The 115,343-nt window shown below is 56.9% G+C and carries 96 protein-coding genes (1 of these 96 cut by a window edge); 34 read left to right on the top strand and 62 right to left on the bottom strand.

Features of this window, described 5'->3' with window-relative positions; all coding sequences use genetic code 11:
• The 4 genes in view from HPC62_RS03260 to HPC62_RS24110 are tightly spaced (at most 47 nt apart) and all read left to right on the top strand, a layout consistent with a single transcriptional unit that may run on beyond the window.
• Nucleotides 1-1,940 carry the 3' portion of a response regulator gene (locus HPC62_RS03260; RefSeq protein ID WP_172353726.1) on the top strand. Its footprint begins 124 nt before the window's first position, so 1,940 of the gene's 2,064 nt are visible here — the last part of the coding sequence; its start codon lies beyond the left edge, outside the window; the stop codon is at nt 1,938-1,940.
• Nucleotides 1,937-5,035, top strand: a complete 3,099-nt coding sequence (locus HPC62_RS03255) for a response regulator (protein ID WP_172353725.1) — start codon at nt 1,937-1,939, stop codon at nt 5,033-5,035. The genes HPC62_RS03260 and HPC62_RS03255 overlap by 4 nt, the downstream gene beginning before the upstream one ends.
• A 47-nt stretch (nt 5,036-5,082) precedes the next feature.
• On the top strand, nt 5,083-5,460 hold the full coding sequence (locus HPC62_RS03250) for a response regulator (protein ID WP_172353724.1): 378 nt from the start codon (nt 5,083-5,085) through the stop codon (nt 5,458-5,460).
• Nucleotides 5,457-6,521, top strand: coding sequence for an adenylate/guanylate cyclase domain-containing protein (locus HPC62_RS24110; RefSeq protein WP_172353723.1), 1,065 nt, complete (start codon nt 5,457-5,459; stop codon nt 6,519-6,521). The genes HPC62_RS03250 and HPC62_RS24110 overlap by 4 nt, the downstream gene beginning before the upstream one ends.
• Before the next feature lie 109 nt (nt 6,522-6,630).
• On the opposite strand, the gene HPC62_RS03240 is transcribed toward HPC62_RS24110, so the two are convergent.
• Nucleotides 6,631-7,425, bottom strand: a complete 795-nt coding sequence (locus tag HPC62_RS03240; RefSeq protein ID WP_172353722.1) for a YebC/PmpR family DNA-binding transcriptional regulator — start codon at nt 7,423-7,425, stop codon at nt 6,631-6,633.
• A 242-nt stretch (nt 7,426-7,667) separates the two neighbouring features.
• Here HPC62_RS03240 and HPC62_RS03235 point away from each other — a divergent pair, with 242 nt between their 5' ends.
• Nucleotides 7,668-9,050: a class I SAM-dependent methyltransferase gene (locus HPC62_RS03235; RefSeq protein WP_172353721.1), complete on the top strand. Its 1,383-nt coding sequence runs from the start codon at nt 7,668-7,670 to the stop codon at nt 9,048-9,050.
• A 289-nt stretch (nt 9,051-9,339) separates the two neighbouring features.
• Here the strand turns inward: HPC62_RS03235 and HPC62_RS03230 are convergent, their stop codons facing one another.
• The 16 genes from HPC62_RS03230 to HPC62_RS03155 form a co-directional block, all read right to left on the bottom strand.
• Nucleotides 9,340-10,113 carry a phycobilisome rod-core linker polypeptide gene (locus HPC62_RS03230; protein WP_068510393.1) on the bottom strand — a complete coding sequence of 258 codons (774 nt, stop codon included), beginning with the start codon at nt 10,111-10,113 and terminating at the stop codon, nt 9,340-9,342.
• Between the two features lie 139 nt (nt 10,114-10,252).
• Nucleotides 10,253-10,990, bottom strand: coding sequence for a phycobilisome rod-core linker polypeptide (locus tag HPC62_RS03225; protein ID WP_172353720.1), 738 nt, complete (start codon nt 10,988-10,990; stop codon nt 10,253-10,255).
• Between the two features lie 674 nt (nt 10,991-11,664).
• The gene (locus HPC62_RS03220; protein WP_172353719.1) at nt 11,665-12,408 is read right to left on the bottom strand and encodes a phycobilisome rod-core linker polypeptide; all 744 of its coding nucleotides are present in this window, start codon (nt 12,406-12,408) and stop codon (nt 11,665-11,667) included.
• Nucleotides 12,409-12,517: 109 nt separating this feature from the next.
• Nucleotides 12,518-13,360 carry a phycobilisome rod-core linker polypeptide gene (locus HPC62_RS03215; RefSeq protein WP_172353718.1) on the bottom strand — a complete coding sequence of 281 codons (843 nt, stop codon included), beginning with the start codon at nt 13,358-13,360 and terminating at the stop codon, nt 12,518-12,520.
• Nucleotides 13,361-13,373: 13 nt separating this feature from the next.
• A complete protein-coding gene (locus HPC62_RS03210) occupies nt 13,374-14,045 on the bottom strand; it encodes a HEAT repeat domain-containing protein (RefSeq protein ID WP_172353717.1) in 672 nt (223 codons plus the stop codon).
• Nucleotides 14,046-14,217: 172 nt separating this feature from the next.
• Complete coding sequence (locus tag HPC62_RS03205) at nt 14,218-15,066, bottom strand: HEAT repeat domain-containing protein (RefSeq protein WP_172353716.1); 849 nt, start codon at nt 15,064-15,066, stop codon at nt 14,218-14,220.
• A 48-nt stretch (nt 15,067-15,114) separates the two neighbouring features.
• On the bottom strand, nt 15,115-15,354 hold the full coding sequence (locus HPC62_RS03200; RefSeq protein WP_068510401.1) for a phycobilisome linker polypeptide: 240 nt from the start codon (nt 15,352-15,354) through the stop codon (nt 15,115-15,117).
• Between the two features lie 127 nt (nt 15,355-15,481).
• Nucleotides 15,482-16,363 (bottom strand): phycobilisome linker polypeptide, encoded by an 882-nt coding sequence (locus HPC62_RS03195; RefSeq protein ID WP_172353715.1) that lies wholly within the window; start codon nt 16,361-16,363, stop codon nt 15,482-15,484.
• Nucleotides 16,364-16,491: 128 nt separating this feature from the next.
• Nucleotides 16,492-17,337 carry a phycobilisome rod-core linker polypeptide gene (locus HPC62_RS03190; protein WP_172353714.1) on the bottom strand — a complete coding sequence of 282 codons (846 nt, stop codon included), beginning with the start codon at nt 17,335-17,337 and terminating at the stop codon, nt 16,492-16,494.
• A 412-nt stretch (nt 17,338-17,749) separates the two neighbouring features.
• Nucleotides 17,750-18,238 (bottom strand): phycocyanin subunit alpha, encoded by a 489-nt coding sequence (cpcA, locus tag HPC62_RS03185; protein ID WP_068510412.1) that lies wholly within the window; start codon nt 18,236-18,238, stop codon nt 17,750-17,752.
• Between the two features lie 130 nt (nt 18,239-18,368).
• Entirely contained in the window at nt 18,369-18,887 is a 519-nt protein-coding gene (locus HPC62_RS03180; protein WP_172353713.1) for a phycocyanin subunit beta, read from the bottom strand.
• Between the two features lie 600 nt (nt 18,888-19,487).
• A complete protein-coding gene (locus tag HPC62_RS03175) occupies nt 19,488-20,414 on the bottom strand; it encodes an RluA family pseudouridine synthase (protein WP_225906904.1) in 927 nt (308 codons plus the stop codon).
• Between the two features lie 185 nt (nt 20,415-20,599).
• The gene (locus tag HPC62_RS03170; RefSeq protein WP_068510416.1) at nt 20,600-20,821 is read right to left on the bottom strand and encodes a hypothetical protein; all 222 of its coding nucleotides are present in this window, start codon (nt 20,819-20,821) and stop codon (nt 20,600-20,602) included.
• A 183-nt stretch (nt 20,822-21,004) separates the two neighbouring features.
• Nucleotides 21,005-21,493 (bottom strand): GNAT family N-acetyltransferase, encoded by a 489-nt coding sequence (locus HPC62_RS03165; protein ID WP_225910603.1) that lies wholly within the window; start codon nt 21,491-21,493, stop codon nt 21,005-21,007.
• 26 nt (nt 21,494-21,519) lie between these two features.
• Nucleotides 21,520-21,762 (bottom strand): hypothetical protein, encoded by a 243-nt coding sequence (locus tag HPC62_RS03160; protein WP_172353711.1) that lies wholly within the window; start codon nt 21,760-21,762, stop codon nt 21,520-21,522.
• A 147-nt stretch (nt 21,763-21,909) separates the two neighbouring features.
• Nucleotides 21,910-22,485, bottom strand: a complete 576-nt coding sequence (locus tag HPC62_RS03155) for a CPBP family intramembrane glutamic endopeptidase (RefSeq protein ID WP_172353710.1) — start codon at nt 22,483-22,485, stop codon at nt 21,910-21,912.
• Nucleotides 22,486-22,630: 145 nt separating this feature from the next.
• On the opposite strand from HPC62_RS03155, the gene HPC62_RS03150 reads away from it, so the two are divergent.
• Nucleotides 22,631-23,944 carry an NF041680 family putative transposase gene (locus tag HPC62_RS03150; protein WP_172353244.1) on the top strand — a complete coding sequence of 438 codons (1,314 nt, stop codon included), beginning with the start codon at nt 22,631-22,633 and terminating at the stop codon, nt 23,942-23,944.
• A gap of 419 nt (nt 23,945-24,363) precedes the next feature.
• On the opposite strand, the gene sat is transcribed toward HPC62_RS03150, so the two are convergent.
• A complete protein-coding gene (gene sat, locus HPC62_RS03145) occupies nt 24,364-25,551 on the bottom strand; it encodes a sulfate adenylyltransferase (RefSeq protein ID WP_068510418.1) in 1,188 nt (395 codons plus the stop codon).
• A 315-nt stretch (nt 25,552-25,866) separates the two neighbouring features.
• Here sat and HPC62_RS03140 point away from each other — a divergent pair, with 315 nt between their 5' ends.
• From HPC62_RS03140 to HPC62_RS03130, 3 genes are all read left to right on the top strand, one after another.
• Nucleotides 25,867-26,301 (top strand): hypothetical protein, encoded by a 435-nt coding sequence (locus HPC62_RS03140; RefSeq protein WP_172353709.1) that lies wholly within the window; start codon nt 25,867-25,869, stop codon nt 26,299-26,301.
• A gap of 223 nt (nt 26,302-26,524) precedes the next feature.
• On the top strand, nt 26,525-27,394 hold the full coding sequence (locus HPC62_RS03135; protein WP_205370378.1) for a glutamate--tRNA ligase family protein: 870 nt from the start codon (nt 26,525-26,527) through the stop codon (nt 27,392-27,394).
• Nucleotides 27,395-27,613: 219 nt separating this feature from the next.
• Entirely contained in the window at nt 27,614-28,651 is a 1,038-nt protein-coding gene (locus HPC62_RS03130) for a hypothetical protein (RefSeq protein WP_172353708.1), read from the top strand.
• A 64-nt stretch (nt 28,652-28,715) separates the two neighbouring features.
• On the opposite strand, the gene HPC62_RS03125 is transcribed toward HPC62_RS03130, so the two are convergent.
• Nucleotides 28,716-29,525: a serine/threonine protein kinase gene (locus HPC62_RS03125; RefSeq protein WP_172353707.1), complete on the bottom strand. Its 810-nt coding sequence runs from the start codon at nt 29,523-29,525 to the stop codon at nt 28,716-28,718.
• A gap of 208 nt (nt 29,526-29,733) precedes the next feature.
• On the opposite strand from HPC62_RS03125, the gene HPC62_RS03120 reads away from it, so the two are divergent.
• The gene (locus HPC62_RS03120; RefSeq protein WP_172353706.1) at nt 29,734-30,489 is read left to right on the top strand and encodes a phycocyanobilin:ferredoxin oxidoreductase; all 756 of its coding nucleotides are present in this window, start codon (nt 29,734-29,736) and stop codon (nt 30,487-30,489) included.
• A gap of 72 nt (nt 30,490-30,561) precedes the next feature.
• On the opposite strand, the gene HPC62_RS03115 is transcribed toward HPC62_RS03120, so the two are convergent.
• A complete protein-coding gene (locus HPC62_RS03115; RefSeq protein WP_172353705.1) occupies nt 30,562-30,852 on the bottom strand; it encodes a DUF3493 domain-containing protein in 291 nt (96 codons plus the stop codon).
• A gap of 63 nt (nt 30,853-30,915) precedes the next feature.
• Nucleotides 30,916-32,559, bottom strand: coding sequence for a serine/threonine-protein kinase (locus HPC62_RS03110; RefSeq protein WP_172353704.1), 1,644 nt, complete (start codon nt 32,557-32,559; stop codon nt 30,916-30,918).
• Between the two features lie 516 nt (nt 32,560-33,075).
• Here HPC62_RS03110 and pheT point away from each other — a divergent pair.
• On the top strand, nt 33,076-35,538 hold the full coding sequence (gene pheT / locus HPC62_RS03105) for a phenylalanine--tRNA ligase subunit beta (RefSeq protein WP_172353703.1): 2,463 nt from the start codon (nt 33,076-33,078) through the stop codon (nt 35,536-35,538).
• A gap of 93 nt (nt 35,539-35,631) precedes the next feature.
• On the opposite strand, the gene HPC62_RS03100 is transcribed toward pheT, so the two are convergent.
• From HPC62_RS03100 to hslO, 6 genes are all read right to left on the bottom strand, one after another.
• Nucleotides 35,632-36,303 carry a HEAT repeat domain-containing protein gene (locus HPC62_RS03100; protein ID WP_172353702.1) on the bottom strand — a complete coding sequence of 224 codons (672 nt, stop codon included), beginning with the start codon at nt 36,301-36,303 and terminating at the stop codon, nt 35,632-35,634.
• 248 nt (nt 36,304-36,551) lie between these two features.
• Entirely contained in the window at nt 36,552-37,097 is a 546-nt protein-coding gene (locus HPC62_RS03095; RefSeq protein ID WP_172353701.1) for a hypothetical protein, read from the bottom strand.
• Between the two features lie 34 nt (nt 37,098-37,131).
• Nucleotides 37,132-38,022 carry an acetylglutamate kinase gene (gene argB / locus HPC62_RS03090; RefSeq protein WP_172353700.1) on the bottom strand — a complete coding sequence of 297 codons (891 nt, stop codon included), beginning with the start codon at nt 38,020-38,022 and terminating at the stop codon, nt 37,132-37,134.
• Nucleotides 38,023-38,296: 274 nt separating this feature from the next.
• A complete protein-coding gene (locus HPC62_RS03085; RefSeq protein WP_172353699.1) occupies nt 38,297-40,441 on the bottom strand; it encodes a tetratricopeptide repeat protein in 2,145 nt (714 codons plus the stop codon).
• Nucleotides 40,442-40,669: 228 nt separating this feature from the next.
• Nucleotides 40,670-41,719 carry an acyltransferase family protein gene (locus HPC62_RS03080; RefSeq protein ID WP_172353698.1) on the bottom strand — a complete coding sequence of 350 codons (1,050 nt, stop codon included), beginning with the start codon at nt 41,717-41,719 and terminating at the stop codon, nt 40,670-40,672.
• Nucleotides 41,720-42,195: 476 nt separating this feature from the next.
• Nucleotides 42,196-43,098 (bottom strand): Hsp33 family molecular chaperone HslO, encoded by a 903-nt coding sequence (gene hslO, locus HPC62_RS03075; RefSeq protein ID WP_172353697.1) that lies wholly within the window; start codon nt 43,096-43,098, stop codon nt 42,196-42,198.
• 608 nt (nt 43,099-43,706) lie between these two features.
• On the opposite strand from hslO, the gene HPC62_RS03070 reads away from it, so the two are divergent.
• Complete coding sequence (locus HPC62_RS03070) at nt 43,707-45,377, top strand: Ppx/GppA phosphatase family protein (RefSeq protein ID WP_172353696.1); 1,671 nt, start codon at nt 43,707-43,709, stop codon at nt 45,375-45,377.
• Between the two features lie 594 nt (nt 45,378-45,971).
• Nucleotides 45,972-46,412, top strand: coding sequence for an Hsp20/alpha crystallin family protein (locus HPC62_RS03065; protein WP_172353695.1), 441 nt, complete (start codon nt 45,972-45,974; stop codon nt 46,410-46,412).
• Nucleotides 46,413-46,770: 358 nt separating this feature from the next.
• Here the strand turns inward: HPC62_RS03065 and xth are convergent, their stop codons facing one another.
• Nucleotides 46,771-47,556 carry an exodeoxyribonuclease III gene (gene xth / locus HPC62_RS03060; protein ID WP_172353694.1) on the bottom strand — a complete coding sequence of 262 codons (786 nt, stop codon included), beginning with the start codon at nt 47,554-47,556 and terminating at the stop codon, nt 46,771-46,773.
• An 88-nt stretch (nt 47,557-47,644) separates the two neighbouring features.
• Nucleotides 47,645-48,631 carry a cation diffusion facilitator family transporter gene (locus tag HPC62_RS03055; RefSeq protein ID WP_172353693.1) on the bottom strand — a complete coding sequence of 329 codons (987 nt, stop codon included), beginning with the start codon at nt 48,629-48,631 and terminating at the stop codon, nt 47,645-47,647.
• Nucleotides 48,632-48,830: 199 nt separating this feature from the next.
• Between HPC62_RS03055 and HPC62_RS03050 the strand changes: the two genes are divergently transcribed.
• The 3 genes from HPC62_RS03050 to HPC62_RS03040 all read left to right on the top strand — a co-directional run bounded on the left by HPC62_RS03050 (nt 48,831) and on the right by HPC62_RS03040 (nt 52,083).
• Nucleotides 48,831-49,583, top strand: a complete 753-nt coding sequence (locus HPC62_RS03050) for a DUF554 domain-containing protein (RefSeq protein ID WP_172353692.1) — start codon at nt 48,831-48,833, stop codon at nt 49,581-49,583.
• A gap of 248 nt (nt 49,584-49,831) precedes the next feature.
• On the top strand, nt 49,832-51,205 hold the full coding sequence (locus tag HPC62_RS03045) for an NAD(P)/FAD-dependent oxidoreductase (protein WP_172353691.1): 1,374 nt from the start codon (nt 49,832-49,834) through the stop codon (nt 51,203-51,205).
• 179 nt (nt 51,206-51,384) lie between these two features.
• A complete protein-coding gene (locus tag HPC62_RS03040; RefSeq protein WP_172353690.1) occupies nt 51,385-52,083 on the top strand; it encodes a uracil-DNA glycosylase in 699 nt (232 codons plus the stop codon).
• Nucleotides 52,084-52,128: 45 nt separating this feature from the next.
• On the opposite strand, the gene grxC is transcribed toward HPC62_RS03040, so the two are convergent.
• Nucleotides 52,129-52,440, bottom strand: a complete 312-nt coding sequence (gene grxC / locus HPC62_RS03035; protein WP_172353689.1) for a glutaredoxin 3 — start codon at nt 52,438-52,440, stop codon at nt 52,129-52,131.
• Between the two features lie 95 nt (nt 52,441-52,535).
• On the bottom strand, nt 52,536-53,447 hold the full coding sequence (locus HPC62_RS03030; protein WP_172353688.1) for a glycosyltransferase family 2 protein: 912 nt from the start codon (nt 53,445-53,447) through the stop codon (nt 52,536-52,538).
• A 159-nt stretch (nt 53,448-53,606) separates the two neighbouring features.
• Here HPC62_RS03030 and HPC62_RS03025 point away from each other — a divergent pair, with 159 nt between their 5' ends.
• The gene (locus HPC62_RS03025) at nt 53,607-53,891 is read left to right on the top strand and encodes a hypothetical protein (protein ID WP_172353187.1); all 285 of its coding nucleotides are present in this window, start codon (nt 53,607-53,609) and stop codon (nt 53,889-53,891) included.
• A gap of 10 nt (nt 53,892-53,901) precedes the next feature.
• Here HPC62_RS03025 and HPC62_RS03020 read toward each other — a convergent pair whose 3' ends face one another.
• A complete protein-coding gene (locus HPC62_RS03020; protein ID WP_172353687.1) occupies nt 53,902-54,387 on the bottom strand; it encodes a hypothetical protein in 486 nt (161 codons plus the stop codon).
• A 117-nt stretch (nt 54,388-54,504) separates the two neighbouring features.
• Here HPC62_RS03020 and HPC62_RS03015 point away from each other — a divergent pair, with 117 nt between their 5' ends.
• Nucleotides 54,505-55,155: a P1 family peptidase gene (locus HPC62_RS03015; protein ID WP_225910602.1), complete on the top strand. Its 651-nt coding sequence runs from the start codon at nt 54,505-54,507 to the stop codon at nt 55,153-55,155.
• Nucleotides 55,156-55,228: 73 nt separating this feature from the next.
• On the opposite strand, the gene HPC62_RS03010 is transcribed toward HPC62_RS03015, so the two are convergent.
• The gene (locus tag HPC62_RS03010; RefSeq protein ID WP_228721695.1) at nt 55,229-57,433 is read right to left on the bottom strand and encodes a cation:proton antiporter; all 2,205 of its coding nucleotides are present in this window, start codon (nt 57,431-57,433) and stop codon (nt 55,229-55,231) included.
• Nucleotides 57,434-57,758: 325 nt separating this feature from the next.
• Between HPC62_RS03010 and HPC62_RS03005 the strand changes: the two genes are divergently transcribed.
• Complete coding sequence (locus tag HPC62_RS03005) at nt 57,759-58,400, top strand: hypothetical protein (protein WP_172353686.1); 642 nt, start codon at nt 57,759-57,761, stop codon at nt 58,398-58,400.
• Nucleotides 58,401-58,416: 16 nt separating this feature from the next.
• Nucleotides 58,417-59,118: a pentapeptide repeat-containing protein gene (locus HPC62_RS03000; RefSeq protein WP_172353685.1), complete on the top strand. Its 702-nt coding sequence runs from the start codon at nt 58,417-58,419 to the stop codon at nt 59,116-59,118.
• 304 nt (nt 59,119-59,422) lie between these two features.
• On the opposite strand, the gene HPC62_RS02995 is transcribed toward HPC62_RS03000, so the two are convergent.
• The 4 genes from HPC62_RS02995 to HPC62_RS02980 all read right to left on the bottom strand — a co-directional run bounded on the left by HPC62_RS02995 (nt 59,423) and on the right by HPC62_RS02980 (nt 63,488).
• The gene (locus tag HPC62_RS02995; protein WP_172353684.1) at nt 59,423-59,959 is read right to left on the bottom strand and encodes a pentapeptide repeat-containing protein; all 537 of its coding nucleotides are present in this window, start codon (nt 59,957-59,959) and stop codon (nt 59,423-59,425) included.
• 879 nt (nt 59,960-60,838) lie between these two features.
• Complete coding sequence (locus HPC62_RS02990; RefSeq protein WP_216655320.1) at nt 60,839-61,075, bottom strand: hypothetical protein; 237 nt, start codon at nt 61,073-61,075, stop codon at nt 60,839-60,841.
• A gap of 62 nt (nt 61,076-61,137) precedes the next feature.
• Entirely contained in the window at nt 61,138-62,448 is a 1,311-nt protein-coding gene (gene cbiE / locus HPC62_RS02985; RefSeq protein WP_172353683.1) for a precorrin-6y C5,15-methyltransferase (decarboxylating) subunit CbiE, read from the bottom strand.
• 20 nt (nt 62,449-62,468) lie between these two features.
• Nucleotides 62,469-63,488 (bottom strand): ABC transporter ATP-binding protein, encoded by a 1,020-nt coding sequence (locus HPC62_RS02980; RefSeq protein ID WP_172353682.1) that lies wholly within the window; start codon nt 63,486-63,488, stop codon nt 62,469-62,471.
• Between the two features lie 573 nt (nt 63,489-64,061).
• Here HPC62_RS02980 and HPC62_RS02970 point away from each other — a divergent pair.
• The 3 genes from HPC62_RS02970 to thrB all read left to right on the top strand — a co-directional run bounded on the left by HPC62_RS02970 (nt 64,062) and on the right by thrB (nt 65,999).
• Nucleotides 64,062-64,367, top strand: coding sequence for a carbon dioxide-concentrating mechanism protein CcmK (locus tag HPC62_RS02970; protein ID WP_172353681.1), 306 nt, complete (start codon nt 64,062-64,064; stop codon nt 64,365-64,367).
• A 290-nt stretch (nt 64,368-64,657) separates the two neighbouring features.
• The gene (locus tag HPC62_RS02965) at nt 64,658-65,014 is read left to right on the top strand and encodes a carbon dioxide-concentrating mechanism protein CcmK (protein ID WP_225906729.1); all 357 of its coding nucleotides are present in this window, start codon (nt 64,658-64,660) and stop codon (nt 65,012-65,014) included.
• Nucleotides 65,015-65,072: 58 nt separating this feature from the next.
• Nucleotides 65,073-65,999 carry a homoserine kinase gene (gene thrB / locus HPC62_RS02960; RefSeq protein ID WP_172353680.1) on the top strand — a complete coding sequence of 309 codons (927 nt, stop codon included), beginning with the start codon at nt 65,073-65,075 and terminating at the stop codon, nt 65,997-65,999.
• Between the two features lie 50 nt (nt 66,000-66,049).
• Here thrB and HPC62_RS02955 read toward each other — a convergent pair whose 3' ends face one another.
• The 4 genes from HPC62_RS02955 to apcA form a co-directional block, all read right to left on the bottom strand.
• Complete coding sequence (locus HPC62_RS02955; RefSeq protein WP_172353679.1) at nt 66,050-66,541, bottom strand: DM13 domain-containing protein; 492 nt, start codon at nt 66,539-66,541, stop codon at nt 66,050-66,052.
• Between the two features lie 483 nt (nt 66,542-67,024).
• Entirely contained in the window at nt 67,025-67,228 is a 204-nt protein-coding gene (locus HPC62_RS02950; RefSeq protein ID WP_068510880.1) for a phycobilisome linker polypeptide, read from the bottom strand.
• 306 nt (nt 67,229-67,534) lie between these two features.
• Nucleotides 67,535-68,020: an allophycocyanin subunit beta gene (gene apcB / locus HPC62_RS02945; protein WP_172353678.1), complete on the bottom strand. Its 486-nt coding sequence runs from the start codon at nt 68,018-68,020 to the stop codon at nt 67,535-67,537.
• A gap of 60 nt (nt 68,021-68,080) precedes the next feature.
• Complete coding sequence (apcA, locus tag HPC62_RS02940) at nt 68,081-68,566, bottom strand: allophycocyanin subunit alpha (protein ID WP_068510885.1); 486 nt, start codon at nt 68,564-68,566, stop codon at nt 68,081-68,083.
• A 585-nt stretch (nt 68,567-69,151) separates the two neighbouring features.
• On the opposite strand from apcA, the gene HPC62_RS02935 reads away from it, so the two are divergent.
• A complete protein-coding gene (locus HPC62_RS02935) occupies nt 69,152-70,315 on the top strand; it encodes a GuaB3 family IMP dehydrogenase-related protein (RefSeq protein ID WP_172353677.1) in 1,164 nt (387 codons plus the stop codon).
• A gap of 447 nt (nt 70,316-70,762) precedes the next feature.
• On the opposite strand, the gene groL is transcribed toward HPC62_RS02935, so the two are convergent.
• Complete coding sequence (gene groL / locus HPC62_RS02930) at nt 70,763-72,415, bottom strand: chaperonin GroEL (protein ID WP_172353676.1); 1,653 nt, start codon at nt 72,413-72,415, stop codon at nt 70,763-70,765.
• Between the two features lie 189 nt (nt 72,416-72,604).
• Between groL and HPC62_RS02925 the strand changes: the two genes are divergently transcribed.
• Both HPC62_RS02925 and HPC62_RS02920 read left to right on the top strand, forming a co-directional pair.
• A complete protein-coding gene (locus HPC62_RS02925; protein WP_172353675.1) occupies nt 72,605-74,200 on the top strand; it encodes a glycosyltransferase family 39 protein in 1,596 nt (531 codons plus the stop codon).
• Between the two features lie 655 nt (nt 74,201-74,855).
• Nucleotides 74,856-78,833 carry a magnesium chelatase subunit H gene (locus tag HPC62_RS02920; protein ID WP_172353674.1) on the top strand — a complete coding sequence of 1,326 codons (3,978 nt, stop codon included), beginning with the start codon at nt 74,856-74,858 and terminating at the stop codon, nt 78,831-78,833.
• 227 nt (nt 78,834-79,060) lie between these two features.
• Here the strand turns inward: HPC62_RS02920 and HPC62_RS02915 are convergent, their stop codons facing one another.
• Nucleotides 79,061-80,761, bottom strand: coding sequence for a hypothetical protein (locus HPC62_RS02915; RefSeq protein WP_172353186.1), 1,701 nt, complete (start codon nt 80,759-80,761; stop codon nt 79,061-79,063).
• Nucleotides 80,762-81,288: 527 nt separating this feature from the next.
• Here HPC62_RS02915 and HPC62_RS02910 point away from each other — a divergent pair.
• Complete coding sequence (locus HPC62_RS02910; protein WP_205370370.1) at nt 81,289-81,657, top strand: hypothetical protein; 369 nt, start codon at nt 81,289-81,291, stop codon at nt 81,655-81,657.
• Between the two features lie 138 nt (nt 81,658-81,795).
• Nucleotides 81,796-82,776: a protein-methionine-sulfoxide reductase catalytic subunit MsrP gene (gene msrP / locus HPC62_RS02905; protein ID WP_172353672.1), complete on the top strand. Its 981-nt coding sequence runs from the start codon at nt 81,796-81,798 to the stop codon at nt 82,774-82,776.
• Nucleotides 82,777-82,828: 52 nt separating this feature from the next.
• On the opposite strand, the gene HPC62_RS02900 is transcribed toward msrP, so the two are convergent.
• From HPC62_RS02900 to gvpA, 4 genes are all read right to left on the bottom strand, one after another.
• A complete protein-coding gene (locus HPC62_RS02900; protein ID WP_172353671.1) occupies nt 82,829-83,164 on the bottom strand; it encodes a gas vesicle protein in 336 nt (111 codons plus the stop codon).
• 317 nt (nt 83,165-83,481) lie between these two features.
• Entirely contained in the window at nt 83,482-84,768 is a 1,287-nt protein-coding gene (gvpN, locus tag HPC62_RS02895; protein WP_172353670.1) for a gas vesicle protein GvpN, read from the bottom strand.
• A 67-nt stretch (nt 84,769-84,835) separates the two neighbouring features.
• Nucleotides 84,836-86,095 carry a coiled-coil domain-containing protein gene (locus HPC62_RS02890; RefSeq protein WP_172353669.1) on the bottom strand — a complete coding sequence of 420 codons (1,260 nt, stop codon included), beginning with the start codon at nt 86,093-86,095 and terminating at the stop codon, nt 84,836-84,838.
• Between the two features lie 147 nt (nt 86,096-86,242).
• A complete protein-coding gene (gene gvpA / locus HPC62_RS02885; RefSeq protein ID WP_068510916.1) occupies nt 86,243-86,461 on the bottom strand; it encodes a gas vesicle structural protein GvpA in 219 nt (72 codons plus the stop codon).
• Between the two features lie 1,158 nt (nt 86,462-87,619).
• Between gvpA and HPC62_RS02880 the strand changes: the two genes are divergently transcribed.
• Nucleotides 87,620-90,235 (top strand): adenylate/guanylate cyclase domain-containing protein, encoded by a 2,616-nt coding sequence (locus HPC62_RS02880; protein WP_172353668.1) that lies wholly within the window; start codon nt 87,620-87,622, stop codon nt 90,233-90,235.
• A gap of 299 nt (nt 90,236-90,534) precedes the next feature.
• Here HPC62_RS02880 and glnA read toward each other — a convergent pair whose 3' ends face one another.
• Complete coding sequence (gene glnA / locus HPC62_RS02875) at nt 90,535-91,953, bottom strand: type I glutamate--ammonia ligase (RefSeq protein ID WP_172353667.1); 1,419 nt, start codon at nt 91,951-91,953, stop codon at nt 90,535-90,537.
• A 794-nt stretch (nt 91,954-92,747) separates the two neighbouring features.
• On the opposite strand from glnA, the gene apcB (HPC62_RS02870) reads away from it, so the two are divergent.
• Nucleotides 92,748-93,257, top strand: a complete 510-nt coding sequence (gene apcB / locus HPC62_RS02870) for an allophycocyanin subunit beta (RefSeq protein ID WP_172353666.1) — start codon at nt 92,748-92,750, stop codon at nt 93,255-93,257.
• A 338-nt stretch (nt 93,258-93,595) separates the two neighbouring features.
• On the opposite strand, the gene HPC62_RS02865 is transcribed toward apcB (HPC62_RS02870), so the two are convergent.
• Entirely contained in the window at nt 93,596-94,252 is a 657-nt protein-coding gene (locus tag HPC62_RS02865; protein WP_172353665.1) for a hypothetical protein, read from the bottom strand.
• A gap of 176 nt (nt 94,253-94,428) precedes the next feature.
• A complete protein-coding gene (locus HPC62_RS02860) occupies nt 94,429-95,760 on the bottom strand; it encodes a proton extrusion protein PcxA (RefSeq protein WP_172353664.1) in 1,332 nt (443 codons plus the stop codon).
• A gap of 258 nt (nt 95,761-96,018) precedes the next feature.
• Here HPC62_RS02860 and HPC62_RS02855 point away from each other — a divergent pair, with 258 nt between their 5' ends.
• Nucleotides 96,019-98,166, top strand: coding sequence for a recombinase family protein (locus HPC62_RS02855; protein ID WP_172353663.1), 2,148 nt, complete (start codon nt 96,019-96,021; stop codon nt 98,164-98,166).
• Between the two features lie 56 nt (nt 98,167-98,222).
• On the opposite strand, the gene opcA is transcribed toward HPC62_RS02855, so the two are convergent.
• From opcA to HPC62_RS02810, 9 genes are all read right to left on the bottom strand, one after another.
• A complete protein-coding gene (gene opcA / locus HPC62_RS02850) occupies nt 98,223-99,554 on the bottom strand; it encodes a glucose-6-phosphate dehydrogenase assembly protein OpcA (protein WP_172353662.1) in 1,332 nt (443 codons plus the stop codon).
• Nucleotides 99,555-99,675: 121 nt separating this feature from the next.
• Nucleotides 99,676-101,205 (bottom strand): glucose-6-phosphate dehydrogenase, encoded by a 1,530-nt coding sequence (gene zwf / locus HPC62_RS02845; RefSeq protein ID WP_172353661.1) that lies wholly within the window; start codon nt 101,203-101,205, stop codon nt 99,676-99,678.
• 368 nt (nt 101,206-101,573) lie between these two features.
• Nucleotides 101,574-102,629, bottom strand: a complete 1,056-nt coding sequence (gene fbp / locus HPC62_RS02840) for a class 1 fructose-bisphosphatase (RefSeq protein WP_172358752.1) — start codon at nt 102,627-102,629, stop codon at nt 101,574-101,576.
• Nucleotides 102,630-102,987: 358 nt separating this feature from the next.
• Entirely contained in the window at nt 102,988-103,623 is a 636-nt protein-coding gene (locus HPC62_RS02835; protein ID WP_172353660.1) for a peroxiredoxin, read from the bottom strand.
• Nucleotides 103,624-103,859: 236 nt separating this feature from the next.
• Nucleotides 103,860-104,513, bottom strand: coding sequence for a phycobilisome degradation protein NblB (nblB, locus tag HPC62_RS02830; protein WP_172353659.1), 654 nt, complete (start codon nt 104,511-104,513; stop codon nt 103,860-103,862).
• A 49-nt stretch (nt 104,514-104,562) separates the two neighbouring features.
• Complete coding sequence (locus HPC62_RS02825; RefSeq protein ID WP_068510933.1) at nt 104,563-105,027, bottom strand: CBS domain-containing protein; 465 nt, start codon at nt 105,025-105,027, stop codon at nt 104,563-104,565.
• Between the two features lie 324 nt (nt 105,028-105,351).
• A complete protein-coding gene (gene cysE / locus HPC62_RS02820; protein ID WP_172353658.1) occupies nt 105,352-106,164 on the bottom strand; it encodes a serine O-acetyltransferase in 813 nt (270 codons plus the stop codon).
• A 144-nt stretch (nt 106,165-106,308) separates the two neighbouring features.
• The gene (rph, locus tag HPC62_RS02815) at nt 106,309-107,031 is read right to left on the bottom strand and encodes a ribonuclease PH (RefSeq protein WP_172353657.1); all 723 of its coding nucleotides are present in this window, start codon (nt 107,029-107,031) and stop codon (nt 106,309-106,311) included.
• A complete protein-coding gene (locus HPC62_RS02810) occupies nt 106,994-107,167 on the bottom strand; it encodes a hypothetical protein (RefSeq protein ID WP_172353656.1) in 174 nt (57 codons plus the stop codon). Before HPC62_RS02810 ends, rph begins: the two co-directional genes overlap by 38 nt.
• Nucleotides 107,168-107,731: 564 nt before the next feature.
• Here HPC62_RS02810 and HPC62_RS02805 point away from each other — a divergent pair.
• Together HPC62_RS02805 and HPC62_RS02800 are read left to right on the top strand one after the other, a co-directional pair.
• On the top strand, nt 107,732-109,195 hold the full coding sequence (locus HPC62_RS02805; protein ID WP_172353655.1) for a glycosyltransferase: 1,464 nt from the start codon (nt 107,732-107,734) through the stop codon (nt 109,193-109,195).
• Nucleotides 109,196-109,323: 128 nt separating this feature from the next.
• Nucleotides 109,324-110,193 (top strand): 6-pyruvoyl trahydropterin synthase family protein, encoded by an 870-nt coding sequence (locus tag HPC62_RS02800; protein ID WP_172353654.1) that lies wholly within the window; start codon nt 109,324-109,326, stop codon nt 110,191-110,193.
• Nucleotides 110,194-110,213: 20 nt separating this feature from the next.
• Here HPC62_RS02800 and HPC62_RS23640 read toward each other — a convergent pair whose 3' ends face one another.
• Nucleotides 110,214-111,203, bottom strand: coding sequence for a hypothetical protein (locus HPC62_RS23640; protein WP_205370359.1), 990 nt, complete (start codon nt 111,201-111,203; stop codon nt 110,214-110,216).
• A gap of 251 nt (nt 111,204-111,454) precedes the next feature.
• Nucleotides 111,455-112,456: a class I SAM-dependent methyltransferase gene (locus tag HPC62_RS02790; RefSeq protein ID WP_172353653.1), complete on the bottom strand. Its 1,002-nt coding sequence runs from the start codon at nt 112,454-112,456 to the stop codon at nt 111,455-111,457.
• Between the two features lie 492 nt (nt 112,457-112,948).
• Here HPC62_RS02790 and HPC62_RS02785 point away from each other — a divergent pair, with 492 nt between their 5' ends.
• Nucleotides 112,949-113,950, top strand: a complete 1,002-nt coding sequence (locus HPC62_RS02785) for a glycosyltransferase family 2 protein (protein ID WP_172353652.1) — start codon at nt 112,949-112,951, stop codon at nt 113,948-113,950.
• A gap of 135 nt (nt 113,951-114,085) precedes the next feature.
• Here the strand turns inward: HPC62_RS02785 and HPC62_RS02780 are convergent, their stop codons facing one another.
• Entirely contained in the window at nt 114,086-115,069 is a 984-nt protein-coding gene (locus HPC62_RS02780; protein ID WP_172353651.1) for a nucleoside hydrolase, read from the bottom strand.
• Nucleotides 115,070-115,343 lie beyond the last annotated feature (274 nt).

Below are 115,343 nucleotides of genomic sequence, written 5' to 3'. Positions count from 1 at the left end.
TAGAACTGCTGAAAAACCAGCCGTTTGACCTGGTGCTGCTGGATATCATCATGCCGGGCCTCAGCGGCGTGCAAACCCTGGAAAAGATGAAGGCGGACCCGGCGCTTCAGAGCATTCCGGTGATTATGATTTCTGCCGCCGATGACTTGGATAGCGTGGTGCGCTGCATCGAACTGGGAGCCGAAGATTATCTGCTCAAACCGCTGAACGCAGTGCTGCTGCAAGCGAGGACGGGAGCCTGCCTAGAGCGCAAGTGGCTCCGCGACCAAGAGCAATCTTACCTGCGGCAGCTCAAGGCAGAAAAAGAGTCGGCCGAAGCCGCCAACCGCGCCAAGAGCGTGTTTCTAGCCAACATGAGCCACGAACTGCGAACGCCGCTGAACGCCATCATCGGCTACAGCGAAATTGTGCAGGAAGATTTGCAGGCTGAAGGAATCACCCATCTGATTCCTGATTTGCGGAAAATCCGTACCTCTGGGCAACACCTGCTGAGCATCATCAACGATATCCTCGATATTTCCGCGCTGGAGGCAGGCACGGTGTCGTTGGATCTGGAGACGGTGGTGCTGAACCCACTGCTGCAAGAAGTGGTAAACACGGTGCGTCCGCTGGTTCTGGAGCATGGCAACACACTGCAAGTGCAGTGTTCCGATCATCTGGGCACAATGTACAGCGACCTGTCGAAAGTGCGGCAGATTTTGGTCAACCTGCTGAGCAATGCCGCCAAGTTCACAGAACAGGGTTCCATTACGCTGACGGTGGCGGTGAAGGGGCTGGAGGCGGCAGGCTGGGAGGACGGAGAGAAATTTGCGGCAGAGGCAGCGTTCCCTGTCCCCAGCGGAGCGTTTGTAGAGTTTCGGGTGAGCGATACGGGGATTGGGATTGCTCCATTGCAGCGCGAGAAGATTTTTCAGCCGTTTGCTCAGGGCGACGAGTCCTCTACCCGACGCTATGGCGGGACGGGGCTGGGATTGTCGATTAGCTATCGCTATTGCGAGATGCTGGGCGGCACGATCTCTGTGGAGAGTGAGCCAGAGCATGGGTCTACGTTTACGCTGCGGCTGCCTCTGGTCAGTAGCGATCGCCCCGCCCGCTTTCCCCCGGTCTATCAGCCGCAGGAACCCTCGACGCGCGATCGCCCGCTGGTGCTGATCATCGACGACGACCGGAGCATCCGCGACTGGATGGTGCAAAGCCTGAACCAAGAGGGCTATCGCGTGGTCACTGCCTGGTGTGGGCAGGAAGGGCTGCGGCTAGCGCAGGAGCTACAGCCAGATCTGATTGTGCTGGATGTGCTGATGCCCGCGCTGGATAGCTGGACCGTGCTGGCGACCCTCAAGGCCGACCCGCTGCTGGCAGGGGTTCCCGTTATGCTGACCGCCACACCCCCAGCCGAACTCCCCGCCGGACTTCATGCGCCCAACGGCCTGGTGTTGGGCATTGCCGACCAGTTCACCCGGCCCGCAGACTTTTCCCGACTGACGGCCCTGCTGCAAACCTACCAAGCGCCACAGCTTAAGGGGGGCAATCGAGCGCTGCTGGTGCATCAAGACCGGGCCACGCGCTCCATCCTGCGACAGGTGCTAGAGCGGGCGGGCTGGCGCGTGACGGAGGGCGATCGCCCCCAAGACACCCTGCCCCACCCCAGTCCAAAATCATCCTCAGCCGTGGATGCGCTGCTGCCGGATGTGCTGCTGGTGGACTTGCTGGTGCTGGCCAAAGAGGGGTTTCAGCATGTTTACCCGCTGCGAACAATGAGCGGGCGCGTTCCCCCGGTGATCAGCCTGCTCACCCGCGACCTCAGCCCGGCCGACCAATCCCGGCTGAATGATCGGCTAGAGCAGTTTCTTCAGCATGATCAGCCTGATGCGGGGTCTTTGGGCGATTTTCTCACCCAGATTCGCGACGCTGTCCTCCTTCATTTGTCGAGTGCGCTATGAAGCTCCAACTCCGCATCTTGCTAATGGTGACCTCGCTGCTGGCGGCGACGGTCGCAGTCACAACGGGCGTTTTGTCCTGGGGGACTCGCCAGTCGATCCTGGCGCAAACGGAGTCCAATGGGTTACTGATTGCGGAGTTTTTGGCGCGAATGTCGCGATTTGCCAACCAGGTTCCCGCCGATGTAGACACGATGATGGGCGACCAAATGCTGGCCCAGGCGGCCCTCACCGCACGGCTGGTGGCGATCGCCCAGCAAGCCAACCTCAGCCCCGCTGAAATCAATCAGCAGCTAGAAGACCTGGCCAAGACCACAGCAATCGACGAATTTTGGATTACCGATCGTGAGGGCAGGGTGGAATACCAAAACCAGTCTGCCCTGGGCAGCCAGCAACCCCAGGCGCTCAGCTTTCAGTCCTTGCTGATGGGGGGGGCGGCCACGGTCGATGTGGATGCGCGAGCGAGGGATACCGACGGCAAAATCTTCAAGTATGTCGCCGTGGCGGGGGTCGATCAGCCCCGTATTGTGCAAATCGGGCACGATGCCGAAATCCTTAAAACCCTGCCCCAGCAGATTGGGCTGGAGCGCCTGACCAATGAACTGGTGGATGGCGATGCGATAGTGGGTATTCGGATTGTCGATCGCCAGCTCAACAGCCTGGCCCGCAGCGTCACCTCCAGCAACGGCAATATTGTCAGTCTGTCGGCGGGCGATCGCGCCAAGCTGCTGCACGTTTTAGAGACTGGACAATCCAAAACCTACCTAGACGAAAACCTGCTCAAGGTCGCCGTGCCGATTCGGGGCAACGCCAACTGGATTCAGGGGGCAACGCTAGTCTATCTATCCACCGATTCCGTTCGCAGCGCCCTCCAGCGCGATCTGTATCATGTTGCCCTGGCCTCAACGGGCATCATGGCCGCCGGACTGTTGGGGTCGCTGCTCCTGTCGCGGCGCGTCACGCAGCCCGTCGCCCGCCTCACCGATGCTGCCAACGCGATCAAGTCCGCCATGAAAACAGAAGACTTTGACACAGAAACTCTGGCAGACGTAGCCATCCGCCAAGACGAACTGGGCACGCTGGCGCGAGTGTTTCAGCGGATGGTGGGGGAAGTGCGCGATCGCGAACAGGGGCTACACCAGGCCAAGGCTGAACTGCACCGCCGAGAAGAATATTTTCGCTCGATTATTGAAAACACGTCCGATATCGTCATGCTGCTCAGCGCCGACGGCCAGATCCGCTACAGCAGCCCCGCCCTCAAAGCCGTCTTGGGCTACGACCCGCAAAATGTATACGGCAAGACCCTGCTTGAGTTCGTCCATCCTGACGACCACACCACCGCCCGCGTCGCCCTCAGCCACGCCGTCCACCAGCCCGGAATTACATTGCCCTTTCAAATCCAACTGCGCCGGATCGATGGCTCCTGGGCCCGGCTAGAGGCCGTAGGCACGAACCTGCTGGATAATCCGGCGGTGGAGAGCATCATCCTGACCTTGCGCGACATCACCGAGCGCCAGCGGGCCGAGGAACTGCTGCGGCAAAAGGAAACAGCAGAGCAAGCAAACCGCGCCAAGAGCCAGTTTTTGGCCAACATGAGCCACGAACTCCGCACACCGCTCAACGCCATCATTGGCTACAGCGAAATGCTGCAAGAAGAGGCAGAAGACCTGGGACAGGAGGATCTGGTTCCCGATTTGCAGAAAATCCACACCGCCGGACGACACCTGCTCAACCTGATCAACGACATCCTGGATTTGTCGAAGATCGAAGCAGGCAAGATGGATTTGTATCTGGAAGAATTTTGTCTGCCCGATCTAGTCAGCGAGGTCGTCCACACGGTCAGCCCGCTGGTGAGCAAAAACAACAATACCCTGGTGGTTCACGCCGATCCCCAGCTAGAAACCATGCACGCCGACCTGACCAAGGTGCGGCAAAATCTGCTGAACCTGCTGAGTAACGCTGCCAAATTTACCGAAAACGGCACCATTACGCTCACAGTTGAAAAGCAACTGCATCCCGAAACAACTCAACCCGTAATTTGCTTCCAGGTGACGGATACGGGCATCGGCATGACCGAAGCGCAGATGGAAAAGATGTTCCAAGCCTTTACCCAAGCAGACGCTTCGACCACGCGCAAGTATGGCGGCACGGGGCTAGGGCTGGCGATCGCCCAGCGGTTTTGTCAGATGATGAAGGGCAATATCACCGTCACCAGCACCCTGGGCAAGGGCAGTACGTTTACCATGACGCTGCCCCAGGTCGTTCATCATCCTGACGCTGCGCCCGATGCGGACGCAGATCAGATGGCATCGGTTGACGAGGGCGAGGATTTTGGAGAGAGTCCGCCCCGCCCCGATCGCCCAATCCTGGTGATCGACGACGACCCGGCGATTCACGACCTGCTCCACCGCCAGCTTGCCCGCGAAGGCTACACCGTCCACAGCGCCCTCACCGCCGAAGAAGGGCTGACTCTGGCGCAAAGCATCCGCCCCATCGCCATTACGCTAGACGTGATGATGCCCAAGATGGACGGCTGGATGCTGCTGTCGGCGTTTAAGAGCAATCCAGACCTGGCCAATATTCCCGTGATTATGCTGACGATGCTGGACAACAAGAATATGGGCTATGCGCTGGGTGCGTCGGACTATTTAATCAAGCCAATTGATCGCCAGCAGTTGCTCTCGGTGCTGAAAAAGTATGAGTGCGCTCGCCCTGCCTGCCCCATTCTGGTGGTAGAAGACGACCCCACCAACCGCGACCTGCTGCGCCAGCTTTTGGAAAAAGAACACTGGCAGGTGATCGAAGCCGAAAACGGGCGTGTGGCCCTAGAAAAGCTGCAAACCGTCCAGCCAGAGCTAATCCTGCTGGATCTGATGATGCCGGAACTGGACGGTTTTGGTTTCGTCGCAGAATTACAGCGCCACGAAGCATGGCGATCGCTCCCCGTCATTATCATCACCGCCAAAGACATTACGGCCGAAGACCAGTTTCGACTGCGCGGCTACGTTGAACAAATCCTGCAAAAAGGAGCCTACAGCCAGGAAGACCTGCTGGTGAGAATTCGTCAGTTGGTGGCGGCCTGCCAGCAATCCGCATGACAGCCAGGATTGAGAGATAAAGAGATGATGGGAGGGGAATCTGAAAAATGCCTAAGATACTCTTGGTAGAAGACAACGAAATGAACCGAGATATGCTCTCGCGGCGGCTGCTGCGGCGGGGCGCAGAGGTGCTGATTGCAACAGATGGAGCGCAAGGAGTCGAAATGGCCCAGGCGGAGCGTCCGGACTTGATTCTGATGGACATGAGCCTGCCCGTGATGGACGGCTGGGAGGCAACGCGCACCCTCAAGGCGGCATCGGAAACGAAGGAAATTCCCATTATTGCCCTGACAGCCCACGCAATGGCGGGAGATCAGGAAAAGTGTCGAGAGGCGGGATGTGATGATTACGATACGAAGCCTGTAGACTTTGCGCGGCTGACAGGCAAAATTCAGGCGATTTTGGGGGAAGGCTCGCTGAAATGACTCCTGAGCAAGGCGTTCTGCTAGTTGTCGATGATAACGAGATGAACCGCGATTTGCTGTCTCGGCGGCTCCAGCGCCAGGGGCATACGATTGTGACGGCAAATAATGGGCGCGAAGCCATTGACAAGATGCGATCGCAGCCCTTTGACCTCGTGCTTTTGGACGTGATGATGCCGGAGCTAAACGGCTACGAAACGCTGGAGCAGTTGAAGCAAGACCCCGACCTGCGCCATATTCCGGTGATCATGATTTCGGCGCTGGATGACATTGAGAGCGTCGTGCGCTGCATCGAACTAGGGGCCGAAGATTACCTGTTTAAGCCGTTTAACCCGACGCTGCTAAAGGCGCGAATCGGCGCGTGTCTGGAGAAAAAGCGGCTGCGCGACCAGGAACAGTCCTACCTGAAGCTCATCCAGGCAGAGCAGGAAAAATCTGAACGGCTGCTGCTGAACGTGTTGCCCAAGGCGATCGCCGACCAGCTCAAGCAAGGCTCCCAAACCATCGCCGATAACTTCACCGAAGTCACCGTCCTGTTTGCCGATTTGGTGAACTTTACAGAACTCTCCTCCAAGCTCTCCCCCGCAGAACTGGTGGCGCTGCTGAACCAGATTTTTTCTACCTTCGACCAGCTTGCAGAACTGCACGGTCTAGAGAAAATCAAAACTATTGGCGATTCCTATATGGTCGTCGGCGGGCTACCTTTGCCCCAGGCGGGTCATGCAGAGGCGATCGCCCGGATGGCGCTGGACATGCAAAAGGCGATCGCCCAGATCAACATCAGCCACATCCACCCTAGCTTTGGCCCCCTGCAAATGCGCGTCGGCATCAACACCGGCCCCGTCGGCGCAGGGGTCATCGGCATCAAGAAATTCACCTACGACCTCTGGGGCGACACGGTAAACATCGCCAGCCGCATGGAGTCGCTCTCGTTGCCTGGCCGCATCCAGGTCAGCGCCACCACCTACGAACGCCTGCAAGACAAGTTCCAGTTCGAGAAGCGCGGCCCCATCGAGGTCAAAGGCAAAGGCGAGATGACGACGTACTTTTTACTAGGAAGCTAGGAGGAAGAGGGAAGAGAGAAGAACGAAGAGAGAAGAGGGAAAAATTTTCGTTTTTCGTTCTTCGTTTTTCATTCTTCCTTTTTCCTTCTTCCTTTTTCCTTCTTCCTTCCTACGCCATGCTGAGCGACATCAGTTCGTCCGACATTTCAAAATTAGCCGTGACGGACTGCACATCGTCCAGGTCTTCCAGCGCATCCATCAGCCGCAGCAGATCAGAGGCTTGGGCGGGGTCGCTGACTTCGACGCTGTTGTTTGGGAACCAGCGCGGCTCTGCCTGGATGACCAGATAGCCTCGGTCTTTGAGGGCTTGGGTCAGGGCTTCCAGGTTGGTCGGATCGGTGAAGACTTCCGCGCCGGGAATGTCGTCTTCTAGCGAAATTAGCTCATAGGACTCTGCGCCACCTTCCAGAGAGGCTTCCAGCAGGTCATCCTCATCGATTACAGGCAGTTCCTTTTTGCTGGCGGGCGGCGGGGCCTTCACGGTCACAACTCCCTTTTGCTCAAACATCCAGCCGACACAGCCCGTCTCGCCCAAGTTGCCGCCACGCTTGTTGAAGGCGGCCCGCAGGTCGGCGGCGGTGCGGTTGCGGTTGTCGGTCAGCGCTTCGATCAGGATGGCGATGCCGCCAGGGCCATAGCCCTCGTAGCGAATGGCTTCCAGGTTGTCGCCTGCCAGCTTGCCAGACCCTTTGGCGATCGCCCGCTCGATATTGTCATTTGGGATGCCCGCTGCCTTGGCGTTTTCAATCGCCGTGCGGAGCTGAAAATTACCCGCCGGATCGGGCACGCCGTTTCGCGCCGCAATGATAATTTGTCGAGAAATTTTTGCGAACGTCTTGCCCTTGACGGCATCCACGCGAGCCTTTTGCCGCTTAATGTTCGCCCACTTACTATGTCCTGCCATGCACTCGATCGATAAAACGCTTCTCTACTCGTTCCCGGAGTTGAGTTCCGGGAGTTGAGTTCCCGGAGTTCTCGAAGACTCCCGAAACCTGTCTCTGGAACCCGTCTCTGAAGTTGTGTTGCAGTTGTGTTGCAGTTGTGTTGCGTCCCGGAGCCTGCCAAAGCAGCCGACCCAACGCAAACACTATCCTAGAATAACTAGCCTCAGATTCAACTGGAGGACACTCCGATGGTTGTTCAGAATTGCAACGGTCTCAGGCTTCCGCAGCGCCACAGTGGGCGATCGCCCTGCCGCCCGCCCTCCGCACCTGGCTAGAAGCAGCATTCAGTCAGCTATCCGTTCCCCTTTGCCTGGATTTTTGGGGACGTGAGCAACTCTGGATTCACTGCAATGCCGACGATCCGCCGCCTGTGAGCCTCCAGATTCGGCATCCTGGCATCGTGCGATCGCTCCTGACCCGCCGCGATCCGCTCATCCTGGTAGAGGGCTATCTCAACGGCGACTGTGATTTTGTGGGCGATCTGGAAACGCTGATCGTGGCCATGCAGCAGTTGGGTCGAGTCCCGATTCCGCTCAACCTCACCACGCTGCAAGCCGCTCGCGCCGCCCTGTCGCTGCCCTCCCTCAAAACCCAGCCCAGCCTGTCTTCCGAAAAGACGCGCCACACCCCAGCACAAGACCGAGCCGCCATCCATCACCACTACGACATGGGCAACGACTTTTATCAGCTCTGGCTCGACCCGCGCATGGTCTACTCCTGCGCCCACTTTGAAACAGAACAGATGTCGCTGGCCGAGGCGCAGGCAGCCAAGCTAGACCTGATCTGTCGCAAGCTGCGCCTGTCGCCGGGGGAAACGCTGCTGGATATTGGCTGTGGCTGGGGGGCGCTGCTGCGCTGGGCGGTGGAACGATACGGCGTACACGGCGTTGGCATCACGCTCAGCCAGGCGCAATTGGACTATAACCAGGCAAAAATTGCAGAGGCGGGCCTGGGCGATCGCCTCCAGGCGCAGTTGATGGACTATCGCGACCTGCCGCAAACGCCCACATTTGACAAGATCGTGTCCGTGGGCATGGTGGAACATGTGGGTCGCAGGAACCTGCCCGTTTATTTTCAGCGAATTGGGCGATCGCTCAAACCAGGGGGGCTATTCCTCAACCACGGCATCACGGCCAGCACCGAATGGAACGGCAGCAGCCTGGGCGAACGGTTCATCAACCGCTACATCTTTCCCCACGGCGAACTGCTACAGATTTCGACACTGCTGGCGGCGGCCGAAGCAGCAGGCTGGGAAATTGTGGATGTAGATGCCTGGCGACTCCACTACGCCAAAACCCTGCGCTGCTGGGAAGCCAATCTGCGAAACGCTGCTGCTCAGGCAAAACGGCTTTTGGGCGACGCAATGCGGAACCGAATGCTAGAAAACAGTGAGCAATCGGGCCGCTTGCCCAGCACCCTGCCTGAAACGCTGCCCCATCGCTATCTGCAACTCTGGCGGGCCTATCTGCTTGGCTCTGCTCTCGGCTTTGAACAGAATCAGATGGGGCTTTATCAAACGCTGCTGCGTCCAAAGTCGGAGACACGCTGGAATTTGCCGCTGACTCGCGTAGGCTGGCTGGCTTAGCGTCATCGGCTGGCTTAGCGCCATCTGGCTGGCTCAGCGTTATGCCGTGATGGGGCCTGGAAGCAAAGGCGCAAAAACTAAATCCGGCTTTGCCAGTCCCAAAACCACTCGCTGGGCGGCGCTTTAGGCAGCGCGGTCTGTGAGCAGCTTCAAGATTTGCAAAACCGGATTCTGGAAATCGCGCTCTGGCGATGTTGGCACACTGATGAGGTTTGTTAGCGGGAAGGCGTGATGTTCAACAGGGCGATCGCCCCACTGCTCATCTTCAACCTGTGATCCCTGAACCCCACTAGCGGCGACCGCGATAGGGAACCTTGTTCAGGTAGTCGATATCGTTGGCGCGGAGGGTTTGAGCATAGTTGCCCTTGGCCCCCACAGCGGCGGCCATGTCGCGATACTTGCGGGGATCGCCCTCGGACAGCATCCGCTCCTGGAACTTGCGGCTGTAGAACTTCTCCACCACAAAGCGCCAGTCGGTCTTGGTGGTTCCCACCTTGTCGCGAAACTCTTCGCCATAGCGCGGCGTTACCAGGTTAAAAGGACGACCCTCATCGCGGTTGCCCATGCGCTTGCGCTGATAGGGCACGGTATAGTCCCCAAAGGCGTTGGTATATTCTTCGCTATCGAGCAGCGCATCCACAAAACCGTCGAAGCCCTTGGTGGCGATCACGATTGACCAGGCAATGGTTTCGTCTTGGTTATAGGCTTTGCGACCCAGCAGGCGGCGCAGCGTAATGTCCACCAAGCGATAGTTGTCGTTCACGCTCACAACCTGGCTGTAAAAGCGCTCAGACAGCGCCAGCCCCCGCACAAAGTCGCGCACGGTGATCACACGGTTTTTGAGCTGAGATTCCAGCGCGGGCTGCCGGTTGAATTTGAGGATCTGATGTTCGCTAAACACCTGACGATAGGCCGCCCAGATGACTTGCTGCATATCGGAATCGTCCGCAGCGTCTTCTAGACGATAGATGTACGGAGTGTCCTCGTTCTGGTCAGCAGCGCCAAAGCTGCGAACCCGTTGGTTCTGAGTGGTTGGTTTGTATTCAAGCAACGGCAACGCCATTCAAGTATCTCCCTTCAGTTTTATGGAACGTCTGAAATGGTTCAAGCCAGCGGTCTAACGACAGTCTTTGGCTTATTATCCCGTGGATTGAACCTCTAGACTCCATCTGCAATCGGCTTTTTTGCAAATGGAATCCAGCTTATCCGGTGGCTCCGGGCAGCGAACTCACCAGCGCCAGCACGACCAGCATCAGCACCAGCGTCAGCACAACAATCGACACGCGCCCCCAGTTGGCCGTCTTGAGGAAGGCTTGCAGGTCGAAAGGCTGGTCAAAGATCAGGGCAAATCGACCCGCAGGGACGTAGGGGCGGGGCTTCGGCAGCTTGTCGTGGTAGGCGGCTCCATAGCGCGGGGTAAAGCTGAAGGGGCGATCGCCCATCCGTTTGCGCTGATAGGGCACCACGTTGTCGCCAAAGGCCTGGGCATACTCGTCGCTGTCGATCAGCGTATCCACGAAGCCGCCCCAGCCCTTGGTGGCGATCACAATCGACCAGGCGATTTCTTCGTCTTTGCTGTAGGGCGCACGGCCAAGGAGCCGCTTCAGGCACATTTCGACCAGGCGATAGTTGTTGTTTGGCTCCACCACCAGCCGATAGAATCGCTCCGACTTGGCTAGCCCCCGAATGAAGTCCCGCACGGAAATGGAGTGGTTGCGGAGCTGGGTTTCCAGCGCAATTTGGCGATTAAACCGAAGCTGCTCTTGCTCGTTAAACACCTGGCGATAGGCAGCGTTGATCAACTCGTCCACCTCATCCGCCGCACGAGAGTCTTCGAGCCGATAGATATAGAGAATGTCGCCGTTGGTATCAACCGTGCCAAAGCTAGATACCCGCTGGTTTTGCGCGGTTGGCTTGTAGTCTAAAAGAGGCAATGTCATCTCGATTTCTCCTTCAACATCTGAAAGGTGAAGAGACTTCTTGCACAGAGTCAGGGGTCGGGGATTCTACAGGAACCCGAATGCACCAGAGCATAGCGTTGCATTCAGGCTGAGTAAGCTGGAACGATTGGGCACAGTATGCGGGCGATCGCCCCTTCATCAAACAATCAGTCAGCTAAAAAACACACCGGTTTCAATCTTTGCGAACCAATCCCTAACCCGACAGTAGAACAATCTCAAAATACGATTTAGCCAGAGTTGAGAAAATTAGCGCGAATCACTGCACGAACTATGGTTGAACGGCTAAGTTTGAACGGACAAGTTTGAGAGCTAATTTGTAAAGGAGCCTGAAAGCCTTGTTAATCAAGGATTTCCGAGAAACCGCTTTTCCTGGGCAAACATGACCTCAAAGCCACACATGCCAAGAGTTTCAGGCTTCTTAAGATTTGCTTCATAAATTAGCTCTGAACGGCTAAATCCAATCTTCTATGCAAGTCTCTTATGCAAGAGGTGGTCAATCTAGAACGGAAATCAGCGCGTATCCTAACGTGCCTTAATGCGCCTTAGGTGCCTTAGGTGTCTTAAACAGTTTCCAGCGCTTCAGGCGTTGAGGGTTGATCCGCAGTTTTCACAAACCGCCTTTCACAAACCGCCAACGCCTGAAGGCCAGACTTTTAGCGGACGGGGAAGCTGGCCGAGGGGCTGATGGACACGGGCACGCCTGCGGTGGCGCTGCTGCGGCTCATATCGGGAATTTTGATATTTGCTGTAGACACCGAGGTAAACTGCATCGGCTTTGGCTGTACGGCCTTCGCCATTTCGAGGAAGTTGCGAACGTCACCCCACTTATAGCGCTCGGCTTCTAGGCGATCGCGCCAATAGTCGCCATAGCGGGGAGTCACCAAGTTAAAGGGGCGATCGCGATAGCGCCGCCGCTGGTAGGGAACCGTGTTGTCACCAAAGTTGGTGCTATACTCGTCGCTGTCTAGCAGTTGATCGACAAAGCCCTCAAAGCCTTCGGTGGCAATCACAATCGACCAGGCGATTTGCTCATCCTGGTTGTAGGACGCACGACCCAGCAGGCGCTTCAGCGTAATGTCCACAATCCGGTAGTTAGAATTGGTTTCCACCACCAGCTTGCGGTAGGTTTCCGACTTGGCCAGCCCGCGAATAAAGTCCCGCACTGTAATCGAGCGGTTCTTCAACTGCGATTCCAGATCACCCTGACGGCTGCTTTTCAAAATGACGTGCTCGCTGAACACTTGGCGATAGGCCGCCCAAATTAGCTGCTCGATGTCGGAGTTATCGGCTGCGTCTTCCAAGCGATAGATATAGGGGGTGTCCTCGTTGCCGACTTCATAACCCGGCACGCGCTGGTTTTGAGACGCAGGTTTGTATGCAAGAAGGGGAATGCTCATGGTTTTCCAGAGGTTAGAGTTTAGGAGTTAGGGGTTTGGGAACCAGATGTAGGGGCCAGGACGTGAGTAAATTCCTGAACCCCAACCCCTGACACCGGATACCGAAACCCTAATTCTTCTTCAGCGGCGGGATATAGCTGTAGGGCAACCGAGCGGCGACAGGCTTGACGGTAGGCTTGGGGGTGCCGTTGTCGTCGCGGCTCATATCGGGCACCTTGATGGCGCTGGAGGTGGAGCGGGCCACGTCGCGCTGGGGCGTAAGCTGTGGCGTGATGATACCCTTTGCCATGATGAAGAAGGATGCCGGAATCGCTTGCCGCACCACTTTCTTGTCCAGTTCGCCCGCCTGATACTGCCGCACCTGGTAGTAAGAACGGGTCATCATTTCCCGCTCCAGCAGGCGACCGCGCCAATAGTCGTTATAGCGCGGGTTCACCAGATTAAACGGTCGTGCCTCCATGCGGCGGCGCTGATAGGGCACAATGTCGTCGCCGAAGTTGGAACGATATTCGTCGCTGTCCACCACCGCATCAATAAAGCCATGCAGCCCTTTGGTGGCAATCACAATCGACCAGGCGATTTGCTCCTGTTTGCCGTAGGACGGGCGACCCAAAAAGCGCTGCACTGTTAGCTCAACCACTCGATAGTTGGAGTTGAGTTCGGCAATCTGCTCTCGATAGACTTCCGATTTGCCCAGACCTCGGATAAACTCGCGCACGGAAATGGCGCGGTTCCGCAGTTGCGATTCCAGAAACTCCTGCCGATAGCTTTCCAAAATCAGATGCTCGCTGAAGATCTGGCGATAGCAGGCCCAGATGATGTTGTTGACATCGGTGTCGGAGGTGGCATCCGTCAGGCGATAAATCCGAGCGTCGTCCTCGTCGGGAACATCGTAGCCGGGTACGCGCTGGTTCTGGGTTTTGGGTGTGATTTCGAGCAGGGGAATTGACATGGTGGTTAGAGGTTTAGGGGTTTGGGATTGGGGTTTGGGAGCCAGGGAAGCTGTTGGGAACGGGCTGGGGAGATTGCAGCGTAGCGATCGCCCACTGAACCCGCGCCTGCACGGCAATATCCGAGTCTGCGAGAGTTCGCAGTGTTTCGAGAATCTGAGGCTGCAAGTCGGGTGTGGACTGTCCTAGGGCTTGCAGTCCGGCGATCGCCGCATAGCGGATCGACCAGTCAGCATCGTCTAGGATGCGAACGAGCGTATCGTAGGTGCGGGACTGGGCGATCGCCCGCTCGGAGTCTGCCAGCTTGAGCCAGAGCAACTGCCCTACGCCCTTGGTGGCCGCGCGGCGCACACTGGGAGCAAAGTCCGCCTCGGCCGCCGACAGCAGCACATCCAGCGCACGCGGATCGGCGATCGCCGCCAGTGCCCGAATTGCGTAGGCTCGCGCTCCGTAGTTATAGTCATCCAGCAGCGTCAACAGAGGCATCACCGCCGCTTCACCCATCTGCACCAGCCCCTTCACAGCCGTTACCGCTGCGCCAGGATTGTTGAACCCCAGCGCTCGAATCAGCGTTGGGATGCCCCCTTCCAGACGCGCTGCCGCCAAGGCCTGCACTGCCGCGATCAGCCGTTCCGGGGAATCAGCCCGGTCGATGTCGGCAATAAGGGTGGCAAGGGAGGTGGACATGAATAAAGCAGGAAAGAGGCGGGGAGCGACAGAGGATCGGCGTGAAAAGACACAGGGTTGAGAGAAAAGGGGTAGGGGCTTGCTTCCCCGCTGCCTTTTTCAACTTCGCTATTCAACTCTGCTATCTGATAACTTGGCGGACAATTTGGCGGCTGGCCAACCTGGCGGCTGCTCAGAGCATCTCGTCCATCAGCGTCATCACTTTGACCGCATCGGCGCTGAGGCTGTGGGGCGACTGGCGCATGGCGCGTTCCAGCAGCCCTTTCAGGGAAAAGAGCTTGAAGCTGTTTTCGGTGGCAGCAGTGGCAATCGCCTCGGCGGCGGGCAAATAGCCCACAGCACCCAGATCCGAAAGGGCGACGCGGCGCAGGTTGATGTCGTCGCTTTGCAGCGCGGCCACCAGGCGATCGCCGTAGGCCGCGTCTTCCGTCAACTGGTACAGCGCCCGCACCGCCGAATATTGAACCCGCTGGAGCGGATGCTCGACAAAGGGACGAATCACCTCGACGGCTTCCACAGCCCCCAATGCGCCCAGCGCCTCTAGAATGGCTTCGTAGGGCTGGGCCAGGTGAGGCCGGCCCGGAACCTTTATCGCCGCCGCTACGCCGCCCGCCAACAGGCCCAGCAGCGCGGGCACGCAGGACGCATCGCCCAGCATTCCTAACGACTGCGCCGCCGACTCGCGCACATAAAAGTCCTCACAGCCAAGACACTCCATCAGCCCCGGAACGGCACGGCAATCGCCCAGCTTCCCCAGGGCCCGGGCCGCATTCCGCCGCAGCGGGTAGCCGCCCAGTTCGGTTCGATCGGACTCGTCGCGGAGTGCTGCAATTAGCGCATCCACAGCAGCCGGATCAGACACACGAAACTTCCCCAACCACCATGCTGCGTAATAGCGCAAGCTGGTGTCGGGATGGGAAAGATTGGCGATCGCCTGCTCCACCGTCAGCGCTTCTGCGCCAGTGGCTTCCGATACAGCGGTCGATTCCTCAAACTGCGTCTCCGATGTTCCGTCAAGCATTCCTGAACCTGGGGGTGTCGCGTTCCGTCCAAAGGGGCGATCGCGTGCTTATGAATCGCTCGTCAGCGGTTCGATCTTGACAATCTTGCCGCCCATCCGCAGGATGCGCTGCATCTCTTCGTTCATGCGGTTATAAGGAACTGTGAAAAAGACGCTGCCACTGTTGCGAATCGCGTAGTTATTCTTGTCTGTCTCTTGGCTCTGACGCAGACCCACGACTTCATAGCGAAACATCCGCGCCCCAGAAGGCGAATTTGCGGCACTTCCCACAGCAGTTTGACCGTACATTGTCCTGTTCTCCATTGTCTAGAGGATAAAAGGGAGGGATCAGGGTTCAGGAGGTTCAGGTCAAGCCGCAAGCCTGGAAGCCAGTCAAAGGCTCAAGCGCCAAGTCCCAAACCCTGATTCCTGAAACCTAGCTTGCGCTGGCTAGCGACACGCTAACGATGCGACCACCCTGGCGCTGGATTTGCTGCATCCGGGCAGAGAGCTGATCGTAGGGCACCAGGTAAGCAGTGCTGCTGCGGCGCAGCTTGGGATAGCCAACGCCAGAGCCACCGTTTCGCAGGCCTGCTACTTCTACCCGATAGACGCGGGTGCTTTCGCCCACGGAGCCACCCAGGCACTTGCTGGGAGCCACATCATCTGAAGCGCGGAAGAAGGCAAAGCTGCCGCTGCCAGAGGGGCTGACAATAGAGGTCGGCTTGTTTTGAGCGAGGTCGCGGGCCAGGTGGGGCACGCGGCCCTCTGCCTGAGAGCGATCGCTGTTGGCATAGCCGCGATAGAGACGGAACATGCGGTTAAAGGCAACCGTGCGGGCCCCGGCATAGTACTCGAAGCCGCGATAGTAGGGCACGATGCTTTCGCCGAAGTTAGACTGATACTCCTCGGAGTCGATGTAAGAGTCGATATCCGCATCAAAGCCCTGGGTTTCGTACAGGTCGAGGTGGAAGATGACTTCCGACTCATCGTAGGGCGCACGACCCAGCAGGTGCTTGTAGTTCAGCTCGATCACGCGGGTCTGGAAGTTGCCGTAAAGGAACTTCTGCTTGTAAAGGTCAGACTTGGCAACGGCGCGAACAAATTCACGGACGCTGATGTTGCCGTCGCGGAGGAGCGATTCGGCGCTGGTGAGTCGTTCGGACTTCATCAGGTAGTCGTTGCCCAACACCTGCCGATAGACGGCGCGAATGACGTTTTCGACATCCTCTTTGGTGTAATTGGGGCGGAGTTCTACCCGGGGCGCTCCGTCAAACGGAGATGTTCCCAAACGGGATGCTGCTGCGGTAACTGGCACGGTCGATCTCTCCTTCGTGTTTGCGAATGGCTTGGAAGCGGTTGGCGCTTGAAGCTGACCCCAAACCCCAACCACTAGAAACCGGAACTCAAACGGGTAGCGGGCGATTCTTGAGGCTACCCTGAACCCTAGACGGCGCTGATGCTAAGCACCCGACCGCCTGCGCGATTGATCTGCTGGAGGCGCGTGGAAAGCTGATCGTAGGAAACGAGCAGGTCGCGATTGCTGAGCCGCAGAGGGGCCCGTCCGCTGGCAACGGACTGGGTATAGCGGACTCGATAGAGCTGGTCGCGATCGCCCGCTGCTGCACCCACCAACCCAGCTCCGGCTCCGACAAACTCGCTGACGCGGCCTGTGGAAGGCGGCTGGATCGGCATAGGCAGGTTGCGAGCCACTTCCTGCGTCAGCCGGGGGCGGTTCTTGCCATACTGAGCGCGATCGCTGTTGGCATAGCCCCGGTACAGCCGAAACATGCGCGTAAATCCGACGGTCTTTTGCCCCCGCTGCGAGTTGAACCCGCGATAGGACGGCACGACTGAATCGCCAAAGCTTTCCTGATATTCCGTCGAGTCGAGGTAGGAGTTAATCTCTGCCTCATAGCCCTGCTGGTCATACAGGTCAACATGGAAGGCGATCTCGGACTCATCGTAGGGTGCGCGGCCCAACAGATGCTTGTAATTCAGTTCGATGAATCGAACCTGGGGATTGGAATAGAAAAACTTCTCCTTATACAGTTCAGACTGGGCGATCGCCCGCACAAAGTCGCGGACACTGATCTGCCCCTGGCGCAAGAGCGACTCTGCGCTGGTCAGACGTTCGCTTGCCATCAGGTGATCATTTCCCAGCACTTGACGATAGGCTGCCCAAATCACAGCCTGCACGTCGTCTTCTGTCCAGTTTGGACGCAGTTCTACGCGATCGCTCGGCGAAAACGCAGTAATGCCTAATCGATCTGCCGCAACCAGACCGCTCATCTCAAATCCCTCCTCCTAAAACTGGCACTCGGTTTTGAAAAGCCCTTGTGACGAGAGGGTGCTCAAAGCTCAGCGCCCAATGCGGAAAACCAATCCATCAGGCCAGAACGAACGCCAGAACAAAAATCTCAGAAGCCTGAACCAGCAGAACTTCACCGGTTCTGATCGCCTGCGTTCCCAGACTGCTTCCGCCGTTGCCACAAGCGCGTCGAAATAAACACAGAAGCTTCAATCGCAAATTGGTGCGAACAGATCAGACTAGGTATAGCCCAGTGCAGAAGCTTCGTTCAGATCCTGCAACTTAGACATCACCCACCCAAATCTCGCGCACAGATATAACAATGCCCGGAAAGGTAAACCCCTGCCAGTCGTGAACCAGCAATTGCTTACCTTTCCGGGCAAGCACAATCAACTAGCTCAGGGCGTTGATTGCGTAGTCGATGTAGGTGTTAGCTTCGTTTGCAGCCTGACCAGACAGACCGTGGTTCGCCTTGATATACTTCAGAGCTTCCACATACCAGCTGGGAGACAGATCGAAGGTGCGGTTGATTTCATCCAGACCAGCGATCAGGTACTCATCCAGCGGGCCGGTGCCACCTGCAACCAACGAGTAGGTGATGATCCGCAGGTAGTAGCCGATGTCACGAGCGCACTTGGACTTGCCGCGAGAATCCGAGGCAAAGTTTGCGCCCTGCATCTGGGTGGTGTAGGGAAACTTCTGATACACGGCATTTGCAGCACCGTCGATCAGTTGCTGAGCATTATTGGTCAGCGCACGAGCAGCTTCCATGCTGGCAGCGGCACGCTCGAAGCGACCGTTAACAGCTTGCAGCTCGGTGTTGCTGAGGAAACGGCCTTGGGTATCTGCTGCGGCGATCGCTTCAGTAATCGGGGTCTTCATAGTCGAGATATCTCCCTAAAAAACCTAAAGTTGTCCTTGAGTATTTTGAAAACCGTCGGCACGGAGCCGAGAACTGTAGGCTAGAGCCTGAGGCTGCACAGGACAGCACCAGCCCATCACCAAAGCCAAATTACGCAACCGCAGCAGCAGCGCGATCGAAGTAGCTGGCAATTTCAGACACCAGCGCAGAGCAGTCACCCTTGGTGATGCCGTTGGGGTCGTTGACGATGGAAATTGCGGCGTCCTTCATTTTGGCAACGCCAGCAGCCACAGAACCACCGGGCACGCCCAGCGCTTGATAGGTTTCGCGCAAGCCGTTCAGGCAGCGGTCATCCAGAACGCTGGAGTCACCCGCCAGAGTTGCATAGGTCACATAGCGCAGGATGATCTCCATGTCGCGCAGGCAAGCAGCCATACGACGGTTGGTGTAAGCATTTCCACCGGGCTGGATCAGCTGGGGCTGCTCTTCAAACAGAGAGCGTGCAGCGTTTGCAACGATGGTGGAAGCGTTGCTGGTCATGCGGTTAACGGCATCCAGACGCTTGCTGCCATCCTTGACTACGTTGCTCAGAGCGTCGAGTTGGGCGCTGCTCAGAAACTCTCCCTTCGTGTCAGCCTGGGAAACGACTTTAGCGAAAGCATCTAACATGGACTCAATCTCCTAATCGTTTTGGTTGAGTTCGGTCTTAAAAACTGGATGAAAGGTAGCCCAGTCTTCACTGTTGCTGATGGATAGCAGTGCTGAGTTAACACGGCGACACATGCAGCTTGGAAAGGCTCCCACAGATGAGAGAGAACGGCTTAGCCGCTGAACTCATCTTCCCGGACGCAAGGCGCTTCTCATAAATCCGAGAAAAACTTCACAGTTAGATGAGAAGGTTTAGAACCTGGCAAACCAGCGAATTGTCGTACTCTGTCTGTGGTTTGTACCCTTCCGAATCTCTTTATACAATGCGGTTAACCCATTTACTTGTTACAAGTTATTAAATTGCATAGAACCGCTCAGATATGCCCGCAAAGGCTTGACAGGCAAAGCTTTGCGGCATATTTCTGCAAATCATTTCCGGCACATTTGTTTACATTTTCGCGCCTGCCAACTCCTCATAGAAGCAGAATTTGGCATTTTAGATTCTCTTAAGAATTCTGAAAACCGTTGCCTGGACAAAGGTATAAATACTCTCTGAGGGCGGTCTGAGTGTACTCATAATTTTAAGCAATGTAAACAAGTCCTTCGCTAATTTGAGATTTGTCACACAAAACGCTGCCGCAAAACGCGCAAAAGCGTCGCAAAAGAGTCCGGCGGAGGGGCGATCGCCTCGATCTCTTTCTCAGAAATCGGGTGATACAGCCGCAGCTTCCAGGCATGGAGCGCCTGCCCCGGTAAGTTCACGCCGACAGATTTGCCGCCGCTGTAGACCGGGTCGCCTACCACCGGATGCCCCAGGTGGGCGCTGTGGACACGGATCTGGTGCGTGCGCCCCGTTTCCAGGTCAAATTGCATCAGCGTGTAATTGCCCAGGCGTTCGACCACCTGCCAGTGGGTCACGGCGCGTCGCCCGCCGCGATCTTCCGGCACGATCGCCATTTTTTTGCGATCTACCGGATGACGACCAATGGGCGCGTCCACGGTACCCGCATCTGCCTTGGGCGCACCGTAGACTACTGCCAGATAGGTGCGTCGGGCGGTTTTGGTTTTGAACTGAGCCTGTAAACGCTGATGCGCCTGATCGGTCTTGGCGATCGCCAGCGCACCGCTGGTGTCTTTATCCAGCCGATGCACGATGCCTGGCCGCTGCACGCCGCCAATGCCCGCTAAGTCGGGACAGTGCGCTAGCAGCGCATTCACCAGCGTCCCCGTGGTGTGGCCTGGCGCAGGATGCACCACCAGACCCACGGGCTTATTCACAATAATCAGGTGTGCGTCTTCAAACAGGATATTGAGGGGAATGGCTTCGGCTTGGAGCGTCATCGGCTCAGAAGGCGGAATAGACACCGTGAGGCGATCGCCCCCCTGAACCTCCGCTTTTTTGGACGTGCAGGGAACCCCGTTGACGCGCACCTGCCCCTGCTCGATTAGCTTTTGCAGGCGGGCGCGGGACAGATCGGGCAAACGGGCTGCGAGATAGCGATCGAGGCGATCGCCCCTACCGATTCCCGCATCCACCACTAGCTCCAGATCGGCTACATCGGCGGTTACATCGACGGCTGCATCAATGCCTTGGGGCGCTAGCTCCGGGTCGTCAAACGCTTCATCGTCAAACGCTTCATCGTCAACCGCTTCATTGTCAAAATCGCCTGAATCATTGCTCGGACGGTTATCCACAGTGCCTCCGCAGGCTGTCCCCATCAATGCCAGGTATCTTACTCAACATCCGGGCCGATTCCATCTTCTGGGAAAACCCACTTGGGCGGCTCCATCGCTTTGCGGCGCAGCGCTTCCTCTGCCATTTCCAGCATCTTATCCAGCGACGTGGTTTCGATAAACTGCGACGCCTGGTTGCGATATTCCTGATTGGGACAGCGATCGCCCAGAACGCAGCCGTTTTTACACGCTTCGGCGCAGTTAATTTCGGTAGGGGTCATGGGGTGTTCTCCTGCTTGCATCAATCTGACTTAAATAATTCATTTTGGATTTTAGATTGACGATTTTGGATCGCCAATTGACCTACATCAGTCTCGCATAGCGCTCTTGATGCTTCCACCCGCAACCGAAGCCCCAAATCTAAAATCCCAAATCTGCCCCTCTACCTCAACCCTTCCCGCTGCCTAGCGGTCGAGCAGCTTGACCATCCAGATCGACTGCGGCACAAAGCCCAGCGATTCGTATAGCCGTTGGGCAGGCTGGTTTTGGCAGAACACATGCAGCCCCATCTGGCGATCGCCCCTCAGCCTGGCCCAGTCTTCAGCTTGCCGCATCAGGGCGGTGCCAATTCCCCGGCGACGATGCTCTGGCGAGACATAGAGCAAGAAAATGTGAGCGTGGCGATCGCCCCGCACCTGATCGACCGCGCTGCCCATCCACAAACAAGCCACCGGATCGGGAATTCGCAGGTTCGCATCCGCATGAGACCGCACCCACCACAGCGGCGTGTCGCCAGAGAAATATTGCTCGACGGTGTACGCGAGATGGTCAAACCCTTCGCCAGGAAACAGTTCGCAGTAGGTGCGCTGCATAAACTTAACCAGCAGCGCTCGATCAACCCCAGTGCTGCGGTAAATCAGATATCCGGGGCACAGGTCAGCAGTGTCAAGCACGGGTTATCAGAACGGGTTGCAACTGCTTAGCTTGCCGGGGCGATCGCCGCTTCATCCGGCAGCCCATGAATCAGCACATCCAGCGAGGAAGCCGTTCCCAGATCTGCCACGTCGTCGGAACCGCCCAACCCGACTTGCTCTACTGCTTCAATTGGCGCAGGCGCAGCCATATCTTCGGGCAAAAAGATGCGGACGCTCACCACCACCAGCGCCAGCACAAACATCAACACCACCAGCAGCGGCGCAATGTATTGACGAAAAACAGACATCTCTCATCTACCCCCTTATTTCTGCCTAACATCTCTAAACATCATAGTCAGCAGAGGAAGACCAAGCTTGACTGCTGCTCTGACCCAAGGTTCAGAGGACTAAGACTCTGCAACTAAAGCCTTGTGAATGGTCAGATAACGCTCAGTTCAGCGGTAAGAAGGCTCAGCCATAATACCTCGCCACCGGAACAATAACCAGTGAGCCACTACACAGCAAATCAAAAAGGACCCCAAAGCAAACCTTGCATCTAGAGTAGAGGCTTTGAAGAGGGAAAATAGCGGCAACGCAGCATTGGGATAACCCGCAACACCGAACGCAAATAGATTAAACGCTGCATGAATCCCCAGCGCCAGATTCAGGCTGCCACTCCTCAGGGTGACTAGCGTTAAAAACGCGCCAGCCGCAAACCAGTTCAACGCCGCTAGCCAAGGCTGTCCTTCAGCCTCTGGATTAGAGAGATGGGGCAGGGTAAACAGAATGCCATTCGCAACACTTAGTAGCAACCAGTTCTGCGTCAGTCGTCCCAAGCCCTGTAGGAGGTAGCCTCGAAAAAAAACTTCCTCAGCACTGGTTTGGATGGGAATCAGCACAAGGCCAACTAAAAGACTAGGCAGGGTAACCACAAAACTGGGGTTCAGACTGTAGCGTCCAGGGTGGAGCAATGCCTCGACTATCGTGGCGATCGCCGCTAGCAAGAAAAACAGAATAAACCCACGCCACACCTGCGGCCAGCTAATTCTGCCAAGCGGCCCTATAAGTGTTGCACTCGGACGCTGACTTTAGTTTGGACTAATGGTGAAGAGGAAGGCAGTCAATGAGAAGCACCGACTGCCGTAAGGTCAATGAAGTACAACCAACATTGACCCCATGATTTTCAACGAACTTCAGCAATTTCGCCAAACGTTGTATGCCAGCTTGGGAAACGCCAGAGATGCCCTGTTTGATCTGATGGATGCCGTGTTAGTGAGTGCGTGCATCGTGTCGTTTGTGAGGCTATCGCAGAGTCCTGTCTTTCGTCGCCAGTGGTCGAGCACCTATGAAGCGTTGCGCGATAGCCGCCTACCCCGATCAAAGGTGCTGAAGCTGTTGGTGCAGCAGATACCGACTCAGCAGCAACCGTTGTTGGCAGGTGATGCGAGTCGGTGGAACCGTCCTGCTGCCAGGCGTTTGAAAGACCGCACCTTATCAGGCAGAACAGGACATGCCCCGATAGCCGGACAAAACTACAGTACCTTAGCCTGGATTGCTGAAGACAGGGGCAGTTGGGCATTACCATTGCGGCATGAGCGCATCACCAGCTTTGAAACACCCGCCAGTAAAGCGGCATTCCAACTCAAACAAGTGACTCGGCAGTTAGCGGTGCGTCCGTTGGCGATCTACGACCGAGGGTACGGCAATGCCAGTTTTGTCAACCAAACGGCAGGGATTGAGGCAGACTTGCTGCTGCGGGTTACATCCAATCGATGTGTCTATGGCGCGCCCCCAGCGTATCGAGGGCGAGGCGCACCTGCCAAGCATGGACATAAGATGAAACTCAATGACCCTGACACTTGGAGTGTCCCGGTCGAAACCGTTGAAGTCGATGATCCCAACTGGGGACGAGTGCGGGTCAGTCGTTGGAGTGCATACCATTTCCGCAAATCCCCCAAACGGGCAATGGAAGTGTTGCGCGTGGAGGTGCTGGAGACACAGAGCAGCACGCGACGCTTGGCTCCTTTGTGGTTAGTTTGGCTGGGTGAGCAGATGCCTCCGTTAGAAACCCTGTGGTTGCACTACCTCCGTCGCTTTGCCATTGAACACTGGTATCGCTTTGCCAAGCAGAGGCTATATTGGACACATCCCCAGTTCAGTTCTGTATCGGCAACCGAACAGTGGAGCAGCCTGATGCCGTTGCTCAGTTGGCAGTTGTGGTTAGCGCGAAAGGACTGTACTGACCACCCCTTGCCCTGGCAGGCACCGCAAGAAACGTTGACTCCGGGTCGGGTCGCACAAGCGTTTGCAGGCATTTTGGCAGCGATTGGCACCCCTGCTCCTGCGCCTAAACCTCGTGGTAAATCGCCAGGACGAGGCAAGGGGCACAAGCCAACTCCTCGTCCCTGCTATCCGATGGTCAAAAAACGAGCCTCGAAACGCAAGACATCCGAACAATCCCTGAACAGTCCGGTTGCAACAGCAGCTTAACTGCGAGCAGGATTGTATCCAATTCCTTAAGTTCAACTGTTATGAACGGTTGAGCAGATTCTTTATGGCATCCTGTTGAGCATTATTGTGATGCCAGTTAGTCCAAACTAAAGACGCTGATGAAGTAGCCCCACAGCCATCAACGAGCTAGCAAGCAACAGGCCGAAAGGAAGCAGCATTAGCGTAAGACCGAAAGGGGACTCTGGCTGAATCAGCCCGATGAAGATCGGCAGCGCGAACAATACGCTGCCGGCTATCCAAACAAAAATCGTGATTAATATACCGACCAAATAGCGCCAGGCGGCATTCCGGCCTTGGTCAGCAAGTTGAAGATAGGAACCCCTCATCGAAAAGCCCCATCTGCCTCTTTGACAATCCAAACCACGTGCAACCTAAATTCATCCAATGCTAAGCCCCACCTAAATCTCAAACGACGGCTGCGGAATCTGCATTGCCCGCGCCAGTTCAGCCGCCACCAGCGGACGAGAAAACTCCGGCGGTGGCAGTTGTCCGTTTCGCAGCATTTCCCGCACCTTTGTTCCCGATAGGTGAATCCGCTCTTCGGGCGTGCTGGGGCTGGTTTTGGTGGTCGCCATCTGGTTGGTGCGGGTGCAGTAGAAGGCGTGTTCAAACTTCAGCGGCGTGATGCCCAGCGCCAGCGGGTCAAATTCGTCGAAAATATACTGTGCGTCGTAGGTTCCGTAATAGTCGCCCACGCCCGCATGATCGCGCCCCACGATGAAGTGCGTGCAGCCGTAGTTTTTCCGCACCAGCGCGTGGAAAATCGCCTCTCTAGGGCCGGCATAGCGCATCGCAGCCGGGTTGATCGCCAGAATCACTCGATCCTTCGGGAAGTAGTTTTCCAGCATGATCTCGTAGCAGTTCATCCGCACGTCTGCCGGAATGTCGTCCTCTTTGGTTGCGCCCACCAGCGGATGCAAAAACAGCCCGTCCACCACTTCCATCGCGCATTTGATAATGTATTCGTGGGCCCGGTGGATGGGGTTGCGGGTCTGGAAGCCGACGATCGTTTTCCAGCCCTTATCTCGAAACAGCGCCCGCGACTCAGCCGGGTCGATTTGATAGGTGGGAAACCGTGGATGGGCATCGCGCTGAAGCAGCCACACCGGGCCGGCCAAGTTCACCGGACCCTGGCGATAAACCACCTTTACACCGGGATGCTTTTCTTCATTGGTGCGATAGACATGTAGCGCCTCGTGAACCTTGTCGTAGGTGTACTTTTGCGTCAGTTGCAGCACGCCAACGAACCGCCCCAGAGAGTCATCCAGCCGCACCAACATCCCCTCTTTCAGCGGCGTGGCTTCTTCTTCCGTCACCGACAGCGTGATTGGGATCGACCACGGCAGCCCATTGGCCAGGTGCATTTCATCGACCACGCGCTGATAGTCTGCCTGCTCCATGAAGCCCGTTAGGGGGCTAAAGCCGCCGATCGCGATTAGCTCCAAATCTGACACGGCCCGCTCATCGAGCCGGAGCCGGGGCAAAAAGTCGGCTTTATCCAAAAACTCTTGCCGCTGCTCTGGAGTGCAGATTCGGTTAATCAACGTCCCGCCGTGGGCAGGGGCCGGATCGGGGAAGTGAGTCATGACTGCTTTAGGTTTTTTTTAGATTTGCTACTAGCCTTCATCCTACCAGCAGGGGCGATCGCATTTGAATTGCCCGCTGGCTCCTCCCAGTCCCCCTTAGCCCCCAGATCCTCTCCAAAGCCATGCCGCATAATCGAGTGATGGAGTGCGGCGGCTATGCTGGCAGGATTATGGAAACGGTCGCTTTTTTTGAGCAATATCCAGACATGCGAGTTTATTTAGGAAGATCGAATTAGGGCGATCGCCCATCCTATTGCTGCCATGTCTACGAAACTGTTCTAGCTATTCAGAATCCATACGTGAGGTGAAATCTGAATGAACCGCCTTCAAAAGATTGCCATTGGTTGCGGAACGCTTGCTTTGGGGACGATAGTGCTGCTGGGATGGGCCGCGGGCGCGGCTCCCTGGCGATCGCCCCGCAACCTGACGGAACGCATGATTGGGGTTCCCCTACCCTACGGCGTTACGCCAGAGGTGAACTTTAGCGGGCTGCTCGGCCCCATTCCGACAGACATTGAATATATTGCCCACGTCAATTTTGTGATGCCTGCGGACAACCTGGAAGCCTTTGTAAACACGCTGGGCTGTCCTGTTCCAAGTGCAGAGAATCAGTACGAATGCATCTTGGACGTTCCACAAGGTCTAGGCGGAACACCACCCAAGAGCGGCACAGCGGAGTCTCGGTTGTTCCAGTTCCAGTTTCAGGAGAATGGAACGGTTCGAGTGCAGATGCGCCTGCTGGCAACGTGAGGCTGAGTCTGTAGAATTCATCAGAATTCATCGCAAGAATTCATAGCGAAAATTCATCGTGAGAATTCATCATGAGAATTCACCGCGGACATTGCGCCTTCGGGTTTACCATTTTCCTTTAGGACTTACGCAGTTGGAGGATTTTTCGCGGGCTGCGCCCGCGAAAAATCCTCCAACACCTAGAAAGCTGATTGCAAGTGCATAAGTCCTGCCCTTGTTGGAAGTGGATGATTCATTTGCGGTGTTGCCATTGACCCATGCCTATCGCGGGCGACTCGCGCCGACACCCACCGGGCACCTGCACTTGGGTCATGCCAAAACGTTTTGGACGGCGCAGCAGCGGGCTGTGCAGCATGGCGGCGTGCTGGTTTTGCGAATCGAAGACCTCGACCGCAATCGCTGCAAACCCGAATATGCTGACGATTTGCTGGAAGATTTGGTCTGGTTTGGCTTTTGCTGGCAAGAAGGGCCCGACGTAGGCGGCCCATTTCAGCCCTACAGGCAGCGCGATCGCCAGTCGTTCTACCACCAAACCTGGCAGCAGTTGAACCATCTCGGCGCAATTTATCCCAGTCCCCACTCTCGTAAAGACGTGGCCAATGCGCTCCGTGCGCCCCATGAGGGCGATCGCGAAGTGATCTTTCCCGTCAAATTGCGTCCTGCAACGTGGGAAGTGGCAACGGAACCCGGCGAGGTGAACTGGCGATTTCGTGTGCCCGATGGCGAGGCGATCGCCTTTATAGACGAACATCTAGGCCCACAGCGCTTCATTGCAGGGCAGGACTTTGGTGACTTCATGGTGTGGCGGCGAGACGGGCTGCCCAGCTATGACCTGGCCGTCGTGACCGACGACCACGCAATGGCGATTTCCGAAGTGGTGCGCGGCGAAGACCTGCTGCTTTCCGCCGCCAAGCAGATTTTGCTCTATCGCACACTGGGCTGGGAAATTCCGGCATTCTATCACTGTCCCTTAGTGCGCGATGCAGCAGGCAAGCGACTGGCAAAACGCGACGGGGCCCGCAGCCTGCGATCGCTCCGGCAACAGGGCATTACCCCAGAACACATTCGAGAATCGTGGGAACTGTTCCTGTAGCTTTGAACTCAAAGCCAGGCCTCTCAGCAATGGGGAAAGTTCCGGCTCTGAGCAGCGCAACGATAATCCTTCACTGACAAGGCGTACTTCCTGTACGGTAAACATGAGAAGCGGGCTATGATCGGCGATCGAGCGGAACTCTAGCTCATCTGGGTGCATCGATAGACCTGCCCGTATTCCTTCTTGAGTCCAACCGTCTTGTTCAAGGAGCTATGCCCCATGCCCCGGTTTTCGCTGAAGCGGGCGATCGCCCTTTGGCTCGTTCTGTCGGTGGCGCTGGTGGCGCTGCTGATCCGCGAATCGCCCACGCTGGCTTACACGCCCTTTGCCAGCATCGAGATTCAGCCCCGCGCCGGCCGGCCGATCCACCTGCCCAACCGCATTTTTGACTGCACCCAGGGTGCGGCCCAGTGGCAGTGCAGCGCTGCTCTGGCCGAACAGCCGCTCGACCTGACCTGGAGCTATAGCCCAGCATTTCCTGCTGAACTGGGGGACTGTGGCGCAACCTATGCAGGTCGGACGGTTTCATGCCGCGAAGCAGGGATGGACTTTGTGCGTGGGCTGCAATACCGCTACACCTTGCAGGGCGACCTAGAGCTGAGCGCGGCACAGTTGAACGGGCTGCGGTGGCACTATTGGGGCATTAACCTGCTGATGTCTCTGCGAGACCTGGGGCTGATTGGGCTGGGGCTGGGACTGTCGCTGGCGGGCGGGGTGCTGGTGGCGCTAGGGGCGTGGCGTAGTCCGGGGCGCTGGGCCAAGGGCATTGCCAGCTTTGCCTGTGGCATGGGGATGGCAATGCTGGTGGCTAACTATTTTGGGCGAGTTTTGCTGGAAACAGTGTATGGGGTTGGCATTTCCGACGACCAGTGGCAATGGCTGACGCATGGGCTGGCGATCGCCGCTGGCATCGGCACCTGGATCAGCACAGCGGCATTGCTCTATTTCCCCTTTGGCCCGGTGATGCGTCTGATTGTGAGCCTGCTGGCGGGGGTGTCGCTGTTTAGCCTGCTGGCGCAGTCGCCGGGTGCTTACCTCCTAAGCTTTATGGGCATCCCGGTGGGCAGTGGCTCGTTTGGGAGCCATCTGCCAATTTTTCTTGCCAGCGGGGCAGCGTGGCTGGCGGCGTTCTGGCTCTATCGCAGGCGACCTATCAATACGCGCCGTTTTCTGAGCTTTGCAGGCGGCATGGGGGTCTTTGCGATTGGGTCGCTGCTGGCGCTGATGGGTCTGCTGTGGCTGGGTTACGTGGATTAAGTCCGAGTCCATCCCCAATCCAAAATCCAAAATCCCCAATCTAAAATCCAAAATCCCCTCCCCTCTACCCCGTGGGCAGAGCCGCCAGCGCCGCATCGGCCGTGCGAAATCGCTGGGTTACGTCTGACTCGGTCATTTGCTTCAGCCAAGTGGCAAAGTCGGGGCTGCACTGGAGGCACTGAGCCAGATCGATGCGAAGTCCCCGGTGGGGCAGATTCATGGGTTCGATTCCGGTCATGCCGACGACCAACGTCATGCCCAGGCTGTAGAGATCGGAGGCGGTCATGGCGCGGCGACCGATTTGCTCTGGCGCAACGTAGCCTTCAGTGCCAACGATGCTAAAGGTGGTGCCATCCGCAGAGGCAAGAGACTTGACGGAGCCAAAATCGACTAGGTTGACCTGAGTGGCGATCGCCCCTTCATCGTCCGACAGCAGCACGTTGCTGGGCTTGATGTCTCGATGCACAATGGGCGGCTGCTGCGCGTGCAGATATTGCAAAATTTCCAGTGCCTTCCGCGCAACCTGTTTGGCTTCGGCTTCGCTGAGGGTGCGCTCGGCCTTGAGGTATTTATCGAGCGAGGTTCCCGGCAAATAGCTCTGAATCAGCGCCAGGGCCTTTCCGCCGCGAGGCAGGTCGATTTCAAAATAGCCCAGGTAGCGCGGCGTAGCAGGATGGGCCAGCACTTGCAGCGCATCGGCCTCGCGGGTAAACAGCTTGAGGTCATCGGGACCAAGGTTTTCGTCAATAAACACGACCTTGAGGATGACGGGTTCATGGGTCATCAGATCGCGGGCCAGCAGCGTCCAGCGGCCAGACTTTTTGCCGAGTTGCTGTTCCACTTCGTAACGATCGCCAAGTATCTGACCTGACATAATACAAAAGTTGAGGTGATGAATGTTCGTTCGGGGCGCTGCCTATGGCTGAACCTGCCGCCCAACATACCATCCAGTATGCTGCCCGGTATGCCGCCCAATTGTAGCGCCACTGAAAAGTTTTCTCTGCAAAGCCTTAGAGCGAAACCTTAACTTCAAGCCTATCTCTAGAGCCGCCTCTCGACACCTGTCATCACGATTTACCACCATGTCTTTTTCCGTTCCATCGCCCGCTCCCCAGTCCGACTCGATCCGCCACCAACAGCATCCCCTGATTCGCGCCCTGGCAGATCGGATCGAGGCTGTATGGCAAACTCATCTGGACTTGTCGCCTTATCGCCTGCCCGAAGATCTGGGCTACGTAGAAGGACGACTAGAGGGCGAGCGTCTGGTGATCGAAAATCACTGCTACCAAACGCCGCAGTTTCGCAAGCTGCATCTAGAACTGGCGAAGCTGGGCACGGGGCTAGATATCCTACACTGTGTTATGTTTCCCCGTTCGGACTATGATCTGCCCATGTTTGGCGCAGATTTGGTAGGTGGGCGCGGCCAGGTGAGCATGGCGATCGCCGATCTGTCTCCCGTGCGGGGCGATCGCAGCCTGCCCAGCAGCTACGTGGGCGAGTTGGAATCTCTGCCGCCGCTCCAGTTTTCGCAGACGCGCAGTTTCCCCACCTGGGGCACGATTTTTTCCAGCTATTGCCTGTTTATCCGCCCAGAGTCGGAGGATGAACAGCAGCAGTTTCTCGATCGCGTCGAAGCCTACCTGAAGATTCACTGTAAACGGGCGATCGCCACTCCGGCCACCCCCGAAAAGCAGTCTGAAATCCTGGCCGGACAGCAGCACTACTGCGCCCAGCAGCAGCAAAACGACAAAACCCGCCGCGTGCTAGAAAAAGCCTTTGGCGAAGACTGGGCAGAACGCTACATGACCACGGTGCTATTCGACTTGCCCACAAGGTAGCAGCGCAGCTCAACAGCACACTATGCAAACTATGCACAAACTGCACAAACTATGCAGCGTCGTCAAAACCCGTTATCCCCGCCGACGAGCGGCAGCCTTCTGTTCCAGCCGAAAGAGCCACACCATCAGCGCCACCAGTCCCAATTGCAGCGCCAGATTAGGCAGTGTGTCGCTGTCTCCCCGCCCGGCTGCAAACTGCGTGGCAAAAATGAACGCGCCAATTAGCCCGGACGCGCCAAACGCCAGATAGACAAACTGTCGCAGCCCACGATAGGGTGCTTTTGATTCTGCTACTAGCCGAGCATAGGCTTCTGGATCACGCTCTTTCAGCTTCTCGCCCCGCTCCCGCAACCGATCTGTCATGGCTATTCACCACCCTAGCAATTGTTCAGGTAAAACTCAGCGGGCGTGATGGGCCCCGCCTATCTACCATAGCCCTCGTTTGCCGCTGGGGTGAACTGTCGCCCAGTTGGTTCGCGCCAGCGCCAGTTGTTCGTCGCTAATCTTGGCTCCGGTCAGGTCCGCGCCGCAAAGGTTCGCCCCCCGCAGGTTGGCGTTGCTCAGATAGGCATAGCTCAGGTCTGCCCCCCGCAGATCTGCTCCCTGCAAATCCGCATGGCTAAGATAGGCCCGCGCCAAGTTTGCGTTTTTCAGAATCGCCTGATTCAGACTGGCTCGACCAAAATCCGTGTTAAACAGGTTTGCGCCCTGGAGGTTCGCCTTATGCAGTTTGGACTGGTGAAAGTTTGCCCCCGTCAGCGCGACCTTAGACAGGTTCAACTGGCTCAGGTCGCGGGAGGTAAAGTCGCGCTTACCCTTGGCGTAGTCGTTCAGCAACTCATCCGCTCGCAGTTTGGGCATCAGCGCTAGATGTCCGCCAGAGCTGCCGCTGCTGCCGCCCGATGCGCCCCGACCTCGCTCGATCGTGGTGACGGAGACAGGCTTTTGGATGGCGGTGCGGCGATGACCACCCGTGTAGGGCGAACCGCCAGAATCTCCGCCGGACTTGGATTGCCGTGCGCGAATCGCGGCCGCCATACGGGCAGAAGGCGAAGAGGGGAAGAGGTCGCCGCTGAGGTCACCAGAGGGTATGTAATGATGGGGCGAAACCTCAGGCTGACGGGCAGAAGGCCGTACAGGCTTGACCATGCTCTGGGCTAGGCTGTCGAGGTATGGCTCTAGATCCAGCGCCCGCAGCACTTCTCCTGCGTTCTGATAGCGATGGCGAACGGAAACCTCCAGCATCTTTTGCAATACGCCCGCAAAGTGTTCGCTGATGTGAACCTGTTCGCGCCATAGAATTTCGCCGGTGGTCGGGTCATAGTCCATATCCTTCGGCGCTTTGCCCGTCAGCAGGTAAATGCAGGTCACGCCCAGCGCGTAGATATCGCTGGCATAGACCGGACGCATCGCCATTTGCTCTGGCGGGGCATAGCCGGGAGTGCCGATGGCGTAGGCCGTCAGGGCAGTCTGCTCCGTTGCGCCGGCCCGCACAGGGTTGACCTGATCTTTTACCGCGCCGAAGTCGATCAGCACCAGCTTTTTATCTTGAGTGCGACGAATCAGGTTGGCAGGCTTGATGTCGCGATGAATCACCTGCTGGGAATGCACGTACTGCAACATCGGCAGCACTTCGCTGAGAAACTGCTTGACCCCCGCTTCGCTGAAGGGGCCATTTTGCTTCACTTCTTGCTGGAGGGTGGAGCCGCTGATATATTCCTGGATTAGGTAAAACTCCTGGTTCGCCTCGAAATAGTCGAGCAGTCGAGGCACTTGGGGGTGGTTACCGATTTTACCTAGTGTTTTGGCTTCTCGGCGGAACAGCTCCCGTGCCATTTGTAACACATGGGGCGAGGAGGCAACAGGACGAAGCTGCTTGATCACGCAATGGGGACTACCGGGAAGTGATTCATCCTTGGCCAGAAACGTGGCTCCAAACCCGCCATGCCCCAGGGACTGCACTACCCGATAGCGATCGCGCAACAGCAGCTTGGAGCCACAGGCCTGACACAGCTCAGTATGAGTCAGATTCTCTGGTTTTGGACAGGCAGGATTTAAGCAGTAGCTCATTCGGCATCACTCGTTAGGTTGACCGCCGGGCGTATATCTCATAGTGAGAACATGCACCTCTTTTACAATTATCGGCCCAAGAGCATGAAGGTAGAGTGCAGTTCTCTCGGGGAAACCCTTGAAGACTTGCTAAAGATCACGCTGATTCGCTTGAAGCCCCAGTAAATATCCATAGATGCACGGAGTCAGCAGGTAGCAATTCGCCCAAGCGTCTAGTCTAAAGCACTGACGAAGCATCCAAGCGAGATGTTGCCAAGACTGCTAGATGGGCGAGATGCAGCGGGTAAAAGCATTTAGCTTCTATAGATTGTTTAACAGATTGTTGATGGATGTGCTAGGGGGTAGAAGCGCGTTCCGAGGCAACCGGGCGGTAGAATTGGGAGGGCCGAGGCACGAGATTTGGCGGTTTATCAGTCGCTCCACTGGGATTAATGTCTGGATGGAGCCGTGCCGGGGCTGGACTGGATTAGATTTCGATCACGTTAATCTTTGCTGGGCAAAAAGGCACGGTAGGCGATGCGAATTTCTCTGAACTGGTTGCGAGAGCTAGTCGATATCAACGTATCTCCAGAAGCGCTGGCGGATATGCTGACGATGGCGGGGTTTGAAGTCGAAGAGATTGAGGATCGCCGCACTTGGGCGGATGGCGTGGTGGTGGGTCGCGTGCTGGAGCGTCAGCCCCATCCCAATGCCGACAAGCTGAGCGTGTGTACGGTGGACATTGGAGCCGACGCACCTTCCACGATTGTCTGCGGCGCGGCCAATGTGCGGGCAGATATCTACGTGCCCGTGGCGACGCTGGGGACGCACCTGCCGATAATTGACCTGACGATTCGCCCCCGGAAGCTCCGGGATGTGCCCTCGGAAGGGATGATTTGTTCGCTGGCAGAGGTGGGGCTGGCGAAGGAGTCAGAAGGGATTCATATCTTTCCGCAGGACTCGCTTCAGGTGGGCATGGATGCCCGTCCGCTGCTGGGTTTGGACGATGTGATTTTAGACCTGACTTCTACGGCAAACCGGGCCGATGCGCTGAGCATGGTGGGCATTGCGCGGGAGGTGGCGGCGCTGACGGGTGCAACACTCAAGCTGTCGGAGGTGCCCGAATTGCCTGTAAAGTCCGGTGGAAAAGATTTGGCGCTGCGGATTTCGGAGCCGGGGGCCTGCCCGATTTACATGGGGACGGTGATCAAAGGCGTGGCGATCGCCCCTTCTCCCGAATGGCTGCAACGGCGGCTCCAGGCAGCGGGAACTCGTCCGATTAACAACGTGGTGGACGTGACCAACTACGTGCTGCTGGAGTGGGGGCAGCCGCTGCACGCCTTTGATGGCGATCGCCTGCGTGCGATTGCGGGTTCTTCGGATCTGACGCTGGGCGTGCGCTTTGCCCGCAACGGCGAAACCCTGACCACGCTGGATAGCCAGGCGCGAAAGCTGACGGATCAAACCCTGCTGATCACCGCCAACGACCAGCCCGTGGCGCTGGCAGGCGTGATGGGGGGTGAAAACAGCGAAGTTTATGCCGATACGACGAATCTGGTGCTAGAAGCGGCAGTGTTTGACTCGGTGGCGATTCGTCGATCAGCGCGATCGCAGGGACTCCGCACCGAAGCCTCGGCCCGCTACGAGCGCGGCGTAAATTCTGCGGAACTCGAACTGGCCTGTCGGCGGGCCCTGGCGCTGCTGGGGGAACTGGCGGGCGGCACGGTGGACATACAAACGGTGGCGGATGCTCGGCCGGGCGGCGCAATGGCAACGCGCACGATTGAACTGCGGCTGGAGCGGCTAAACCAAGTGCTTGGCCCCATCGAACTAGACAAAGAGGCGCGTCCGGGCGAAGGCGAAATTGGCGACTTGCCGCCCACCGAGGTAGAGCGGATTTTGACGGCGCTGGGCTGCGAACTCACCCCGATTTCGGCGGCGGGCGACGTGTGGCGAGTGAGCGTGCCGCCCTATCGTCACCGAGATCTGGAACGCGAAATCGATCTGATCGAGGAAGTGGCGCGGGTTTACGGCTACAACAACTTCTGCGATACGCTGCCTGCCAAGACCGAACTGGGCTTCCTGTCGCCCGACTACGCGCTAACGCGGCAAATTCACCATGCCTTCAAAGCGGTGGGGCTGACGGAGGTGATTCACTATTCGCTGGTGAAGCCGGACGGCGACAACCAGATTGCCCTCAGCAATCCGCTGTTTGTGGAATATTCTGCGCTGCGGACTGAAATGCTGACGGCGCTGATCGATGCCTTCCAGTACAATCTGGAGCAGGGCAACGGGGCGCTCAATGCCTACGAAATCGGGCGTGTGTTTTGGCGCGAAGAGGACGGGCTATATGAGGGCGATCGCCTCGCGGGAATCATGGGCGGTGATGCGTCGGTCGGGCGCTGGGTTCGCAGCGGCCGCGAACAGCCGATGACCTGGTTTGAGGCCAAGGGCGTGTTAGAGAGCGCGTTTCGACAGCTTGGCATAGCGGTTGAATTTCAGCCCGATCGGCGGAACCCGCTGCTGCATCCCGGACGGACGGCCTCGCTGTGGGTGCAGGGCGAGCGGCTGGGTACGTTTGGACAGATCCACCCCCAAGAACGCCAGCGCCGGGGACTGCCGGATGAGGTCTATGCCTTCGAGCTAGACCTGGACTTGCTGCTGGAAGATATGTCTGACGAAGCCAGGATTACGCCGATCTTCAAGCCCTACTCCGCCTATCCAGCCTCCGACCGAGATCTGGCGTTCTTTGCGCCCATACAGTTTTCAGTTGCGGAAATTGAGCGGGCAATTCGCAAGACGGCAGGCAAACTGCTCGACTCGGTAGAACTGTTTGATGAATATCGCGGCGAGTCAGTGCCCGAAGGCAAGCGCAGTCTGGCATTTCGACTGGTCTACCGGGCGAGCGATCGCACGCTAACGGACGAAGACATCGAGCCGGTTCATCAGAAAGTCCGCGAAGCGCTCCAAGAGAAGTTCCAGGTGAGCTTGCGGAGCTAAAGATAAAAAAAGAAGAACGAAAAAGGAAGAACGAAAACCGAAAACCCTTTCCTCTTCGTTCTTCTCTCTTCGTTCTTCGTTCTTCTCTCTTCCTCACTCCACTGCTTCCAGCTTTTGCAACGACAGCGCCGCCGCGTCCGACACATGGGGGTGGCTGTCGCGCAGCAGGTATCGCAGCGCAGCAATGCTCTTGGGGGTGGGCAGGTTGCCCAGGGCTTCGGCGAGGCGCTGACGAACCAGCCAGTCGGGCGAGTCCACAAATCGCAGGATCGCCTCGACCGCTTCTAGGTCTTGCAGTTCGCCGAGAGCGGCGATCGCCGCCTGATGCAGCACAACCTCATCGCTCTCCAGCGCTTGCAGCAAGGCATGGCGGGCACGGGGGTCTTGCAGATTGCCCAGCGATACGGCGGCGCTAAAGCGCACCAGCCAGTCGGTATCTTCGTAAAATGCCCGCAGCAATGGCTCGACGGCACGAGAGTCGCCCAAGTAGCCCAGCGCCCCAGCCGCATCGGCGCGGATGCCGTAGTCGGGGTCGTTTTCCAAAATCTGCGCCAGGATGGGGTAGCACTCGTCGGTCTGCTTGATCCCCAGGGCAAACACGGCCATTGAGCGCACTTGTAGGCTTTCGTCATCTAGCACCTTGAGAATCAGCGGCACAGCGGATTCGGGAGGCACGTCGCGCAGCATGGCCAGGGCGACCATGCGATCGCTCGACTTGGGACTGTCGAGTTGGGTCTTGATCTGCTCCAGGCTGAGTTGACTCATGGCAGTTTTGTTACGAATTATTAACTTTATGATAGCGGAGTTTTTCGGTGGCGGGGCTGCCAATCCGCTCCAGTGCGTCGTGTTGATTTTGGATTTTAGATTGGCGATTTTGGATTGACGATTTTGGATTGGCGATTTTGCGAATTGCGGGTGTGGGTTCAAGCGTCCGGTAGCTTTTCAGTAGGTTTCTGGCGATTTCTCGCTATTGCGCGATTTGCGAGACTGGGGATCGGCGTAGGGCTTCTGGCTCAGGCATAGCCGAACCGGAGGAGTCCCGCCACAATCAGGGCGATCGCCCCCAGGGACAGCCACACAAACGAGTTGTCTTTGGTGTTAACCTGGCTCAGATCAATCGGCTCTGGATCGGGCTTGGGGCGTGGCTTCGGGCGCGACGGCTTGGGGCGATTGGGCACGGCGTAGGCCTTCTGATCTTCAGCGCTGGCGGTTTCCAACCCGCCCAAGTCGGGAATCTGGGTCAGCCATTCGGGGCGAGTCCGCAGGCGCGGCGCGGTCAGGATGGCTTGCAGGCGGCGACTTTGCTTGCGGGTCTTCACATCGGGATGGCGCACCAGTTGCTCACAGAGGGCGATCGCCGCATCGGCCCGTCCTGCAGCCTCGTAGGCCGTCACCAGCCAGATCTGCACCTCGCCGCCCAGCTTGCCGCCCCGCTCCACCAGCGCCGCCGACTTCTCCAGGCATTCCACCGATTCGCGATAGCGCCCGCTTTCAAAATTTTGCTTGCCAGCCTGGAAGAGCGCCCTGGCCCGCTCCAGCGCTTCTGGATTTGCCACCATACCTGTGCTGCACCTATCCCATGCCTATTCCAACCTATCCCATAAAGTCTGAGGCAACTAGCATAGAGCCAATGCCCGCGTCAGTAAAGATCTCCAGCAGCAGGGCGTGGGGCAAGCGACCGTCGATGATGTGGGCTGCCTTGACCCCTTGGGCGAGCGATCGCACGCAGCAGTTGACCTTGGGAATCATGCCGCCGGAGACAATACCCGACTCGATGAGCCGCCGCGCTTCCTGGATATCCAGCCGGGGAATCAGCGTCGAAAGGTCGTGGTAGTTTTTCAAAATGCCCGGTGTGTCGGTCATCAGGATTAGCTTTTCGGCCCCCAGCGCAGCCGCCAGTTCCCCCGCCACTGTATCGGCGTTGATGTTGTAGGCCTGCCCTCTATCGTCTGCGGCCACGCTAGACACGATGGGGATATAGCCCTCGCGCACCAGCGCCTCGATCAGCTTGGTATCGGTGCTTTGCACTTCGCCCACAAAGCCGATGCCCTCTTCGCCCTGGGGTCGCGCTTTGATCAGGTTTGCATCTTTGCCGCACAGCCCAACCGCCGAGCCGCCCGCCTGGTTCACCAAGGCTACCAGTTCTTTGTTCACCCGGCCCACCAGCACCATCTCTACCACGTCCATCGTGGCCGCATCGGTGACGCGCAGCCCGTTTTTGAACTGCGCCTCAATGCCCAGCTTGTCCAGCCAGGTGTTGATTTCGGGGCCGCCACCATGCACCACCACGGGCCGCAACCCCACACAGGAGAGAAACACAATATCGCGGATGACGGTTTCCTTGAGGTTGCTATCTTTCATGGCTGCGCCGCCATACTTCACCACCACGACGCGCCCCGCAAACTGCTGAATGTAGGGCAGGGCCTCACTGAGGACTCGCACGCGAGTGGCTTCGGCTTTTTCAATATATTCGCTGGTCAGCATGTCTGAGGTTGAGGGTTAGGAGGTCAGGAGGCAAGAATTTAGAACTTTGGGCCAGGCTGATCAAAGAACCCAACCTGCACACCCCTCAAGTTCTGATGGGAAAATTTGATAGGGCTTACGCAGTTGGATGATTTCTCGCGGGCTGCGTCCGCGAGAAATCGTCCAAAACCCAGAAAGTTTAATCGCAAGTGTGTAAGTCCTATTTGATTTGAAAGCAGTTTATAGCAGATTGGGGCTGGGAAGTGTTGCGCCTTTTGCTGTTCGCTGCGGCGGACTACGGGTTCGGGAACTGAACCGTGTTGGCATTGAGCGATTGCTGTCGCCACTGCTCAATCCAAAGCTGGGCTGGCGCGTAGGCGGGGGTGCGGGGGGGAATGCCTTTGGCAATGGCGATCGCCCCTTCTAGGCTCTCGGCGGCGGTTTGCTGGGCAATTTGCAAGACCTGATCGCTCCATTCGGCAATCAGGCGATCGGCTTCGGGGCGCTGGGTGCTGCTGGTGGGAATTCGATCTGCGGTTTGAATCGCAGAAATCAGCATGGAGGGCGTACCGGCGCTGGCAGCGCTCTGGGCAAGCTGGAGCGTCGAGCGATCGACGGACGCGAAATCTCGCGGGTTGCCCTCATCAGGGCTGCTGGCAGGTGAGGGCGCGGGCACTGTGCGGAGGGTAGACGGCAGACCGTTGTCTAGCACGACCGGATCAGACGGGCGCGACGCAAACACAGGAACCGGTTCGACAGGGGGTGGCGCTTGCAGGGCGACGAGCTGCTGCTGCCAGGTTTGGATGCGATCGCGGGCTTCGGCAGACAGGGCGCGACCAGAACCGATTTGGCGAGCGATGCTGATGGCCGCTTGCAGCGAGTCGGCATCGCCTGCGCGGGCAATTTCCTCGGCTTGGGTCAGCGTGGGGCGGTCTTCTCGTAGCTCGATGTCGGCGGTCCAGCGGCTGGCTAGGCGGCGGGCTTCGCGGCTGCGAGGATTCCCTTGAGGAATGTTGTTGACTTCGGCGATCGCCGCCCGCAAGTCACTCACTGTGCCCAAATCCGCATATTGCTGGGCGCGGGACAGATGCACTAGATCCTGTAGCTCGACACGCCAATAGCTAATCAACTGCTGGGCTTTGCCATAGAGCGGGCGATCGCGCCGAATGCGGAGCGCCTGGGCGATCGCAGCTTCGATATCCGAGGCGCTGCCGTCCCATGCCTGGGCCCGCGCCTGGGCCAGCGCCGTGAAGTCCTGAATTTCTGCCTGCACGCGCGCCCCTTCGGGAATCTTGCGAACCAGATCCATCGCGCCGGGGAGGTCGCGCCGATTCAGGTATTCATCCGCCAGGTTCAGCACGTCTTTGCCCAGGCTGTTGAGCAACCGCTGGGCCGCGGGATAGGCAGGGCTGGTTTTCTTGATTTCCTGCACCAAGGCGATCGCCTCTAGCAGGTTACTCGCACCGCCACGCCGCGCCATACGGCGAATCTGAGCCAACTTTTTGCCGTCTTCCCGCGAGGCCGTGACCAAATCCACCATTTCCTGATATTTGGTGGTTTTCCAATATTCGTTGTCCACGTCGAGCAGCTTCACCGCCAGATCAAAGGCCTTGGTGGGGTCGTCGTCAAACAGGGCTTCTTCTGCCTGCTTGTAGAGGGCTTCGGCGGTTGCCCAAGTCTCTTTCCAAGACTGGATGCGCTGCTCGACTTGGGCAAAGGCGGGTGTGTTGTCGGGAATGCGCTCGGCGATGGCGATCGCCCCCTGAAGGTCGCCCTTGTGGAAGGCTTTCTCAGCCAGTTTCAAGATATCGTCTGACCACTGCGCGATGTGGCGATCGGCTTCGGGACGCATGGCGTGGTTGGGCGGCAGCGTGTTCACCAGGGCGATCGCCTCTAGCAGGTCGTCCACCGTTTGCTTATTAGACGCAAGCTGGGCGCAGTAAATCCGCAGGGATGCCGAAGCCGTCGGCCAGAAAATCGACGGACAGTTGGGCAAAGCAGGCAGCTTGAACAGCAGCGCCGCCGCCAGCACGCCCGCTCCAACGCAGCCCGTCGTCGCCACCAACACCCAAAGCTGCCAGCTTGTGAAAAATCGCACCAAGGGACTGCGGGGCTGCGCCGATGGTTCGTCCCTGCGGCGGTCGGCAGGCACAGCAGGGAGCGTCTGAACCTTGGGCGATCGCGGAGTCGAGGACAGAACCCGCAGCGGGGGCTGAGCAGACGACTGTATCCCTTCAACGAAGGGGCGATCGCGCCGAGCAGGCGCAGACCGACTGCGCGACTCATACCGACCTGGCTCTCGCGGCGGGGCATCTGTGGGCCGGGCGCCCCGAGCCGTGCCCCGACGAGTCCTAGCGTTTTGGGACGCAGGCGAACGGCTGGGCAGGCGACGCACCTTGTCTGCCTCCCCGTCTCCTGATGCCTGTCGGTTTCTCGTCATGCCCTACCTTCTGTCTGAACCCTGCTCTAAACCCTACGTCTCGACCTTTAGCCTACCCTTTGTCCCACGCTTTAACAGGCTGGTGCAATAGCTGGTGCAACTAAGTGCAGCGCCTTAGCAGTCGCCATTCTAGTGCATCCAGGCTAACCCGCTTTCAGAGAATAGCGAAACTCAACGGGTTTGACTGTCAGCTTGCTCACTTGGCTCCGCCCGCCCACAAAGTTAGCACTAACTGGCAGATGCGGATTGTAATCTAAATAGATATGGCAGGCGGAGTTGCATACACAGGCGATATAGCCACAGAGACGCGCCCAGCCCAACCGCTGTGCCCACAAGGATATGAATAACAGGCTGGTGAATGTGCAACCCCGTTTGCAGAACAATCCTGGCAGCAGCCGTGAAAATCGTATGAGCCACGAAAATTTCTAGGGAGCGCAGTCCCCAGGTTTGCAGCACGGAAACGCGCTGGACGGTATCTAGATAGGCAGACAGCGATAGGCTGGCAAAGATACCCAGCACCGCCAGCGGAAATAGCCACAATTCGAGACGGGTTAGATTGACGATGGCAGCCAGGGCAATGAGACTGAACCCGAAGAAGGCGCTGGGCAGCAGGATAGAATGCTGCACCCGCTGGATTTGCCCGACCCAATCGACCCTGCGGGCGATCGCCCCCAGTCCAAAGTAAACCGCGTTGAGCCGAATCATGTACAGCACTGGCCAGGGGCCAAGGCTGAGGTCGATAAACTCGGAAGCAAATAGCAGCGCAAACCCCGCGAAGCAGACTGCAACAGGAACCTTTAGCTTTCGCAGCAGCAGGTACACGAGCGAAACCGCAAACAAGACGTAGAGAAACCAGAATTGCAGAATAGGAAGATACGTGATGCGCCAGAGGCTGCTCAAGGGCTGGTCGCTGATCCCTGCGAGGTGGCGCAGCGTTTCCTGAATCACCGACCACAGGAAATAGGGATAGGCGATCGCCCGCAGCTTGCTAGAAATCGCTGTGCCGAGCGGTTTTGAGACAGAACGCTCGGCGAGGTAGCCAGACAGAAAAAAGAACAGGGGCATGTGAAAGGCATAGATCCACTGGTCGAGGGCTTGAGTCAGGGCGTTTTCCCGCAAAACAGTACCAGTTAGCCCCCGGAGGACGTGCCCTAAGACGACCAGAAAAATGCCAATGCCCTTTGCATAGTCAATCAAAGCGATACGCTGGGACTGAGCGCCGGTGCGGAATGCGTCAACCGTCGCCCGATCGAGTGCAGAAATGCCTGGCGGATTCATGATGTCGATTGGTCAAGATTGATGAACGAGAGGCCCATCAGGGCTTGGATTCAAAGACAGCACAGATCCAGCAGTGTCAGGACTTACGCACTTGCGATTCAACTTTCTGGGTTTTGGACGATTTCTCGCAGGCTGCGCCCGCGAGAAATCGTCCAACTGCGTAAGTCCTCAGTGTACAGATTTGGGGGTTTAGCAGAGTGTATGGAAAGGGCGATCGCCCTCTAGCCCTCTCAGTAGTTTTTCTAGGACTTGCCTACGTATATTTACAGTTCATCCAGATCTTAAAGGAGGATCGCAAAGTTCTGAAATAACCTGCACAACAATTTTTCAGGCAACTGATTAGCCACAGATCAGCGGCAGCCTGATGGCAACAGGGCTGTAGTGGAAAAATTAAAAGCATCAAAAAAAATAAAACCGGGCCGTCAAGATTCAACAGCCCGGTTCGAGAGGTAGGTTTCGCAGTCAGGCAGCGGCGGCTAGCCAACCGATTCGGTTTGCAACTCTTGAATCAACTGCTCTAGCTCGTTGCTGCTAGCCCGATAAACCTCATTGCAAAAATGGCAGGTGGCTTCTGCGCCGTCGTCTTTGACGATCATGTCGCGCAGTTCCTCTTCGCCCAGAAGCTTGAGTGCACCCAGCATCCGGTCAAACGTGCAGCCGCAGTGAAACCGTAGCATCTGGCTTTCGGGCAAGATTTGCAAATCCATATCGCCCATCAAGTCCGTAAAAATCTGCGGCAGGGTTTTGCCCTCATTCAGCAGTCTGGTAAAGCCAGACAGCGCCGCCAGCCGAGATTCCAGCTTTTCGACCAAGGCTTCGTCGCGGGCGGCTTTGGGCAACACCTGCACCAGCATCCCGCCTGCCGCCGTCACGCCATTGGGATCGACAAACACGCCGACCAGCAGCGCTGAGGGCGTTTGCTCTGAAGTCACCAGATAGTTGGCCACGTCTTCGCCAATCTCGCCCGACACCAGTTCCACCGTGCTGGAATAGGGATAGCCAAAGCCGATATCGCGCACCACGTAGAGAAATCCTTCGGAACCAACCGCCGCGCCTACGTCGAGCTTTCCCCGACTGTTGGTGGGAAGTTCTACATCAGGATTTTGCACATAGCCGCGCACGGTGCCGTCTAGCCCCGCATCTGCAAAGACCACCCCCAGGGGGCCGCTGCCGCGCACGCGAATATTAACCCGCGATTCGGGTCGCTTCATGCTGGAGGCCAGCAGCAGCCCGGAAACCATCGTCCGCCCCAGGGCAGCCGTGGCAACGTAGGAAAGCTTGTGGCGCTGGCGGGCTTCTTCTGTGAGGCGGGTGGTGACTGCGCCCACAACCCGAATACCGCCTCCGGCTGCGGTTGCCCGCACGAGCTGATCTGCCATGTTGAAATACTTCTTAATATGCATCTCTATTTTACCGATTTGCGGGCGGGTCGGGTTTGATGAACGCTTCGTCAGGAATTCATGATTGTGCGCGGAGTGTCGGGCTAAGATTGGGGAAACCCTGGGGAATCCATTAAGTGATTCACCGGAGTCTAAACTCTGAATAGATTTTGAATAGATTAGGGCTTACGCACTTGCGATAAATTTCCCAGGTTCTGGAGGACTTCTCGCGGGCTGCGCCCGCGAGAAGTCCTCCAACTGCATCAGTCCTATGGATTTTGAATAAACGGTATCAATGGCTTCTGGAAGGCGAGTCTCTATGAACCCCAGGGCGTTTGGGGTTTGGAGAAATGACCGGATCAGGGTTTTTAAAACTTGAATCTGTCTGTATAGCTGCGGATACAAGCGCCTTAATGTAGAAATTAGCGACTGGAAACAGCCAAAGACACCACAAGTTCGCTGGGGCACTGAACTGCGATCGCCCTAGTCTACAAACCTGTGAATCTCCAATTGTTCGTAAAACGGTGTTTGCTGCCCTGGCACTGAGCTTGCAGCGGGCTGTGGACTCTGAGCTTGCTCCTGTGCTTCTCTAAACCCTGGATCTCCGGATGATTAGTGTGTTCTCTAAGCGCAAAAGTGTGCTGCCAACCCCCATTTCCTCTGCCGTGATTCAAGATCGCATCCTGGCCGCGATTGATGTAGGGACGAACTCGATCCACATGGTGGTCGTCAAGATTGACCCCACGCTGCCTGCGTTCACCATTATTAACCGAGAAAAGACGACGGTGCGTCTGGGCGATCGCGATCGCGCTACGGGCAATCTGACTCAGGCGGCCATGGAACGGGCGATCGCCACGCTGCGCCGCTGTCAGGACATTGCCCAGATGCACCACGCCGAGGCGATCGTAGCTGTGGCCACCAGCGCCGTGCGCGAAGCCCCCAACGGACGAGACTTTTTGCAACTGGTAGAAAACGAACTGGGGCTGGAGATTGACCTGATTTCGGGGCAGGAAGAGGCCCGGCGAATCTATCTGGGCGTACTGTCGGGGGTGGCGTTTAACGAACAGCCCCACGCGATTATCGACATCGGCGGCGGCTCGACGGAGCTAATCTTGGGCGATGGCCACGAGCCGCGCTGCCTCACTAGCACCAAGGTCGGCGCAGTGCGGCTGACGACGGAGATGGTCAGCACCGACCCCATCAGCAGCAGCGAGTTTAACTACCTGCGGGCTTACGTGCGCGGGATGCTGGAGCGCTCGGTGGACGAACTGCTGAGCAAAGTTCGCGCTGGGGAAACCCCCCGTCTGGTGGGAACCTCCGGCACCATTGAGACGCTGGCCACCCTGCACGCCCGCGAACACACGGGCACCGTGCCCGATCCGCTGCATGGCTACCAGATTCCCCTAGCGGATTTGCGCGAAATGGTGAATCGGCTGCGCCGCATGACGATGGCCGAGCGAGCCGCCCTGCCAGGAATGTCGGATCGGCGAGCAGAGATTATCGTGGCGGGGGCGCTGATTTTGCAGGAGGCGATGGAGCTACTGCGGCTGGATTCGGTGACGATTTGCGAGCGATCGCTCCGAGAAGGACTCGTGGTGGACTGGATGCTGACCCACGGGCTAATCGAAGACCGTCTGCGCTTCCAAAGCTCCATCCGCCAGCGCAGCGTCCTCCGCGCCGCCCAAAAATATCAGGTGAACCTGCCCTACGCTGAACGGGTGGCAACCTTTGCACTCAGCCTGTTTGACCAGACCCAGGGCATCTTACACAACTGGGGGCACGAGGAGCGAGAACTGCTGTGGGCAGCCGCCATGTTGCACAACTGTGGACACTTTATCAGCCACTCTGCCCACCATAAACATTCCTACTACCTGATTCGCAATGGCGACCTGCTGGGCTACACGGAGATTGAAATTGAGGCGATCGCCAATTTGTCCCGCTATCACCGCAAGAGCTGTCCCAAGAAAAAGCACGACAACTACCGCAGCCTGACCACCAAGAAACACCGCAAAGTCGTCGAACAGCTCAACACGCTGCTGCGGATAGCGGTCGCCCTCGATCGTCGCCAAATCGGGGCGATCGACAGCATCACCTGCGAGGTAGTGCCTGCTCAGCAAGAGTTTCGCCTGCTGATCCATCCAACCCACCCCAACGACGATTGCGCTCTGGAACTGTGGAGCCTGGATGGCAAAAAGGGCTGTTTTGAAGAAGAGTTTGGGCTGAAAGTCGTGCCCAAGCTAGTGCCGTTGCCCCCTGACGCTGGCTCCTACTTGACCTAGAGCGTGCTTTAAAACCCTTCGATCCCCCCTAGCCCCCCTAATAAAAAGCAGGGAACCGAGCCGAACCACTCCGGAAGTCCCCCTTATTAAGAGGGACTTAAGGGGGATCGATCCAGAAGTGTTGAATCTTGATGGTAAAACTTTACAAAAAGCACTCTCAAGAGGCGGATTATTGAGAATGGAAGCAATAAGTAGGTCATTACAGGCAGAATTATAGATCTTTTGTACTGGATTCAGCTATGAACTTGCCCTGCTAACATTGCGTTCAACACTTCTGGGATCGATCAAAGCAATCAACGGCCTAGAAAGTTTTAAGACACTTCCTAGAGATGTGATGAAAGAGCGGGTTTGGTACGGGAATAAGAACCCAGCGAGTCCAAAAAACCGACCCCCACTCCTGAATCGCTTGCCGTACCATAATGATTGTCAGCCATCAATCGTCTGAGGATCAGAAACGCCCCGTCCAACCAACCAGCTAAATCAACAGAAGCTCACTCCCTTAGCGGAAGTGTTGGCGAGGCGACGACTCAGACGATAACCCTAACTAGCGTTGATTCCACATTCTCAAACTACTGTCTCTAGGAGGCGATGGATATGGCACTCGTTCGATGGGAACCATTCCGTGAGATTGAAACGCTACAACGGCAAATGAATCGGCTGTTTGATGAGTTCCTGCCAGCGACTACAGAAAACCACAAGCTGACCAGCTTCATGCCGCTGGCAGAGATGGAAGAAACCGGTGAAGCGATTCACCTGAGGCTGGAAGTCCCTGGCATGGATGCCAAAGACCTCAATGTTGAGGTTTCGGCAGACTCCGTTAGCATCAGCGGCGAACGCAAGTCGGAAAGCAAAACCGAAGAAAAAGGCATGACCCGAACGGAGTTCCGCTATGGCAAGTTCCAGCGGGTGATTCCGTTGCCGAGCCGCATCCAAAACGACAAGGTTACGGCTGAATACAAGGACGGTATCTTGAACCTGACCTTGCCGAAGGCCGAGGAAGAAAAAAATCGCGTCGTCAAGGTGAGCCTAGGCTGAGGGAGAGTTCCGCGCAGCTTCACGGCTGCTTCCCTCGCCTGGGTTGCGGCGAACCAAGATTCCGTCTAGCTGGTAAACAGCGCATACGAGAGGTCGTTTATTGAAGACCTGCTCAAGCGTGAATCGCTGCCGTGAGTCGCTGTGCTGCTATTGGCTCAGCAAACTCACGTTGAACCTAGAGAGCAACGAGCCATCTACCCTCAGGGCTGACAGGGTAATGGAGTTGCTCTCTTTTTTTTGGACTTACGCAGTCGGACAATAGTCCTGGTTTTTGTTGACGGTGTGATGTGCAGCGCAAAAAGCGGGAACCCTCACTAGCGATTTAGGCGATTTAGGCAATTTACGCAATTTACGCAATTTACAACTCCACGATTACTGGCGTGTGGTCGCTGGGCTTTTCCAGCTTGCGGGGCGCTTTGTCAATGATGCAGCTTTTAGCCTCGGCATAGAGCGGCGGGCTGAGGTAGTGATGGTCGATGCGCCAGCCCAGGTTGCGGCGAAAGGCGGCAGCGCGGTAGTCCCACCAGCTAAACTGTCCATCTTCCTGGTTAAACTTGCGAAACGCATCCGCCAGCCCCAAGTCGAGAATGGCCCGCAGCGCCTGCCGTTCGGCATCGGTGGCCATGACTTCTTTTTCGCGCCCGGTGGGATCGTGGATATCTCGATCTTCCAGCGCCACGTTGAAATCGCCGCAGACTAAGAGTTTGGGATTTTCCTCCAGCAACTTTGCCAAATACTCGCGCAGCACCGCCAGCCAATTGAGCTTGTAGGTGTATTTGTCGCTGCCGACGCTGGAGCCGTTGGGCACGTAGAGGTTGACGATGCGAATGCCGTCGAGCACGCCCGTAATGACTCGCTTTTGGTCGTCAAACGGTGTGGCGATCGCCCCTCCTAGCACAGGCTCGAACCCACAACTGACCGACTCCAGCGGCGTTTTGCTGATCAGCGCCACACCGTTGTAGGACTTTTGCCCAGAGACGTAGCAGGTATACCCCAGATCGGTAAACGCAGCCATCGGAAAGTCAGCATCCACCACCTTCGTTTCCTGAGCGCACAGCACATCCACCGGATTCTCCGTCAGCCAGTTGGCGACCTGTTCTAGACGGGTGCGGATGGAGTTGACATTCCAGGTGGCGATCTTCATGCAGGACTACGGGAGCGCGGGAGAGGACGTGATGAGTAGTTTACTGCATCCCTCCGTCACTCTATGATTCCATCACTCCATTACGCCATCACTCCTTGACCACCAGTTCCAGGCTAGGCGGCATCGACAGATTCACTAGGGGTGTTGCAGGCGGGGCAGCAAGCTGGAGCGTGGTGTCGGTGAGTCCGAAAGTGGCTTGCAGGGAGGCTTGCAGGGTTTGCAGGAGGCGATCGCGCTCTGGGCCATCCTGCGGGTTCACCGTCAGATGAGCAGTGAGGGCGACTTGGCCTGGGGCGATCGCCCACAGGCGCAGCGTTTCCACCGCCTGCACGCCTTCGGTTTGCAGCAGATGCGCTTGGACAGCGGCAGGGTCAAGGTAGGCGGGCGCTTGTTCCAGCAAAATGTTCAAGCTTTGGCGGATGAGCGGCACGGCTCCGGCCAGGATGAGCGCAGCAACGACCAGGCTAATAGCTCCGTCGGCCCACGTCCAGCCAAAGAGCCAGACGGCGATCGCCGCCAAAATCACACCCAGCGACCCAATCGCGTCGGACACTATGTGCAAAAATGCGCCCTTCAGGTTCAGGTCGTGGTGGCTATGGTCGTGCAGCAGAGACGCATTTAGCAGGTTCACCCCCAGCCCCACGGCCGCCGTAATCAGCATGGGCAGGCCCAAAATTTCGGCATCGGGGTGTTGCAACCGCTCGACTGCTTCCCAGGCAATCCAGAGGGCGATCGCCACCAGCCCCAGCCCGTTTGCCAGCGCCGCCAGAATTTCCACCCGCCGATAGCCAAAGGGAGCCTGCGCCGACGGCGGCCAGCCCGCAATCCAGGTTGCCAACAGCGCCAGCGCCAGCGCCGCCACATCCGACAGCATATGCCCCGCCTCCGCCAGCAGCGCCAGACTGTGGCTCGACAGGCTGACCGCCAGTTCCACCAGCGAGAACCCGCCAATCAGCCCCAGCGCAATCCACAGCAGTTTTGCTTTTTTCTGGGCATCCACCGTGTAGGAATGGGGCGTTGGCAAACCAGATCGGTGGGGCGCTTGGCAGCCCTCTGGACAGTCGGCGGTATGCATGAAGGCTGGAGGAACACGACAAAAGACCTTGTTTGGGATCATCCCACAAAATTCCCTGAGCAGCCACGACGGAAGCCGGGGGCGGCAGGTTCCGTCTAGACCGCAGAATAATGAAGTGGGGAGCGGATGAGATAAGGTGATTTTGGAAGATTTTCTCCTGCTTCGCAGTTCGCCCTATCACCCCGTCACCTCGTACCCCATGCTAGATTTTTGGGCAAAAACCAGCGGCACCTGGATCAACGTTGCCACGGTTCTACTGGGTACTGCCCTGGGGCTGCTGCTCACCGGGCACTTGCCAGAGCGGATGCAGCGAGTGATCAAGCAAGGGCTAGGGCTGACGACGCTGTTTATCGGCATCAGCATGGCAGGCAGCCTGAACCAGGTCAGGGGCGGCATCGTAGACGGCGTGATTTTGGGACTGCTGGCGCTGGTGGCGGGCGGGCTGCTGGGCGAGTGGTGGCAGATTGAAGAACGGCTGGCGATCGCCGGAGATTGGCTGAAATATCGGGTCAAAGGCAGGGGTCGCTTTACCGATGGCTTTGTCACCGCCAGCCTGCTGTTTTGCATTGGCCCGATGGCCATGATCGGCAGCCTAAACAACGGGCTGGTGGGCGATGCGCGGCTGCTGACGCTGAAGGCAACGATGGACGGACTGGCAGCGATCGCCCTCACAGGCAGCTACGGCATCGGCGTTGGCTTTTCGACCCTGGCAATTTTGCTGTATCAAGGCGGCCTCTCCCTAGCCGCCGGACTCCTGGCCCGCGCCCTCCCCGATCCCGCCAGTTCACCGCCCGTACTGCTGGCAACGGGCGTAGGCGGACTCATGATTCTATCCATCGGGCTGAACCTGCTAGAAATTGGCAACGTGCGCGTCGGCTCCTTCTTGCCAGCCCCCTTCCTCGCGCCGCTAGTGTACTGGCTCGCCGTTTGGCTCACCGCCGCTTTTGCATAAGGCGGGCCCAAGGGTTGAGGCGTAAGGAATCGTTTTGTGGAGGTACGCGATTTTCCAACCACCCGAATCTCGAACCCCGAATCTCGAACCCCGAATCTCGAACTTTTAAAGCTTTTATTTATGCAGAGATGCCGTAAATGTACAACGTTACACACGACATCCCCGATTCGGGCGGCTAACATGGCGCTTAATATCTTGAACAATGTCCTCATCTACGTCCTCATCTACAGAACCGCCTGAGAACCCCTATGGACGCGATCGCAACACCAGAGCCGCACCACGTCGTCATCATTGGCGGCGGATTTAGCGGTCTATACGCCGCCAAAACGTTGGGACGCGCAAAAAACATTAAGGTGACGCTAGTAGACAAGCGCAACTTCCACCTGTTTCAGCCCTTGCTATATCAAGTGGCAACGGGCACGCTGTCGCCAGCCGACATTTCTTCGCCCCTGCGCGGCATTCTCAGCGACTACAAAAACATCACCGTCCTGATGGATGAGGCGGTTGATCTTGATCCACAGGCACAAGTGCTAAAGCTGCGAGAGCAGGAGATTCCCTACGACACGCTGGTTGTGGCGACGGGTGTCAGCCACCACTACTTTGGCAACGACCAGTGGCGCGACACCGCTCCAGGGCTGAAAACCATTGAAGATGCGCTAGAAATGCGCCGCCGGATTTTTGTCGCCTTTGAAGCAGCAGAGAAAGAAACCGACCCCGAAAAGCGCAAGGCATGGCTCACCTTCGTCATTGTGGGCGGCGGCCCGACGGGAGTTGAGCTAGCCGGGGCGATCGCCGAACTCGCCTACCGCACGCTCAAAGAAGACTTCCGCAACATCGACACCTCAGAAGCCACCATCCTGCTGCTTGAAGGGATGGATCGGGTGCTGCCGCCCTACGACCCTGACCTGTCGGCAAAGGCGGCCGAATCACTATCCCGTCTGGGCGTGACCGTCCGCACCAAAACCCTGGTGACGCAGATCGAACCCAGCGACAGCGGCGACGTGGTAACGATGAAAAGCGGCACGCCGGATAATCCCCTGATTGAGACCATGACCGCTCGCACCATCCTCTGGGCAGCGGGGGTAAAAGCCTCTGGCATGGGCAAGGTGCTGGCAGATCGGGCGGGGGCGTCGTGCGATCGCGTCGGGCGCGTCATGGTGGAACCTGATTTCAGCATCGCGGGCTATCCCAACATCTTCGTCATCGGCGACCTGGCCCACTATGCCCACCAGGGCGATCGCCCCATTCCGGGTGTCGCTCCGGCCGCCGTGCAGGCCGGTGAATACGTCGCCAAGACCCTCCAGCGACGCATCCAGGGGCAGTCCGTAGAACCCTTTATCTACAAAGATCCAGGTAGCCTGGCCATCATCGGGCAAAATGCCGCGGTGGTTGACTTGGGCTTCGTCAAGTTTTCTGGCCCGCCGGCCTGGTTTGCCTGGGTGTTTGCCCACATTTACTATCTGATCGAGTTCGACAACAAGCTGATCGTCATGCTCCAGTGGGGCTGGAACTACTTCACCCGCAAGCGCGGCGCACGGCTGATTACGGGTGAGGGCGGTGTGGCGACCGCAGAGGCCGCAGGGACGTATCGGACTAGGGTGAAGGAGCCGGTGGAGGTGTAGGGAAGAGGGAAGAACGAAGAACGAAGAACGAAGAACGAAAAGGGAAAAACGAAGAGGGAGGAAGAGAGAGGGGTGGGCGATCGCGCTGGTTTGTGTTGGCCGGTTCGGGTTGCCGATTCGTTTTACAATGAAGCTTCCATAGGTTTAATCTCTGATCACCAAGCCCTAGACCGAATCCAATGGCGAGCGAAGACCAAATCGACTTATTCAGTCTGGCGGAGGTCGCCGCGCCCGCCGCATCTGCCAGCTTCGACCCGTCCCAAATTCCCACTAGCGCCCGCATCCCCATTCCACCGGGAACCTACGCCTCGATGGAGGAGATGAAGGCGCACTGCGATCAGTGTCAGCGCTGCGAACTGGGGCAAAATCGCACCCATGCGGTCATTGGGCGTGGCGGACTGGCTGCGCCCGTGATGATTGTCGGCGAGGGGCCAGGGCAAACCGAAGACGAAACCGGGCTGCCGTTTGTCGGCAAGTCGGGTCAGTTGCTTACGAAAATTCTGGAATCGGTGCAGTTAACTGACGAGGACGTGTTCATCTGCAACGTGGTAAAGTGTCGCCCACCAGAGAACCGCACCCCCACTTCCGCCGAAGCCGATGCCTGCAAGGGCTACCTGATGGAGCAAATTCGGCTGATCAATCCCAAGATTATCTTGCTGACCGGGGCTACTGCGCTAAAGGGCTTGCTGGGCATCAAGCAGGGCATTACCAAGGTGCGCGGCCAGTGGATCGAGCAAGACGGCCGCTTCTATATGCCCATCTTTCACCCCGCCTATCTGCTGCGGAACCCCTCTCGCGAAAAGGGCAGCCCCAAATGGCTGATGTGGCAGGATATTCAGGCAGTGCGGGCGAAGCTAGATGAGATTCGCGGCACTTGAGATTCGCCTTGAGATTCGCGGCACTTCTGAGTAGTTCTCACCGGGTCATCCTGCCTGACTCAGCAGCGCGTCTAGCTTTCCGGCTCGATCGAGCGCGTAGAGGTCGTCGCAGCCGCCGACGTGCTGGTTGTTAATGAAAATTTGGGGGACGGTGCGGCGGCCGTTGGCGCGTTCAGCCATTCTCACGCGGGCAGCCCCGTCGCCGTCGATTTTGTATTCGGTGAAGTTCACGCCTTTCCAGCGCAGCAGCATCTTGGCCCGGATACAGTAGGGGCAGGTCTGCCAGGTGTAGATTTCGACGTTGGCTTTGACGGCTTCGGGGCGGCGACCCAGGAGGGCGTTGAGTTTGTTGAGCATCGGTTGAATCTTGGAATAAAGACGCTAGTAAAGTGAAATCAGTGGGAAATCTGTGGGAAATCTGTGGGGGGCAATTCGGGCATCTAGGCTGAAGACTAATTCTTTTTCACTGGATTCAGGCGACCGTTGAGCTTTTGCAGTTCGTAGAGCTTGACGCTGATTTGGTATTCGTACTGACTGAGCAGGCGGGCGTAGGTATATCCGGCGTGGCCGTCGAGAAAGCCAAAGCGGAGGATGTAGAACAGGACAAAGCGGAGCAGCGGGCGGCAGGGCAGGCGCACCCACAGGCGTTTAAGGAAGCGTTTGCGCTGGATGGCGTTACTCCACCAGTGGGTAGTGCGATCGCCCATTGTTCCGGCTTCATCCATGCCATTGAGTAGATTGTAGTAGACACGGGCTTCCCAATTGGAGTAGCGGTTGTGGCGCTCTAGCCAGTGGTAGAGATCCCGATAGTCTATGTGGAGCATATCGGTGGTGAGGTAGCCTGCGGTTCCTTCCAGGACGACGTGTTCATGCACTTCGTTGTCGCCTGTGTTGGGGGCAGCGTCGGTGTGCAGATTTTCGTAGCGTCCTTTGGCATGGCGAAACAGGCGCAGGTTCCAGTCGGGATACTTACCGCCGTGGCGAATCCATCTGCCCAGAAAGTAGACGCGACGGTTCAGGTAGTAGCCGTTCAAGGCTAGATTTTGGATGGCTTGGGCGATTTCGTCCCAGAGGGCAGGGGGGATGCGCTCGTCGCAATCGACAATTAGCACCCACTCGTTGCGAAAGGGGAGATGGTCGAGGGCCCAGTTTTTCTTTTTGGGCCAGCGCCCGCTGAAGTGGAACTGTACGACCTTTGCGCCATAGTCTGCGGCAATTTCGGCGGTGCGATCGCCACTTTGCGAATCCACCACGAAAATCTCATCAGCAGGCGCAAGGCTTTCCAAACAGGCAGGCAAATTTAGCTCCTCGTCTTTGGCAGGAACTAGCACCGAGACGGGGATGCGGTTGGGCAAATGGGTCATTTCTAGCGGTCAGGAGATCGTCCAACTGCGTAAGTTCTAACAAAGTTTCATCCTGAACCGTAGCAAAACCCTCAGGCCGAGCTTAATATAAGTTAACAAAGCCAAGCTTGAGTGATGTCCTGACTGCGGAGAGCCGTTCTCGCTCCCCGATTTCTAAATATGCCCAGACGCACTTCGCCGAACGACTTGCAGCATTGGGAAGACGCTTCCGATCTAGAGCATCTGGTGGTAGACAAGCGATCGCACAAGCGGGCCACCCCCGCCAAAGGTCGTCGCCGCAACCGTCGCTATGAAAAGCGGCTGCTAAACCACTATCTGGAAAATTCTGACGATTTGGAGTTGGATTTAGAGACCTTGGAGAATGAGCCGAGTGTGCCGGACGATCTGATGCAGACGGGCGATCGCCCCTCGGTTCTCAAGCAGCGTCCTGTAAGCACCCAGTGAGGAAAGGTTCTCAGCGGCTCACTTTTTGAAAATAGTCCCAGGTTTCATAATTTGCACGACCACTATTGTCTTTGAAATGGGTGCGAGTGACCACAATGAGCTGATCATTTTGCATCCTTGCCCAAATCCACTTATCCGCAAACCCCTGGTCGTAGCTCCCTCTCACCCATTGGGGTCGCTGATAAACAGGTGTCCAGCCCCAATCACACGCAGTCGGATGACAAGCGCCATAGGCTCGAATTCTGCCAACATGGGTCGGCTGGGGCTGACAGTTGCCATCCGGGCAGGAAATGACATCATGGCAAGCAGAACGATACTCAACTCTGACCAAGGAGCGAGTGTTGGGATTCAAGTTCTGCCAAACGCCATCCATCGGGTTTGCAGCGCAGAGGGCGTGGGCGGGTTCGGGCAGGGATACTACTCCAGTGGTCGCTAAGCCCAAAACGCTGATTGCCTGAACCCCTATCAGTAGAAAAGTCGTGAGTGATTTACGCATGATACTGAGCCTGAGTGTGTGATGATATCCACTTCATCAGGCGCAATCAGATGAGTTATGCAGTCAAAGACTACCCAGCCGGGGAATCTTGGGACAGTTTTATGGGAGGGCCAGCTTGTGACCGTTGATTCGTCGTCTGAAACGACTCCTTCTCCAATGCCAGAAATGACAGCAGAAATGACCGAAGATCAGGCGATCGCCACGCTGTTTCAGGCCGCAGCGACTTTCTGGGATGGCGGCGATCGCCCCTCGGCGCAAGCGCTGGTGGCAGCCATGCTAGCGGCAGAAACGACCGCACGACACCAAAAAACGCCCCTCGCGTTTGAACATTTATTGGGACAATGGCGGCTTTGTTTTACCACGGCCACGCGCAAAGCCCGCCGACGCGGGATTCGACTGGGGCCGGGTTTTTATTGGCCCAAGTTTGTGCCCGCGCAGATTAGCTTTGCATCGGCTGACCCAGCGACGAATCAAGGCACGATTGCCAATCAGGTGACGCTGGGCGGGCTGTGGCTTCGGTTTACTGGTCCCTGCCGCTTTCAGCCCAAAAAGAATCTGCTGGCGTTCGACTTTACCGAAATGGGGATTGGCGCGGGCGATCGCCCCCTGTGGCAGCGCAGCCTGCGCGAAGAATCGGCGGAAGCTTTTGCGGCACGGGCGATCGCAAAATTGCCCTTCTTTTCGTTTTTTCAGGCTACACCCCACTTTTTGGCAGCGCGGGGACGCGGCGGTGGTCTGGCAATCTGGGTCAAGCGGCCAGACTGCTAGGAGTCAGATTGCCAAGAGTCAGATTGTCAAGAGTCACCACACTGCAATCACCACATTGCTAGCAGTCAGACTGTTAGGAGACAGACGCTTCTGACACATCCTCTGGCGTGATGCCGGAAGTCAGAGCATCGGCCGCAGCTCGAGGCGTTTCGCTTTTGGGTTCACTAGGAACTGCATCAGGGGTTTCGTCGGGAGTTGCGTCGAGAGTTGCGCCGGGGATTTCGTCGGAAACCGTAGGGTCAGGGCGATCGCCCTCGACATCCTCAGCGACAGGCGCAGCAGCGATGGATTTCGACAAAAGCTGTTCGATTTCCACCGACGGCTGGGGCAGGGTTTCCACCTCGGCAATGCGCTCCGGCATCAGGCGGGCGTTGGGGTTGCTGCCGCCCAATCGTTTCAGCATTTTGGATTTGGGATTGTGCCACAGGTATAGGAGGCGATCGCCCTCCTGCAAGACCTCAGTCGAGGCAACCTGAAGTTGCCCATCGCGCTCCACCAGCAGCGGCATCAGCTTGCCATCCGCAATCAGCGTTGCCAAATGGACTTGCTGCTCCACCAGGATCGGCTCCTGAAGGACGGTTTCTCCTAGGCGCACATCGCGATCGTCTAAATAGCGGTTCCAGGTTTTCAGCGGCATTTTGGGCACAAAGGCGGGCTGAACCTTGGGCGAGGTAGGGGAAGTTGTAGAGGAACTGGCAGCGCTGGTGGCGATCGCCACAGGTTCGCTCTCCTGGCTCAAATCTCCTGGCACAACGGCCAGCACGCGAGGCGGCTGAAACTCTTCCGCAGCCCGCTGCGCCAAAACTTGATTCACCTGGCCATTGCTGGTTAGCGCCAGAAACGTGCCGACCCGCCCCAGCCCCGCCTGTTCCAGCACGTCCGTATCTAGCGCACTGCTGGCGATCGCCCGCAAACCCTCCTGCTCCGCCAGTTTGCACGCCGCCAAGTCAGTGTCGATCAGCACCACCGATTCGCCCCGCTCCTGAAACATGCGCCCAATCAGCAGGCTCAGCGGGTTGCAGCCGACAATCACCGCGCCCGTCGCCTGCTTGGAGGTAATGTCCAGCCACTCCGCCACCCACCGCGCCGTCAGCCCCTGCAAAAACACCGTCGAGAGAATCGTCAGAAACACCAGCGCCTTGATCGCCTCACCGCCGCTGATGCCCCGCTGGGTTAGCAAAATCGCAAACAGAGAGGCCACCGAAGCCGACACAATGCCCCTGGGGGCGACCCAACACATGAAAAGCTTCTGTCGCCAGTTCAGACCGCTGTTCCACGTACACACCGCCACATTCAGCGGCCGCACGATAAACATCAGCGCCAGCACCGTCAGCCCCGCGCCCCAGCCCAGCGCAAACAGGCTTGCCAACGACAAATCCGCCGCCAGCAGCACAAACAAAATCGACACGGCCAAAATCGTCAGTTGCTCTTTGAATCGCCGCAGCAGCCGCTCATCGGGAATCGACGAAGCCCGCAACACCAGCCCCGCCAGCACCACCGTCATCAGCCCCGACTCGCTGCGAATGCTCTGGGCCAGCCCAAACAGACCCCACACGCCTGCCAGCACCACCAGATTTTTCTGCCCTTCTGACAAAAACTTCGCCTGCTTGAGAAACTGCCCCAGCAGCCAGCCGCCTAGCGCCCCAATGCCGCCGCCAATGCCCAGCCGCAGCAGCAGCCCGCTAGCCACCGACAGCGGAGCCGCGTTGCCGTTCAGAATCACATCCAGCACCACCACCGCCAGAATCGCACCCACTGGGTCAATCAGCACGCCCTCGCCTTCCAGCAAGCTGGACACCTGGCGATCGACTTGGACCTGTTTCATCAGCGGGCTGATCACCGTCGGCCCGGTGACGACCACCAGCGCGGCGTAGAGAAAGGCGATCGCCCAGGGAAATTCCCCCAGCCAGTGGGCCGCCATGCCGCCACCCAACAGCGTAATCAGCGTACCCAGGGTGACGAGGTTCCGCAGGCTGCCCGATACCGTGCTGAGCTGCCGCAGTTCCAGGTTCAGCCCGCCCTCAAACAAAATCAGCGCCACCGACAGCGCCACGATGACTTCTAGCCCAAGACCGAGGGACTGCGGATGCAGCCAGTCCAGCCCGTCGCCCCCCAGCAAAATGCCGAAAATCAGCAGAAATACAATGCTGGGCACATTAAAAAACGCCGCTACAACCTGACCGCTAATGCCTGCCAGCACCGCAATCACAAATTGCAGCATCAGTGCCAGCGGCGTTTCGGGCGTGGGCGACAATCCCTCAATCATGGCAACACTCATGGCAACAGGTGGGCACTTGCCGCCCCAAAACACGGTTTACCACAATGCCTTTAGCCAAATGCCTGAATCTGAAGACGGCTGTGAATAGGGTCTGACTCATCATTTTCTAACTGTAATCGGCAACGGGCGGTATAAACCGATCCTAGCTTTCCCCGCGCCCCCCATTCTCTTCACACGAGGAATCTGGCTGGCTCTCTGGGGTCGATCGCGCTGCTCAGAAATCCGCCACACAAATCTCACGCAAATCTTGCGCTCACTCCCAGCCGTACCCAGAAAAGCTATACACTGGGCAATGGCTTGTCGTTTTTTTCACCCGTAACCAGCTTTGGGAATTGAGCTTCGCAGCTACGTTTACATTGACCGCTTACAATCCCAGCACGCCGCCTACATGGGCACCGTCGCCGTTGGTTTTTTGCCGCTGCCGGGTGATGCCTCTCTGTGGATCGAGATTTCGCCGGGAATTGAAATCAACCGCCTGATGGACATTGCGCTCAAATCTGCCGTGGTGCGGCCGGGCGTGTTGTTTACCGAGCGGCTGTATGGCTTGCTGGAGGTGCATTCCAGCAGCCAGGGCGAAACCCAGGCGGCGGGCCGGGCGATCCTGGCGGAACTGGGCGTGCGATCGCAGGACTGCTATAAGCCGCGCATCATCTCCAGTCAGATTATCCGCAACATTGACCCCCACCACGCCCAGCTCATCAACCGCAACCGCCGGGGTCAAATGCTGCTGTCGGGGCAAACGCTATACGTGCTGGAGGTCGAGCCAGCCGCCTATGCCTCGCTGGCCGCCAACGAAGCTGAGAAGGCAGCGCTGATCAACATTCTGCAAATTTCCTCTGTGGGCAGCTTTGGGCGGCTCTACCTGGGGGGCGAAGAACGGGACATTATTGCAGGGTCGCGTGCCGCAATCGAGGCCATCGAAAACTCGTCGGGTCGTCCGTTCCCTGACGCAGGACGCAAGGAGTAGGGCACGGGAGCAGGCTATGGCAAACGCCGAGCATATAGCGCTGCTGCGGATGGGGGGCGATCGCTGGAACCAGTGGCGATCGCACGCTCCCGACATCACGCCAGACCTCAGCCACGCCAATCTCATCGGGTTCGACCTGCAAGGGATTAATTTGCGTCGTGCCAACCTCCAGAGCGCAAACCTGGCCTTTGCTTTGCTCCAAGCCGCCGACCTCAGCCACGCCGACCTGACCCTGGCAACCCTGCACAGCGCCCAGTTTCAGGCGGCTGACCTGTCGAATGCCGTGCTGGTTGGGGCGACCCTGCAACAGGCGGACTTGCGAGATGCCAGCTTTTACCGCGCCAACGCGACCGGGGCAGACCTCAGCCATGCCAACGCCCGCGCCACCAACTTTGCCTATGCCAATTTGGAGCGCAGCAGCCTCGCCTATGCCAATCTGCAACGCGCCACGCTAAACCACGCCAACCTGTGCAAAGCCAACCTGCTAGAAACAGAGTTAATTAACGCCTATCTCTTCGAGGCGCAGCTTCAGGGCGCACAGTTGGTTTCCACGCACCTCAGCCGCGCTTACCTGTTTGGGGCGAATTTTCAACAGGCAACGCTCATCCAGACAGATTTGCGCTGGGCGACGCTTAGCCACGCAAACTTAGAAGAAGCAATTCTGCAAGACACCGACCTCAGCCGCTCCATCCTACAGCCCCGCCTGCCCCAGTGCTAGCATTAAAGCTCCTCCAGGCAAAGCTAAAAACGAAATGGTTAGAGGGTGTTTGAAAAGGTATCGTTTGTAATGTTAAGCACTCAGAGATCCCCCCAGCCCCCCTTAACCAGCCCCCCTTAACAAGGGGGGAAACCGCCTTAAAGTCCCCCTTTTTAAGGGGGATTTAGGGGGATCTTGCACGCTTTGCTACAAACAGTAGGACTTTTCAAACATCCTCTTATTTCAAACATCCTCTTAGAAGTCCTGGAAGCGCTTAACTAGCGATCCAAAATCGCAAATCCAAAATCAAGAACCGATATCAGAACTAATCCTCAAACACTGCCCCTTTTTGGATGAGCTGTCGCCGCGTCTCCTTGGGAATGCCTTGGTTCTGACGAAAGCGAGCCTTTTCGACCTCTACACCGTCTAGGTTTGCGTCGTTGAAGTTGACATAGTACAGGTTTGAACCACAAAGATTTGCGCTGTAAAGGTTTGCGCCCCGCAGGTCAGCACTCATCAGATTTGCTCGCCGCAGGTTAATCCCCAACAGCATCGCCTCTCCCAGTTTGGCGCGGCAGAGAGCGGCTCCTGTCAAATTGGCGTAGCGCAAGTCCGAGGCAAACAGATTTGCATCCGACAAATCTGCACCAATCAAGTTTGCCCGCATGACCGTGGCGCTGGTTAGATTTGCACCCGATAGCGTTGCGCTCGTAAGACTGGCATCATTAAGCTTTGCGCTGATTAGCACCGCGTTATTGAGCATTGCGCTGGTCAGGTTTGCGCCGCAGAGATCAGCGCTACTGAAGTTCGCGCCCCGCAAATCCGCGCCAATGAGGACGACCCCTTTGAGATCCGCCCCCATAAACATTTTTCCGCTCAGCCCCAGCTTGGGATGAGCGGAACCTAAGACATTACTTGTATAGCCTAGCCCAGCAGCCTTTAGAAGTTCAGCGGGATCGTCAGTCTCAGCATTCTGAACCCGGTTGATTGCCTGTAGAAGTCCTTGAAGCGAGTCCTGTATCTCCTGACTCTCTAGACCTCTATCACCCCGTGCAAATTCTTGTAAAAATCTCTTAAGGGCTTGATCTTCGTCACTCACATCTTAACCCATCTGCTGAAGGTATACCCTTGGGTTTGCTTCCCATAGTTTAATCAGGGTTTCAATCACTGCCCGCTTGCTAGGGCTGACCTCTTTTGCTAGAAGCTCTTGGAGGGCTGCTACGGAACTACACGCCTGAGGCTGCATGTCGGACGTGGGGGAGGCGGCATCAGAACCGGAAACAACATACAGGTGCCTGGGCAGGGTGCCCTCGAAACGATCAGCGTGCAGCATAACAGCTTACCGAAGGTGGGGTGGGATTCTAGAGAAGGGAATGACTGGGTAGAGGAACTCGGTCAATCGAACTGCTCAATCGAATATAACTTCAAACTAAACCCGAAGCGTCAGTCAGTGCATCATCCAATGGGCATCACTCAACAGCAGGATTACCTCAAGAAACATCAAAGGGATAACGCCAGCCTGCATCGCGGCCCTGAGTACAACCACAGAAACCTCTAAGGGGCTAACCCTCTTTCCTATGAAAGACAGGCTCCTAACGCCACAGAGACTCAAGAACCAGAGTTAAGCGCCAGAGTTGTAGTTACACTTCATACACTATAGCAGCAAACTCTTCGCACTGCCTAATAATTTGTCATGAATAGATTTTCGATCATCTCACCGAGCGTCTAATGGGCTAATCCCTCATGCAGTGCGGGGTTGACGCTTCATCACCAGCGCAACGAGCAGTGCTGCTGTGCCGCAGGTTAGCCCTAGGAATAGCCAAAGTCTGAGGTTTCGCCCTTTGTAATAGGCAACCGCCGTTGCAGCCAGCCCAATGACGCAATGCAGCGCGAGGAGGAGGTAAAGGGTCTGATCGGCGGGCATGATGGGGGCGATCGCCCTGATATCTGTTTCTAAAGCTTCTAAAGCAGTGTCCATTGGGAAGGGGGTGAGGGGTGTGAAAAGACGGCTCGGTGAGGATTGTAGCACTGCGGGCTGGCTTAGCTGAGTATCGGGGCGCGATCGCTGCGCTGGAGCGTGATTAGTGTGACGGGGTTGAGCGGGGCAAAGCGGGTGAGGGCGGCGACGGGCACTGTGCGGGCAAGGTTGACCTGGAGGGCGTGCTGTTGCCAGGCGGAGCGGTTCGCCTGGAGCCAGGTCTGGGCGATCGCCAGATGGTCGAGGGTGGCGATCGCCAGCACCATCCGTCCTCCCGGCTTCAGCACCTCGGCGCAATCATCCAGAATTTCGCCCAACTGCCCGCCGCTGCCGCCAATGAAGACGCGATCGGGCGCGGGCAGCAGGCTCAGCGCTGCCGGAGCTTTTCCCTGCGTAGGTTTGAGGTTTTTGACCTGAAAGCGCTCAGCATTTTGCTGGATCAGGGAGAATCCGGCAGCGGTTTTCTCTAGGGCATATACGGTGGACGCGGGACAGAGGCGGGCCGCTTCGATGGCAACCGACCCCGTGCCCGCGCCGATATCCCACACTACTTGCCCCGGTTGTAGCGCCAGTTCTGCTAGCGCCAGCACCCGGACATCGCGCTTGGTCATCAGGCCGGGGCGATCGCCAAAACTGAGAAATGCCGCATCGGGAATCCCGAACATAGGCAATGTCGCCAGATCAGGCGCGTCTGCCTCTGCGTCGCGCAGCAGAATCACCACGTTCAGCGGCGCAAACGGGATATCTTGTTGGGTCGCCAACTCTGCGGGCGCAAAGCACTGGACTCGCTCATCTGCGCCACCCAAGTTCTCGCAGACCCAGAGGTGATATTGCCCCGGCAGGTCCAGATTGCACACCAGCCGGGCGATCGCCGGGGGGGTATTGTGCCCATCTGTCAGAGCAGCGATTTTGGCTGCACCCTGCTGCAAGGCTTGGATCAGCGTGTCGGGCGATCGCCCGTGGGCGCTGACCAATCGCGCATCCTGCCAGGGCACCTTGACCCGGCTAAAGGCAAGCTGGATGGCGCTAAGGTGGGGATGAAAGGTAAGCCAGTCGGCAGGAAACTCGGACAACAGCAGCCGCCCCAGTCCAAAAAACAGCGGGTCGCCGGAGGTGAGAACGGCTATGGACAAATCTGTATCTGGATCTGCATCTGTCTCAGCTTGGGAAGCAGCACCGATGTAGGCGTGGATTTGCCGCAGCATGGCGTGGAAATCTGCCAGGGGAACTTTGGGGGCGGCGTGGTCGGGGAAGTAGGCCAGATGGCGATCGCTCCCCACCAGCAGCGTGGCGCGATTCACTGCCTGCCGTGCTGCCGCCGTCAGCCCTGCGGCACCCTCCAGCCCAATACCCACAACATGAATCGGAACCATTTAGGGCTGCACCCGGCAAACTAGCGCATATTCTGCTTTTTCTCTTTTTTGGGATCGCGCTTGGCAGCGGCGGCAATCTCGGCATCCAGGATGGTCTTTCCAGTCGCGGCGAGGTACACGTCATCCAGGCTGGGGCGCGACTGCGACACACCGAAGATGGGCAGCCCGTTTTCCTTTAGCACCTGCTGAATCGTCAGCAGCGCATCGCTCTGAGTGTCTACGACCAGGTTTAGCGAATTGCCCTGGGCTTCGTTCACAATCACCTCTTGCACAAAGGGCAGCGTTTTCAGCAAGTCCGTGGCCCGCTGGGCTTCGTCTGCTGGGGTAAACTCGCGCAGGCGCAGGGTGATGCGATCGCCCCCCAGTCCGTCTTTCAGCGCCGACGGCGTGCCAGCGGCAATCACCTTGCCCTGGTCGATAATGGCGACCCGATCTGCCAGCGCGTCTACTTCCTCCAGGTAATGGCTGGTCAACAAGACCGTTGTGCCGCCCTCCCGCAGCTTCCGCAAAAAGTCCCAAACCGCTGTGCGGCTTTCGATGTCTAGCCCCACGGTCGGCTCGTCCAGCACCAGCACGTCCGGCTGATGCAGCAGCCCCGCTGCTAGGTCTAGTCGCTTGCGGATGCCGCCGGAGTAGGTGCCTGTTTTTTTGTCGGCGTAGTCGGTCAGTCCCAACAGCGTGATTACATGAGAAATGCGATCGCCAATCGTTGCCTTGGGCAGATGATACAGCGCCGCTTGCAGTTCCAGCAGTTCCCGCCCCGTCAGCACCTTATCCAGCGCCACTTCCTGGGCGACGTAGCCAAGCCGCTGCCGCGCCAGTCGGGGATTTTCTAGCACCGAGTCGCCCGACACCTCGATCCGTCCCGCATCAGGCGTAGACAGCGTGCAGAGGCAGCGAATCGTCGTCGTTTTGCCTGCGCCGTTGGGCCCCAGCAGCCCAAAGATTTCTCCTGGCTCGATCTGAAGCGACACGTCTTTGACCGCTTCTACGCTGCCGTAGCGCTTCTGTAGGTTTTCGATTAGAACTGCGGGAGCCATGCCAGTTTTAGTGAGCAAGTCACTTGAGTTGACGACACTTCATATTCTACAGAGTGCCGACTAGGGAAGGGGAGGCGATGGGCGATCGCCCCTCATAGCTCATAATTGATCCTCTTCGCGCAGCAACGATGCGTAGTCTTCCATCCCTGCTTCGGCAAGCGCTCGATCGGCTTCTGCAAATTCAGTATTGAGAAGCGCGAGCTGCTCGGCATCGAGCATTCGACGGCGCTTGTTGCGAAATCTTAGAAACGCAATAAAGTCGGCAACCTGTTGAAGCTCTTCGGTCGTGAGCTACTCAATTTCTTGCTTAATGCTTTCGCGGCTAACGGTTGCACCAGATTTCAACATAGAGGGCAAGGTTGCGGCAAGTCTAGATTTCTACATCCTAGTGTAGGAATGTATGTCCGATGAATGGACAGGCTTTATAGATAAGGCGATCGCCCTCCGTTTGCCCTATAACCCTTTCATCCCACAAACCATTCGTCCGCACCCATGCGCCCGCGCAGCAAACTCCGTACAATGTAGTCTTGAGATAGAATGCTGAGATTTTCAATGTGAGCCGGGAGCGCCAGTATGCCAGCAGCCGTGGGAGTGATTCAGACCGTCGGGTTTCCAGGGATTTTGGCGGCGGCAGATGCGATGGTGAAGGCGGGCCGGGTGACGCTGGTGTATTACGGACTGGCGGAGCGGGCGGAGTTCCTGGTGGCGATTCGCGGCAGCACCTCGGAGGTCAAGCCCGCTATTGAGGCTGGGGTAGAAGCGGTGAATCAGGTCTATGGCGCGGAACTGGTGGACTACTACATCATCCCCAACCCACCGGAAAACCTGGAAGTAGTGCTGCCGATTAAGTACACCACCAAAGTTCAGCAGTTCATGTAATGGAGTTGTGGGGTTGGCGTAATGGGCGATCGCCCATTTGGACTTCCTCCGATGACTTTGCCAAGTCCCTTACAAAAACCCAATTGCAGCGGTAATAGATGCTTATCAATCGCGCTGATTAACGCCTATTTCTGTGCATTAAGCATTTTTGTAGATATGACTCGAAGCGTAGGGAAAGCCATCGATTTTTTTCGATGGGGCATCACTTGACCGTACAATGTGGGTTGGATTGGGTTCGATTTTTACCCGCGAGTTGAGTATCGGGCGAGCGATCGCCTCTGGAGAGAATCATGCCGGTTGCAGTTGGCGCACTAGAAACGAAAGGTTTTCCTGCCGTGTTGGCAGCAGCAGATGCGATGGTGAAAGCGGGTCGCGTAACCCTGGTGGGCTACATTCGCGCCGGAAGCGCCCGCTTTACGATCATGATTCGCGGCGACGTGTCGGAAGTGAAGCAGGCAATGGACGCGGGCATCGAGGCGGCGCAAAACACCCCCGGCGGCACGCTGGAAACCTGGGTGATTATTCCCCGCCCCCATGAAAACGTAGAAGTGGTGCTGCCCATCGCCTTTACCCCGGAGGTCGAGCAGTTTCAAGACGCTATCGGTGTGCCGCGTCTGCCGGGTCGTGGGAATGGCGCTGGGCAATAGCCGACGGGGTAATAGTTTAGGGGCAATAGTTTAATCGAGCGATCGCCAACCTTGCACCATGACCCTGCCCGACCACGCCATTGTTTCTGTACCCGCAACGACGACCAACATCGGGCCAGGGTTCGATTGTCTGGGCGCAGCGCTGTCGCTCAGAAATCACTTCACCTTTACCCGCCTAGACCAAAGCATCGAGCCGGTTCAGATCTCGGTTTCAGGACTGGAAGCAGCGCGGGTCAAAACCAACGAAACGAATCTGGCCTATCAGGCCTTTGCCAAATTATTTCAGCATCTCAAGCAGTCGCCGCCGCTGATTAAGCTAGAGATTCGCTTGGGCGTGCCTTTGGCGCGGGGGTTGGGCAGTTCTGCCACGGCCATCGTCGGCGGGCTGGTGGGTGCAAATGTGCTGGCTGGGTCGCCGCTAAGCGAAGCCGAACTGGTGGCAATCGCCGTAGACATGGAAGGCCACCCGGATAACGTTGTGCCTGCGATGCTGGGTGGCTGTCGGCTGGCAGCAACCGATCTGAACGGAGAATGGGCGATCGCCCCTGTGCCCTGGCATTCCGAAATCGTCCCTGTTGTTGCGATTCCTGATTTTGAACTATCTACCGCCGAAGCCCGCCGCGTTCTGCCTGCCGCATACAGCCGACCCGATGCAGTGTTCAACATGGGGCATCTGGGGCTACTGCTGCGGGGATTGGACACTGCTCACTCCGACTGGCTCCGCGCCGCACTGCAAGACCGCATCCATCAACCCTATCGGCGATCGCTCATTCTCGGCTTTGATGCCGTAGAAGCCGCCGCCGTTGCTGCGGGAGCCTACGGGCTGGTGATCAGCGGTGCCGGCCCAACCCTGCTGGCCCTGGCCCACGCCGATATCGCGCCCCTGGTTGCGGAAGCCATGAAAGCCGCCTGGGAAGATCAGGGAATTTCAGTCCAAGCTCAGGCGCTGCACCTCGACCCAACGGGGGTTTCGGTTCAGGTCTAGCCGCCTGGCTGACTGTTTACACTGGCTGACTGTTTACACTGGCTGACTGCTTACAGCAGTTCCGCCGCGCCAAAGGTTGCGTTAAACCGTCGGCACCACACGGCTGCTGAGTTAAACTCGTCCAGATTTACGCTATTGGGAATTGCGTAGCGCTGTGCCCCCTGGGTTCGCTGCAATTCTGCTAGCACCACATAATCGCCCTCCCGGATGGCATGGGCAGGCGGAGTGGTGGAACCAATCACATTCCCGCTGCGATGCAGAATTACCGTCAGATCGGGACCGCTATTCGTGCGGAAGTCGTTGCCCAATTCTAGAAACCGTTGCCCATTTTCAGTCACGATTTGGGCCGCCCCTTGCGTTGGATGTTCGCCGCTCACAAAGGTTCCAGACTTCACAATACTCGGACTTGCGGCGATCGCCCCAGGAGATGCAGCCGGAGAAGATTGCGGTGAAGCAGCAACGACCTCCGAAGTCGCCGCGACAGATGGCTCAGCGGGCGGTTCCACGGCCACCTGAGCAGCACAGCCAATCCCAGTTAGCATCGTCAAACCCAAACAAGCTCGATACAGGTTCATCAACCCTCCTCCAAGCAAAGTTCTCAGCACCTTTCTCAAACAGCGATCGCCCCCATCTTGGCAGGCATCGCCGAAGCAAAGCTGATAATCAGATGAGAATTGCCGAAGCAGAAGTGGTGGACTGGATCGAAAATCCTACAACCATCCTGGGCAATCGGCTCGGAACTTCTGGTTCTTCAGGTAGGCTAGGATGCTGTTTTCATGATTGCTCATGCCTTGCGCCCGCGAGAAGTCGCCCGCCTGTGAAAGTCTGTAGTTCGCCGATGGAAATAAATTTCGGCAAAAAAAAGAGACCATAATGGTCTCGTTTACCTCAGTAGAGTCTTCAACTCGGAAACCAAAAGCTTGATCATGCTGGCGGGCAATGGGTTACAACCCGACCAATAGCCTCACTTCTATAGCGATTTCCATAGCCAAAACCTAAAAGCTAGCTGGGGAGGGCGATCGCCCCTAGGCCAGTCCAGTATTCGAGCCAGGCTTACCCGTTGCCAGCTCAACCTTCACAATCTTGCCGCCCATTTTCTGAATGCGCTGCTGCTCCCGGAACCAGCTATCGTAGGGAACCAGCTTGGTGAAATAGGTATTTTGCAGTTCGCGCTGGGTGCGAATCCGGGTCTGGCTGGGAACGCAAGCCGTAATCTTGAACATCCGCATGGGTTACATCTCCTAACCGGAAAGAAGCAACGAAATAGATTAGCCGCACCTGTTTCAAAGTGCCCGTTCTGAGCAGGCAGAACGTTGAGGAAAAAAGTCGATTGATATCAACCCAAAAATTCTTAAATGCTGGAAGCCTAGCGTTAATCTCAAACCCTCGGAGCCACTTCTTGAGAGAAAAAGCCTGCGATCGCCTGAGACCAACACCAGAACTCCCAGCCAAAAGTTACCAAATTCAAAAGCGTAAACCGTGAAGCTCGAACCCTTTCAATTCAGACTTCTTGTTTCCGCTTTCATCCTTGGAGCCTAGCTCAAGCCGGAGCAGATGTAGTCGAAGTACACGCCCATTTCCTTGCCAGCGTCAGCACCCACCAAGCTGGCAGTCACTTCTTTCATGGCTTGGATCGCTTGCACCGTCGCAGCTACAGGCACGCCCAGCGAATTGTAGGTTTCCTTCAAACCGTTGAGCACGCGCTCATCCAGGATAGAAGGGTCACCAGCCAGCATGGCGTAGGTGGCATAGCGGAGGTAGTAGTCGAGGTCGCGGATGCAAGCTGCATAGCGACGGGTGGTGTACATGTTGCCGCCGGGACGGGTGATGTCCGAATACAGGAGGGACTTGGCAACCGCTTCCTTCACGATGGCAGCAGCGTTGGCGCTGATGGTGGTGGCGGCGCGGACGCGCAGTTCACCCGTGGAGAAGTAGCCCTTCAGCTTTTCCAGAGCGGCGGTATCCAGGTATTTGCCCTGAACGTCAGAAGAATTAATAACAGAAGTAATTGCGTCTTGCATGGTCTCGCTTCCTTAAAAAGTGAATCTTGATGCATTCAGGCAACAGTTGAGGGCAAAACCCTACTGCATTGCGCCGATAACGTAGTCGAAGTAAGCGCCAGCTTCAGCCGCATCTTCGCCAGACATCATGGACGTTGCCACGTTCTTCATTGCGCGAACGCCTTCTGCCACTGCTTCGATGGGAGTACCCAGAGACTTGTACATCTCACGTACACCCACGATGCCGATTTCTTCGATGGGAGTGACATCGCCTGCAACCACACCGTAGGTCACCAGACGCAGGTAGTAGTCGAGGTCACGCAGGCAAGTAGCCGTCATTTCTTCGCCATAAGCGTTACCACCGGGAGAAACCACGTCGGGACGCTTTTGGAACAGTTGGTCACCCGCTTGCTTCACAATCCGCTCGCGAGAGTCGGTCAGCACTTGGGCAATCCGCAGACGCTTTTCACCAGAGGTGACAAAGCCTTTGATCCGGTCTAGTTCACCCGGGCTGAGATAGCGAGCCTCAGCATCGGCATTCACGATTGACTTCGTGACAATACTCATTGATGGATTCCTCCGAAAAGCAAAATGTAACCAGATGTGTCTAAACTGGCGTTCATGTCTGAACGACTGAGCCGCTAGCCAGGTAACCTCCAGAGCGCCGCACAGGAAACCCTATGCAGGAAAACCCATGAGAAAGTCTCTGAGAAGGCTCGCTAAACAAACTCAACTGAACTCATCAAATTCATACAGTTGAGTCTTTTGCGGACTGGCATAGTAACTTTCCATACTCTACCCCTAGCGATACCCCTCCACACGAGTGTGACCAGAAGTACATAAGGGTTGAGGCTCAGCTACCTTCCGCAAACATTTTGCGGCATCAGGTTGTCATTCTTAGTTTTGTCGCAACATTTTGTAATCTTCTTCCTCAGGATTGACAGAAGTACCGCCATTCTGCTGTTTGGGTCTTGCGCCATCGTTTGGTTAAATAGGCAACAGATCACGCCCAATTTTTGGTAGTCTAGTTCCTTATTGGGTTGAAAAAAGTAGCTTGCATTCTAAGTCGTGAGTGAATTCTCGCTTGCGTGATTTGGGGTTGTAGTGCCTACCGATTTCAGCCTCGATGTTGGGTCAAGCAGAGGGTGAATAGTGGACATCCAAATTGGTAAGGGTAAATCTGCCCGCAGAGCCTACGGTATCGACGAAATTGCACTGGTTCCAGGTTCGCGCACGCTCGACCCATCTCTCGCCGATACCCGCTGGACGATCGGCGGCATCGAGCGGGAAATTCCGATTATTGCCAGCGCAATGGACGGGGTAGTGGATGTGCGGATGGCGGTAGCGCTGAGCGAACTGGGCGCGCTAGGCGTGTTGAACCTGGAGGGCGTGCAGACGCGCTACGACGATCCAAATGCCGTCCTAGATCGAATTGCATCGGTGGAAAAGCACGAGTTTGTGCCGCTGATGCAGGAGCTATACGCAGAGCCGATTAAACCAGCGCTAATTGAGCAGCGGATTCAGGAAATTAAGCAGCAGGGTGGGATTGCGGCGGTGAGCGCGACTCCGGCAGGTGCGTCTCGGTTTGGGCAGACCGTGGCCAAGGCCGGCGCAGATCTGTTTTTTGTGCAGGCGACGGTGGTGTCTACGGCGCATCTGTCGCCGGAGTCGATCACGCCGCTAGATTTGGCAGACTTTTGTCAGGAAATGCCGATTCCTGTGATTTTGGGGAATTGCGTGACCTACGATGTGGCGCTGAATTTGATGAAGGCGGGCGCATCGGGCGTGCTAGTGGGCATTGGGCCGGGCGCAGCCTGTACCTCTCGTGGGGTGTTGGGGGTGGGTGTGCCCCAGGCGACGGCGATCGCCGACTGCGCGGCTGCCCGCGACGACTATCATCGGGAAACCGGAAACTATGTGCCAATCATTGCGGATGGAGGTCTGATTACGGGTGGCGATATCTGCAAGTGCATCGCCTGTGGTGCAGATGGCGTAATGATTGGGTCGCCCTTCGCTCGTGCGGCCGAAGCGCCCGGTCGTGGCTATCACTGGGGCATGGCAACGCCCAGTCCTGTGCTGCCTCGCGGAACCCGCATTCGCGTGGGGACGACGGGGACACTGCGCGAGATTTTGCGCGGGCCGGCAAAGCTGGATGACGGTACACACAATTTTTTGGGTGCGCTGCAAACCAGCATGGGCACACTGGGTGCAAAGGACATTCGGGAGATGCAGCAGGTCGAGGTGATTATCGCGCCGTCGCTGCTTACGGAGGGCAAGGTCTATCAGAAGGCTCAACAGCTTGGCATGGGTAAATAAGCCCAGATGGGTAGATAAACCTATTCGTCAAGTAACAATCTGATAAATTTTTCCCCTAGATGGGGCGATCGCCCCATATCCTCCAGTCCAGTCCTTTACAATAGACGTAGCGGAGACGCATGTTTCCGTTCACTCCTCACACCACACTCCGCCTGGGCATCCGTGTTCAGGCGGTTCTTATTGCAGATTTTTCCCTTATTTTGAGAGGACTTTGGGCGATTTTTAAGACTATTTGAACTAGCTGAACTTGCACTGAGGGCGATCGCCCTCCTTCAGAAACGTTCAGAGACATTACTTTCAGAGACGCTACTTTCAGAGACATTACTGAGAGCAACCTGTTCCACACTCCATCAAAACTTAAAATCTCTGCCTGAATCGAATTGAATCAAGCAGAGATTTTTTGCAGTATGGCAGGGTTTCAGTTCCCAATCTCAGGATTGTTACCTTCTACATCATGCCCATGCCGCCCATACCGCCCATGCCGCCCATGCCGCCCATGTCGCCGCCGGGAGCGGGAGCCGCAGGTTCAGGCTTTTCGACCACCAGTGCTTCCGTCGTCAGCACCATCGCCGCCACCGAGGCCGCGTCCTGCAAGCCAGAGCGCACGACCTTCGCCGGATCGAGAATCCCCGCCGCGATTAGGTCTTCATAGGCATCGGTGAGCGCGTTGTAGCCCTTGCCAAACTCCATCGCTCGCACTCGTTCCACCACGACCGAGCCTTCGACTCCGGCATTGTCGGCAATCTGGCGCAACGGGGCTTCCAACGCTTTCATGATGATGTTGGCTCCGATTTGCTCCTCTGCCGAGAGCGTGTTTTTGAAGTCAGCCAGCTTTTTGCTCAGGTGCAGCAGCGTAGAACCGCCACCGGGCACAATGCCTTCCGCCAGCGCGGCTTTCGTCGCGTTCAGTGCGTCTTCGATCCGCAGCTTTTTGTCCTTCAGTTCCGTCTCGGTGGCTGCACCGACCTTAATCACAGCCACACCGCCCGTCAGCTTGGCCAGGCGCTCTTGCAGTTTCTCGGAGTCGTATTCTGAATCCGTTTCGCTAAGCTCCTTGCGGATTTGAGCGATGCGCTTGTCCAGAGCCACCTTATCGGGGGCTTCGGCAACCAGTGTGGTGGTGTCTTTAGTAATGGTAACCTTGCGGGCGTTGCCCAGCATTTCCAGCGTGGCGGTGTCCAGGCTGAGGCCAATTTCCTCCGCAATCATCTGGCCGCCCGTCAGCACGGCAATATCTTGCAGCACGGCTTTGCGGCGATCGCCAAAGCTCGGAGCCTTCACCGCAACCACGTTCAGCACGCCTCGCAGACGGTTGACCACCAGCGTTGCCAGAGCTTCGCCTTCGATATCTTCAGCGATGATCAGCAGCGGCTGTCCGGCCCGGGCAATCTTTTCCAGAACGGGCACCAGTTCACCAATCGAGCCGATTTTCTGCGTGGTGATTAGAATCGCAACATTCTCCATCTCGCAGATCATCCGCTCCGCATCGGTGACAAAGTAGGGCGAGATGTAGCCGCGATCGAACTGCATCCCTTCCACAACTTCCAGTTCTGTGGTCAGAGACTTGGATTCCTCCACGGTGATCACGCCATCGCGGCCGACTTTCTCAACGGCTTCGGCAATAATTGCGCCAACCTCTTCATCACTACCTGCGGAAACCGTGGCCACCTGGGCGATCGCATTTCCTTCGATAGGCTGGGCGACGGCTTCGATCTCATCCACCAGTTTGGCCACTGCTTTTTCAATGCCGCGACGCAGACTAATGGGGTTCGTCCCAGCCGCCACATTCTTCAGCCCTTCGTGGATGATGGCCTGGGCCAGCACCGTGGCAGTGGTCGTGCCATCACCCGCCAAATCTTTTGTTTTGGAGGCAACTTCACGAATCAACTGCGCCCCCGTGTTTTCTAGCGGATCTTCTAGCTCGATCTCTTTGGCAATCGTGATGCCGTCGTTGACAATCTGCGGCGCACCAAACTTTTTCTCCAGCAGCACGTTGCGTCCCTTCGGCCCGAGCGTCACGCGCACCGCATTGGCGATCGCATTCACACCGCGCTCCAGCGCCTGCCGAGACTCTTCCTCAAACACAATGATCTTAGACATACCTTTGTTTTCGTTAAGCGCTCCTTCCAGAATTTAGCACTCTAATGGAGGAGATTGCTAAATCTCTAGCGGCGATCGCCCTTTGCAATCCTTCTCTGGCCAGACGGTAACCGACAGCCCGCTTTGCTATGCTAGATAGCTTGCCGTTTGCATTCATGCATCTTCGGATTGATCGAGAGGAGATTGCCTGTGAACCGTCGCGCCATCCGCCCTACCGCACTTACCCCCAGACTGCTGACCCTAGTGCTGGTGGCGCTGATGCTGGGGCTTCTCTTCCGCGTCATCAACATTGACAAAAAGGTATATTGGCACGACGAAGCATATACCTCAATGGAAATGACCGCCCAGCGGCGCTCGGAGGTCGTCGAGCAACTCTTTACCGGGCGCATCGTCACCCGCGATGAGCTGCAAGCCTTTCAGCGGTTTCGCCCAGAGCGCGGCTTGGGGCAACTGTTAACTTCCCTGGGACAAGAAGACCCCCAACATCCGCCCCTGTACTACATTCTTGGGCGATTTTGGGTGCGGCTATTTGGCGATTCGGTGCTGGCGCTGCGGAGTCTGGCGGTTGTCTTTGGATTACTGATGCTGGTCTGCGCCTACTGGCTGTGCATGGAGCTATTTCAGGCTCCGGCGATCGCCCTGATGACGGTCGGCCTGCTGGCCATCTCGCCCTACCATGTCCTCTATGCCCAAGAATCGCGAGAATACAGCCTGTGGGCGGCGCTAATTCTGACCTCCAGTGCGCTGCTGCTGCGGGCGCTGCGGCTGGGCACCTGGCCCCACTGGGCGCTCTATGCGCTGAGCCTCACAGCAGGACTCTACACGTTTTTGTTCACGGGTTTGGTGGGCATTGCCCACGGCGTATACGTGCTGCTGAATGGCGGCATCTCGCGCAAGTGGGAAAAATGGCGCATGACTCGTGCTGGCACCGCATACCTGGGATGGTCGTGTGTGGCGATCGCTGCCTTTGCGCCCTGGCTCTATTTCCTAGTGAAATATCGTGACGTTTTAAGCAACACCACGGGATGGGCAAGAGAGTCGCTGCCGCTGTGGGTGATGGTGAAAGCATCGGCGCTCAACTTCAGCCGTATTTTCATGGACTTTGACTGGAATCCTGACACCTTTGCGCTCTGGTGGCTCTGTATTCCGCTGCTGATTTTAGAAATATTTGCGCTGCTATTTATCCAGCAAAATGCGCCGCGCCATGTTTGGACCTTTGTGTGGACGCTGGCTCTGATTCCTGTGTTGATTTTGGCGCTGCCGGATCTAATTTTGGGTGGACAGCGCTCGATTGTCGGGCGATATCTTGTGCCCAGTTTTCTAGGACTGCACCTGGCAGCGGGCTATCTTCTAACAATGAAAATTGAGGTTTTTGGGGCAAAAAACCGCAAATTCTGGCAGGCGATCGCCCTCTTGCTATTCTTCCTAGGCTTCCTGTCCAATATCATTAGCTCCCAGGCAGAAACCTGGTGGAATAAGGGGATTAGCTACCACATTCCGGCGATCGCCCAAACGCTGAACGAGGCGAATCAACCCATCGTGATTAGCGATGACTTTGGGATCAATATCGGCAACCTGATCGCCCTCAGCTATCGCACAAACGAGACTGTCCAGTTCTACTTGCTAAGCCACGAAGCCGAAGCAAACGTACCGCCAGAGCAGTTTCCTGATGGCTCCGACATCTTCGTGTTTTACATGCCAGAAGCTGAGCGAAATCAGATCCAACAATCTCTCGGAAAACCTTTGAACGAAGTGGGTTGGTATCTTTGGAAACTTGAAGAGTGAAACTCTTTATCAGGTTTTTATCAAAAATAAAAAGACTAGAATCCTGAATTCTAGACCGAAGAATTGATGGATTATCTATCAGCAAAGAAACCGATTTTTGAATTTATTTTTGCTGTCAAACCCATTTCAGTCCTTCAGTTGGCATTCGTGGATCTGGGTGAATCCGATCAAACAAGCGGGGCGATCGCACTGTTTAGAAACTTTTATAAAATTAGAAAATGGGGCTAGAAACCGGGCTCTGGACATTGAGGGTGATCATGTCCGGCTTAAACCTGACTCGATTCATGATTCAGTAGAACCTGGGGGTTTGCGATTCATAAGTTTTTCCTATTAGGTGCATCAGCAAATTGTTTTACATTTATTTACCAAATTGTGAGCATATACTTTTTTTGATGCTACTGATCGTAAATAAATATCTCAGCTTGTTTATCAATTTGTATCACTTGCAGCGTGAAGCCTCCATTTGACAAGCGTTTTCTGGTAAAACGACAGATGTAACACTTTTTAAGCGGTCACGGTTTGGCGCTCTCCTGTCCCACTGCGGCAGCCTAGTACTGCTGTCTGCTGTTCTGTCTTGTCCAGAGTTTCGGAGCCTACCCTGTTCCGCCCATAGCCAAAGCTGATTGCAAAACCTGTTTGAGAGGAGCCGACCTGCATGTTCACTCACGTCAAGCCCACGGTCAGACACATTGTTCCCGACAATCTCAACGGGCGTGCGCTGATCAAGGTGGTCTATGTCGTGCTAGAGCCGCAATATCAAAGCGCCCTGTCTGCGGCGGTACGTTCGATTAATGAGAGCAATCCCGACGTGGCAATCGAGATTAGCGGCTACTTGCTAGAAGAGTTACGTAGCACTGAGAACTACGAAGCCCTGCAAAAAGACGTTTCAGAAGCGAATATCTTTATCGGCTCGCTAATTTTCATAGAGGAGCTAGCAGAAAAGGTGGTGGCTGCGGTACAGCCCGTGCGCGATCGCCTCGATGCCGCCATTGTTTTTCCCTCCATGCCCCAGGTGATGCGCCTGAACAAGCTGGGCAGCTTCTCCATGTCGCAACTGGGGCAGTCCAAAAGCGTCATCGGTGAATTCATGAAGAAGCGCCGCCAGAAGCAGGGCGCGGGCTTTGAAGACGCGATGCTAAAGCTGCTAAACACCCTGCCCAAGGTGCTGAAGTATCTGCCGATGGACAAGGCGCAGGACGCGCGGAACTTTATGCTCAGCTTTCAATACTGGCTGGGCGGCTCATCCGAAAACCTGGAAAACTTCCTGTTGATGCTAATCGACCGCTATTGCGACGTGCAGGCGCTGAAATCTGCGACGCTGCAATATCGCGATCCGGTCACCTATCCCGACATGGGCATCTGGCACCCGCTCGCACCCCAGATGTTTGAGGATCTCAAAGAATACCTCAACTGGCATGGCTCTCGGCGAGACATTGGCGCAGATATGAAAGATCCCCTCGCGCCGACGGTGGGGCTGGTGCTGCAACGGACGCACCTGGTGACGGGCGACGACGCACACTATGTGGCCATGGTGCAGGAACTCGAAAGCATGGGCGCACGGGTAATTTCCGTGTTTGCGGGCGGGTTGGACTTCTCAAAACCTGTGGACAGCTACTTCTATGACCCGCTGACGAAGCAGCCCATTGTGGACGTGGTGGTGTCGCTGACGGGCTTTGCGCTGGTGGGCGGCCCGGCGCGGCAGGATCACCCCAAGGCAATCGACTCGCTGAAGCGGCTGAATCGTCCCTACATGGTGGCGCTGCCGCTGGTGTTCCAGACAACGGAAGAATGGCAGGACAGCGACCTAGGACTGCATCCCATCCAGGTGGCGCTGCAAATTGCGATTCCTGAACTGGACGGCGCAATCGAGCCGATTATTGTATCGGGTCGCGATGGCGCAACGGGTAAGGCGATCGCCCTGCAAGACCGGATAGAGGCGATCGCCCAACGAGCCATGAAGTGGGCAAACCTCCGCCGCAAGCCCCGTCTGCAAAAGCGGGTCGCCATCACTGTGTTCAGCTTCCCGCCGGATAAGGGCAACGTGGGCACGGCAGCTTATCTGGACGTATTCGGCTCCATCTATGAGGTGATGAAGGCGCTGAAGACCAACGGCTATGACGTTGAGGAACTGCCGGAGTCTGCTGAAGCGCTGATGCAAGCCGTGATTCACGATGCCCAGGCGCAATACGCCAGCCCAGAACTGAACATTGCCTACCGCATGTCGGTTCCGGAGTATGAGCAGCTCACGCCCTATTCCACCCGTCTGGAAGCAAGCTGGGGTCCGCCGCCCGGACATCTGAACACCGACGGTCAAAACCTGCTGGTATTTGGCAAGTCCTTTGGTAATGTGTTTATCGGCGTGCAGCCCACCTTTGGCTATGAAGGCGACCCCATGCGGCTGCTGTTCTCCCGTTCTGCCAGCCCGCACCACGGCTTTGCTGCCTACTACACCTACCTGGAAAAAATCTGGAAAGCCGATGCGGTGCTGCACTTTGGCACCCACGGGTCCCTGGAATTTATGCCTGGTAAGCAAATGGGCATGTCCAGCGAGTGCTATCCCGACAGCCTGATTGGCACGATTCCCAACCTCTATTACTACGCGGCGAATAATCCGTCGGAGGCGACAATCGCCAAGCGTCGCGGCTATGCCGAAACCATCAGCTACCTGACTCCGCCAGCGGAGAATGCGGGGCTATATAAAGGCCTGAAGGAACTCAGCGAACTGATCGCGTCTTACCAAACCCTGAAGGATTCGGGACGCGGCGCATCCATCGTCAACGCAGTGGTGGAAAAGTGTCGCCAGGTCAATCTAGATAAGGACATCGTGTTGCCAGATGGCGACGCTGGCGACCTGTCGGCAGAAGACCGCGACACGCTGATCGGCAAGGTCTACATCAAGCTCATGGAGATTGAGTCGCGCCTGTTGCCCTGCGGTCTGCACGTCATCGGCAAGCCCCCGACCGCAGAAGAGGCGATCGCCACGCTGGTCAACATCGCAGGACTCGATCGCCCCGAAGACGGCATCAAGAGTCTCCAGCGGATTATCGCCGAGAGCCTGGGGCGCGATATCGACGAGGTGTACAAAGGGAGCGATCGCGGCGTTTTGACCGACGTGCAGTTGCTCTACGACATCACCCAGGCGGTTCGCAAAGCCGTCGCTGCAATGGTGCAGGAGCAAATCGACGCGGACGGGCGCGTGTCTCTCGTCACCAAGCTCAACTTCTTTAACCTGGGTAAGAAAGAACCCTGGATCGAAGCGCTGGCAGAGGCGGGCTATCCCAAGGTCAACGCCGACGATATCAAGCCGCTGTTTGAATATCTGGAATTCTGCCTGAAGCAGGTTGTGGCGGACAACGAACTGGGCGCACTGCTGCAAGCGCTGGAGGGCGAGTACGTCCTGCCTGGCCCCGGCGGCGACCCGATTCGCAACCCCGATGTGCTGCCTACCGGTAAAAACATCCACGCCCTCGATCCGCAGTCAATTCCTACCCTGGCAGCAGTGCAGTCGGCCCAGATTGTGGTCGATCGCCTGTTGGCCCGGCAAAAAGCGGAGACAGGCACTTATCCCGAAACCATCGCCTTCGTTCTCTGGGGCACAGACAACATCAAGACCTATGGCGAGTCGCTGGCCCAGGTGATGCTGCTGGTGGGCGTGCGTCCGGTTCCCGATGCGCTGGGCCGGGTGAACAAGCTGGAACTGATTCCGCTGGAGGAACTGGGCCGCCCCCGTATAGACGTGGTGGTGAATTGCTCTGGCGTGTTCCGTGACCTGTTCATCAACCAGATGAATCTGCTGGATCGCGCGATTAAAATGGCGGCCGAAGCGGATGAACCAGTCGAGATGAACTACGTGCGTAAGCACGCCATCGAGCAGGCCAAAGAGTTGGGCGTAGACGTGCGTCAGGCTGCAACTCGCGTGTTCTCCAACGCATCCGGTTCCTATTCCTCCAACGTGAATCTGGCGGTGGAAAATAGCACCTGGGAAAGCGAGGCCGAGCTTCAGGATATGTACCTGTCGCGCAAGGGCTTCTCGTTCAATTCCGACAATCCGGGCGTAATGGACGATTCGCGCCAGATTTTTGAAACCGCGCTGAAGACAGTAGATGTGACGTTCCAAAATCTGGATTCTTCGGAAATCTCGCTGACGGACGTGTCCCACTACTTCGACTCGGACCCGACGAAGGTCGTGTCTCGTCTGCGGAAAGACGGTAAGCAGCCCGCCGCCTACATTGCCGACACCACCACGGCCAACGCTCAAGTGCGAACCCTGTCGGAAACCGTCCGGCTGGATGCCCGCACCAAGCTGCTGAATCCCAAGTGGTACGAGGGAATGCTGTCCCACGGCTATGAGGGCGTGCGGGAACTGTCGAAGCGACTCGTGAACACGATGGGATGGTCGGCAACGGCGGGCGCAGTGGATAACTGGGTCTACGAAGACGTGAACACCACGTTTATCGAAGACGAGGAAATGCAGAAGCGCCTGCTGAACCTGAACCCCAACTCCTTCCGCAAGATCGTCGGCACGCTGCTGGAGGTCAACGGCCGCGGCTATTGGGAAACCAGCGAAGAAAACCTAGAGCGCCTGCGCCAGCTTTATCAAGAAGTAGAAGACCGGATTGAAGGAATTGAGTAGTCCGTTCTCCGGCGCTTTGCTTGCGGCGTTATACAGGCGTTATATAAATGCGGCATGTAAACGCGGCGTAACCTAGATACGGCGTAACCTAAAAATCCCCTGCCTCTTGGAACGGTGCCAGAAGCAGGGGATTTTGCTTGAAAGGAGCGATCGCCCCGCCTAAACCAGCCAGCCTAGAGCAGGTAGACCAAGCGCGATCGCCCTTTTTCCTGGGTTAAGGCTACAGCCTATCGACGGCGGCCGGGGCGGCGACCCCCTTCATCGTTGCTGCCGCCGCGAGGACGCGAGTTTCCAGGGTCGCAGCCCTCTGGCCCATTGCCAATGCCCTGATTGCAATTGCTGCGGCGACGACCTCGACGATCGTCATCATCATCGTCGTCGTCATCATCATCGTCGTCATCATCGTCCCAGTCATAGCTCCAGTCATCATCGTCATCATCGTCGTCGCAGGCAGCACTACAGTAGCTATAGTTGCCATCGGAGCCAATCAGCATAATGGAGCCGCTCGACGTACCGATGCGCTCGTATTCGCGGATCAGTTGGGCCACTTCGTAAACCGTTGTGGTACTGACATCAACAACCCTAAAGCTGCTGCCTGGAAAAGAGATGAGAGCAGGAGCCAGCGCCGAGCGGAATACGGAAATTGTGCGGCTGACCAAGGAGAAATTGCCCGTTTGGAACGAGCTAGTGTAGGTGCAGGTCACAGGCGGGTTGGGCAGCCCGCGCACTGCAAACAAGCGCGTGTCGATTCCCTGGGTGCTAGGCAAGAAGGTGACGCGGCTTTCCTCGTAGCGGCTGCTGCTGATTCGCGTAAAGTAGTCATACACTGTTGCGCCCTGATCGATAGACCCGTTGCGATCGCCATCAATTCCATAAACCGTCCGCACAATCCGCACCTCTGACCGCTGGCTCGGCAGCACCAGGCTGACGGCTGTAAAATCCGACAGCAGTTCAAACTCGCTATAGCCAATGAACTGGTTTTGCGGCGTGTAGAGGCGCACCACGACGCGATCGCCCCGCCGCAGCCCGCGCATAAACTGGGCCCGCTGGTTCATGCGATAGCGGAAATCCCCTAGCAGCCGCTCCTCCCGATAGCCGCGCCGCGTTCTCGACTTCACCGACAGCCGCGCAATCACCTCTGGATACGTGACCTGAGATTGCAAAATCGCCAAACTAAAGTTGCCATGCTCATGGCGACGACCATGACCCGGTGTAGGACGGGGGCGCGGACCTCTAGCTTCCCGTGGATCTGGGCGGCGGCTCGGCGGCGTGGGGCGGGGGCGGCCCGGGCCGCGGTCGTTAACGGTTTCGGTAATCACCGTCTCGCGGACAATCACGACCTGACCGCTTTCCACTTGGGTCACAGTCGTCTGGGGCAGCGAGGCGTAGGTCTGGGTCGATTCCCAGGAAACCTGCTGGTTGCGGCGGCTTTGCACGTCGTAGCTGACTCGCGCAATGGAGCGGAATTCCAGCGTGTTCAGGTTGACCGATCGCCCAATCTGAGCTTGCAAATCGCTCCAGCGGATAAACTCTGGCGGCAGGGTCAGCCGGCCGCTGGGGCTAGCAATTAGCCGTGCGCCTCGCGTGGTGTAGACCTGCTGCCAGCGGCCGTTGACCCGCGCAAAGATTTGATACACCACGTTGGCGTAGGTGGTCACGGGCTTGTCCAGCACGTCTAGCTGCAAGACAATCCCTGCCAGATCCTGTCGGCTGTCCAACACGCGAGCAACCGTCAGGGCTGCCTCCCATCCCTGCTGGCGCTGGCTCACGCGCACTGGCGCATCGGAACGGGTTTGGGCGTGCAGCAAGGGAGCGTGCCCGCTTACCATCAGCATGGCCGACAGTAGGGCGATCGCCAGCCTGCGGGCAGATCCGCGAGTCAGCGCCAGCGCCGGTAGCGAGAGATAAGGCTTGACTGGTTTCGTCATCGTGAAATTCCTTTGGAATTTAGTAAAGGTGAACGAACGGAATTGGCCCGGCGATCGCCATCTTGCAATCGAGAAACCGACTGGCAAAATAAAGGGCGATCGCGAGCGTTAGGAGATTCCCTGTTGCGCGGGGCTATGCTCGACCAGCCTGTTAGCTCAGGGCTGGGAGGCAGCCAAACGCGCTGCTAAAATCCTCAACGGCTAGAAATAGCGGATGCACCAGCAGGCAGCACCCCAGCGCAGCACAGAGTCAGGTTTCCCAAAAAATCACTGGAACTGTTTCTGTCTATTGCTTGCACCGGGTGCATACGGCCGTCGCCGCTATTTGTTTGCCATGACCACAAACTTTTTTCAAATGTTCCTGACGGATATATGAAGACTGCGTAAACCTCTAGGGGCAAATCTCAAACTTCGGCCAAGCAGCGCTTCTAGAGCTATGGTTTTCTGAGAGTTTTTTCGGAAATCTGCCCATACTAGGGATGGGGTGTCACTAGGCTCGTCCTCATATAACGCCCTATACAGAATGCTTGAGAGCGAGTGTCGCCGTGTTGCCGCCAGTTATTGATGAAGGAAATTTCTTTCCGTTCAAGTTTTGGTTTAGGGACAGCATTCAAGACGGGATGTACTATCGCAGCGAGTTGTACTACCGCCTGCAAACGGTCGATGCTCAGCAGCGATCGCGGCTTTATCACTTTGCCTGCCGTCTTGCCCAGCGCGAGGCGGTCGTGGTGACGGCGAACCAGCGGTCGTGCAGTTTGTGGATCAACCTCCGCAGCAGCCTGGCCCGCGATGATCGGGCGATCGCCCAACTGCTGGATGAATTAGCGGAAACTCTAGCCCGCCCCAACTATGTACCACCCTCGTTCAACGGGCGATCGCCCTTCGAGCCGGAGTAGCTACAATCATCCAGATTCAACTCAAGCCCCAATTCATGCCAAAATCCCGATTCATGCCAAAATACAGACAGGTTAAGAACTGTTAAGTCTACTCAGCTTTCTGAACACAGTCTGAATCTGTTTTTTTAGCACGATCCTATGGCATTTCTGCATGTGCCCCCCACTTGGCGGCTGTCCGAAAACGCAGTGACGGCTGAATCGGTGTTTCTGAACCGACGACGATTTCTAAAAACGATGATCGGCGGCGGCCTTGCAATGGCGACCCTGCCGCTGGCAGGCTGCCAAACCGCCCAGGCCCCCATCGCAGAGGAACTGACGGGTACAAAGGCACTGAGGGCGATCGCCAATCCCGCCTTTCAAGATGCAGGCCGCCCCGTCACAGGCGAAGTGCTGGCCGCCACTTACAACAACTTCTACGAGTTCGGCAGTTCCAAAAACATCTGGCAAGCCGCCCAGGTCCTGCCCACCGATCCTTGGACGCTAGAAGTCACGGGTCTGGTCAACAATCCCAAAACCTATAACCTAGATGACCTGCTCACCCGCTTTCCCCTAGAAGAACGCATCTACCGATTTCGCTGCGTCGAAGCCTGGGCAATGGTTGTCCCATGGCTGGGTTTTCCCATGAACGCCCTGCTGCGAGACGTAGACCCCAAATCTTCGGCAAAATTTGTCCGCTTTACGTCCTATTTCGACCCTGCCGTAACCAAAGGCCCCAGCTTTCCGCCCGCCCGCTTCCTGCCCTTTCCCTACACCGAAGGGCTTCGGATCGAGGAAATGGCCAACGACCTCGCCTTCTTTGCCGTCGGCATCTACGGGCACACACTGCCCAAGCAGCACGGCGCACCCATCCGCATGGTCATCCCGTGGAAATATGGTTTCAAGGGTGCAAAATCCCTCGTCAAAATCGAGTTTTTGGACACGCAGCCCGCCACATACTGGAACACCCTCAGCCCCAACGAATACAAGTTTGAAGCGAACGTGGAGCCAGACGTGCCCCATCCCCGCTGGTCGCAGGCCAAAGAGCGGCTAATCGGCCCTGGCAATCAGTATTCCTGGGAAGAAGTGCCGACGCTGCTTTACAACGGCTATGGCGAGTTTGTGGCCGATCTCTACGCCTAGCCCCCGGCGAAAACGCTGGCAAGTTCTAGGAGGATGGCTTCCGCTCGCTGGACTAGACTGTGCTGGCAGACCGGAGCGACCGCAGTTCAGACTCCAAGCTCGCAATCCGGGCTTCGAGCTGCTGATTCGTTTCCAGCAGTTTTTGCGACTGGCTGCTGAGGAACGGATCGCTCTCCCACCAGTTGATGCCAATTTCCTTTGCCTTATCCACCGAGGAAATCAGCAGGCGAATGCGAATGCTGAGCAGTTCCGTAGAACCCACGGAAACTGAGATGTCGCCTGCAATCACGATGCCTTTGTCCAGCACGCGCTCTAGCACATCTGCCAGCGTCGAGCCTTGGGTAACAGTAGGAACGGGGCGGGTTGGTTGAGCGGTTGAGTAGGGCATAGTTGGGGGTTGGAAGGGAAAGGGGCAGGTGTCGGCAAGGGGTCAGGTTTGGATCGACAGTCTCCCGTATTCAGGCAGTGATTCAGGGAGTTATTTAGGGAGCATTCAGGGGGTGTTTGAAAAGGTATCGCCTGTAATGTTAAGCACTCAGAGATCCCCCCTAGCCCCCCTTAACAAGGGGGGAAACCGCCTTAAGGTCCCCCTTGTTAAGGGAGATTTAGGGGGATCTTGCACGCTTTGCTACAAACAGTAGGACTTTTCAAACATCCTCCAAGGGGGATTGATCCAACGGTGCAATTCCTAACCCAAACTCTGAGCTAAGCGCGTTCTCCCTCGCAGACGCGATAGGTATTGGCCCGACCAGCGCCGCCTCGATTGGTGACTAGACCCTTGTCGCGCAGGGCGTTGAGGGCGTTGATGGTCTGGAAGCGGGTGATGCCGAGGGCGGTTTCGATTTCCGAGGGGCGCACGTCGGGATGGCGCTGGAGATACTCGAAGATGTCGCGCTCGTAGGGAACCGCAGGAGACTCAGGCTCTTCTTCGGGTTCGTCTGCCGCTGCGTCAGTGGAGGAGAGGGGCAGGGTGTTGAGCGGCAGCCGGACTTGGGCTTCGGGTTGGGGGGCGATCGCCGCTTGCGGGGCTGGCTGGGGAGTTGGTTGGGATTCTAGCTCAACCTCAGTGACGCGCAGATCGACAGAGGAGCGGGCAGCATCCGTATTCAACCGAATCATTTCGTTGAAAGTATCCCAGAGGATTTGGGTGGCTTCGGAGAGCGATCGCCCCGCGCGAGACAGCAGCACGTCCTGGCAAATGTCGCGAAACTCCGCGTTTTCTGGCGTGGCAATAATTTCATGCTCCTGGCAGATCTTCGCCAAAATCAGGCAAGACCGCAGCCCCGACGCGGTTTCTGCGCCCGTCTTGGTACGAAACATCCGCACCAGTTGCACGATGATGCTGGCGCTTTCGCGATCGATGCCCGTTTTCTGCACCGCGATTTCCTGCTGCGTCAGTTCATCCGGCTCCGGCATGTTGATCGTCACTAGGCGATCCAGCAGCGCGTCCTGCGTCGCGTGAACGCCGCAATACTCCTCTGGATTTGAGGTAAAAATGGCGCGAAACTGGGGATGCACGCGGATGTATTCCGTGCGGTTGTGGCTAGGCGGCAACACCAGCAACTTTTCCTCCAGCGCCGACAGCAGCACGTTGTTGACCTCTGGGCGCGATCGGTTGAACTCGTCATAGACCAGCGTAAATCCTTCCCGGCAGGCCAGCGTCAGGCGGGCATCCACCCAGTTCTGCCGGAGTTCGTCTTCTACCTTCACCACGCTGTGGATGAAGTTGTCCACAACTTTTTTGCGGGTATAGCCAGACTGGTTGCCAATCAGGTCAGAGGTTTTGAACTCATCGTCACCAAACAGCAGCATGATCGGTCGCGCAATCATGTCTGCCAAGTGCAGCGCCAAGGTGGTTTTGCCCGTGCCCGCCGGGCCGCGCAGATGGACAGAAAAGCCCGATTGCAAATAGCGCAAGGCGCGGGTGGCGATCCGTTCGACCGCGGGCGTACTGACAAATCGGCGGGGGCTGGCACGAAGAACGGTAGTCACGGGTGGCTTTCCTCTGATATGAAAATATGAAAAGGGCGATGAAATAGGCTCGCTGAGGGGCTGGGAGTCAGGCTTGATCTTGCGCCAGGTAGAGGCGATCGCGCTGCACGATCAGCCCTTGCTTGATGAGCGATCGCAGCGTATCGACCGCCTGGAATCGGTTCATGCCGAGGGCAGATTCAATGTCCATCAGCTTGGCCCCGTTGGACGACTTCACATAGTCATAGGTGGCCTGTTCCAGAGAAACTGCATCCCTTGCAGGGAACTGGCTACCGTTGCGAGTAGCGACATCCGATGCAGCCGTCACCACTGGCACGGGCGCTACTGGCACAGGCGCTACTGGCACGAGTGCTGGCACAGCAGGCTGACTGTCAACCGCGACGGAGGCGACGGGTTCGGCCACGGGGGCCGCCGAGGGCTTGAAACCACGGGCGGGCGGTCTACTCGCAGGTAGTTTAGCTGACTTGGCAGGCGACGATTTGAGGCGGGCCACCGTGCGCGGGCGGGCGGCAGATGCTTTTGCGGTCGGAGCGGGCGCAGGCGTTGCCGCAGCAGGCGTTACCGGGGGAATCGATTTGACAGCGGGCTTTGCTGAGGCGGCCGATGCGGCCGGGGCTGCGGGAGTTGCGGCGGCGGATTTGCCCCAAACTTGCTGCTGCAGCTGGGCCCGAAACTGGCGCAACTCAGCCCGAAATATGCCCAACCGCTGCATCAGATCTGCGGATTCGGATCGGCGCTTGGCACGGCTTTCGTTCAGCAAGGCTTGCACGTCCTGGGCCCGCTCCTGACGTTCCTGCGCCAGATCACCCAAATATTGCTGCACATCCGCTTGCAGGGTTTCGACAAATTCGGTCAATGTTGCTACCCGCTCAGCGTGCATTGATTGCAAGTCTGCCCGTGCTTCGGCCCGCAGCATGGCTACATCTGTCGCCAGTGCGCCCAGGTCTTGCTGATGGATGGCCCGCAGCGCGGCGACCGATTCGCGGAGCTCGTGATGAAACTGGTCTAGCTCTTGGAAAATCTGCTGCGACAAGAGCGATCGCTCTACGGCGGTAATGTCGAGAAATTGAGCGGTTTGCGTCTGCAACTGTTGTCGAAACGCAGCCAACTGCGCCATTTGCTCTGCAGCCTGAAGCTGGCGCCGCTGAGCGAGGTCGGCAAGCTGGGCCTGAGTCACCTGCTGAAGCTGTTGGTGAAACTCAGCGCGATCGCGACGAAGTTGGGCAGAAACGGTCTGACGCAGGTGGCGAAAGGTGTCCAGCAGATGCTCAACCGCTTGTTGGCGCTGCTGCCTCCCGGCCTCCCATTGGTCTTTCAGAGCAACCACAAGATAACCTCCAAGTGATGCGGAAAGAGAAGCGGGGAGCCACGAGACTCCCCCAACATCTCCTACTAGGTGGAAGCGCAAGCCTTTGCGAACTTGCCCGCCACAGGAGTTGGAATAGACACACCCAGCAGGGACAAAGATCAGCCTCTAGGCAGCGGGGACGGCGGCTTGGGTGGTCAGACCCACGGCTTCGGCGTACTTCAGGTAGGTTTCGACGGAGGCGATCACCACGCGGGCTTCGACCGCCAGCAGTTCGATACCCACCAAAGACACGCGAACCCAAGCATCAACCACGATCCCTTTGTCCAGGATGCGATCGACCACTTCTGCCAAGCTAGAGGAAGAATTCACTTTTTCAACTGCCATGATTAGTCACCTACAGATACTTGAGTGGATGAGAATTGAATCTGCCTGTTTTCCCCAAATGCGGGACGGAGGCATCGGTTTCTTCGTACAGCATAGAGAGTGAAAATTGAAACGCTCCCAGCAAAATTGCGGAAAGTGTTTGGATTTTCAGTCCGCATTTTTGATGCGGCAAAGTTCTGCTCCAGCCCAATCGAAGTGACTCCGGAAGACCCTTCATCAGACAGAATTTCTAACCCAGCGCAGGAGCTGAATAGCTTTCAGCCTTGCACTAGGTCGAGATGGTTCTATCGTTCCCAGCCAATGTTCATAACTAACAAGCGATCGCAAAATATCAGGAAAGGGCGATCGCTAAAGTAGCTTAATCTCCTTCAGCAGGTCGATTCCAGCATTTCTGTGGGCTGCTCTTCAAATATGAAGCTTTGTCTTAAAGGTTCCTCTCTGGGCTGAAACATCGATTCTTTTCAATGGTTGACTCGGTCAGGATTAATGGCCTAAATGCAGCGTTAGGACAGGACTAAAAAAGAGCTTGAGTAAGCAAAAATAAAATCACTTTTCATTAAGAAATACGATTTTTAGACATTTTTTTGTTCGGCTATTTCTGTCTGAAAGACTCTGAAATGGTTCCGTATGATTACGGAATCAAGGATTTATAAAACGTCATTTTCGCCAGACGTAGTTACAAAATGACAAAAGCTGCGATCGCAAGTCGAGTCGCTACACCCCACCGGACATTGCCGGACTGCGTATGCCCTCATCCCCCAGCCTCTTCGGGTGCATCCCAATTCTGCAAGTTTGCCCTCATCCCCCAGCCCCTTCTCCCAAAAAGGGGGAGCCGGATTAGAAGTCCCTCTCCCGCTTTGGGAGCAGGATTTAGGGTGAGGGTTGCAAAAGTGGGATGCACCCTTTCAGACACAGTTTGCCGATTTGCTGACAAAAGGTGCCATTCCTGATGCAATCCCTTTGGGGGCAAGCATCTGTGGGTATTGCCCACCTGCAATCTGCAAGGGGATCGGTTAGGCTGAAAAAGGGGCATCTCATGCGTTTACCGTTGATTTGATCCATGTCTGACCAGTCCTAAGGGAGACCCTGAGCTACTTTGCCCAGGGCAGCTTTCCCAGACGGCTTTTACAAATGCGTTGCCCCTAAGCATTGAAGTCTATGGCGGATTTCTCCTCATCTGTCTCCCCTTCTGATAGTCTGCTGGCCCGCCTGATTCAACCTGACTTGACGCGCCACGTCGAATCTCTGTCAGACGACCAGTTTACCCAACTGCTCCAGCAGCTAACGCAAGAGTTTCAGCACTACCTGCGGGCGATCGCCCTGATCAACAACGATGCCCTCGAAACGCTGCTGGAACAAGTCCTAGAAGCGATCACCTTGAAGGTGGGGCAGGTGTTGCAGGCGGAGCGCACCACAATTTTTCTGGTGGACGTAGAGAAGGCGCAACTCTGGTCCAAGGTCGCCCAAGGCGACTGTTTCCAGGCGAACTCAGAGGGCGATCGCACGATCGAAATTCGCCTGCCGCTGAACGAGGGCATCGCGGGCTATGTTGCCACCACGGGCAAGAGTCTGAATATTTCCGATGCTTACCAGCATCCGCTGTTCAACCCCAGCATCGATCGGCAGACAGGCTATCGCACACGCAACATCCTGTGTATGCCGATTTTTGACACGCAGGATCAGGTAGTGGCGATCGCCCAATTGCTGAATAAGCGAGGCACTCAGCCCTTCGACCCGCAGGATGAAGCCCACTTTCGCAACTTTGCTCACTCCATTGGGGTGATTCTGGAAAGCTGCAATTCGTTCTACATGGCGGCGCGAAACCAGCGCGGCGCAACGGCCCTGCTGAACGCCACCACGCTGCTGGCCCAAAGCCTAGATCTGGAAAAAACCCTCCAGGCAGTGATGGACGAAGCCCGTAAGCTCATGCGGGCCGACCGTAGCACGCTGTTTTTGCTCGATCGCGATCGCCACGAGCTGTGGTCCAAAGTGCCTACTGCCGACCGCAAGCAACTGCTCGAAATTCGCATTCCCATGAACCGAGGCATTGTCGGCTTTGTTGCCAGCACCGGGCAGGTCGTCAACGTTGAGAATGCCTACGAAGACCCGCGCTTTGACCCCACCACCGATCGCCAGACCGGGTACAAGACCCGCACCATCCTCTCGATGCCTGTATTCAACTCGGCGGGAAAACTGATCGGCGTAACGCAGCTTATCAACAAATACCAAGGCAGCTTTACCCGCTCCGATGAAGAATTCATGCAGGCCTTCAACACCCAGGCTGGCATTGCGCTAGAAAATGCCCAACTGTTTGAGCGAGTGCTGCTGGAAAAGCAATACCAAAAAGACATCCTGCAAAGCCTGTCCAACGCGGTGATCTCCACGGACTTGCAGGGCAATGTTGTGACCATTAACGACGCAGCACTGGCGCTGTTGGGATGCCCAATTGGCGATACCAGTGCTGAGGCAGATCTATGGCGCGAGCATCTGCTGCATCGCCCCGTGTGGGAGGTAATTCCCATCGACAATCTGCAATTGCGCCTGCAAGACAGCTTGCAGTGCGGCGCTCGCCACTATGTCCCCGAACAAAGCCTGGAAGTGGGTCTACTGGAACTGCCTGAGCATTCGCCGCTAGACCCGACGGTTTCTCCCGCACTTTCGCTGTCGCCGCGCCTCACCCATGCCCTGGTGGTGGGCGATCGCCAAACCCCAGACCAATACCTGCTGTGGAACGATCCCGCCACTCCGCTCACACCCGTGGCCGCAGGACTCGGCGTGGTGCCCTCGATCCGCCCCATCGAACACAGCGTCAACCTGACGGTGAACCCACTCACCAATCCCGATGGCAAGGTGCTGGGGGGACTGGTGGTGCTAGAAGACATTAGCCAGGAAAAGCGGATGAAGGCCACCATGTATCGCTACATGACACCGGGCGTGGCGGAACGAGTCATGGCGCTGGGCGACGATGCGCTGATGGTGGGCGAACGCAAGGACGTGACGATTCTGTTTTCCGACATTCGCGGCTACACCTCGCTCACCGAAAAGATGGAAGCGGCGGACGTGGTGACGCTGCTCAACGACTATTTTGAGACGATGGTAGAGGCGGTGTTTACCTACGAGGGCACGCTGGACAAGTTCATTGGCGACGCGCTGATGGCCGTGTTTGGTGCGCCCCTGCCGCTGCCTAATCACCCCTGGATGGCGGTGCAATCGGCACTGGACATGCGGCGACGGCTGAAGGAATTTAACGAACACCGCCGTCTGGCAAACCAGCCCATCATCCGCATTGGCATCGGCATTAGCTCTGGCGAGGTGGTTTCCGGCAACATCGGCTCTCAAAAGCGGATGGACTATACCGTGATTGGCGATGGTGTGGACATTAGCGCCCGACTGGAAGGCGTGACCAAAGAATACGGCTGCGATATTATCCTCAGCGAGTATACCTACAAGCTCTGCCGCGATCAGGTGTGGGTGCGGGAACTCGACCGTATTCGCGTCAAGGGCAAAACGATTCCAATCAATATCTACGAGCTAATTGGCGATCGCACGCAGCCCCTTCCCCCAGAAACCGCTGCCTTTTTGAACCACTACGCCGCCGGACGCACTGCGTACAACCATCTGCGGTTTTATGAAGCGTTGCAGCACTTTGAACGGGCACAGGACATCAAGCCGGGCGATCGCGCTGTTCAGGTGCATCTAGAGCGGGCCCGCGAGTTTCTGCTCACCCCACCCGCCGAAAACTGGGACGGCGCTCACACCATGACCACAAAGTGAAAGTGAGGGATGAAGTCTCCAAAGGGCAAAAAATCAAGGCAAAAAATCTGAAGGGCAGAAGAAATAGAAGCGCTGCATAACCCCGATGGTTACGCAGCGCCTTATTGACTTTAGGATTTACGCATTTAAATAATTTCTCGCGGACGCAGCCCGCGAGAAATTATTCAAAACCCAGAGAGCTTATCGTAAGTGTGTAAGTCTTGGACTCATCGGCTCAAAACATCAAGAGCAACCAGAATGCAGCCAACCCAAACCGTAAGCTGCTTTTAAGCACGGCTCCTGTTGCCTAAAGCTCCACCCTAGCAATCGTAGTAGAGCGAGAACTCGTAGGGGTGCGGACGCAGACGCATCGGGTTCACCTCGTTGTCCAGCTTGTACTGAATCCAGGTGTTAATCAGGTCTTCGGTGAAGACACCACCCGCCGTCAGGAACTCGTGATCTTTCTCTAAGCACTCCAGCGCATCTTCCAGCGAGCCAGGGGTCGAAGGAATCTTCGCCAGTTCTTCCGGGCTGAGGTCGTAGATGTCCACATCCAGCGGCTCACCCGGATCAATCTGGTTCTTGATGCCGTCGATGCCCGCGCAGAGCATCGCCGCAAAGGCAAGGTAGGGGTTAGAGGTCGCGTCGGGGCAGCGGAACTCTAAACGCTTTGCCTTCGGATTGGAACCAGACAGCGGAATCCGCACCGACGCGGAACGGTTGCCCTGGGAGTAGGCCAGGTTCACCGGAGCCTCGAAACCGGGCACCAGACGCTTGTAGGAGTTCGTCGTCGGGTTGGTGAAGGCTAGCAGCGCTGGAGCGTGCTTCAGAATGCCGCCGATATACCACAGCGCCATCTGGCTCAGCCCCGCATAGCCGTCGCCTGCAAACAGGGGTTGCCCGTCTTTCCAGATGGACTGGTGGGTGTGCATCCCAGAGCCATTGTCGTTAAACACGGGCTTGGGCATGAAGGTGACGGTCTTGCCATACTTCCGAGCGACGTTCTTGATGACGTACTTGTAAATCATCAGGTTGTCGGCCGACTGAACCAAGGTGTCAAAGCGAATGCCCAGTTCGCACTGTCCGCCTGTCGCCACTTCGTGGTGATGCTTTTCGATGGGCACGCCGCACTTGGCCATCGTCAGCAGCATTTCGCTCCGCATATCCTGCGAAGTGTCGGTGGGCGCAACGGGGAAGTAGCCTTCCTTGTAGCGGGGCTTGTAGCCCAGGTTGCCGCCCTCCTCTTTGCGGCCCGAGTTCCAGCGGCCTTCGATCGAGTCTACGTAGTAGTAGCCTTCGTGCTGGTTCTGGTCAAAGCGCACATCATCGAAAATAAAGAACTCTGCCTCTGGGCCAAAGAAGGCAGTGTCGCCAATGCCCGTGGAAGCCAGATAGTCAATCGCTTTCTGAGCAATGACGCGGGGGCAACGAGAATAGGGTTCGCCTGTGCGAGGCTCCTTGATGCTGCAAATGACGCTCAGCGTTGGCTCTGCCATGAAGGGGTCGATCCATGCGGTGTTGGGATCGAGCACCATGCTCATATCCGACTCGTTGATCGCCTTCCAACCCCGGATGCTGGAACCGTCGAAGGCGACCCCATCGGTAAAGCTGCTTTCGTCGATCTGGTTCTCGTATACGGTCAAGTGCTGCCAGATGCCGGGCAGGTCGATAAACTTGAGGTCAATCAGCTTAATGCCCTGGTCTTTGATTAGGCTTAAGACTTCTTGCGGGGTCGTCATGAACTACTCCTTCAGTGATTTGAGCCATCTTGACTCGGATGTTGTTTAGCAGTGAGACTGGTGTGCGATCGCCAAGCGCCTGACACCTGCTTGCCTGGGCATAAGGGGGAAGCATCCCTCAGAGGTCTCTATCCTCTAGCCAGTTCAGCTAGAAGTGCCGCCTAGACTACATTCAACACTTAGAGCAGCGTCATACAAAATGCAGTCTTAATGCAGTCTTCAATAAATGGAGTTATACATCTCTAATGCTGATCAACAGCAGGAGTTTATCAGCAGTCAGAGGTGTTAGAGTCCAGGCCTTGATTACACCTGAATCATCCTAAGGAGAGGCGTAGGCGGTTTTTGTATAATAGGCAACAAAAGCGGGGCTTAACCCTGGAAATCAGCTTTGTACGATTTGGAACAGATTGGAACGGATTGGAACAGATTGCCACTGCGATAAAGTCCTGAATAGCAGTCTTCTTAGACCCGAAGCTTGAGACAGCGGATGATCCGAAGGGTGATACAAAATAGCGATACAAAACTTAATCGCAAACCCAGACTATCCAGAGCAGTGGGGCGAAGTAGGGCCCAATCTTGCGTGATAGACTTTACCATAAGCAATTTAATAAGCACGTTTTGAAACGCCATAGTCAAAGCACGTTTCAGCCTGAGCAGGGGTATCTCGAGTGCTGTTTTAGCGCTCATTTCAGGCTCCTAAATCAGGACTGTGTTGCAGCTTTGGCTTGTTTCAAAGCGTTGCACTCTGTGTTGGCAAAAACCTGGATTTTGGTCGTGTTGGGAGATTTTGTTTCATGCGGGACGCTGTCACAAGCCTGATTGAAAACTACGATCTGAAAGGCCGCTACCTCGATCGCGATGCGCTAGACACGCTGAAGTCCTACTTCAGCACCGGGGTTTCCCGAGTGCAAGCGGCGGCTGTGATTAATTCAAATGCTGCGGGTATCGTCAGGCAGGCTGGGTCGCGCTTGTTTGAAGAGGTGCCTGAACTGATTCGCCCCGGCGGCAATGCTTATACGACGCGGCGCTATGCGGCTTGCCTGCGCGACATGGACTACTATCTTCGCTATGCTAGCTATGCGCTGGTGGCCGGCAATACAAACCTGCTGGATGAGCGAGTGCTAGAAGGACTTCGGGAAACCTATAACTCCCTGGGTGTGCCGATTGGGCCGACGGTGCGCGGAATTCAGATTCTCAAGGAAATGGTGGCAGCGCAGGTTGCTGAGGCCGGCATTACCGACACAGGTTTCCTAGATCAGCCCTTTGATTACATGATTCGCGAACTGAGCGAAACCAGCCTCTAAAACCAACCTCTAAGTGTTTTGTTTTTGGGACTTTATCTGCTTTGAAGCGTTATCCACAGGTTTTTGGGTTCTGTCAGTCAATAGAGCGTGTGGATAGAGTGATTGATTCGGAGTGGTTGATCAAAGCTATCGACTAAAAGTTGTTATTGACCATTGAGCGGGGTAAGGCGTTGCTTCATCCCGCTTTTTGCTGCTGTTTTGCCGTTTGCCCGAGAGAGGACAATTTGTTTGAGAGCGGGCGATCGCCCCTACTGGTCACAAAAACGCCCTGTTCCCCCAAATGCCCACAAAAACAAGCACTCACAGAACTCACAGAACTGGCAACGGGTTCATGGCGATCAATCCATGCGGGCATCGGGTTCCAGCACCCACAGGCTATAGCCCTTGGCGTTTTTGGTAATAATCGTTTCGTTGCCGCGATAGTTAAGCTTTTTCACGATCTGAACCGCCTGCTGCACGTCTTCAAGGGTTTTGAACAGGCTGTAAAACAACCCATCTACACAAATGGCCATCAGCCGCTTGTCCAGATCGGGGACGCGAATGTTGCAGAACTTGTACTGATCGGGAGAAACCAAAATTCGGTACGGCGCAACGGGTGCATCTGTTGCAGCCTTTTCTGAAGGAGCGCCAGTTGAGGAATTTAGAGACGAACTGGTGTCGGACAATCTGGCTGAAGTGGCTTGGGTCGCAAGCTGGGCGTTGGGTTCCAGCGTCCACACGACAAATCCTTTGGGGACTCGTGTGATAACGGGTCGGTGTCCTCGTTGCATCAGTTTGGCGCAGATTGATTGAGCGCGGGCTTCGGACTTTTCAACGCGAAAGAAGCTGTAGTATTCTCCAGCGAGGGCGATCGCCGCTGTGCGTTCGTTCGAGTCGGGTAGAACAATGTGGCAAGAACGATAGTCCGTCCGGAGTTCCAGGATTTCAACTGTCGGCAACGTGGAGGAGGGCAGATTGGGCAAGCCGGATGGGGACGCTGGATTGAGGGATTGCATGGCGGTAAAAGAGGGCAACACCAGTACGTACTACAATTCTTGGTTTATCGCCAGAGTTCTGCCATCCGGCAAAGTACGGGAGTAGGAGGGTCGCGAGGATTGCCGCAGCGAATTTTTCCTGCACGAGTGTCCAGCCATTCACCCTTGAAAGTTACTCGAAAAGTTACTCGTTCAAATTACTCGTTCATGTTGCGGTAGGTGGCCACGGCAGAGGGCGAGATGCGATTGAGATAGCGGAAAATCCAGTATTTGAAAATGGTGTCGAGGATGACAGGGAAGGTCGCAATGAAGAGGAAGATAAAGTCGCGGCTTTCGGGAATGCCAAAATGCCGGGAAACGCCCTCTAGCAAAACCTCCCACCCGTGGGGCGAGTGGAACCCTACGAAAATATCCGTCAGCAATATAATAATAAACGCTTTGGCGCTGTCGCTCAGCCCATAGACGATTTCATCCATAAAGGACTTCAGCACCTCAATTTCACGACGGCTGCTCAGCAAGACTGCACCAAAAACCAGCGCTGAGAAGATATCTGCAAATACGTTTTTGACGGCGTTGTTGCTTTTGGCCATAGCCTCAAGCTGGAGTTCTCGAGCTTTTTCCTGGAGCCGGGTGTTGATTTCGGGTTCGGTTAGGGGTGGTGTCGCACCAACTAAACTGGAAAACCGCAGCCGTTCTTCAAAGCGCCGCAGTTCGTCAAAGGCTTCGTCTTCAATGTCTACATTGAGGAATGCACCTGTGGTTTCGGGCGTGCGGTAGTGATCCACTATGGGGCTGATCAGGAAATTTTTCGTCACCTGCTGGGTCAGCAGCGGCAGAATCATCAGCAGCAGCACCAGCCGCACCGCGATAAACGTGCGCCGTCTGGAGATGTAGAAATCCTCTATCACCTCCTGTTCGGCGTTGGGGTCTAGCTCGCGCTTGATACGGTCGGCTGTGCGGAGGATAGAGCGGGGCAGCACGCCTGTTTTGTCGGCAATAGATTCGAGATCGGCTGGGCGCTTGGGCGATCGCCTTGCACCAGAGTCAAAGGGCTGCATTCTGCCGCGCTCCGGATCGACCTCTGGGCGAGCTGCCAGGGAAGATACGGGCATAATGCCATCGGCGTAGCGAGCTATCATGCTGTCTACAAAAGCCAGCTTTTTAGGAATCAGCGAACTGCGGTCTAGAATGTCGATTTCGTAGGCATCTGGCGGTTGCCCGTCGATGTGGACTTCGGTGGGGGGGCGATCGCTCTGCAAAATCGAGCTACTGGTGCGAAACTCGGCCAGCCGCAGCTTGGCAATATTGAGATACTTCCGCAATTCGGTCTGAAAATAGGCGCGGGCGCTGCTGCTATAGTTGCCCTGCTGAAACGAGATGCGATCGCCCCCAAAGTAGGTATCTTCCAGCGCCTTGATGCGGAGCGCTGCTTCGTAAGCATCATCTAGGGCACGCTCTGGGGTGCCCATCAGCCATCGCCGACTAAAGCGAAGATACGCCTGGACACCAGAAACAATTGGGTTTGTCATTTGGGATTGTCATTGCCTATGCACACAGATTAATCTTCACAGCGATTAATCTTCACAGCGGGGGTGGAGATGGGCGCTGCGAAGCGGGATAGAATGCGTCGAGTCGTAAGTCTGCCCTATTTCAGCAATCAGCCACAAGCTGGTTCACAATCAGATCCACAAGAGCCATCAGAGCCACAACATTCAAAGCCAGAAGTATAGAGCCAGAAGTATAGTATCGTAGCAAATTCTAATTTTTTCACGAGGAGGGGCGTTCCAATGCAGCCGTCGATCTGGATCACGGGCCCGTCTCGCAGTGGCAAAACAGAGCGATTGGTGCAGCATTTTGGCGAATGGGTGAGTTCGCTGGAAAACGCTTCGGCAAAGGCCCCGGCGATCGCCTTTGCCGCCATCGGCGACAATCGTCTCAACCTCTCCGATCGGCTGGCGGCGCAGCAGGCGCAATATCCCGTGGAAACCGCCACGCCGGCCGGATTTTTCCTCAGCGAGGTGGTGCTGTTTTATCCGCTGCTGGTAGAACGGGGCATAGTGGGCACTCAGTTTCCGCTGCGACTGCGCCCCGAAACCGAGCAAGCCCTGGCCACGCGCCTCTGGCAGCCTGGGCTAGACGAAGGCACACTGACGCTGCCGGGTGTGGCGGATTATTTTTTGGTGCGGCGGATGCTGGATCTGCTGCAACTGGCGGCGCTGGCAGAGGTTCCCCCAGAAGACATTGCGCCGCTGCTCCAGCAAGGGCTGGCCCCGCCGGAAACACAGCCCGATTTGTGGCTGCACATCGGTGGGGCGATCGCCCAGTGGCGGGACTGGTGCCTGGAGCGGGGGCTGCTGACCTACGGCGTTGCCACGGATCTATACGCCCGCTATCTGCTGCCCGATGCCACCTACCAGGCTCGACTGGGCGATCGCTTCAGTGCGCTGCTGGCGGATGACGTGGACGAATATCCGGCGATCGCCTACACGCTGTTTTCCCATCTCCTGGACATGGGGCTGCCCGGATTTTTCACCTACAACCCCCAGGGATCCGTGCGCTGGGGGTTGGGAGCCGACCCGGCGCGGCTGGCAACCCTGGCAGAACGTTGCAGCATAGACCCCCTCGACCCGCCTGCCGGAACCCTGGGCACCGACTGGGCCGATGCGCTGGCGGGCTGGGTGCGGGAACCCGTGCTGCTGCCAGACCTGCCAGACACGATGCAATCCATCCAAACCATCTCGCGGGCACAACTGCTGCGAGAAACGGCAGAGCAGGTGGCCCAGGCAATCCACAGCGGGCGGGTGCGTCCTGATGAGGTGGCGATTATCGGGCCGGGGCTGGATGCGATCGCCCGCTACACCCTGCGCGAAATCCTCAACCGCCGGGGCATTGCCGTAGAAGCGCTGAACGATCAGCAGCCCCTCGCCGCCTCGCCCATGATTCGCGCCCTGCTGACCCTGTTGGCGCTGGTCTATCCGGGGCTGGGGCGACTGATCAACCGAGAGGCGATCGCCGAACTCCTGATTGTCCTCAGCCAGTCCCCAATTCAATCTCCAGCCTCCAACCTCCAACCTCCTGCCACTCCCGAACCCGCGCCCGCAATCGATCCGGTTCGCGCTGGGCTGATTGTCGATCACTGCTTTGTGCCCGACCCCGATCGCCCGCATCTGTTGCCTGCGACGGCTTTCCCTCGGTGGGATCGGCTGGGCTATCGGGCCACCCAGGCCTATGAATCGATTCGCCTGTGGATTGAGACGCAGCAAGCGCAGCAGCAGCAGCGGTTGATTCCCAGCCCTGCCACGCTGCTCGACCGCGCCATTCAGCAGTTTCTCTATGGCGGCAGCACCTTGCCCTACGATCGGCTGGCGGCGCTGCGTGAACTCATGGAAACGGCACAGCACTTTTGGGAGGTGGAGTCTCGCCTGCGACAAATGGATGCGCTACGAAACGCCGCACCGCTATCGGAAAGCGTGCAGGACTTTATCGAGCTATTGCGCGGCGGCACGATTACTGCCGATCCCTATCCCGTGCGTCCGCTGATCACCCGTCCGGCGGTGATGCTGGCCACCATCTTCCAGTACCGGGCCAATCGCTCTGCCCACCGCTGGCAGTTTTGGCTGGATGCGGGTTCTCCGCTCTGGCTGACGGGGGGCGGCGGGCTGTTCGCAGCGCCGCTGTTTCTCAGCGATTGGTCGGGGCAGCGGTGGACGGCGGCCGATGCGCTAACGGCAGACCAGAACCGGCTGGAGCGCCAAATTCGGGATTTGCTCTATCGCGCCGACGAGCGCGTATTCCTCTGCCACAGCGACCTGTCTACGAGCGGGCAAGAGCAAAGCGGGCCGCTGCTGACGCTGGTGAATGCGGCACGGGCGATCGCCCCTCCAGTTGCGCCCCCAGCTCCCCCCCTAGAAGAGGCGATCGCCGCTGATCTGTAAGGCAAACCGCCAAGGCGAACCGCGCTAAAAGACAAATCCAGCCAACTGATCTAGATCTACGCCTTCAGCCGCAAAATGCTGGTCGTCATCGCCAGACTTTCTTCGTACAGCACGTCGCGTCCCCAGCGCTGAAGCTGCTGGCTCACCAGAAACTCCGCCTTCTGATCGTTTATCGCCGTCACCTGCTCCGTCCGGCAGTTCTGAGCGCTGCCGCCAGCCTCCATCCGCATACAGCCCGTCGTTTCCGAGCAGAGAATCGTACAGCAGTTGGCGTTGGCGTTGCTCGAACTCAGGCGCAGTCCAATCAGGTCGCCGATAATCTCGCCCGCATCAGCAATCGGCACACCCGCTAGCTCGGCATGAATATCCTGCCCATTCGGCCCTTTGAACATCACCGTTGTAATGTCATAGTCGCCAGGTGTTTCGGTAATAGACACCGGCTTCCAGCCTAGACGGCTCGCAAACCAGCCCAGATACATATAAGCCTGCGCCGGATTGCCTTTTTCGTAGTCGATGGTGATTTTGTCTACCTCTGCCAAGGCAACGCGCCGCTCTGGGGGGTCAAACGCAGCCGCAGCCAACTCTTGCCACACCGACAGCCGATGCCAGTTGAGGTCAGCAATATACGTATCTGACTCGATCAGTTCCTGCATCTTCAGGAATTCCATGGCCGGGTCGGTGAAATAGGACGAATCGAGAATCAAGCAGTTGCAAGCCGCCGCCAGCTTGCGAAATAGCTCATGCTCTGGGTTTGGCGTTGCCTTCCACCAGACAAACTTCGGCAGGCTGGGGATCATCAGCGTTGCCACCAAGTCACCCACCCGGTTCAGCGCCTCTTTGGTGCCCTTCATCGTGATATATTCGCCGCAAATCGACGCTGCGTTGCCGCCCTTTTGAATCGGGCAATAGGCCGACACCTGCGCCGTCACGCCCGTATCTTCGCCCAGCGTAGGAGCCAGGGTGACCACGCGGCAGGGATTTTGAACGGCGATCGCATCGCTGATCGTTGAACCACGATCGTCTCGATTTTGAAACACGCGCTTTTCCGGTGGCAGCTTAGCCACCTCTTCCCGCAGCCGCGCCAGCGTTTCTGGGTCAAAGCGCCCCGTCATCCGCAGCCCCAGCGCTTTTTGGGCTGCCAGCACTGCCTTTTTGGTACTTGGGCCAAAATAGCTGTCAATCTCCTCAGTGTAGAACCCCAGAATCGCCAGCAGTTGTTGAAATTCCTCTGGCGCGTATACCACGATGCTAAAGGTCGCCGCACGAGTCGGTGCTGGCATTCCCTTTGCGCCACTCTGCATCCGCCAAATCTGACTCAACTCCGCCTCAATCTCGCTGAGGGAAATATCCTTCGGTTGCTGTAAGGTAACGAGCGGTGTAGTAGTCATGGGTAATGTCGTGGAGAAAGGTTGAGAAAACTAGGATTCAAGTAAGATTCAAGCCAGTTCGAGTCTCAATGCTGTTCTTCGAGCTTGTATTCTTCGAGCTTGTATTCGACCCAAGCTCTTTCTACAGCCTCCGCCAGCGTCGTCCATCCCGATTGAGCAGCAGTTCCGCTTCGATCGGCCCCCAGGTGCCTGCCTCATACAGCGGAATCGCATCGGGATCAGCAGGGGCATCCCAGACTCGCAGCAGCGGCGTGAGAATGCGCCAGGAGGCTTCTACCTCATCACCCCGCGTAAACAGGGTTTGGTCACCCAACATACAGTCAACCAAAAGTCGGCTGTAAGCGTCGGTATTGGCGCTACCAAAGGCCGTGTCGTAACGAAAATCCATGTCTACCGAGCGGGTTCGCAGAGAGGTTCCAGGCGTTTTCACTTCAAATCGGAGTGAAATTCCCTCGTCTGGCTGAATCCGCATTGCCAGCACGTTGGGGTTGGCTTGGCGCGATGCCGACTGGAACATCAGGTATGGCACTTCCTTAAACTGGATGGCGATTTCCGACACCTTTTTGGGCATCCGCTTGCCGGTTCGGAGAAAGAAGGGAACACCCTTCCAGCGCCAGTTATCGATGTTGAGCTTGATGGCGGCGTAGGTCGGGGTTGTCGAAGTCGGGCTGGCCCCTTCTTCTTCACGATAGCCAGGAATTGCCTTTCCGTCTTGCCAGCCCGCGGAGTATTGTCCCCGAATCGCACCCTTGCCGATTTCAATCTCTTCAGCCAGGTGAGTCGCTTGTAGCACTTTTACTTTTTCGTTGCGGATGCTGTCAGCATCGAGCGAGTTGGGCGGCTCCATCGCCGTCAGACAAAAGAGCTGCATGAGATGGTTCTGCACCATATCCCGCAAAGCTCCAGCCGTTTCGTAGTAGCCAGCTCGTCCCTCTAGTCCAACGCGCTCGGCCACCGTGATTTGCACATGGTCTACGTATTGACGGTTCCACAGCGGCTCAAAGATGGCATTGGCAAAGCGAAACACCATCAGGTTTTGGACTGTTTCTTTGCCGAGGTAGTGGTCGATGCGGTAGACCTGGTTTTCGTTGCACACATGCTGCACGACCTGGTTGAGCGCCTGAGCAGAAATCAGGTCTTTGCCAAAGGGTTTTTCAATCACTAGGCGATGCTTTTCGGGATCTTGCAACATTCCGGCTGCGCCCAGTTGCTCGATCGCCCCAGAGAAGAAGCGGGGGGCCACCGCCAAGTAGAACACTCGGTTGCCACGGGTGCCACGGGTGTCATCCAGGTTTGCCAGGAAGTTCTTCAAACTCTGATAGCTAACCGGATCGTCCATGTCGGCGGGAAAATAGTACAGCCCGCGAGCAAAGTCGTCCCAGACTTCTTGTTTGCCTAGCCCACCGCCAAACTCTTCGACCCCAATCCGCATCTGCTCTCGGAAATAGTCGTTGCTCCAATCCCGTCGGGCTACGCCGACGATGGTGAGCTCGGGCGGCAGACGACGCTCCAGTTTCATTTGGTAGATCGCAGGGATCAGCTTGCGCTGGGTGAGGTCGCCGCTGGCACCAAAGATGACTAGGATTTGGGGTTCGGGAATGCGGTCTTGCTGAAGACCAACGCGGAGGGGGTTTTCTAGAAGCGTGACCATAGACAAGGTTAGGAGTGCGTAGAGTGTGCGTAGATTTGGGTGGATGAGAGGTTGAGGAGGAGTGGAAGCAGCTTTGAGGGGCGATCGCCCAGATGTTATTTCCAGATGTTGTTTCCAGATATTGTTTCTAGATGCCAGCCCGCAGGACGCGCTCACCCTTGACCTTCGATCCTGACGGGCGTTTCTGAATCTGCCCTGCGCTCCAGATGAGATTTCGCAGATTCCATCAGCAGGCTCTAGACCGCAAACCTCGTGAAACAACGAAAGCCATTCCTTATCACACCACCTTCTTCCAGTTCAACTTGGTTTTCTGTTTGACAACCCAGCAAACCTTAATGTGGGCTTTAGGAATGGCCGGTTGCCGCCCACTAAGACCGCACGGAGATCACAGGATTTTGCTGTTCACGCTGCCGCTCACGGATGAAGGATTCCACCAGCGCCACGTCCTCGGTGCTGCCGATAATCAGCGGCGTGCGGGCGTGAACCTGATCGGGCACTACGTCCAGAATGTCCTGAGTGCCGTTGCTGGCGCGACCACCGGCCTGTTCGATGAGGAATGCTAGCGGCGCAGATTCGTAGAGCAATCGCAGCTTGCCTTCGGGCTTTTTCACCGTGCCGGGATAGAGGAACACGCCGCCCTGAAACAGAATGCGGTGAAAGTCGCCCACCAGCGCCCCACCGTAGCGGGCGGTGTAGCCCTCATGGCGATGCACATAGCGGATGTAGTCTCGAATCGACTCGTCCCACTGCCAGAAGTTGCCCTCGTTGACGCTGTAGATGGGGCCATGCTCCGGCACACGGATGTTTTCGTTCGACAGGACAAATTCGCCCAGGGTCGGGTCGAGCGTAAAGGCGTGAACCCCTGTGCCAATGGAGTAAATCAGCATGGTGCTGGGGCCATAGAGGACATAGCCTGCGGCAATTTGCCCGCGCCCGCTTTGCAGCAAGTCTTGCCCGGTTTCGTCTATATCTGGGTCGCTCTGTCGTCGAATCGCAAAGATTGACCCGACGTTAATATTCACGTCTAGATTCGAGGAGCCGTCGATCGGGTCATAGAGCAGGGTGTAGCGACCGATGGGGCAGTTTTCGGGAATGTGGTAGGGCTTCTCCATTTCTTCGGACGCAAGGCGGCAGACCAGTCCGCTTTGTTCAAATACGGAGATAAACACCTGGTTGGCGTATACATCCATTTTTTTGACGGCTTCGCCCTGGACGTTGGTTTGCCCAGTGAAGCCGAGGGCATCGTCCATCAGTCCAGCCCGAGTGAGGCGACGGGCAATCAACTTGGCGGCCAGGGCAATGCGGCTCATCAGGGCGCTGAGGTCTTGCGCTTCGGGCGAAAAGTCTTGAAACTGCTTGAGGACGTGCCGCGATAGGGTCATGCAGTCGCGGTCGAGGGCCAGCTTGTGGCTTAAATCCAGCATGGGATCGCCTTCAGACATGAGATTCTCCTGCAAAACGCTCCCGGAGGTGTGGCGATCGCCCTGCTGCGTTGGCGAGGGAAGCGGGCGATCGCCCCCGGATTTCACCCTCTATCTTAGGGAGGCATTTTCGGAACTGACCCGAACTTTAGACGAACTATAGAAATAGCACTTAAGAAATAGCACTTAAGAAATAGGACTTACGCACTTGCGACAGGTTTTCTGGATTTTGGATGATTTCTCGTGGGCTGCGCCCGCAAGAAATCGTCCAACTGCGTAAGTCCTAAGAAAGCCGCAACAAAAAGGACAGATACGCCGTACCTGCCTTTTTCTATCAAGCTTTGACAACCTCACACAGCGCCTACTTGTTGGGCTGGGGGGTCATCCGCAGATAGGGGCGAATTTCGTTTACGCCTTTGGGGAACTTCTGCTTTGCCTCTTCGGTAGGGATCGAGGGCACAACCACTACGTCATCGCCGTCCTTCCAGTCGGCGGGCGTAGCCACACCATAGTTGTCGGTCAGTTGCAGCGAGTCGATCACGCGCAGAATTTCGTCAAAGTTGCGGCCCGTGCTGGGGGGATAGGTCAAAGACAGCCGCAATTTCTTGGCAGGGTCGATCACAAACACAGTGCGAACCGTCAGCATGGCGTTGGCGTTGGGGTGGATCATGTCGTACAGGTCAGATACGACATGATCGGGATCAGCCAGGATGGGATAGTTCAGCTTCGTGTTTTGGGTTTCTTCGATGTCGCCCACCCAGCCTGCATGAGAATCCACATCATCGACGCTGAGGGCGATGACTTTCACGTTGCGCTTGTCAAATTCGGGCTTGAGGTTTGCCACGCGGCCTAGTTCAGTCGTGCAAACGGGGGTAAAGTCCTTGGGGTGGGAAAAGAGAACCACCCAGCTATCGCCAGCCCACTCGTAGAAATTGATATCGCCTTCGGTGGACTTTTGGGTGAAGTTGGGAACGGTATCACCAAGTCGGAGTGCCATAGAAAGAATTCCTGTAGTAAGAGTAACAATTTGAGGGTATCTACATCATCCCACAAAGTACAGTATTCCGAGCGGGATTAGCCACTTTCATCATTCTATCTCGGCAGTTGCGGCAGGAATCTTAAGAAGGAATTAGGAATCTAAGAGGGGACTGAAAAGGGCGATCGCCCGATTTGCGAATAGATGCATCTGATGCATCTGTTGTGTAAAAACCGTAGATACCGACCCATTTCTCCCTACAGATAAAGCTTTGCCTCTTGGGACACAGCACTGTTGTCATCGCTCACCATAGTCTCCAACACAGTACGCGCCTCTGGGGTTTGGAAATGTCCCAATGCCTGCACCACGCGATGGCGAATTTGCCAGTCGGGGTGCGTGGCGTAGGCCGTCAACAGGGGAATGGCGCGGGGGTCGCCCAGTTCGCCTAGGGAGCCGATCGCCGCCGTCCGCACCAGTTCATTGGTGGAGCCGAGGGCCTCTTGCAGCAGGTCAAAGCTCGACGGATCGCCCAGTTCGCCCAACGCTGCGATAATGCTGAACTGCACCAGCCATTCTGTGCTGCGGTGATAGAGCGCCTTTAGGTCTTCGTAGGCCGCCGTCAGCTTCAGCGCCCCAATCGAGTCGGCTGCGACCGCCTGCACGTCGGGTTCGGCATCTCGCAGGCTGGCTTGCAGCAGATCCAGCGCCATGTCGGGATTCTGGCTGCCCAGGCTGGCAAGCTGGCTGACGGCGGCGTAGCGCACCCGAACGCTGGAATCCGTGGCGGCAATTTGGATGAGATCGAAGGCGATCGCCGGATCAAGCTGCCGCATTTGGTTCACCGCACGGAGGCGATCGCCAAAATCCCCAGACTCCAGCAGGGCTTTCACAGATTCAGGAGTAATCGTCATCTTCTTAAACTTGGGATTCCTAAAAGACTGGAATTGATTCAGCCGAACACTATTCCACTGCCAAATGCCGCACGATATCGCCGCGTGTCAAAATGCCAATCACCTTGCCGCTGTCGTCGAGGACGGGCAGGCGCGTCGTGTCTCGGTCGTGCATCAGCTTGGCGGCGCTTTGCAGCGTTTGGCTCGGTTTTGTGGTGACGATTTCCTTTTTGCCCGTCATGACTTCGCCAACGGTCTGCCCTAGAGCCTTGTGCAGCTCTCGCTCATGCTTGCCGGGGTTTTCCAGATAAATTACGCTGTCCAAAATCATGATGTAGGGCGGCGGCGTAGGTCCTGTTTCGCGCCACATCAGGTCGGCTTCTGAGAGAACCCCCACCAGCTTGCCATCGGCATCGACCACAGGCAGCCCGCTAATCCGCCGCTCGGCAATCAGCTTGATGGCCTCATTCAGGGGCGTTTCGGGATGCACCACGATCGGGTCGGGAGTCATCACATCAGCAACGGTTACAGTCATATCGGCAAATTAAAAGAACATAGGACTTACGAAGTTGGAGGATTTCTCGCGGGCTGCGCCCGCGAGAAATCCTCCAAAATCCAGAAAACTTATCGCAAGTGCGTAAGTCCTGGAACAGTTTGAGGAACGGCTAAAAGCAGGCTATAGGCTCATTGTAGGGAATGGCGTGATCCAACCCAGAGGCGATTTACAGGTTGTTACATCGGTTGGACTAATACCCAGGATTGATGCGCCTCTACCCGCAGCCGGAGGTCGTGGGACTTCCGGCTGCGGGTAGAGGCGATCTTGTAGAAACCATCAAATAGAAACCATCAAAGCAGGCCGTTAGATACCTGCGCCGTTCAGAAATTCTTCAATCACGCGATCGCTCAAGCGACACTTGGATTTGACCTCAACGGCTGGCGCTTGTTGCGGTTCGGCTTCTGCATCAGACGGCACGACGAAGGCAGCAACCAGCGGGCGATGCTCCACTGCGGGAACGGACAGATGCGGCGTTTGCGCCCGTTCCCGTTTCAGGCTTTCCATCTGCTGTTCCAACCCTTCGATGCGATCCAGCAGGGCACGAATCACCTCAGCTTCCGAGTCAGGCAGGCGGTTGTGTTCCAGCGGATCGACCCGTTCACCACCGCGATACACCACCCGTCCAGGCACACCAACCACCGTGCAATCGGCGGGCACGTCGCGCAGCACCACAGACCCCGCACCAATTCGCACGTTATCGCCAATGTTCAGGTTGCCCAACACCTTTGCGCCCGCGCCGACGACCACGTTTTCGCCCAGCGTCGGGTGGCGCTTGCCGCTTTCTTTGCCCGTGCCGCCCAGGGTCACGCCCTGGTAAATTAGCGCGTAGTTACCCACGATCGCCGTTTCGCCAATGACCACCCCCATGCCGTGGTCGATAAACACGCCGCTGCCAATCTGTGCGCCTGGGTGAATCTCGATGCCCGTCAAAAAGCGGGCCAGATGGGAAATCAAACGCGGCAAGAAGGGCAGCCGCATCTGATACAAACGATGGGCAAAACGGTGCATCAACAGGGCTTGTAGACCGGGATAGCAAAAGAGAACTTCTAACCAGTTTCGAGCGGCAGGATCTCGCTCAAAGATGACGCGAAAGTCGGCGATGAGTGTCTCTAGCACTAGAAATTAACTCCGATCCTTTTCGGAATGTTCATCCCTTATCTTAACGTTCTGGGGTAAAGCTTTGATAAGCCCCAGACGGGGGATTCTTGGGAAGGATTTTGAGCCGATAAAAGGGGGGCGATCGCCCGTCCAGGGTCTTGCTTAGCTGCTTCGCAATGCCTGCTGCTGAAGCTTGAGCAACTCGCCAATGCCCGTTTCGGCAATATCCAAAAGCTGGTTAAGCTGAGTCCGACTAAAGCTGCCTTCTTCGGCCGTGCCTTGTAGCTCGATCAGGGCCAATTCTTCCGTCATCACAACATTGAAATCAATCTCCGCCGCCACATCTTCGGGATAGTCCAAATCCAGAAAGGCTTCGCCGTGCAAAAGCCCCACAGACACCGCCGCGATCTGATGCCGCAGGGGTGAAGCCTCCAGTTCACCCGTGGACAGGAGATAGGCGATCGCATCACACAGGGCCACATATCCTCCGGTAATTGCCGTGGTGCGGGTTCCCGCATCCGCTTGCAGCACGTCCGCATCCACCGTCAGCGTCCGTTCCCCCAGCGCCTTCATATCCAGCGCCGCCCGCAAACTGCGCCCAATCAGCCGCTGAATCTCCTGCGTCCGCCCCGACAGTTTCATAAATTCCCGTGCCTGTCGCTGGGGTGTGGCGCTGGGCAGCATTCGATATTCCGCCGTCAGCCAGCCCTGGCCGCTGCCTTCCAAAAACTTCGGCACACCGGGCTGCACCGTCACCGTACACAACACCTGGGTTTCGCCGCAGTGCGCCAGCACCGACCCCGCCGCAAATCGGGTGAATCGCCGCTCAAATCGAACCGGACGCAGCTCATCTGCCTGCCGCCCGCTGGGCCGTGTCCACGCCATAAAACCATTCGCCTCTAAGAACCTTCATCAGAATATCAGCCTGGTGTGTCTGGGTCAGGTTATGCAGGGTCAGCGGTTTGAGAAGCCCAGCGGGTGAGACGGGAAGCCACACCGCTGAGTCGAGCGATCGCCTCACAACCTAGCGCATGATGGAAAGGCTTGAATTTCGGGCAATCTAACGATGGTTTGCCAATTTCAGTTTTAGGATTGCTTAATGATTGGTAGACTACTGCTGAAAGAGTCCTGTACCAAAAGTGTCCTGAAGGATTTTCAAATCGTCCATTCGTCCTGGTTAGGATGGAGATTGGCGGCGCAATGTCCGCTCGACAGGTTTCCCAAACCGCGACTTTAGACCGAGACATCTTAGACAAATTCATATCTACAGTCCATATTTTTACGAGATGTGCAACTTTGCCGATTCCTCTCACCCTTTTCTGGTATGCCGAAGGCTTTAATCCCTCTCCCAGAGCGGGAGAGGGATTTCGAGCCTCTCTTTCTCTCATTCTCCCGACTTGGGAGAATGGGGTTGGGGGATGAGGGCAGCGTGAACGTTGCACATCGCGCTATTTTTCATTCGATTCCTTTTGGTTTGACGGATCTAAATTCTTCTCAGATTCTTCTCAAATCTAGAACTTCCCAGATTTAGATTTGACCGATTTAGACCTCTGCATCATGACGGAAGCCGTCAAAGGGTGAACCTATGCCGCAGCAGTCCTGGTATGACGACGAATACGATGAGCTAGAGCCGGTTCATGCCATCGTGTCTGATTTGTCCGATGCAGACGATCCGCAGTCGCAGTTTTATCGCGGGCTAGCGGGACGCAGGGGCAAGGCAGCCCTAGCAATGACGATTGTGTGGAGCAGCACGATCGCCCTCCATCTCGTTTCCTGGGGGGCGTGGGTGGTGTATGGTCTAACGGCATTGATGGGGGTTCACATCTTGCGGCTGATGGCGGCCCGTCCCCGCCCTCTGCCCCACCCGCTGACCAGCGACAACTCGGCGGATCTGCCCTTCGTATCGCTGATGGTGGCAGCCAAGAACGAGGAGGGCGTGATTGGTCCCTTGGTGCGGGCGCTGTGTGAAATCGACTATCCAGTCAGTCGCTATGAACTCTGGGTGGTGGATGACCACAGCACCGATCGCACGCCCCAAGTGCTGGACAAATTGAAAAGTGAGTATCCCCAACTGAAAGTGCTGCGGCGCGGAGCCGAGGCCAGTGGTGGCAAGTCGGGCGCATTAAACCAAGTCTGTGCGCTGGCAAAGGGCGAAATCTTTGGCGTGTTTGATGCTGATGCGGACGTGCCTGCGGATCTGCTGCGGCGGGTGCTGCCCTTGTTCCAATCGGCGCGGGTAGGCGCAGTGCAGGTGCGAAAGGCGATCGCCCAGGCCACCAACCATCCCGATTCGGGGAATTTCTGGATTCAGGGCCAGGTTGCTGAAATGGCGCTAGATGCGTATTACCAGCAGCAGCGAATTGCGGTAGGCGGCATTGGCGAACTGCGCGGCAACGGTCAGTTTGTGCGGCGGGCGGCGCTAGAACGCTGCGGCGCGTGGAACGAAGAAACCATTACCGATGACCTGGATCTGACCATTCGCCTACACCTAGACGGATGGGACATCGACTTTTTGCCAATGCCTGCGGTGCAAGAGCAAGGCGTAACGCGCTTGGGCGGGCTGTGGCATCAGCGCAACCGCTGGGCAGAGGGCGGCTATCAGCGCTACCTCGACTACTGGCGCTGGATCGTTCGCAACCGCATGGGCACTCGCAAGACGATGGATCTGCTGACGTTCTTCATGTTTCAGTACATCATGCCAACGGCAGCGCTGCCGGATCTGCTGATGGCGATCGCCCGCAGTCGTCTTCCCATCTTTGGCCCGCTTACCGGGTTCACGCTGATCATGTCGATGGTGGGCATGATGATCGGCCTGCGTCGCTTCCAGACCCGCACCGAAGCCAAGGCAGAACTGGAAGACGTGCGCCGCGGCCGCACCTACCCCGGTTTTTCACTCCTGCTGCAAACCCTGCGCGGCGCGATTTACATGCTCCACTGGCTGGCGATCGTGGCCAGCACCACCCTCCGCATGTCCATTCGTCCCAAGCGCCTGAAGTGGGTAAAAACGGTGCATCATGCCAGCGACGAGCTTTGGCTGGAAGAAGGGTAGCGGAACGCTCCAGACACAGGGTTCAGCGTTTTAACGCCGCTCCCCTGCCCCCATCCGCCCAGGCGAAACGCTAGTATCTTTACAGAACGTTACAACTGTCCAGCGGCTTTTCTACCAGCAGCTTTTCTATGAAATGCATCATCAATCGTCGGGCTGAGTTTTCGGCTAGCCATCGCTATTGGCTACCAGAGCTAAGCGAAGACGAGAATCGACAACAGTTTGGGCTATGCGCCCAGGCCCCAGGACACGGGCACAACTACGTGCTCTACGTAGCAATGGAGGGCGAGCTAGATGACTATGGCATGGTACTAAACCTGTCGGACGTGAAGCAGGTGATTAAGCGAGAAGTGACGAGCCAGCTTAACTTTGCCTATCTCAACGACGTGTGGGACGAGTTTCAGCAGACCTTGCCCACGACGGAACATATTGCACGGGTCATCTGGCATCGCCTCGCGCCCCACTTGCCCATCATCAACATTCAGCTTTTTGAACATCCTGAACTCTGGGCCGATTACACAGGAAACGACATGGAAGCCTACCTCACGATTAGCACCCACTTCAGCGCGGCACACCGTCTGGCGCTGCCGCACCTTACCCTAGAGCAGAACTCAGAAATCTACGGCAAGTGCGCCCGAATTCACGGCCACGGCCACAACTATCACCTAGAAGTGACGATTAAGGGCGAGATTGATCCGCGCACGGGCATGATCGCTGATCTGGTTGCCTTTCAGAAGGCGGTCGATGAACATGTTGTGGAACCGTTTGATCACACGTTTTTGAACCACGACATTCCCTATTTTGCAAAGGTCGTGCCTACAGCGGAGAACATCGCTGTCCACATCCGCGACCTGCTGGAAGACCCGATTCGGGCAATCGGCGCAAAGCTGCACAAAGTCAAGCTAATCGAAAGCCCGAACAACTCCGCCGAGGTCTACGGGCTGCCTGTGCAGCAGAGCGGGTTATCGCAGGTAGAGGAGCCAGCGCTGGCGAAGGTGTAGCTCTCCTTGACTCTTATTTCCTACTCTGCTGCGCCGCTGCTAATGGCGGGCTGGGTCAGCACAGGCTGCGGGCGGGTTTCCGCTTCGACCGTATTGCCAGGGGGATTTGTGGCAACCCACAGGAGGGCACTCGTGAGGATGCCGCTGACGCTGATCAGGGCGATCGCCAAATAATTCACGCGCGATCGCAGTCGGGCAATCTCCTGACGATAGTCCTCCATCACCGCCAGTGCCGCCGTGCGGGGCATCATTTCGGACTCCTGGAGCGAGATCGAGGAAGCCGCTACAACAGGCGCTACAGGCGCAACGGAAGCAACAACGGTGGAATGCTCAACCGGGCGGGTGATAGGGGACGCATCGGCTACCAGGTGCAGCGTGCCGTTCTGAGTCATCGGCGTAATTGGCTGGGCAGATTGGGCGATCGCCGCTTTACCGTTCGTCTGGTTCGTTTTGTTCGTCTGCAACTCCCTAGGCTGTAACTCCAGCGCCACGGAGCTGTAGGTTGGCTCACTAGGCGAGATGGGCTGGAGCAGCGGCGCAGAGCCTTCGGACAGCAGGGCCGTTTGATCCGGAGCCACCGCAGCAGGCTGCACCAACTCAGCGTTTGCCGCCGTTACAGTCTCTTGCATCTCTGCCTTGGCCGCTTCGGCTACGGGTTTCGCCGGCTCCTCTGGCTCAAATTGAACCTTTCTGTGCAGCCATTTCGTCAAAAGCTGGGGGACATTTTTGTGAAACCAGCGGATGGCGATCGCCGTAAAGAGCGGTTTCGACAATCGCGCCGTGCCCTTGCCCAAACGGTTCAGCGGGCGAAAGGTCAGCTTCTGATTGATCAGGTTCACTGCGCCCACGTCATACAGACAGCCCAGAACCAGCTTGACGGTCGCCTCTTCCCGATGAAACAACTGCTCCAGAAGGAACAGCACGTCGTACATCCGCTGTTTTTCGCGCTGAATTTCTTCGGGCGATTTGGGCACCTCAGCCAATTTTGCAGAAGCGTTAGGTTTTGTCATCAGAAGCCCCCATTGGGCGATCGCTCATGGTTCCAAAATTTTGGGCAGACTCGCGAACCGCTAATCCAGCGCAACCAGCCTATGGCTTGCCTGATGCACCAGCGCTACTCACCAGTATGCCCAATTTCAGTATGCTTGGGCGATTCTGATTTTTCCTCGACCCGACGATACATCAAGGGCTGACCGCGCTCTCACAAAAGGCAGAAATTCAGCCAATTCACCTCGACGATCCTAAACCTGAGGCTGAAGACCTAGCGGGCGCGGGCGATCACCGTGCGGTGGCGCGGCGTGTTGCAGGTGATGGTGGGCGGCTCGAAGCCTGCTTCGACTAGGGCTTGCTCCAGATCAAGCGAAAAGTATTGATCCAGGTATGGCTCGGTGCTTTTCAGCAAGGTCAAAATGTAGGGCGGCATCTTGGCGTAGATTTCCGAGCGGGGGTTCATGTCCATCAGGGCAAACGTGCCGCCGGGCCGCAGCACGCGCCGCGCCTCCTGCAAAATCTGCACTGCCGCAGACTGGGGCAGTTCGTGGAAAATCAAAAACGCGGACACCAGATCAAAGGAGGCATCCGGCAAGCCCGTCTCTTCTGCGGCGGCGTGCAGCCAGCGGGGCGCAGGCGCGTCGGGTTTTGGCCCCATGACTTGCAGCGTGTGCAGACTGTTGGGCTGGCGACCCGTGCGGGCCCGGTGGCGGGCGATCGCCAAAAAGTAGGGCGACAGATCCACCCCCGTCAACGCCGCCTGCGGATAGAGCGATTGCAGCGCAAAGGTGCTCATGCCCACGCTGCATCCCAGATCCAGAATGGCTTGGGGATCTTCCGGGCCTTGCTCTTTCAAAATGTCCAAAAAGCTCTGGCGGAGCCGCGTATCGCCCTCTGCGCCGCCATCGGGCCAGATGCGGGCATGAACCGCGTGGGCTGCTACTTCCACCTCCATCGCAGGCTCCCAGCCCAAGTTGCCCTCTTCGTAGGCATGGAAAGAACAGCAGTAGTAGTCGGGATACACCAAGTCGGGATTTTGCACCGCCGCTAGGTCTTCTTCCCAGGCTGGCGAAAAGGTCGTGCCCTCCCCCCGCGCCCGCAGCGCCTGCACCTCCTGCCGCCAGTACACGCCGATTGCCTCTGCCCGCTTAATCATCATGTTGCGGGCGTTGTGCTTGGCCAACAGCGCCAGGGGCTTGATTGACAAAATCACATTGACCAACCGTGAAGTCAGCGGCAGCGGGGCAGATTGTGAAGGAAGAGCAGCAGTCATGGACTAAACCTGTGATATTCCCAATGAGATGACTAAGAGGGTGTTTGAAAAGGTATCGCCTGTAAGGTTAAGCACTCAGAGATCACCCCTTAGCCCCCCTTAAAAAGGGGGAAAACCGCCTTAAAGTCCCCCTTTTTAAGGGGGATTTAGGGGGATCTTGCACGCTTTGCTACAAACAGTAGGACTTTTCAAACATCCTCTAAGAGTTCAATTACTAAGCTGGATCGCGCTGGATCGCTAAATCCTGGATACTAAGCCCCAGATAAACACGGGCTAACGTTACCCCAGGTAAAATTCTAGTCCCAAACGCCCTGCAAATACCGGATCACTGCGTACCGCAAGTTGGCGCTGCATGGGCGATCGCCCCAATGCCAAAACCATACTTTAGCGAACTATCCCATCGGGCAAGTTTCCATTAAACTCTTATCAGGATTTGCATGGTAGCACTCGACACCAGCGGCAACACTACATCAGCAGGGACATCTGCCCACTATGCCCTCTTCTGTTTCTGTCTGCATTCCCACCTATCGCCGCCCCGATCTGGTGTGCGAAGCGGTGAGGTCTGCGCTGGAGCAAGGGTATCCCAACCTGGAAGTTTGGGTGAGCGATGATTCTCCTGACGACCTGACGGAGAAAGCGCTGGCAGACTGGATTGCCAACCAAAAGGTGCGCTACGTCCGCAACAAGCCCGCGCTCCGCCAGGCCAGGAACGTCAACCAGCTCTTTCATCTGGCCACAGGCGACCTGCTGATCTTGCTGCATGATGATGATTTGCTCGTGCCGGGGGCGATCGCCAAACTTGCGGCCTGCTTCGAGGCCGATCCGTCCATCAGCGCGGCTTTTGGCAAGCAGTATTGGATGGATCACCAAGGGCGTGTAGACCTTTCAGCCTCCTTGGCGCTAAACGCAAAATATCGCCGAGTCGCGGCGCGGGCGGGGCGGCAATCTTGCCCGATGGAGTCGGCGCTGGTGGCACAGTTTCCCAATGACGGGTTTATGGTGAAAACGGCGATCGCCCGTCAGGTCGGCTATCGGGATCGGGCCGAGGTGGGCAGCGCCTGCGACCTCGACTTTGGGCTGCGGCTGGCGGCAGCGTCCGAAGCGTTCTATTTTCTAGATGAATACACAGCCAGCTATCGCGCCACGGACGAATCCATCACCGCCACCCAAAACTATACGCACCTCACCTTTGACCTGCTGCGGCGGGTAAGCCTGCCGAGAGAACTGGAGCCAGTCCGCCTGGTGCAGTTGCAAAAATACGCTACCCCAGCGGTTAACTGCTGGCTCTCCTTGGGCGATCGCCTTTCTGCCTTGCAGGTCTATTGCTCAGCAGGCTACGGCTGGCGCAACCGACTCTCGCTCAAGGGGCTAGCACAGGGAGCGCTACTGCTCTGCCCGCCAGCCCTGAGCCGACGCTTGGTTGCACCCCTGCGCGGACTGCGAGATTTGCTCAGCAGCAGCCTCCCTTCCCCATCCCTCGCCCGGAAGTGCTAAGCAGACTGCAAGTCCGCAGACTGCAAACCCCCGACATCAGCCGCAAGTATTCGCCGCAACTATCCGCTGCAAGTATCCGCCGCAGGAGCAACCGTGCATCCTGATAGCGACTCCTAGTGGCGACGATCCGCAGCGTCAATCCTTAACCAAGACTTTCAAATCCTCAATCATCAGCGCCAGCAAATTCACGCTGTCAATCTCTGTCGCCACCCAAGCGTTCGCGCCCGGTTTCACCTTATGGCGATTGTCTAGCAGCGTCTTGCCCCGTGTCCATTGTCCCAGGATTTCGATTTCTACCTGCCCCCTGCGAAAGCGCAGCGTTTCGGGATAGAACAAATACGCCAGCGTCGAGGCATCATGCACCAAAAAGCCCTGCTGCCCCTCGGTTTCGCGAAACGCCAGCGCCGTGCCCACCATGAATTTGCACAAGCCCATCACAAATTTAGAAATCGGGCTGGTCGGCGCGACCTCCATCACCTGCTCTGCCATCGCTGGCGTAAACACCACATGGCGCGTCACGTCCAGCGGCAGCACGATCAGATTATCGCAGGTCGCAAAGACCAACTGCGCCGCCTCTGGATCGTAGGCAATATTGAACTCGGCTTCCGGCGTGATGTTACCTGGAGCCGCAAACGCGCCGCCCATGATGACGATTTCTTTTGCCAGCCTTAGCACACCGGGCGACTTTTTCTCGGCGGCGGCCAAGTTGGTGAGTGGGCCAATGGCGATGATCGTGATTTCTCCTGGAGCCTGCTTCAGTTTTTCAATTAGCACCTCGTCCGAATAGCGGGCCGCTTCATAGCTCTGGGCAGGTTCCGGCAGCGTATGCGAGAGGTTGCCCATGCCGTCTGCGCCGTGGATATCGCCCGCATCTTCGGCATCGCCCTCCGAACCGCCAATCACGCCCCGCGCCACCTCGACCGATTCATAGCCGCACAGCGCCAGCAGTTTCGCCGCCGCCGCAAAGGTCAGCCGTGCGTGGACGTTGCCATCTACTGCGGTCACAGCCACCAGTTCTGCGAGTCCCTGTTTAACCAGGCTCAGCAGCCAGAGAAACGCGAGGCTGTCGTCGCCGCCGGGGTCGGTGTCTAGAATCAGCTTGGGGGTGGAGGTTGCCATAGGGGTTCAGAAGGGTTCCAAAAGTATGCCAGTCGGATAGTTTTGACTGCGTTGGGCCGATGCAACGCCAAATTTGACTCCAAACCTACCAGAATTGCTCTAAGAGTTTTGTTGATCCACGGAAGTTTTTAGGTTTTGGGTTTTGGGTTTTGATTTTGGGTTTTGGATTCTGGGTTTTGGATTGCTGACGATAGTTGACGATAGTGATGGACGCGCTGGGTCAGGGACAAGGTTCAACTGCCTGTCTTCAATCCCTGGGTTCTTCAATCCCTGG

The sequence above is a fragment of the Thermoleptolyngbya sichuanensis A183 genome (assembly GCF_013177315.1).
Taxonomy (GTDB): Bacteria; Cyanobacteriota; Cyanobacteriia; order Elainellales; family Elainellaceae; genus Thermoleptolyngbya; species Thermoleptolyngbya sichuanensis.
Note: the sequence above shows the minus strand (reverse complement) of the source record. Positions and strands in the feature narration are given on the sequence as shown.

Coding starts and splice junctions, on each gene's coding strand:
- HPC62_RS03255 (WP_172353725.1), top strand. CDS start 1,937: ATGAAGCTCCAACTCCGCATCTTGCTAATGGTGACCTCGCTGCTGGCG.
- HPC62_RS03250 (WP_172353724.1), top strand. CDS start 5,083: ATGCCTAAGATACTCTTGGTAGAAGACAACGAAATGAACCGAGATATG.
- HPC62_RS24110 (WP_172353723.1), top strand. CDS start 5,457: ATGACTCCTGAGCAAGGCGTTCTGCTAGTTGTCGATGATAACGAGATG.
- HPC62_RS03240 (WP_172353722.1), bottom strand. CDS start 7,425: ATGGCAGGACATAGTAAGTGGGCGAACATTAAGCGGCAAAAGGCTCGC.
- HPC62_RS03230 (WP_068510393.1), bottom strand. CDS start 10,113: ATGGCGTTGCCGTTGCTTGAATACAAACCAACCACTCAGAACCAACGG.
- HPC62_RS03225 (WP_172353720.1), bottom strand. CDS start 10,990: ATGACATTGCCTCTTTTAGACTACAAGCCAACCGCGCAAAACCAGCGG.
- HPC62_RS03220 (WP_172353719.1), bottom strand. CDS start 12,408: ATGAGCATTCCCCTTCTTGCATACAAACCTGCGTCTCAAAACCAGCGC.
- HPC62_RS03215 (WP_172353718.1), bottom strand. CDS start 13,360: ATGTCAATTCCCCTGCTCGAAATCACACCCAAAACCCAGAACCAGCGC.
- HPC62_RS03210 (WP_172353717.1), bottom strand. CDS start 14,045: ATGTCCACCTCCCTTGCCACCCTTATTGCCGACATCGACCGGGCTGAT.
- HPC62_RS03205 (WP_172353716.1), bottom strand. CDS start 15,066: ATGCTTGACGGAACATCGGAGACGCAGTTTGAGGAATCGACCGCTGTA.
- HPC62_RS03200 (WP_068510401.1), bottom strand. CDS start 15,354: ATGTACGGTCAAACTGCTGTGGGAAGTGCCGCAAATTCGCCTTCTGGG.
- HPC62_RS03190 (WP_172353714.1), bottom strand. CDS start 17,337: ATGAGCGGTCTGGTTGCGGCAGATCGATTAGGCATTACTGCGTTTTCG.
- cpcA (WP_068510412.1), bottom strand. CDS start 18,238: ATGAAGACCCCGATTACTGAAGCGATCGCCGCAGCAGATACCCAAGGC.
- HPC62_RS03180 (WP_172353713.1), bottom strand. CDS start 18,887: ATGTTAGATGCTTTCGCTAAAGTCGTTTCCCAGGCTGACACGAAGGGA.
- HPC62_RS03170 (WP_068510416.1), bottom strand. CDS start 20,821: ATGACCCCTACCGAAATTAACTGCGCCGAAGCGTGTAAAAACGGCTGC.
- HPC62_RS03160 (WP_172353711.1), bottom strand. CDS start 21,762: ATGTCTGTTTTTCGTCAATACATTGCGCCGCTGCTGGTGGTGTTGATG.
- HPC62_RS03150 (WP_172353244.1), top strand. CDS start 22,631: ATGATTTTCAACGAACTTCAGCAATTTCGCCAAACGTTGTATGCCAGC.
- sat (WP_068510418.1), bottom strand. CDS start 25,551: ATGACTCACTTCCCCGATCCGGCCCCTGCCCACGGCGGGACGTTGATT.
- HPC62_RS03140 (WP_172353709.1), top strand. CDS start 25,867: ATGAACCGCCTTCAAAAGATTGCCATTGGTTGCGGAACGCTTGCTTTG.
- HPC62_RS03130 (WP_172353708.1), top strand. CDS start 27,614: ATGCCCCGGTTTTCGCTGAAGCGGGCGATCGCCCTTTGGCTCGTTCTG.
- HPC62_RS03125 (WP_172353707.1), bottom strand. CDS start 29,525: ATGTCAGGTCAGATACTTGGCGATCGTTACGAAGTGGAACAGCAACTC.
- HPC62_RS03120 (WP_172353706.1), top strand. CDS start 29,734: ATGTCTTTTTCCGTTCCATCGCCCGCTCCCCAGTCCGACTCGATCCGC.
- HPC62_RS03115 (WP_172353705.1), bottom strand. CDS start 30,852: ATGACAGATCGGTTGCGGGAGCGGGGCGAGAAGCTGAAAGAGCGTGAT.
- HPC62_RS03110 (WP_172353704.1), bottom strand. CDS start 32,559: ATGAGCTACTGCTTAAATCCTGCCTGTCCAAAACCAGAGAATCTGACT.
- pheT (WP_172353703.1), top strand. CDS start 33,076: ATGCGAATTTCTCTGAACTGGTTGCGAGAGCTAGTCGATATCAACGTA.
- HPC62_RS03100 (WP_172353702.1), bottom strand. CDS start 36,303: ATGAGTCAACTCAGCCTGGAGCAGATCAAGACCCAACTCGACAGTCCC.
- HPC62_RS03095 (WP_172353701.1), bottom strand. CDS start 37,097: ATGGTGGCAAATCCAGAAGCGCTGGAGCGGGCCAGGGCGCTCTTCCAG.
- argB (WP_172353700.1), bottom strand. CDS start 38,022: ATGCTGACCAGCGAATATATTGAAAAAGCCGAAGCCACTCGCGTGCGA.
- HPC62_RS03085 (WP_172353699.1), bottom strand. CDS start 40,441: ATGACGAGAAACCGACAGGCATCAGGAGACGGGGAGGCAGACAAGGTG.
- HPC62_RS03080 (WP_172353698.1), bottom strand. CDS start 41,719: ATGAATCCGCCAGGCATTTCTGCACTCGATCGGGCGACGGTTGACGCA.
- hslO (WP_172353697.1), bottom strand. CDS start 43,098: ATGGCAGATCAGCTCGTGCGGGCAACCGCAGCCGGAGGCGGTATTCGG.
- HPC62_RS03070 (WP_172353696.1), top strand. CDS start 43,707: ATGATTAGTGTGTTCTCTAAGCGCAAAAGTGTGCTGCCAACCCCCATT.
- HPC62_RS03065 (WP_172353695.1), top strand. CDS start 45,972: ATGGCACTCGTTCGATGGGAACCATTCCGTGAGATTGAAACGCTACAA.
- xth (WP_172353694.1), bottom strand. CDS start 47,556: ATGAAGATCGCCACCTGGAATGTCAACTCCATCCGCACCCGTCTAGAA.
- HPC62_RS03055 (WP_172353693.1), bottom strand. CDS start 48,631: ATGCATACCGCCGACTGTCCAGAGGGCTGCCAAGCGCCCCACCGATCT.
- HPC62_RS03050 (WP_172353692.1), top strand. CDS start 48,831: ATGCTAGATTTTTGGGCAAAAACCAGCGGCACCTGGATCAACGTTGCC.
- HPC62_RS03045 (WP_172353691.1), top strand. CDS start 49,832: ATGGACGCGATCGCAACACCAGAGCCGCACCACGTCGTCATCATTGGC.
- HPC62_RS03040 (WP_172353690.1), top strand. CDS start 51,385: ATGGCGAGCGAAGACCAAATCGACTTATTCAGTCTGGCGGAGGTCGCC.
- grxC (WP_172353689.1), bottom strand. CDS start 52,440: ATGCTCAACAAACTCAACGCCCTCCTGGGTCGCCGCCCCGAAGCCGTC.
- HPC62_RS03030 (WP_172353688.1), bottom strand. CDS start 53,447: ATGACCCATTTGCCCAACCGCATCCCCGTCTCGGTGCTAGTTCCTGCC.
- HPC62_RS03025 (WP_172353187.1), top strand. CDS start 53,607: ATGCCCAGACGCACTTCGCCGAACGACTTGCAGCATTGGGAAGACGCT.
- HPC62_RS03020 (WP_172353687.1), bottom strand. CDS start 54,387: ATGCGTAAATCACTCACGACTTTTCTACTGATAGGGGTTCAGGCAATC.
- HPC62_RS03010 (WP_228721695.1), bottom strand. CDS start 57,433: ATGAGTGTTGCCATGATTGAGGGATTGTCGCCCACGCCCGAAACGCCG.
- HPC62_RS03000 (WP_172353685.1), top strand. CDS start 58,417: ATGGCAAACGCCGAGCATATAGCGCTGCTGCGGATGGGGGGCGATCGC.
- HPC62_RS02995 (WP_172353684.1), bottom strand. CDS start 59,959: ATGGGGGCGGATCTCAAAGGGGTCGTCCTCATTGGCGCGGATTTGCGG.
- HPC62_RS02990 (WP_216655320.1), bottom strand. CDS start 61,075: ATGGACACTGCTTTAGAAGCTTTAGAAACAGATATCAGGGCGATCGCC.
- cbiE (WP_172353683.1), bottom strand. CDS start 62,448: ATGGTTCCGATTCATGTTGTGGGTATTGGGCTGGAGGGTGCCGCAGGG.
- HPC62_RS02980 (WP_172353682.1), bottom strand. CDS start 63,488: ATGGCTCCCGCAGTTCTAATCGAAAACCTACAGAAGCGCTACGGCAGC.
- HPC62_RS02970 (WP_172353681.1), top strand. CDS start 64,062: ATGCCAGCAGCCGTGGGAGTGATTCAGACCGTCGGGTTTCCAGGGATT.
- HPC62_RS02965 (WP_225906729.1), top strand. CDS start 64,658: ATGCCGGTTGCAGTTGGCGCACTAGAAACGAAAGGTTTTCCTGCCGTG.
- thrB (WP_172353680.1), top strand. CDS start 65,073: ATGACCCTGCCCGACCACGCCATTGTTTCTGTACCCGCAACGACGACC.
- HPC62_RS02955 (WP_172353679.1), bottom strand. CDS start 66,541: ATGCTAACTGGGATTGGCTGTGCTGCTCAGGTGGCCGTGGAACCGCCC.
- HPC62_RS02950 (WP_068510880.1), bottom strand. CDS start 67,228: ATGCGGATGTTCAAGATTACGGCTTGCGTTCCCAGCCAGACCCGGATT.
- apcB (WP_172353678.1), bottom strand. CDS start 68,020: ATGCAAGACGCAATTACTTCTGTTATTAATTCTTCTGACGTTCAGGGC.
- apcA (WP_068510885.1), bottom strand. CDS start 68,566: ATGAGTATTGTCACGAAGTCAATCGTGAATGCCGATGCTGAGGCTCGC.
- groL (WP_172353676.1), bottom strand. CDS start 72,415: ATGTCTAAGATCATTGTGTTTGAGGAAGAGTCTCGGCAGGCGCTGGAG.
- HPC62_RS02920 (WP_172353674.1), top strand. CDS start 74,856: ATGTTCACTCACGTCAAGCCCACGGTCAGACACATTGTTCCCGACAAT.
- HPC62_RS02915 (WP_172353186.1), bottom strand. CDS start 80,761: ATGACGAAACCAGTCAAGCCTTATCTCTCGCTACCGGCGCTGGCGCTG.
- msrP (WP_172353672.1), top strand. CDS start 81,796: ATGGCATTTCTGCATGTGCCCCCCACTTGGCGGCTGTCCGAAAACGCA.
- HPC62_RS02900 (WP_172353671.1), bottom strand. CDS start 83,164: ATGCCCTACTCAACCGCTCAACCAACCCGCCCCGTTCCTACTGTTACC.
- gvpA (WP_068510916.1), bottom strand. CDS start 86,461: ATGGCAGTTGAAAAAGTGAATTCTTCCTCTAGCTTGGCAGAAGTGGTC.
- HPC62_RS02880 (WP_172353668.1), top strand. CDS start 87,620: ATGGCGGATTTCTCCTCATCTGTCTCCCCTTCTGATAGTCTGCTGGCC.
- glnA (WP_172353667.1), bottom strand. CDS start 91,953: ATGACGACCCCGCAAGAAGTCTTAAGCCTAATCAAAGACCAGGGCATT.
- apcB (WP_172353666.1), top strand. CDS start 92,748: ATGCGGGACGCTGTCACAAGCCTGATTGAAAACTACGATCTGAAAGGC.
- HPC62_RS02865 (WP_172353665.1), bottom strand. CDS start 94,252: ATGCAATCCCTCAATCCAGCGTCCCCATCCGGCTTGCCCAATCTGCCC.
- HPC62_RS02860 (WP_172353664.1), bottom strand. CDS start 95,760: ATGACAAACCCAATTGTTTCTGGTGTCCAGGCGTATCTTCGCTTTAGT.
- HPC62_RS02855 (WP_172353663.1), top strand. CDS start 96,019: ATGCAGCCGTCGATCTGGATCACGGGCCCGTCTCGCAGTGGCAAAACA.
- opcA (WP_172353662.1), bottom strand. CDS start 99,554: ATGACTACTACACCGCTCGTTACCTTACAGCAACCGAAGGATATTTCC.
- zwf (WP_172353661.1), bottom strand. CDS start 101,205: ATGGTCACGCTTCTAGAAAACCCCCTCCGCGTTGGTCTTCAGCAAGAC.
- fbp (WP_172358752.1), bottom strand. CDS start 102,629: ATGCTGGATTTAAGCCACAAGCTGGCCCTCGACCGCGACTGCATGACC.
- HPC62_RS02835 (WP_172353660.1), bottom strand. CDS start 103,623: ATGGCACTCCGACTTGGTGATACCGTTCCCAACTTCACCCAAAAGTCC.
- nblB (WP_172353659.1), bottom strand. CDS start 104,513: ATGACGATTACTCCTGAATCTGTGAAAGCCCTGCTGGAGTCTGGGGAT.
- HPC62_RS02825 (WP_068510933.1), bottom strand. CDS start 105,027: ATGACTGTAACCGTTGCTGATGTGATGACTCCCGACCCGATCGTGGTG.
- rph (WP_172353657.1), bottom strand. CDS start 107,031: ATGGCGTGGACACGGCCCAGCGGGCGGCAGGCAGATGAGCTGCGTCCG.
- HPC62_RS02805 (WP_172353655.1), top strand. CDS start 107,732: ATGCCGCAGCAGTCCTGGTATGACGACGAATACGATGAGCTAGAGCCG.
- HPC62_RS02800 (WP_172353654.1), top strand. CDS start 109,324: ATGAAATGCATCATCAATCGTCGGGCTGAGTTTTCGGCTAGCCATCGC.
- HPC62_RS23640 (WP_205370359.1), bottom strand. CDS start 111,203: ATGACAAAACCTAACGCTTCTGCAAAATTGGCTGAGGTGCCCAAATCG.
- HPC62_RS02790 (WP_172353653.1), bottom strand. CDS start 112,456: ATGACTGCTGCTCTTCCTTCACAATCTGCCCCGCTGCCGCTGACTTCA.
- HPC62_RS02785 (WP_172353652.1), top strand. CDS start 112,949: ATGCCCTCTTCTGTTTCTGTCTGCATTCCCACCTATCGCCGCCCCGAT.
- HPC62_RS02780 (WP_172353651.1), bottom strand. CDS start 115,069: ATGGCAACCTCCACCCCCAAGCTGATTCTAGACACCGACCCCGGCGGC.